Below are 115,343 nucleotides of genomic sequence, written 5' to 3' on the forward strand. Positions count from 1 at the left end.
ACAAATGAATTTTCCGAGGATCTGTCTGCGTCGCTCTGCGCGATCTGCGGGCTGTATTTTTGTTCCCGCAGATGGCGTAGACTTTCGCAGAAAAAATGGAGGAAACAAAATTTACAAGCAACTATCTACTTCAATCCGCGTGACACTTAGGGTCTATAAATTTTCTCCCGCAGATGGCGCAGACTTTCGCAGAAAAAGTCGAGGGACAAAAAAACAAATGAATTTTCCGAGGATCTGTCTGCGTCGCTCTGCGTGATCTGCGGGCTGTATTTTTGTTCCCGCTGATGTCGCAGACCCTGGAAGAAAGAATGCGTGAACTGTATAATGTAGTAATTAAAGATCCATTACTTTTCTAAAGATTCCATTTTCGATTTCGGACTCATTAAAATTTACTAGGATTCCCAATTTCTTTCTACTCAGTTTCAAATAGGTGAGTAATTGTTTGTGATGGATTGCTGATAACTCAAAAACAGATTTTACTTCAATTATAACTTTATCTTCAACCAATAGGTCAAGTCGATATTGGCCAAGCAATTCTTCATCATAAAGTATTGGTAAAAAGACTTGCCGCTCCACTTTAAGACCTTTTTTTCTTAGCTCATATTCCAAGGCCAATTCATAGGTAGATTCCAAAAGTCCCGGCCCAAGTTTTTTAAACACTTGAAAAATCGCCCCTCTTACCAAATAAGAAATTTCGTTTTCATGCATGACTAAAAATAACATTTTTCAATAAATCCACCTTTCTTTTTAAAGAATGAATAAAAGATCAAAATTGTCTGCGTCGATCTGCGTGATCTGCGGGCTGTATTTTTGTTCCCGCAGATTTCGCAGACTACCGTAGAAAGGGTCTAAGAAAATCTGCGTCATCCGCGGGAAAATAAATCAAATCATTACTTTTTGTACTTTCTTGGCGGATTCGAGGATGGCATTGACGATGCGGATATCTCTCAATCCTTCTTCGCCCGGAACAGGCATTGGCTTGCCTCCCATGATGGCCAAGGAATCCATGTCCATTTGGTTGGCTTGTTGCCAAGGCACCTGGTAAGGGAAATTGATTTCACCCAATGGACTCTTTCCTTTGTTGCCCGAATAGGCCGAAAACGGTGCCATTTCGATTAATCCTTTTTCACATTTGATGTTGAGGAAGTTGGTATTTTCAGCAAAGGAAGTCTTGATATTGCCGATCACACCACCAGGAAATTCCAGTTGGGCCTCCACGATTTCCCCCAAACCATCTTTGTAAATTTCAGGCCTTTCGGTCCATACTTTCGCAGCGTTGACAGCGATAGGTTCCATGCCGCTGCCCAATCTTGCTCCCTGAATGGCATATACGCCCATGTCAAAAATCACACCTCCACCCATTTCACGTTTTTGTTTCCAATGGTCTGTCCGTCCTTCTCTATAACCTGCTGCACAATCCACCTGGAGAACTTTGCCTAGCTGACTTTCCTTGACTATTTTTTGGTAAGCAAGGGTGTTTGGTTCGTGCTGACAACGGTAACCTATCGAAAGACTCACCTTATTTTTTTTGCAGGCATCGATCATAGTCTGACATTCCTGTACAGTCATTGCCATGGGTTTTTCACACCATACATGTTTGCCCGTGGCGGCAGCCTTAACCACATATTCCATGTGCATCGAAGGTGGAAGGACAATATAGATCACATCGATATCAGGATTATTGGCAATGCCAGACATGTTTTCATAGTTGTATATGTTCTTGTCCGGGATGTTGTATTTGGCTTTCCAGGTTTCTGCTTTAGCGGGAGTCCCAGTAACGATTCCGGCTAGGCGGCAGTGCTTGGTAATCTGGAGTCCGGGCGCAAGTAAGTCGGTGCTATAGTAACCCAATCCCACCAAGGCGACCCCTAGTTTATCTTTTCTCAAAGGATTGCATGATGCTATCAGATTAAGTGGAGAGAGTAGGCTGGCTCCTGTGACAAGCGATAGCGTTTTGAGGGTATCCCTCCTGTTGAAGTTTTTCATATTTAATAGGTTTATGGTTAATCTTTGATGAGTAAGATCTTAACATCTTCAATTTAGCCATTTTTGGACTATAGTTCAAAAAAATCATTAAATTAGAAGGGAATCCGATTTTCCACCAAATCCAAAATACTATGAAAATGCTCTTACTAACCGTTTTATTCCTCCTTCCGGTTTTTGCTTTTGCCCAAGGAACACATAAACCAGTACTTACTTTAGAAGACGCCAAGCGGATGGCTGACGCAGCCGAAGCCAAAGCCAAACAGGAAAACTGGAATGTGGTGATTGCGATTTTGGATGATGGCGGACATCTGATTACGCTGAGAAGGATGGATGGGGTTCAGTTGGGGAGCATTGACTTGGCACAGACCAAAGCCAAAACCGCTGTTTTTTACAAAAGAGCATCTAAGGTTTTTGAAGATCAGGTCACACAGGGAAATAACCGTCCTTTATCCATGCCGAATGTTTTTGCTTCGGAGGGAGGAGTTCCCATCATAAAGGATGGAGTAGTAATCGGGGCAATCGGGGTTTCAGGAGTGACTTCTGTTCAGGATGGGATAGTTGCAGCTGCGGGGTTGGGAGTGTTGTAAGGCTCTCTTGATCTAATTAAAATTTTTATCTTAAAATCATTCATGGAAGGTTTTATATAATCATTCAAAAAATCATAGTGGGCGCAAAAAAATCCCCTTCTGATATTGTCAGAAGGGGTATGGTTTAATAGGGAGTAAAATTATTTGTTGTTCTTGAAGAACCTGTCATGAAACCGGTACCGTGCATCATTGGTGGCCTTGACAGTTTTGGATTCTGTATTGATCACCATCACAGGAGGATTGTCATCTTTAGGCAATGCTTTGGGCCATTGAGGTAGGCCTTCACCATTGGGATTTCCTGTTTTCACAAAGTTAGTGAAGAATTCCAGCATGGTTTCTGACGTTTTGTAATCATCCTCAGTCCATGCAAATTCTTTGATACGGTCAAGATTTCCCATGGCATATTCGATTTCGGCGGCATGTGGAGCGCCGAGATCTTTTGGTCTTGGAGGCGTATTGTTTGCTCTTTTGGAAGTTCCCCCGGCTAGGCCTGTTTCCAAAGTTTGATCCACCAAAGGCGGTCTCAGTTTGGCATAAAGGTATCGGTAAACCGCTTGGTCGGAGTTGCTGCGGTGAAGGTCAAACCACTTCCAAGTGCTGTAAGAAATAAACCTGTCACCGGCCAAATCCATGGCCGAGTAAGCCACCTGCTCTTCGGTCTCATGTGGATACAGTTTCAACACTTCCTCAAAATCATTGGGATAGGCCTGCTTAACTTTGGTGATGAAATTTTCTTTGGTATTAGGTAAACCCTGCATAAATGCTGTGGCGGGATTTTCCTGTGTATTCCAACCCAAAAGCAAAGGAACCTGTGCCTGCTCTCTTGCATTGAATATTTCCACCAAACTTTTTGGAAGTACATGTCCATCAAGGACTACAGGGAATCCAAACCTGCCTGATTCATTGTACATCTCATAAATATCGCGGGCAGGCATTTTTCTCATTTCGGCAATGCTTTTGACACCGAATTTCTGCAGAAATTCTACTCCGATTTTTTCAGCTTCTGCCAGAGTCGTCGGGGCCAAAGCTGAAACACCAGAACCGCTTTCGCCGATTGCTCCGGCAATCAGGTTTCGGGACAATGGAGAGGCCATTTGGTAACTGACAGCAATTGAGCCCGCAGATTCCCCTGCAATCGTAACCTTTTTTGGATCTCCTCCAAAAGCGGCAATGTTTTCATTGACCCATTTCAGGGCCATTGCTTGGTCCAACAAGGCGTAGTTTCCCGAAGCTTGGTAAGGGGCTTCAGCACTGAGTTCAGGATGTGCAAGGAAACCAAAGATGTTGAGTCGGTAGTTGACTGTCACGACGACGACTCCTTTTTTGGCCATGCTTTCACCGTCATACCGCGGCTCGGCACCGTCACCTGCCACGAATCCCCCTCCGAAGAAATAGACCAAAACCGGCAAATCTTTGCTCGTTCTGGTGGTGGGAGTCCAAATATTCAAGTAAAGACAATCTTCACTCACGCCGTTTGAGCGGGAATTCATATCGCCCCAAATAAGCTTCTGCATGGGTCGGGGTCCAAATTCTTTGGTGACCTTCACTCCGCTCCAATTTTCCAATGGTTGCGGCGCTTTCCATCTCAAATCCCCAACAGGAGGCTTGGCAAATGGAACACCGAAATAGGTTTGTATGCCGGTTTTTGTATTGTAATCACCTTCGATGGTGCCGTTTTTGATCGTTGTTTGTACAGGAAACGCGTCTTTTCCCTGAGCCAGCAATGCATATGAACTCATAAAGAAGAAAACAAGAGTGATGAGGCTATTTTTCATATTGGTTTAAATCTATTGTTTCACTTTGAGACAATAATAATTGTTTGTTAACATTTTTCCTATTTACTTGAAGGATTATTCATTCGCACCCAAAGTATGACAGTCCTTGAAACGAAGGGTTTTTTGCCCCATATCGCATTTGATTCGGTTATTTTTGGTTTCTCAAAAGGAAAGTTGAAAATCCTCCTTATGGAATACCATGATACAGGCTGGCTTGCTTTGCCCGGAGGTTTTGTAAGAAAAAACGAAGACCTTGATGAGGCCGCAAAACGCGGACTGAAAGAAAGAACTGGTCTGGACAATATCTACCTGGAGCAGTTTTATACTTTTGGAAACATGGCAAGGTTCAAACCTGAGGTAATGCAGACAATCTTGGAAGCGAACGGTTTCTTTTTAGATCCGGACCATTGGATGCTGGACAGGTTTATTTCAGTTTCTTATTTTGCTTTGATAGATTTTGAAAAGGTAATCCTTACTCCGGATGAATTGTCAGATTCTATTGCATGGTATGAAATTGAAAATTTGCCTGAACTCATATTGGACCACAATGCCATCGTGTCAAAAGCGTTGCAGACCTTGAGGGAAAATCTGGAAAGGAAGCTTATTGGTGGAAATTTGCTCCCGGAGCGGTTTACGATGAATGAATTGCAGCAAGTCTATGAAGCTATTTTTGGCCAAAAACTCCGAAGGACTACCTTTCAGAGAAAAATGCTCGGATTGGATATTCTTGAAAGGCATGAAAAACTATACACCGGCAAAAGCCATAAAGCCCCGTATCTTTATAGTTTTAGGAAGGTCTAGATTCTCAAATATCCTGAGATTCAAACTCTGCATTATATTTTCTAAATTTTTTTCACCAAATTCAAAAACACCAATCAACCATACAGTAGAATGAAAAAACTAATATTATTTGGCATGATACTGTTCATGTCAATTCCTTCTTTTTCCCAAAGAGGAAAAAACACTCCACCGCCCCCTCCGGTATTCGATGCAGAATTGTATCAAGGACTCAAATGGAGAAACATTGGACCATTTAGGGGAGGCAGGTCTAATGCCGTCTCCGGAGTGTCTAACAATGACCAGGAATTTTTTGTAGGCTACACCGGTGGCGGACTTTGGAAAACAGAAAATGCTGGCATCTCTTGGCATAATGTATCCGATGGTTTTTTCAAAACAGGAACCGTGGGAGATATTGCAGTAAGTGAATCAGACCCAAATGTCATCTATGTCGGAATGGGCGAACATGCGATCCGAGGGGTGATGACCTCTTATGGGGATGGCATTTATAAATCCACAGACGGCGGCAAAACCTGGAAAAATATGGGTCTGGAAAAGACTAGGCATATTTCTGATGTCATGATCCATCCCAATAATCCTGATGTTGTTTTTGTGGCAGCCCAAGGTGCGGCACATGGGCCAAGTGAGGAAAGGGGTATTTATAAAAGTACTGATGGAGGGATTACATGGGCAAAAGTATTGTATGTGGATCCAAATACGGGAGCTTCCTCCTTGAGTATGGATTTTAACAATCCCAGGATTTTGTATGCCGCTACATGGGAATACCGCAGGTTGCCTTGGCAGGTACAAAGTGGCGGGGCAGGTTGTGGTATCTGGAAATCCGTGGATGGTGGAGATACATGGGCAAAAATCAATACTGGACTTCCTGCGGAAATGGGGAAAATCGGTGTAAGTGTCTCAAGGGCCAATTCAGAAAGGGTTTTTGCCATTGTGGAAGCTGAGAAATCGGTAGCCGGTGTCTATCGCTCGGATAATGGAGGCGAGACTTGGACACATATGACAAACAACCAATTGCTTACCTCAAGGTCTTGGTATTATATGGAAGTGGAGGCTGACCCGGTCAATGCCGATGTGGTCTATGTACTCAATTCCCCTTTGACCAAATCGATCGATGGAGGCAAAAATTTCACGGTAGTACCTGTCAGGCATATTGATACACATGACCTTTGGATCAATCCAAAAAACCCATCCAATATGATTTTGGGAGACGATGGCGGTGCTGAAATCACCTATGACGGTGGCAAAAGCTGGTCTACGCAAGACAATCAACCATCCGCCCAATTTTACAGGGTCAATGTAGATGCAGGATTTCCCTATAAACTCTATGCAGGGCAGCAGGACAATACTTCCCTGGTCATCGCCAGCAGAAACAATTACATCGGATTGACAGATAAGGATTGGTTTATCGGCCCGGGTTGTGAATCGGCTTTCATTGCTTTTGACCCAAATAACCCTGTTTTGCTTTATGGGGGATGTTATCAAGGATTGATTGATGTTCTCAATACCCAAAATGGGCACAGCAAAGATATCCGGCAATACCCCTCCAATATTTTGGCTTATGATGCCAAGGATATGAGGTATCGTTTCAATTGGAATGCGCCGGTAATTGCTTCTCCCCATGATTACAACACCATTTACCACGGTGGCAATATCCTGTTCAAAACTTCTGACGGAGGCTTGTCTTGGGAAGAAATCAGTCCTGACCTCACCCGAAATGAGGAATCAAAACAAGGGCCGGGTGGGGCACCGATCACCAATGAAGGTGCCGGCGGAGAAAACTACAACACCTTAAGTTATGTCATAGAATCTATTCATGAAAATGGAGTGATTTATACAGGAAGTGATTGTGGTCTGGTTCATATCACCAAGGATGGCGGAAAAACCTGGGAAAATATTACCCCTGCTAGTTTACCCGAAAGTCTGATCCAATCCATTGAAGTTTCCCCTCATGACAAAGGAACCGCATATGTGGCCGCCACCCGCTACAAATTCAATGATTTTTCCAATATGTCATTTAAGACTACTGACTATGGAAAAACCTGGACAAAAATAGATGCAGGAGTTGACAAAGATGATTTTATTAAGGTGATCCGAGAGGACCGAAAAGTCAAAGGCCTTTTATATGGAGGAGCAGAGAGGGGTTTTTATATTTCTTTTAATGGTGGATCGAACTGGCAAAAACTGCAATTGAATCTTCCGGTAGTTCCGGTCACAGACATTGCTTTTGCGGACAATGACATGGTTGTTTCCACGGCGGGAAGGGCATTTTGGATTTTGGATGACCTCAGTGCCCTTCAGCAGTCTAAAGGGAATTTCTCAGGCTTGAAAATTTATTCCCCAAAGCCAACGTACAAGTACGAAGGATACACGCCTTCTTGGATGGATCTTCCTCCGGGAATCGGTGAAAACCCTGCGACGGGCGTGATATTGGATTACTATTTGCCCGAAAAAATTGACTCATTGGAAGTGACACTTGAGATTATCGACGGGTCGGGCAAAGTGATCCGGTCATATTCTTCGATTAAGGATGAGAATTTCAAGCCTTTTTCTGGTGGGCCTTCTCCCGAACAGGTGATTCCCTCCAAAAAAGGATTGAACAGGTTTGCATGGAATTTTAGAGGTGAAACCCTCTTGGCCATTCCCAATGCCTTTGTCTATGGGGATTATAGTGGACACCGCGTAGCACCAGGAAAATACAAAGCTAGGCTAAGTTACAACGGGGCCATATCTGAGACCGAAATAGAGGTAGTGCAGGACCCAAATCTCAAAAACATCAGCTCTCAACATTGGAAGGATCAGCAGGAATTGCTCGAAAAAGCAGCCTTGTCCATAACCGATATCCACCAATCCGTGAATGACATGAGAAAAGTCAAAAGTCAGATAGAGCACCACAATTCATTGTTGAAAGATAAAGAAGATGCGAAAGCACTGTATCAGGCCGGACAGGATTTGATTCAAAAATTGGTTGATTGGGAAGCCAAACTTGTCGAAACCCGACAAGCTAATTTCCAGGATGTCATCAATTTCCCGAGTCAGTTAAATGCCCAATACTTTGACTTAAGGAGTACTGTAGATGTACATGACCCAAGATTGACGGCAGGATCCAAGCAGCGCTTATTGGACCTGGACCAAGAATGGCTGGGGTATAAATTGGATTTGAAGAAGCTTATAGATAATGACATCAAGGAGTACAATGAGAAATTTAAGTTACAGAATCTTCCTGCTGTGATATTTAATTGATCTTTTGAAAAAAAAAACAACTGTGTTAAACTATTTACGTTTAGACTAGTCTAAAAGAGAGGTTTTCAAAACCTCTCTTTTACATTTACTCTAAACCAAAACAATTACAGATCATGAAAATTATTACCTCATTGCTCATTTTAATTACTTCAGTATTCACTTTTGTGGATAGCCCTGTTCCGGCTACGGTAAGTATTTCTGAAAGTACCCTCACTTGGAAAGCCAAGAAAGTTACGGGCGAACATTTCGGTAAAGTGCCTTTGGCAAATGCCAAGTTAGATTATGCCAATGGAAAGATCACCGGTGGCTCTTTTGAAATGGATATGACGGCATTGACTGTGGAAGACATTACAGACGCGGGTTCAAACAAAAGATTGACGGATCATTTAAAGTCAGATGACTTTTTTTCAGTGGAGAAATTCAATAAATCAAAATTTGTTATCAAGCAGGCTAAAACTTCTAATGGCAAGGATTATGAAATCACCGGTGACTTGACCATCAAAGGAATTACCGCTCCTGTTTCTTTTCCTGCGAAAGTTGAAGTCACGGGAAATAAAATCATAGCGACGGGTACCATTACTTTTGACAGGACAAAATATGATATCAAATACCGTTCAGGAAGTTATTTTGAAGATCTGGCTGACAAACTGATCTATGATGATGTCAATTTGGATGTCAAATTGGTAGCAATGAATTGACAAAACGAATACCATAAAAAGCCTAATTCTGAATCTGGAATTAGGCTTTTTTTATTTTTTGATCCTTTGGGTGTTAATTTTCCTAAATATTTGGCGGTGGCTTCGATATTAAAGGCAAACACTTTAGTAATTTAGCCAAATGGAGTATAAATGGATAATCAGAGAAAATGCAGATCCTAAAGCCGTGGAATCTCTGGGGAAAGAAATCAACCTCAATCAGACCCTTGCAAATATGCTTGTCAATAGAGGCGTGGATACTTTTCAAAAAGCCAAAGATTTTTTCAGACCGGATCCGGACAAATTGCATGATCCTTATCTGATGAAGGACATGGACAAAGCGGTGGAGAGGTTGGCAATGGCCATCGAAAGAGAGGAAAAAATACTTGTATACGGAGATTACGACGTAGATGGCACTACCTCTGTGGCCATGTTTTATGGATTTTTGAAGCAATTTTATTTCCATGTCAGTTTTTATATACCCGATAGGTACAAAGAGGGATACGGTATTTCCGAGAAAGGTGTACGGTTTGCAGCTGAGAACAATTTCAGTTTGGTCGTTTCCTTGGATTGCGGGATCAAAGCCATAGAAAAGGTAGCTTTGGCCAAAGAGCTTGGAGTCGATTTTATCATTTGTGACCACCATACACCTGGAGATATTCTGCCACCTGCGGTGGCTATTTTGGATCCGAAGAGAAATGACTGCGAATACCCTTACAAGGAATTGAGTGGATGTGGGGTAGGATTTAAATTGATACAGGCATTTTCTGCTTACAGAAAAGACGATCCGGCAAAGGTGATGGCATATCTTGACCTTCTAGCCGTAAGCATCGCCGCCGATATAGTGCCAATTACAGGAGAGAACCGAATTCTGACCTTTTATGGTATCGAGAGGATCAACAACAATCCAAGACCTGGCCTTAAGGCCCTTATCCTGAGGAGCAAAATAGAAAAGGAAATAGAAATTTCAGATATTGTATTCAAAATCGGTCCGAGAATCAATGCCTCCGGGAGGTTGGAACATGCCAAAGCATCTGTAGAGCTTTTGATCTCTGATGATCTTGAGGACGCCCTTGCGAGAGCTGAGATCGTGGATACGGTCAATGCAGCCCGCAAAAACTTTGATGAAAACATCACCAAGGAGGCACTTAGCATGATTCAGGGGATGGAGGAAATCAGTCACAGGAAGACCACGGTGCTATTCAAAGAAGATTGGCACAAAGGTGTAATCGGAATTGTTGCATCAAGGTGTATAGAGAAATATTACCGTCCTACCATTATCCTCACAGAGTCCAACAATAAAGCCACAGGAAGTGCGCGATCGGTTTTTGACTTTGATATCTATGAAGCCATCAGCGAATGCAGCGACCTCTTGGAGCAGTTTGGGGGGCACAAGTACGCTGCGGGACTGACCCTTTCAGTTGCCAATGTTCCGGCGTTTCAGGATAAATTTGAAGCTGTAGTCAGTGCAAGGATTGATGAAATACATATGAAACCTGTCCTTGAGGTGGATGATGAGATCCTGTTGGATCAGATCAATTATAGGTTTTTCAATATTTTGAAACAGATGGCACCATTTGGACCGGGCAATCCTGAACCGATATTTTGTGTAAACCAAGTATATGCCGAAGATGTGCGTGTATTGAAAGACAAACATTTGAGGTTCAATGTGGTGCAGGACGGACAGGAAACCAAACCGGTTTGTATTGCTTTTGGAATGGCTGACAAAACCATTTATCCGGATGAAATTATTTACAAGATGCTGAACCGAAAAATGCGTTTTGATTTGGCTTTTGAAATCCGGGAGAATACTTTTAGGAACAACAGTAGCTTGCAACTGTACGTGAAAGACATAAAATTTGATTGATGATGAAGCTGAGGGCAGACAACCTTGTTAAAATCTACAAAGGCCGGAGGGTGGTCAATAACATTTCCGTGGAGGTACATCAAGGAGAAATCGTGGGTTTGCTTGGACCAAATGGAGCGGGCAAGACCACCTCTTTTTATATGATCGTTGGCTTGATCCAACCAAATGAAGGAGAAATCTTTTTGGAAGACCAAAACATCACCAAACTACCCATGTACAAGAGGGCAAAATTGGGAATCGGCTACCTGGCACAGGAGGCTTCCGTTTTTAGAAAACTTTCGGTGGAGGAAAACATCATGGCGGTTCTCGAAATGACCAACAAAACCAAAGCGGAAAGAAAGGAGAAAATGGAAACGCTTTTGGAGGAATTCAGTCTGACCCATGTACGAAAAAATCTGGGCATGGTACTTTCCGGAGGCGAAAGAAGGCGGACTGAGATTGCAAGGGCTCTTGCTGTGGACCCAAAATTTGTGTTGTTGGATGAGCCTTTTGCAGGCGTAGATCCGATAGCCGTGGAGGAAATCCAAGGCATCGTCGCCAAGCTTAAGACCAAAAATATCGGAATTTTGATCACGGACCATAATGTCAACGAGACCCTTTCCATCACGGACAGGGCTTACCTGATGTTTGAAGGAAAACTGCTCAAGGCTGGAACTGCTGAAGAATTGGCAGCAGATGAGCAAGTGAGAAGGGTGTATTTAGGACAACAATTTGTACTCAAAAGAAAAGTTTTTCACTGATGGAAGTCGTCAACACTTTTATGACCTGGATTTTTAAGAACAGGATAGGTCAAATCGAAAATTTTAAGACAAACCCGATTGAAGTTCAGGATAAACTTTTGGTTGAACTTATCGAAAAAGCAGAAGACACGGAATTTGGAAAAAAGCACAAATTTTCAAAAATCAATTCCTACAGGGATTTTGCAAAACAAGTTCCGATCCATAGCTACGAACAGATAACGCCCTATATCGAGAAGACTATGAAAGGAACCCAAAACGTCCTTTGGCCTTCGGATATCGTATGGTTTTCAAAATCTTCAGGCACTACCTCGAGCAGGAGCAAGTATATTCCTGTTTCGGAAGAATCACTGGAAGACTGTCATTTCAAAGGGGGAAAGGATATGCTTTCTCTATACGTAAGCAACTACCCGGACAGCAAGCTATTCACAGGCAAAAGCCTGAGTATCGGGGGAAGCCTTTCCAAAAATCCATTCAATGGAGAAAGTGAAAGCCAGGTTGGGGACATTTCTGCGGTCATCATGCACAATCTTCCCCTTTGGGTTCAGTTTGCCAGAACCCCGAGTCTGGATGTGGCGCTGATGGGTGAATGGGAATCCAAAATCGAGCGGATGGCAAATGAGGTGATGGATGAAAACGTAGTCAGCATCGCCGGGGTACCGACTTGGACCATCGTCCTGATCCAGAAAATCCTGGAGCTCAAAAACGCCAAAAACATCCTTGATGTCTGGCCCAATTTGGAAGTTTTTTTTCACGGGGCAGTGGCATTTGGTCCTTACCGCAAACTATTCCGGGAGTTGATCCCGTCTTCCAAAATGCGGTATTTGGAAATTTACAATGCCTCAGAAGGTTTTTTTGGAATTCAGGACCAAAAAGAGTCTGAAGAACTTTTGTTGATGTTGGACTATGGGATTTTTTATGAGTTTATTCCAATGGAAGAAATGTCCAAAGCATCGCCAAAGGTATTGCCACTTTCAGCGGTAGAAGTAGGTAAAAACTATGCGATGGTAATCACTACCAATGGTGGTCTCTGGAGATATGCCATCGGTGATACGGTTAAGTTTACCAATACCTCGCCATACCGCATCAAAATCTCCGGCAGGACCAAGCACTTTATCAATGCATTTGGTGAGGAAGTAATCGTAGAAAATGCCGATAAGGCCATTCAAGCAGCAGCAGAAGCGACCAATGCTACCATTACCAATTACACGGCTGCGCCTATATACTTTGGGGATTCAGGAAGCAAAGGTGCCCATGAGTGGATCATAGAGTTCAAGTCAATGCCGGGCAATCAGGATAAATTTACCGAGATGCTTGATTCAACCTTAAGAGAAGTCAATTCAGATTACGATGCCAAGAGGTACAAAGACCTAGCCCTGACAGCACCAAAGATCCATTTTGTCCATGAGGGTGTTTTCGAAAAATGGCTGAAATCTAAAGGCAAATTGGGTGGTCAAAACAAAGTCCCAAGGCTTTCAAATAGCAGGGAATATATTGAGGAAGTGTTGAAGTTGATGTGATACCATCTTCCTGAAGTCAGGAAGATGATCAATTCCTACAATTTTTTCAAACTTTTGTTTCCTACCAATGAATTCATTTGTGTGATAGCGATTTTGTTTAATTGTACCAATCTATCTGATTGTGGCAATCCCTGATGGATCAATACTGCATTGATACCTTCAAGATTGCTCAGGACCACAAGTTGCTCCAAGGATGCAAGGTCTCTGATATTTCCAACTGTATTTGGATTGGCATCGCGCCATTGCCTAGCTGTTATCCCGAACATTGCCACATTCAACAAATCAGCCTCATTGGCATATATATGGCTAATTTGGGTTTTACTCAACTCTTTGGGGATTAAATTTTCTTTGATCGCATCTGTATGGATGTGATAGTTGACCTTTGCCAAGGTCCGCTGCAGGTTCCATTCTAATTTTAGCCTGTTGTTTTCATCGGCTTTCAACCTTTGAAATTCTGTAATCAAATACAGCTTAAACTCTGCACTAATCCAAGATGCAAATTCAAAAGCTATATCCCGGTGAGCAAATGTCCCCCCATACCTACCTGATTTAGAAATAATTCCAACAGCATTAGTGGATTCGATCCATTTCTGAGGTGTTAGAGAAAAACCGTTTGCCCCGGATTCATTTTTAAACGCATCGAATTCGATGCGTTTAAAATTAGGATTGTTTAACTGTTCCCACAATCCGCAAAACTCAATTGCACTTCTTGTTCGCAACCAGTTTTGAATAATGTAATTTGTTCTCTCAGCATCTCTATATCTAGCCATGTCAGTTAAAGAGATATAATCTGAATCATTTTGGGAAACCAAAACGATATCTAGCTTTTCAACCTTGAGTATTCTGTTTTTTGCCATATCAAATAAGATTTATTTCGGGTGATCAAATCAAGCTATTTTGAAATTCTACAATTAGACTCAGCTTAAATAAAAATAACAACTTAGTCCTTTATTTCCTAAAGGAACTCAGTTTTCAAAAATTCAAAACAAAAATCGATTTCTCAACTCCCAAACCCTATCGGAGCAAGGTTATTCATCTGTCGCAAAATCCAGGATTGCCTGCCACGGATATAGCCGGTTGGTTTTGCGGGTGACCAACGGATGGGATTGGGCAATACAGCCGCAATCATAGCCGCCTGCTGACGGGTGAGTTTGGATGCCGGACGGTTATAAAAAGTCTGTGAGGCCGCTTCTATGCCATAAATCCCCGGACCCATTTCGATCACATTGAGATATACTTCCATAATCCGCTCTTTGGTCCAGATAGTTTCTATCAAAAATGTAAAATAAGCTTCCAATCCTTTTCTTATGAGGTTTCTTGATGGCCACAGGAAGACGTTTTTGGCAGTCTGTTGACTGATGGTGCTGGCACCTTTGATTCGCTTTCCTTTTTTATTTTTCTCCCATGCTTCTTCCATTGCCTTCCAGTCAAAGCCATTGTGTTCCAAAAATTTTTGGTCTTCAGCAGCATAGACCGCTTGGGGCATGTGTTTGGAAATATTGTCAATAGATACCCAATCTTTGTATAACCTGACATCCTTCTTTTCGTCCCAAGCCTGTTCCCAAAGTCGGATTACCATCAATGGTGTCACCGGCACTGGGATAAACCTATAAATAAGGGTTAGGCCTATAGAAATGATGAAAAACCAAAGGGCGATTTTAAAAATGAATCGGAAGATTTTCTGGATGAATTTCATGTGGTTTATACAAAAGCGGTGGCTTGGATAAATCTATAATAAAAAACTGAATTTGGCATATTCTGAAGTTCTTCCATGGCGGAAAGCATTTCTTCTATTTGCTTCTCAGTGATCAATCCCTCTGATAACAAGGCGGGAGCACCACTGTTTATCAGGTTTTTCCAATAAGAAAAAACCGTACTTTTTTCATCGGGATGACGGCTGTCAAGGTGAAATCCCCCACTCCTGAGGCTGATGTCACGGTATCCTGATTCGGACAATAGATCACCAAGTTTTGCCCCGACCTGTGGATCGCCTCCAATGTGGACTTGGTATTCGTTGTATATTTTCCAATAATCCATAATGGCGGGCATTATCGGATAGGTGTAGAAAGTTGCGTTGAAAACCTCTGTAATAGAAACCATTGCTCCGGGCTTCAGAAATGGTTTCATACTGATGAGCACTTCGATAGGATTGGGAATGTGCTCCAAAACCCAACAGATAAAAGCCCCATCGTATTGTCTGTTGAGTTTTAGGTTTTTGGCATCCTGATGGATGAATCTCACTTGATCTTCCCCAAAACCTGCCTTGGCCATGTTTTCCTTGGCTTTGGCTATCTGACGGGATTCATATTCCACACCGGTGATAGAAAGATGGGGAAATCTCTTCAGGAGGATTTCGGTCTGTGCACCCACGCCGCTGCCGATTTCGAGCAGTTCCTTTGCCTCCGAAAAATCAATAAAATCATAAATGGGTCTTTCGATCACCAAGGCCTGTTCCCTAAGCCTTTCCTGCTCTTCTTCCTGATAGCCGTGGATGTATTTGGGAGTGGAAGTTCCGCTCATTTTCTGTGGATTATTTCGCAAAGAAAGAAGAATTATTGCGCATTTTAAAACACCTCACTGGTCATATAGATTTGTTTTTAAACTTAGACTATAAGGTTTTTTGGATTCCTTTATTGCTGTTTTCTATATTCGGTTTCCATCACCTGATAAATTTTTTTACCTTTAAATTTTAAATAACATCATTATTCATGGGTAAAATCACGATTGGGAGCTTTGAGGATTTCGAAAAGTATATAGGTCAGGAACTTGGTGTCTCTGACTATCATCAAATTACCCAAGAACAGATCAATCAGTTTGCAGTAGCCACAATCGACCACCAGTGGATCCATACCGATCCCGAACGTGCAAAAAAAGAAGGTGCTTTTGGGGATACCATTGCACACGGCTACCTTACTCTATCCTTGGTGCCTTACCTTTGGGATCAGGTCATCCATGTCAATAACCTCAAAATGATGGTCAATTATGGGATCGAAAGCTTGAGATTTGCCCAGGCTGTATTGGTCAACAATGAAGTCAGACTCAATGCCAACCTGAAAAATGTGGTCAACCTCCGTGGTACTGTCAAAGCAGAAGTCAATGTGAAGTTGGAAATCAAAGACCAAAAGAAACCTGCTTTCACAGGTGTCTTGGTGTTTTTATACCATTTCCAATCCTAAGTTTTTTGGGTTGATTAGTTATCTTACCTGTATTTACACAATGGTGCATGTAAATTAGATCACTATTTTAATTCTTGGTTGCTGACTGAAATGCCCGATACATCCCTGCCCGACGACAGGCGGGGGACTTCCGACTTCGGTCTTCCGTCCTACTGAAGAAAATTATTGAAATCCCGGCAAAGAAGCCCATATCCATTTAAATTAACTTCCCAACAAGTCATTGATGACCACCGATGCTGTGACGCAACCAAAAGTTGCAGGCAAAAAAGACATCGTCCCGTATGCTGATTTTTTGAAATTGCTGCCATCAGTCATCATCAGGCTTTCTTTGATATAGAGTTCAGTGGAAAATACTGCTTTAAAACCTTTGTGGATTTGCTTGGCTTTTAATCTTTTCCTTACCATTTGGGCAAGTTTGCAGCTGTGGGTCTCGGAGATGTCCGCGATTTTTACTTGGGTAGGATCTATTTTGCCTCCTGCACCCATCGAACTTACCAAAGGGAACCCTCTTTTCATCGCGCCTTCTATCAGGTGAAGTTTTGGCAACAGGCTATCGATACAATCCACGACAAAGTCAAATTCATTTTCCTCCAAAAGTTGGGTCATCCTTGCAGGTCTCAGAAACTCCCTGACGACATGTACTTTCAGGTTGGGGTTGATGTTGAGCAATCTTTCTTCCATCCATTCTGCTTTGGATTGGCCGATGTTTTTTTGGGTTGCGGGAAGCTGTCGGTTGCAGTTGCTGATGTCCACCACATCGCCATCGATGATGGTCATCTCACCGATACCACCGCGGCAGATCAGTTCTGCGGCAAAGGAACCGACTCCCCCAAGTCCCACGATCAACACGTGTTTTTTGGACAATTTTTCCAGACCTTCTCTTCCTGTAATCAGTTCGGTCCTCGACAGCCAAGCAAATTCATTCATGTCATTTTCCTATTTGAAATCCGGTTCCAATTTTCTCTCACTTGATGGACAAGCTGCCCGACAGGGATGCCCAAAAGTAAAGAAGCTTGTTGATATATTGCTGAAATCGAAATTTCCGAATTGTCAGTTTCAAAGAAAATCCTATCCAAAGGACATTTCAACAACCATTGTTGGGCATTGGAATCTTGTTTTAAAAGAGCTTTGCCAAAGGAAAAATAAAGCCGAAAGGAAATCAGATTTTCAGCGATTTTGGGTTTTTGATTGTATCCATGCCAAATGATAGCAGGCGGATTGGGATTGTTTTTTAAGAATTCCTGAAGCAAATGGCTCCCTTTGACACAATGCAGGATGATTGGTAATCCAAGCTTTATGGCCAAATCTGCCTGGGCCACAAATGCCTTCATCTGTAGTTTTGGTTCGGGTCCCTTGATCAGGTCAAAGCCACATTCACCGATTGCCAGCAACCGAGGATTTGAGGATGAAGCGACTATTTTTTCCAATTCCTTATCCCAATTCTCGTTCAGATACCAAGGATGAATTCCCCATGAAAAACACTGATCCGGAATGCCTTCATCAGGAAGGACATTGAAAATGCTGAAGACATTACCTTTTTGATGGGTATGGAAATCGGGAAAGTGAACCAAATCGGATTGGAAATTTTGGCTAATCATGGAGTGTCCCGGCAATTTCTGCAAACATGCTGACTCCGGTTTTTATCAGTTCATCGGGAAAATCAAAATTGGATTCATGAAGTTGTGGGTGATCTACTCCTGACCCAAGGCCAAACAACAAGGTTTTGGTATGGGAGGAAAACAGGCCAAAATCTTCCGACCACCTGAACGGTTTTTCGACATGGCGGATATCCAAGTTCAATTTTTTGGCAGCATCCAAACCAATTTGCCATGCTTCGGGATTATTGTGTGTTGCCGCGAAACTTTCTACATAATCAAAAGAAACTACCAACCCATATTCGTCGGCAATTTGTGTAGCCAATTGTTCGGCATAAGAAACCAAGAGGTCTCGGGTTTCATTTTCAAATGCCCTTAAGGTCGCCCTGACCACGGCGGTACCAGGAGTGGTCCCAAAGGCAATACTTCCCAACTCCGCATGTATGACGGTGACAAGGGAAAATTTTTCGATTCCTTGGGGAAGTTTTTCCAATGCCACAATGGTTTTGGCCATGGCCTTGGCTGGGCTATTTCCTGCTTCGGGATGTGCAGAATGCGAGTTTCTACCTTTGAAATGAATACTCATCCCCACGGATGCCGCGGCAAAAGGGCCTTGTTTTATCAAAATTTGATGAAGAGGATATCCGGGAAGATTATGAAGGGCAAAAGCAAAATCAGGTTGGATTTCAGCGAATTTGGGGTCTTTGATCACTGCTTCTGCCCCTTCGCCTGTTTCTTCGGCAGGTTGGAAAAGTAAGACAATCCGTCCTCTTTGGGGCCTATTGGAAGCAAAGTAAGTACCCAAGCCACTGACAATAGCCATGTGTCCATCATGCCCACAGACATGAGAGGTGTTTGGAACTGTACTGAGATGGGAAATGCTGTTTTCCTCTTTGATCGGTAACCCATCCAATTCACAGCGGAACAAAGTGGTCGGCCCTGAATCTTTTCCCTGAAAAACAAAAGCCAAACCTGTTTCTCCAAGTGCTGTGATGGTTTTGTCAGGATGCAATCCGGAGAAAAAGTCTTGGACTCTTTTTGCCGTTTCTTTTTCCTGACCGGAAAGTTCTGGAAATTGGTGAAGGGTTTTTCTGTATTCGGTGAGTTTTTGGATTGTGGGATTGTCGAGCATTTTGTGGGATATTTTCAGAAATTTAAAGTTTTGAAAACCCAATGGCAACAAATTTTACGTGGGATTCAATTTTGTAGGAATAAAAATTATAGCAAAGGCTTCCATGCACTTACAAAAAATAAAGAACTTTTTTATATTGGATGCTGTAACCACTTAAATCCATTTGAAAATGACAACTGAACAAAAATCTGCCATCGAACAGGAAATAGACAACCTGAAAGGCACCCTCACCGGCAACATGTTCCAAGACATGGAAGCCCGTGACCAAATCCACAACCTCGAAATGCAACTCAAAGGCGTGAAGCCTATGGACAGCCATTTTGACTGCATCGGTTGCGGAAGCTGATATTATTCTAGATTTAGATTGATAGGGTTTTGTCTGTTGTCCCAAAAAAGCATCAGATAAACCCTTTTTTTATCCTCATCTATTTTATAAAACAGCGTCGTGTTTTTGTGTAAAAAACCATGTCTGACATTGGGACGTGGTTCAAATTTTTTGAAAATATTAGGAGATTTTTGAATTACTTCAATAAAAATTTTCTGTCCTTACAATAAAGACTTCCAATGCTTTTTCGCCAAAAAAATTATATATATAATCGCAAATTTCTCCAAAAGTCAATTTTGCTTTGTTTGTCCAGATAATCTCATAATCCATATTTTTCCCAGATCTGATCCATTACCATATTATGCGATGAGGTTTTCCCTTCCAAAATTTCTTTTTCAGCGATATCTAGCATTTGGTTGATATAAGTCAATTCACCATCATCAGGGCTTTTTTCGAAGTCATAATCCTTGCTTTCTAAAAAATCTGTCAGGATTTTTTCTTCCTCTGAGGTTTTGATTTTTACCAAGATGGATTTCATAATTGTAATTTAAACTGAAATGGATTTCACTAATACCTGTAATTTGCCAAATAATTTTATGCCAAACAACAGATACTTCGTCCTTTATAAGCCCTTTGGGATCCTTAGCCAATTCAGCGGTGAGGAGGATACCTTGAAGAAAGTGGCCAATTTTCCTTCGGAAGTTTACCCTGTCGGTCGCTTGGACAAAGACAGTGAAGGACTCCTCTTAATTACAGATGACAAATCGCTAAATCACTACCTGCTTGATCCGAAATTCGGTCATCTGAGGTCATATCTTGCCCAAGTGGAGGGAATACCGACTGAGGAGGCGATACGCCACCTCCAGTCCGGGACTGAAATCAATGTTGACGGAAAGATGTACAAAACCAAAAAAGCCTTTGCCAAAATCCTCACTGAACTTCCATTACTCCCGGATCGAAATCCTCCGATCAGGTATAGAAAATCTGTGCCCGATTCTTGGATCCAATTGACATTGACCGAAGGAAAAAACAGGCAGGTACGTAAAATGACTGCGGCTGTTGGTTTTCCAACGCTGCGTTTGGTCAGGTGGTCTATGGAGAATTTGACGATCGAAGGTTTTGCTTCAGGAGAAGTCAGGGAGTTTGAAAAAGAGGAGATTTACAGAATGCTTAAAATCAAAACAAATAGGTTTGAAAAGGGGGTTAATTTGGATTCCGGTAAAACTTTTTCCAGACCTTCCGTAAAAAGAAAGAAGTGACCATAACTGGAATTTACCATACAAGAACTTACTTTTTTGGCCTCAAACCACCTAACCCGGATTGATTCCAATTGTAGCGGTCATTGGCTGTTGACCGTGGTCTATGGACTGATTACCATTTATCAATAAGTAAAAAGCATTAATTGGGATAAAGGGTATTTTGTTATAATTTAGCCCGATTATTAGACACAAGACGTGAGACACAAGATTCAAGACAGATTTGTCAGAAGTTTAGAATTTGTCTAAGAATCGGGTTGAGCGTGAGTAATATTTCAATTTATATCTACTTTATATCAACCGTATTTCTATTTGAAGAATTGGACGATAGACTAATAACCATTATCAAATAACAAATAACAATTTTCCAAAACATGCATCAGCAGAAGATTCAGCAAGTTATAGATGAAGTAAGAAAAGTGGTCGTGGGACAGGACAGGATGGTCAACAGGCTTTTGATCGGGCTTTTTACCAACGGCCATATTTTGTTGGAAGGTGTGCCGGGATTGGCAAAGACCCTGACTGTAAATACCCTGGCAAAAGTATTGCACTTAGATTTTAAAAGAATCCAATTTACGCCGGATTTATTGCCATCTGACCTTGTAGGTACGATGATTTACAACCAACAGGAGGCAAGTTTCCAGGTTAAAAAAGGGCCGATTTTTTCTAATATCATTTTAGCTGATGAGGTCAACCGTTCTCCGGCAAAGGTCCAATCCGCACTTTTGGAAGCCATGCAGGAAAAGCAGGTAACCATTGGGGAGACGACTTATCAGTTGGACAGACCTTTTTTGGTGCTTGCCACCCAAAACCCTGTGGACCAGGAAGGAACTTATCCGCTACCTGAAGCACAGGTGGATAGGTTTATGATGAAGGTGCACATTGATTATCCTTCCAAAGCGGATGAAATGGAAGTTATGCGAAGAATGGCCAATATGCATTTCGTTTCTGAAGTAAATGCAGTTCTTTCCAAAGAAGATATTTTTGCGATCCGCGCAATGATCAATGATGTGAAAATCGCTGAGCCTTTGGAGAACTATATCATTGAATTGGTTTTTGCCACCAGATTCCCTGAAAAGTACGGCTTGAAGGATGAAGCCAAATACATTCAGTTCGGTGTTTCCCCAAGAGCTAGCATCAACCTCAACCTTGCTGCGAGGGCGATGGCATTTATGGAAGGCCGGGATTATGTACTTCCCGAGGACATCAAAGCCATAGCAGAAGATGTGCTGAATCACAGGATAATCCTCAATTATGAAGCGGAAGCCGACAATGTGAGCACGCGGGATCTGGTGAAAATTTTCTTGGAAAAGATTCCTATTAACAAATCCGTAACATTGAAATAATAGAATCCCGATATTTAATTCGGTTTTATTCGATTTAGGCTTTGAGCAGCCATTACAATATTAAAAAATTGTGATGGCTGTCTTTTTTTATTCTTCCCTTGTTAATGATTTGATAATTTTTGAGAAGCTACCAATTAACATTGGTAAGTGAAATTTGTGCCGTTAAAAATGCTGTACAAATAACACCTAAATGAAAAAAATACTAATTCTATTGAGCCTTTTTTGGGCAGTATCCTCAACCTTGATGGCTCAAACGGCATCAGTAAAAGGGATAATTTATGATGAGAAGCTAAATGAAACAGTTGTTGGAGCTAACGTTAGAATAGAAGGTACAACTATTGGAGCTGTATCTGATATTGACGGATCTTTTGAACTAAAAAATGTTCCTTCTGGACCACAAATTTTAATCGTTTCATTTATTACATATTCCACAGAAAAATTAGAGATTATAGTTCCCCAATCAGGAAGTATATCTGTAGACGTTAATTTGAAAGAAGACATTTCTGAACTTGATATTGTAACTGTAACTGCTGTAAGAGAAACTGCTTCAGATATCAGCATATTAAGAGATATCAAAGAAAGCATTCAAGTTGTCAGTGGAATTTCAGCTGAATCAATTAAAAAAACACTTGACAGCGATGCATCTCAAGTGGTAAAAAGAATACCGGGAGTAACTGTTGTTCAGGATCGTTTTATTGTAATCAGGGGATTAAACGAAAGGTATAATACGACCCAATTACACAATATCAACACACCAAGTATGGAACCTGATGTAAGGTCTTTTTCATTAGATGTTGTTCCGAGTAACATTGTTGATAAGATTCTTATTTACAAAAGTCCTTCTCCTGAATTACCGGGAGATTTTTCAGGAGGTATGGTAAAAATCTTTACAAAAGGAATTCCTGATGGTACTTCTACAACTCTTGATGTTTCAACAGGATTTAGGCAAGGAACTTCCTTAAGAAATTTTAGAGCTGAGGAGAGAAGGAGTAATCATTGGATTGGCTCAAATGATGGAAATAACAATTTACCATCAGGTTTTCCAGAAAGATTGACAAGTTTACCGGCCAATGAAATAGATCAAGCAGGACGATCACTTCCAAATAATTGGCAAGAACAAACTTATGGGTCAGGGCTTGATTCTAGAGTTGCACTTACCCATTACTTCAGAAAGGATATTGGTAAAAAAGGGATGCAGATCGGAAATACTACCAGTGTTCAATATTCTAATTCCAAAACTATTTTTAGTGTAGAGAATAACGCCTTTGAAGCTTTTGATTTTGGAGAAAACACCCAAAAACTGAGGTATGCTTTTAATGATGTCGAGTTCGGTCAAGAAATTATGAATGGCCTCATATTCAACTGGGCTTGGAAAATTAATGACAAAAATGTTATCGAACTTAAAAATTTGTATGAGAGATTAACTACATATGATTTTATCGATCGATTTGGAGATCAAGTAGCACAGGGTTTCAGACAAAATAACTTTGCTTTTTTCAACGAGTACAGAGGTATTTATTCTGGACAATTGGTAGGAACTCATAAGATTTTTCAGGAAACGGGCAAAATTGATTGGGCCGGTGGTTATGGCTTGTCATACAATGACCTCCCGGATTACAGAAGATATAGAAAGAATGTTGTTGACTCTGAAACAGGAGAATCAGTGCTTTTCATTCCAAGAGGTCAGACTCCTGATTTTCTTGGGAAATTTTACTCTAGTATGAGAGAAAATATTTATTCTGCGGCATTCAATTATGAACAAAAGTTCAATGAAAATAATAGTACTAATTTTAAACCGATTTTAAAAACAGGTTTTTATTTCGAAAATAGGGAAAGAAATTTTGAAGCGAGAAACTTAGGTTACAGTAGAGGTACTAATTTTGATGAAGATTTAACTCAACTTGAAATTGGAGAGCTTTTTGATGAGAAAAATATAAATAGCGTTACAGGTATTAGGTTGGGTGAAAATTTTTCAACTAGTAATTTTTATTCCGCAACCAACGAATTAAGAGCTTATTACCTGTCAATGAATATTCCTTTTGGCAAATTCAATTTGTCAGGAGGAGTTAGAATTGAAGACAATGTCCAGACCCTCAAAAGCCCTGAAAGGTTTCAGGTTGGAACAGACACGCCCCCAATTGAGCCTGTGATTATCGATCAGGTAGATATCCTTCCATCTGTTACCTTAGCTTATAATATTAATAACAAAATGGTTTTAAAAGGTGTATATGGCAAAACACTGAATAGACCAGAATTCAGAGAAATTGCTCCGTTTGGATTCTTTGATTTTATATTTGATGCCACAGTTACAGGTTACACTTTCCTAAGAAATGCCAGCATTCAAAATTATGACCTTCGATGGGAATGGTATCCTAGTTTGACTGAAACAGTATCATTTGCATTTTTTTATAAGGACTTTACTGACCCAATTGAATCATTATACGGGAACTTTGGTAGTGAGCAATCCACTTTCCTTTTCAGAAATACCGAAAGGGCTTTTGCAAGAGGAGTGGAAATTGATATCAGAAAGTCAATGGCGAATGTAATTCGGACAAAATTTTTCGGCAAAGTAAGCACTTTACTAAACGTCTCAATTATAGACAGTGAAGTTACATTAGGTGAGGATCTAGCACAGTTACTTCGGGCAAAAGATAGGCCTCTTCAAGGTCAATCAAACTTCATTGTCAATACAGGACTTTTTTACGATGATGATTTAAAAGCCCTTCAAATCAATCTTAACTATAATGTGATTGGTAAAAGGATTTTATTGGTAGGTGCCGGTGCCATTCCTGATACCTATGAAATGCCAAGGAACGTATTAGACCTTTCTGTTCGAAAAGGGCTAACAAAAAAATTGTTTCTAAAGGCAGGTATCAGAGATATTTTCAATCAAGAGTTTTTATTACTACAGGATGGAAATGAGGATGGGGTTTTCGATAGAAAGAATGACCAGATTTTCAGAAGATTCAAACCCGGTAGACAGTATTCATTAGGGCTTTCATACGAATTTTAACAATTAACTTAATTTATTACTATTATGAAAAAAAACAGATTTGGTAGGTTCTTTGGCGAAAAGCTAGGTCTACTTTCATTAGCCACATTCGTGGCATTTGCTTTCACAGTGATGTCTTGCGGAGAGGATCCTGTGCCAGTTATTGGTGCTCCTCCAACGGTAACTGCATCTCCTACCTCAGCAGCTGGAGTGATTGGTGCTGCTGTAAGTACTCAAGTAACAATCAGTGCCCCAGAAGGAGCTACCACTTTAACTATTTTGAAAAATGGTGCTCCTGATGCTGCCTATCCTCCTGTTTCCTTGTCGGGTACTACCGCAACTTACGCTTTTACCTATACTATTGAATCAACCCTTTCAGCAGGAAACACGGTTAATTTCACTTTTGTTGCTCAGGATACAAGAGACAGATCTTCGGCTCCAACCACATTCGCGGTAACAGTCTCCGCTAATCCTCCTAAGGCAAGAGTTCAGGTGGGTGGCGTTTCATTGCTTCCTGGATATGATGAGCATATTGTAGGTGTTGCAGTCGCTGGTCTTGAAGGTACTTATATCCAAAACAGGAATGTTACTTTAACCGCCGATAAAGATTATTTTCTAATTGGATTTGTGAGAGTAGGTCCAATCCCTACAGCTGGCCAAACTCCACAAAATGACGATGGCAGAACTGAAGGTGTTTTGACTATTCAGCCAGGTACCACCGTATTTGGTGATTTGGCAACAAAAGGGACTCTTGTTATTCAAAGAGGTGGAAAATTGATCGCTGAAGGCGAGGTTAATAAGCCAATTGTATTTACTTCAATAAGAAGACCAGGTGAAAGAACTCCAGGTGATTGGGGTGGCGTCGTTCTTTGCGGAAGAGCAAGAAACAATGAAGGGCCTAATGTACAGCTAGAGGGCGGATATGGTGCTTGGCATGGTGGTACAAACGATGCTGATGATAGTGGAGTGATGAAATATGTTAGAATTGAGTGGGCAGGTATTCCAATCAATCCAAATGAAGAAGTTAATACCCTTACAATGGGTAGCGTGGGTAGAACTACTGAAATCGAGTATGTTCAAGCTTCTTTTGGCCTAGATGATCAGTTCGAGTGGTTTGGTGGAACAGTTGATGGTCGTCATTTGATCGCTTATAGAGGTTTGGATGATGACTTTGATGTTGATTTGGGCCATAGCGGTAACATCCAGTTTGCAATTGGTATCCGTGATGCCAAAGATGCTGACCAGTCTGGTTCCAACGGATTTGAAGTCGACAATAACGGTAGTGGTGAATTGAGAGAGCCATTCACTTCATCTGTATTCTCGAATGTAACTATAATTGGTCCTAAGAAATTAAGGGAAACTTCTATCTCATCCGAATTTCAGCATGGTGCGCAACTTAGAAGAAGCAGCAAATTGAGGATTTATAACTCAATAATTACAGGTTACCCAATGGGTATTTTCATTGATGGTAATGGATCTACTTCATTTGCACAAAATGATGAACTTCAATTAAGAAATGTTATCCTTGCAGGTGTTAAAGGCTGGGGAGGTAATGGCTTTGGTAAAGCATTCAACGAAAATAGAGCTTGGGACAACCAAAGTGCTATTAACTCGGCTAGTTTTCCTGATTTGCCTGCAGCTGGATTACCTTTCTTAGATGCGAATGGGAATGCCAGACCAAATCACCCTGGATCTGAACCTAGGGGTCATTCAATAAGATGGACAGTTCAAGCATTTGATGCTAGAGCTTGGTTCAATACTCCTGCATATGGAAATAAGTTCTTTGGTGCATGGGATGAAATTGGAATCAGCCCATCAGTATTTGATTTGGGTACCCCTACTTTCACGGTAGTAGCTGCGAGTGCTGCTGCAACAGGTGGAAAATGGGATAACGTACCTTTTGTACAATCAAGCACTAAAAGTCAGTGGTTTGGAGCTTTTGAGCAAGTTCCTTTTGCAGGTGCATTTGGTACTTCTGAAGATTGGACTCAAGGTTGGGCCAATTTCAGCAGAAATACTGTTTACAGAGACTAATATTTAAATTTGTAAAACTTAAGGCCAAGTTAGAATTGTCTAACTTGGCCTTTTAAATTGTTAATGAATGAAGATTTCAATTATTGCCTTTATCGCTATTTTGATTGTAACCCTTAGCTGTAACAGACAACAAAATAAATATGATATTGGGAGCTATTATGAAAAGGAAGCTCAAGACACATTGATGGCAAATATTATTACTTATATATATAAGGTCCCAAGAGGAGCTGACCCCAAAAGAAAGCATGACTTGGAATATAGGTCTCTTTATGTAAAACAACTTGAATCTTTCAAGTTCATTAAATATCACATTGATCTGGAAGATAGTACGCATTTTTTTTACCTGATAAGACCTGCAAGAAATGTAAGTGGATTTAAAAGGGGCGTACTTGGAAAATTTAAGGTTGATGATTCATTAAACCTTTTGGATTTTGAAGAAATAGCCAATACTCCCATGATATCTGAGAAGGAAATTTTAGAAAATGGGGAATACCTTTGGAATGACCTGATGCATTTCGGTAATGTTGATAGATATTTTTTAAATAAAAAATACATTGAATTTCCTGATGAGAGGTCTAGGTATGATAAAAATACCCATCAATGGACTTATGAAAAATGAACTTTGGAATTAAATGAATTCATATTTGCATGATTAAATCAAAATCCCTTCAATTTGATAAAAAATACCCTATTTACGGTATTTCATGTTATTTCATCCTTTTGTAAATTTGGATCAAATAGCATTTTTCCACGGTTTTTTTGATACGGTTTAAGGGGATAATAAAAATTCATTTTTTATCCCCTTATTTTTTTGTCAATATCTCAATCCGACTTTCATTCCTCCATAAAAATTGATTCCTGGCGCAGGCTGGAAAAACCTATTGGCAAATGCGTTTAGGTCATTTCCAAGACTGTACTGTTCATCCAATAAATTGTCAACGCCTCCGTATGCTTCGACATCCCAACGGCTACCTAAAGTTCTTCGCCATCCTATACGGCTACCGAGGAGGTTGTAGGTTTCTTGAAAAACCGTATTGGCATCATTTAAAGGAATCTCGTCTACATATTGGTGGGTGAAATTTAGATAAAATCCCGGCTTGGTGCGGACATCAAGGATATTGACCAGGGTATTGGGTGCGACTCCTGTAAGTTGGTTTCCTGAAAAATCATTGCCTCCGCTTTCATATTCTCCAAAACTGAAATAATGTCCGGTGAAGGCGTGGTTCAACTTGATTTCCTGAAAGAATGCATTTTGGTTTCGGACCAAAACATAATCAAGACTTGCCTCTATTCCTTTCTGATCGGTTTGGCCTGCATTTCTGAAAAGTACAACACCCTGTTCATTGGTGAAGGAAGTGATGGTCTGATCAAGCTGGAAATAGAATGCCGTCACATCTACATTGAATATTCCGAACTTTCCCCTGTACCCGGCTTCATAATTGATACCCCGCTCGGCCTCCAAGTCCAAATTGATACTTCCCTCGTTGGTGCGTACTTCAGCTATTGTGGGAGGAGAAAATCCCGAACTGATGCTACCATGGATTCCTGACCATTCATTGACTTTGTAGACCAAGGCGATTCTCGGGATGATTACGGGATCAAAGGTTTTGGTATTGTTGCTTGGCTCATTTGGTCCGGCGTCGATGGCCCTATTGATGTCATACCGGCCAAAGTTTTCGCTCAGACCAAAAGTCATGAGGATTTTGGGAGTCCATTCAATTTCAAATTGCTGGAATAAAAATGCCTGTGTACTCATCAGGTCATCAGAAAATCTGATCGTATCAGCCTTTCCCTGTCTGTTGCCAAAGTTCTGGGCCATGGTTTTACCATATTGGTATTCAGCTCCTGCAATGATTTTTACTGGGAAGGATCCCCATTTGTCATCGAAATTAAACTTTGTCCGGCCTCCATAACTGAAGGCTGTCTCCCGCTTGTAATCAAGAATAAATGGGTTTTCAAATTCTGTATTGTTCATATACAACGCAGTGGAATTGTCCCATTTTCTACCCAATTCAATCTGATGCGATAGCGTTCCGTACAATGTTTTTTGGGCAATGGAACTGTTTTGGTCTACCGAACCAGGTCGTGCCTGAGTCCTATCTGCCTCCACCTGTGCGGGATTCAAGGCTCCGGGAATCTGGTAATTCAGGTCTGAATAAAGTATCTGTGCAGAGAGCGTCTGCTTATCAGAAGGCTTGGTATGCATGGACAATTGAAAAACCTGCCTGTCAGTAGCACTGTGTTGGCGGTAACCGTCCGATTTTTGAGAAACATAAGAAGCGCTGATACCACCATTTCCTACCTTCTGATCGATGCCAATCCTATAACGGAGCAAACCAAAATCCCCAATGCCAAAGTCTGTGGAAAGGTAATTTTCAGTTACAGTTTTGCGGCTTGACATGCTGATTACGCCGCCGTTTCCCGCACCGTAGATGCTTCCCGCGGGACCTTTGATGATTTCGGCATTCTGAATGTTGGACATATCGAGAAGATTCAGGGCCGTCGTCCCATCCGGAGAGGTAAAAGGAATGTCATTCCAATATACCTTGACATTGCGGACGCCAAAGGGTGAACGGAGAGAACTTCCCCTGATAGATATCCTGTAACTTGCCGGTGCCCTTTGCTCCACCCTAATGCCGGGTTTGGTATTGAAGGCACTCAGGATCGAGTTCTCATTGAAACGGTAAAGCTCATTTTCCAAAACCGTGCTGATCGCTCCTGCCTGATGAACGATTGGTCTTTCCGATTCAAATCCCGTCACAATCACCTCCGAAAGTGACGTGGTAACGGGAATCATTTCTAGCGTTATTGATTCATTTGGTGCAGCTGAAACAGACATCGGTTCATAGCTGATATGCAAAAAAGTCAGGATTACGGGATTTTTCAGGTCGATATCTACCTGCCCGTTTTCATCAGTCACCAGATTGGTTTGTCCCTGTATCTTGACCAAAACACCGGAAATAGGCACTTTGCTGTTTTTGTCCAAGGTGGTGATTTTGGTTTGGGCAGAGAGAAAAAGCGGGAAAATGCAAGAAAGAACAGAAATCCAGAGTTTCATTTGATCGATAAGTTATTGTCCAATTTAATCACAAATGACAAGGATTTGTTCAAATGATTTGATAAGTGGAGAAATTGTTATCCTGCTTCTCCTGAAGCTGGATATTTTTTTAAACGCAATGGGCACCAAGGTTTTGCAAAGGGTCGCAAAGGGAATTAATTTTTTTTACCACTGAGGACGCTGAGGGCACAGAGAAAATGAGAGGGAGGAGAAAAGACCCCAAAGTGGTCTAAACTTGAATAGCCCTGGGTTTCAACCCGGGCATTAAAAAATGAACGATGCTAGGTCAATCCTTAAGGGGTTGAATGAATCTGAAAATGGTAGGTTGAATTTCAATTTAATGGTTCAATCTTCCCTGTTTTTGGCGGAAACCCAAACTCAATATTTGAATTTTCTCGGCCAAAAATCGGCATTGTCTTGTTCTTCTTGTCCCCGAGTTTCGTTCTTCACTCGGGGCTACCAATATTTGACCAATACGTGGTCGGTCATCGCTACTGCGCCGCCAATGTTTGTGTCTCCAAAAACATTATTCTTTTTTTCTCCTTTTCCTCTAGGTCTCTGTGGTGAGTATTTTTTTATTTCTTTGGCTAAAGCCCAAATGCCGATTTTCATCTTTTCAACCACCAGCTAAAGCAGTCGGCAATCACAACCAAGGGAAGGCAGCTACTGAATTTTGTTACCAACCCTGAAGGGGTTGCATATTTATAGAAAAACCAATGAAGTTTGAGGCCAACCCTGAAGGGGTTGAATATTCAATCAATATCTACCCAACGAATAAAATATATTGGCTAACCTTCCCTGTTTTTGGCGGAATCCTTAATTCTCAATTTGTATGGTTTTGGCCAAAACCGGAATCGCTGATCTCCTTTTGATCCCTTTGAGATCATTCACCGCCAAAGTTTGTGTCTCCACAAACATTACTAATTCTTTTTGGCTAAAGCCCAAATGCCGATTTTCATCTTTTCAACCACCAGCTAAAGCAGGTGGCAATCACAACCAAGGGAAGGCAGCTACTGAATTTTGTTACCAACCCTGAAGGGGTTGCATATTTATAGAAAAACCAATGAAGTTTGAGGCCAACCCTGAAGGGGTTGAATATTCAATCAATATCTACCCAACGAATAAAATATATTGGCTAACCTTCCCTGTTTTTGGCGGAATCCTTAATTCTCAATTTGTATGGTTTTGGCCAAAACCGGAATCGCTGATCTCCTTTTGATCCCTTTGAGATCATTCACCGCCAATGTTTGTGTCTCCACAAACATTACTAATTCTTTTTGGCTAAAGCCCAAATGCCGATTTTCATTTTTTCAACCACCAGCTAAAGCAGGTGGCAATTCAGCTAAAGCAGATAGCAATTAACCATTGAAACGCTCCTACTGAATTTCATTCTGAATTATTCATTCTTTTCGAATAACGCAAGTGGAGATTAGATCTTCTCTGTTTTTAGCGGAAACCTTAATCCAAAATTTTAACATCCTCGACCAAAAACCGGAATCGCATTTTCTTTTCTGACCTCTTTTGGAGAATGTTATTCCTCCAAAATCAGAATTACCAAAAACTTTCCATAAAACTCCAAAAATTCCCAAATTGAAACCAAATCGACCGATTAGTGTATAAACTCTATAGCAAGACGATGGAGGAGATTAGGATAGTGTAAGGGAAGAGTAAAAGATAACCAATGTAGTTTTGATTACCTATGCAAAAAACAACCTTTAGGATTTCAAAAATGGACTGTCCATCCGAAGAACAAATGATTCGGATGAAACTTAGTGACTTGACCAATATCAAATCCTTGGACTTTGATATTCCAAACAGGCAACTCACTGTTTTTCACACCGAAAATTATGAACAAATATTCCAAAAACTTGACAGCTTGCAGTTTGAAACCACTGTTGTCGATAGTAAGGAAGCCGGAAATTATTCTGGGGCAACTGTTGATACTGACAAGGAAAGAAAATTGCTTTGGGCAGTTTTAATCATCAATTTGTCGTTTTTTGTCCTAGAGATGGTCACCGGAATCTTTGCAGACTCAATGGGTTTGGTAGCGGATAGTTTGGATATGCTCGCTGATGGAATCGTTTACGGTCTGGCATTATTCGCTGTGGGAGGTACTATTGTCCTAAAGAAAAACATTGCAAAGTTTGCAGGATACTTTCAGATTGTCCTGGCTGCGATTGGGTTTATAGAAGTCATCAGGAGATTTATTGGAATTGAAAAGATGCCGGACTTTTTGTTAATGATGGTAGTTTCATTTTTTGCTTTGATCGCCAATGCTGTCTGTCTGTATTTACTTCAAAAAGGGAAAAGTAAGGAAGCACATATGCAGGCAAGTATGATTTTCACTTCAAACGACATCATCATCAATCTCGGAGTAATATTGGCAGGTGCCTTGGTTTTCTTGACTAATTCAAAATATCCTGATCTCCTGATTGGAATAATTGTTTTTGGAATCGTGGGAAGGGGAGCATTTAATATACTCAAGCTATCAAAATAGTAATACCCCCGCCATGAATTGAAAAAAACATCGATGATGACTGTCTGCTTGCGACTATTAATTTTAAATTTTATCCAAATCCCCGATCGGAATAAATTTAAAATGAAAATCTAGCTGAACTAATTTTCAGCAATTCAAGCAGGAATCAAACTCTTGAATTTATTCCAAAAATAGAATCATTTCCTCTGTTTTGGTAAAGTCACTGGTCTTGTACAATATATTCCCTGAGGCATCGGTGATCAAAAAGAAAGGGATGCCGATTTTGAGTTCTGGGAATCTGGGGTCATTTCTGTACTTGTCAAATTCAGAAGAGGTATCGTACACTTTATATAACACAGCATTCTGCAGGGCAGCATTCAACTGTTCGTCCTTTTGTGTTTTCTCCTGGAAAGCCTTGCAATTGGTACACCAATCTGCATGGAAATCCACAAATACCAATTTCCCGGTTTCTCCTGCTTTGCTGTAAGCATTTTCCTTGTTGAGATGCCAAGTCAGTTCTCCTTTTTGTTCGGTGTTTTCAGATGCGGAATTTGAGGCAGTCATGTTGTTTCCAACGCCAACCTGACTTGGCAATACATTGGCAGCCATGGTCAGAAAACCAATTACGCCTAGAAGAGAATACAAAGCGGTTTTGGTTTTTTCTTGTTTGGTCTTTTGGACTGACTGGATCTGAAAAATTGCAAACACAAAAAGAATGGCTCCAATGATGGTATAATTTGCCATTTGGTCGCTAAAACCTAATCCATTAAGTCCTTTGACAAAATATCCGATCGCAAAATAGCCAATCAAGATTGCAAATACCCATTGAATAGCCATCATCCATTTTCCGCTTTTTGGTAGATTCATTCCAAAAACACCTAAAAGCAGAACCGGAATTCCGACACCCAAACCAAAAAGCATCATTTTGAATGCTGCTCCCAGTGTCAATCCAAAAGTGGTTTCAGAAGCTCCTGAAGCAATGGCAATGAGGATACTGACCACAATTGGTCCCACGCAAGCGGAGGACAAAAGACCCGCTCCTGCACCCATGATTAAGGTGCCTCCCAATCCATTTTTTTCGCTTTCGACCTGACCTCCAAAAAACGGGAGGTGAAGCAAATCTACCGTTGCCAAAGCCATTGCAAACAACAGCAAGCCAATGCTCAAATTAGCAAAAGGCAATTGCAAAACCTGATTGAAAGCGCCTCCTGTCAAAGCTGCTATAATGCCAAACCCAAAATAGATGAAAGCCAAACCCGCATAGTAAGTTAGGGGATGGGCAAATTTTCCCAGATTGCTTTTTCTGTTTCTGAGAAAATTGACAGTCAGGGGATATACAGGATAGACACAAGGCAGAAGGCTAGCTAAAACACCACCCAAAAAGAGAAATAGGTATGCACTTGGCCCTGAACTGATAGCTAGTTGGTCAGAGACCCAACGGTTAATTTGATCAAACATGAATCGAAAACGAGAATTTATGCTTTGACTTTTGACATTATGAAAAACATTTCAGTGGCTATCTGACGACATCTTTCATCGTAGGCTGCTTGTTCCTGAGGTGTTCCATCAAAATCCTTTGGATCCTCGTAAGGGATAGGAGACCTCATGGATGCACCTGGTATGAAAGGGCAATTTTTATCTGCTTCTGAGCAAGTCATGATCGCCACAAAATTTTCCTGAGGATTGGATGGATTGTCATAAATCTTAGAAAAGCATTCCATTTTTGGGCCATTATCCGCAAATCTTACCTGATAATTTGGATTAGATCCTCCGGGATTTTCTACCGTAAACCCTGCCCTTTCAATGGCCGCTACTGCCCTCGGGTTGAATGCTGTAGTTTCGGTACCTCCCGAAAAAGTAAATATGTTGTCAGCTATGCCGTAGTAATTTGCGGCTGTTGCAGCCCACAATTGGCTCATATGACTTCTTCTACTATTGTGTGTACAGATAAAAATGAGGTTTGCTGCTTCTCCTGAATTTTTTTTGGTTTGGATGTAGAGCGCAAGTTTTTGAAGTTCTTTTTTCCTTTCCTCAGATATATTTTCCATTTCTGCTTGAATACTTTCGATGTATTGGTTTAGGACAGGATACATCGCTGGCGAATCTAAGTTTGTTGAAATGGCGGGAGTGCTTTTTTCGTCATTCGATACTTCTTCTGTTTTTGTATTCTTTTCCGAGGAACAACTCCCCATAATTGACAAAAACAAAACAGAAATGAATAGTCTTTTCATAGTTGTAGGCAAACGTTATTACATATTTAATCTATATATCGCAATATTACGAGATAATAATAACATGGCAACTTCAATTGTGTTAACATTAGGTTAATTTTGGATTGATTCAATCTTCATTTAGAAGGTTTAGTAAGGCTCAAAAAGTGATTTGCATCTAATTAGGATGGTTTTTGGAATGCAATAGTCTGTTAAAATACCTGTTAGATTCGTTGTTTATTTCATTCACAAACTTGTTGGCGAATTCGGGACTTACTTCCTTTTCGTAAAAATGATAAATTTCATCAAATTTGGCATCTGCGAATTCCGACCAAATAAGCTTAAATTCCTGTATCCGTATAAAAGTTCGGAGCTACTTTTAAATCTACCATTATTGAAATCAGATTCCGATTGGTCAATCCGGATGTCCGAATTGACTATGATTTCTAACCCATCAATTGGTTTCAGTTAATTTTTTATCACCAAAATGTCTTGTGTTAAATAACTTGATTGTGTAATCAAGCAAGCTGCGGTCGCCGTGATTTCCGTGTCCTGGGACAACAATTTCTACAGCTGGAAATCTTTTTTTAATATCCTCCACGGTACTTGACCAAATCTCCACATTTGCATCTCCCAAGAATCCTTTGCTTGCGTTCATTTCTTTGATCAAACACCCTCCAAACATTACGTTTTCACTTGGAAAATATCCCACGATGTTGTCTCTAGTATGTCCTTCTCCAAAATACCGGGCCATGATAATTTCATTCCCCACACTTAGGGTAAGAGAATCGCTGAAGCCATTTTGGGGGATGACAAAATCATTTTCCTTGGCAAGTGCTATTGTTTTCACATGTGCGTAAGAAGGGATGTTGTGGTCATTAAATGCCTGAAGACCGGCAAGACAATCATTATGGAAATGGGTTGGAATAATGGCATTTACCTTACAATTCAGCTCCCGATTTACCCATCTGATCAGTTCTTCGGAGCTTTCATTATTGGTGGGGGTGTCAAAAATGATGGTTTCTTTGCTATTTCTAACAATCAGCCCGTTGCAGGGAACGTTTCCAAAATCATTTGTCTGCAAAAATGAGGTATGCACAAAAGAATTCGGGGCAACTTGGGTAATAATCAAATCTTTGGATTTGTAAACTTCTTTAGGACTGAAGGCATCTTGTTGTTGCGCGTTACAACTTACAATGGTAAATAAAATTACAAGTACCAAAAGGCCTTTTATGGTGGTTTTCATGCTATCCGTAATTTGTTGTTTTCTAGTTTCCTATTGGATGGAATGGCTTGTCTTTTTTAAAAAAATTAAGCTTTCATTACTTTTCGTAATGGTATCTGCATCCGTAAATTAATATTTCTCCATTACGATATTGATATACCAACCTGTGCTCTAAATCAATTCTTCTTGACCAAAAAACAGCCAAGTCATATTTTAATGCTTCAGGTTTGCCTATCCCTTCAAAAGGGGATCTTTGAATATCCTTGATCAAATCATTGATTTTTTTCAACATTTTCTTATCCTCTTTTTGCCATGAAACGTAATCTTCCCAAGCATTTTTAGAAAATGTAATCCGAATCATTCTTCGATCAAATCATGTGAAACAGTATTCCCTTCTTTCATTTGTCTAATCGATTCAAATAACCGGTCCGCATTGGCCTTTGAACTTAACAAATGGACAGTCTCCATGATCGAATTGTATTCATCGAGCGATATTACAACGGTTCCTTTTCCAGTCTTTCGTTTGACAATAAGGGTCTCATTGTTATCCTCTACATCATCTAGATATTTTTTTAATTGAGTTCTAAATTCTGAAAAGTTAGCGGCTATCATAATCTTTGTTGTTATTAATTAAGTACAAATATAAGTACTTATTAAATTTGATGCAATCAATGTGTCAAAAGATGGATTTTGATAAAAATGAATAGAGCTATTTTTTTAAAATATAATCCAATGTTGTTTAGTTAGGGAAGATTCGATAAACTTTTCCAAAGTTCGGAATAGATGTTTTAAGATTATCATGGTCTTGTCCCAACTTTGGAAAAGGTTTTCATAACGCAACAGCTTATCTAAACGATATTGAAATAAAATCCATCAATCCATCTATACTCCTGCGCAAGCTTCCTTTGGTGATAGGATTACTTCACGGTTAATTTGTAGATCTTGGAGTTTTTGTCAGGAAAAACATAGCCATCGGGTAAGTTTTGTTTGTCTGATTGGACAAACCCGTTTCGCTCGTAAAACTGATGTGAGGCAGTTGCTACTGCAGGTGTATCAAGCCAAATGGTTTGAAAACCCTTCATTTTTGCCTCTTCAAATAATGTGTCGAAAAGTTTTTGGGCAATACTTAATTCTCTCCCCCTCAACTCTTTCTTAACAAACATTTTTCTCAGCACTGCATTGTGTGCATCTATTTTTTGGAGGCCTATAGTGCCTACAATTTCGTTTTGGCTTTTAGCTGTCCAAAAACCACCGTCACGATAGAAATGTGCAATATCAATAAGATCAGGTTGGTCCATTTCTGAAAAACCTAAAAGGAATTCGTTATTCTGAATGTTCAGAACAAAATCTTTAACCTCTTTTTGGTCATTCAATTGAAAGCTTTCTATGGGGATCATTTGGTTCTTATAGCTCACGGCCGTTTACTCGATTACCGCTGTTCATTATTTTTCTTTTCCAAGTTCCTCATTTAGGAAGTCAAAAGGTAAAAACCTATCACGACTTACCGAAAAGTGATTAAAAATCCATTCCGTCAGTGATTCAAAATCTACAGTTTGATGCATTCTTTTACCATACATATCATCAGGCTCAACATATGGGAAATCATAAATATTTTCAATCCCTTCTTTTCTGTCGTCAAACACTTCATGAAAATCTACACAATATTCCTCTTCGTTAAGATATAATGAAATCCACTTCAATGTCGAAAAATCATCGCTTTTTGTAAAACCAATAAATTGCTCTATGGTCTTACCTTTATTAATCATTGGTTTGATTTGTTCAAAGTCTAAGTAATTCATATTAATCAAAATTATGCCATTCATGTCCACATCCGCGATAGCGGGCTGTATTTAGACTATTCAAACGATCACCCAAACGGAAGGTATTTCTTGCTAAATTGAATTGCAAATTCTACTAAATAAAAAGGTGTAGGTACAATCTACACCTAGCGGGGGCGCACCTCGCTAACTTAACGGCTGGCGAGGCCGTCTACTCGATTGTAAACAGTGTTTATATTTTCCACACAATTAACTTAAAATTTTTCTGTTAGAATTCACCATATTTATAAACTAAGAATAATAGAGTTCCATATATTAAAATTAAATTTAAAGTAACAAAGAGAATGCGTTTGAATATTGTCAATTCAAACGCTTTTGAGTTCCAAACGATTACCAATATGTGAAATGCCACAAAAAAGAATTGTTCAATTTTATTATTGTCAAGTACTAAGCTCAAAAATATTGATATTGGCACAAAAATTATTATCCATAAGCTTACATTATAAAGATTCAAAATTAGATGTTCAAATAAATTTTTCTTGAATTGTATGTATAATAAAAAACTTGAAAAAGTTAATAAGAGAATATTAGTTAATAAAACAACAAATTGTGAAGAAATATTACTTGATACAACAATACCCAAAAATTCATTTGCTATTGAATAGTGTAATAAAAGAAACAAGGATGCTATTGTAAAGAATTTTCCAGGGCTAAAATAAAACTTTCTAAAACCATTCCAATAGTTAGTTGGCAGTGTTTTAGGTTGATTAACCGCTACTTTTATATTTTTGAAAAAAGAACTTTCAAGAGAAAAAACACTATCAAACAAATCTATAAATATTGTTCTGAAGTTAACTCTCTTATCTTTGAAGTATTGACCACAATTCGGGCAATAATTTTCTTCAATTTCGTTTTTGCAAACAGAACATCTCATAAATTTATTTCTATTTTTGGTTTTTCTAGCATTGTTTACCCCACCTTGGTGTAGTTTAGCGATTGATAGTGGACTGGGTGGGATTTGTAATTCCACCGTTTTATCTTAACCAATTTGCAATTGGCCTATTCAACCAAACACCCAAACGAAAGGTAATTCTTGCTGAAATGAATTGCAAATTCTACTAAATAAAAAGGTGTAGATACAATCTACACCTAGCAGGGTGATGTTATGCGGTCGGCTTTTTAGTCCGCTTGATGTATCCATTGATATTTACCGTTTTTGAAAGTAATCAATCCGCCACCTGCTTCTTCTTTTCTTATTAAAATTGAGGGATTTTCAAGCATTACTTTTTTGCCTCCTATAATTTCACTGTCTTCAATTACAATTTCGTAAGTTTCTAAGTCCTTTACAAGACCCCAAAAGTCAACCCAATTAAATTCTGTCAGGTGAGCGAATTTTTCACCAAAACCAATTTTTATTACTTCATTAGTTTTTCCGTGTTCAATGATGATACCCGATGTTTTATTGTCTTTTTTGAATGTTGCCTTATCCTTATAGCCATCTCCATTAAAGTCTGCAAAAATTGGGTCGAATAAGTTTACAATAGTCAAATCTCTAAATTCACTTGAGAAGTCGGAAAGAATATGTTTTATTAAATAATTAAAATCGCCTATCATTCTTTTCTCTTCTTCAATCAGATAGTCAGCTGCATAAGATGCTCCATTATTTCCATCTTCAATTTTGTGTAAAAGCTTGCTGTTTTCAAAATAACTTCTGTCTTCAATTATTTCTGATATGTCAAAGCCGAATGCTTCTGTGTCATTATTTTCTTTCATTACTATCGTGTCGTAATAAATAGGTCTGTTGTATCTATATGACTTTTCAAAAACGAATGAAAGTTGTCCGTTCATTAAATAATATTCCGTCAACTGTTGGAAGGTCTCTCCAAAGTGTCGTGTTATAATCTTCTCCAATTGTCCGCTTTGGTAATAATACTTAGCTTCTCCGCCTTCTGTCGAATCCCAAAGTTCTTGCGTGTCAATTGACGTCCAATCCTTAATTGAATTAATTCGCTTAAAATTTTCCCTGATCGGTTTGAGTCGTTCGGTTAAGTATTCATTTACATCCAAATCTTCCTCATTGACGGTTTCTCTAAGTTGAATGGTATTTGGGGGTAAACCGTCATCAGTTTCAGTTTCTATAGCTTTGTTTTTCTCTGTCCCGCAAGAAATGAAAAAAGTGGACAAAAAAGTAAAAAGGTAGTATATCAGTTTATGATTCAAGTTGTCGTTTTTTAAGCTGCTGCATAACTTACTTATTTATATCCCAAATGCATACATACTCCACCAAAATTTAAGATTTAAAATACCTTTGGTTATTCAATTAAAGATCTTCCAATCGGGACTTAACTAGGTTCCCTCAAATAAAATCCACCAAACCTTCCAGTTTCATTCCCCTGCTTCCTTTGATCAGGATCAGGTAATCTTCGAGCTTGGAGTCCTGCAGCCAGTTTCTGAAGGAAAAAGGATCGGGGAAGTACAGGGCAGAAATCGGAGCCTTTGATAGCGCCGCCTGCACATGCTTGCCGGTAAAACAGATCTTGTCAAACTTGTATTGGCTTACCCATTCCCCAAGTTTTTGGTGTTCCGGTTCGGTATGTTCACCCAATTCGTACATATCGCCAAGGATGATCATTTTATGCTTTTTGCCGCTCATTTCCCCAAAGGTCTTAATCGCCACTTCCATGCTGGAAGGGTTGGCATTGTAGGCATCGAGGATGATGAGGTTGCTTCTTTTTTCGATCAGTTGCGAGCGCATGTTGGATGGCTGGTAGGAAACAATGCCTGCCACGGCCTGGTCCATCGGCACACCGAAGTACTTTCCAAGTGTAAGTGCAGTGGCGATGTTTCCAAAATTATAGGCACCGATCAGTGCGGAAAGGTGGATTTTATCCTCTCCTTCCACCCGGAATCTCACAAAAGGATCGGCCCCTTCGAAAGTCACTTCACAAAAATCTCCTTTCCCCGGATAAAGAATAGGATTCTCAAAGCGCTTGGCCATGTTGGAAAGGATCGGGTCTTGGCTGTTTATAAAAACGGTTCCTTTGTTTTCTCTCAGGTGTTGAAAAAGTTCGGTTTTGGTTTTGAGCACACCCTCCGGACCGCCCATTCCCTCGAGATGGGCTTTGCCGATATTAGTGATAAACCCATGGGTCGGTTCGGCGATATCGCAAAGTTCCTTGATGTCTCCCTGCTTGTTGGCGCCCATTTCTATGATCGCGATTTCGGTATCGGGGGTGATGGCGAGCAAAGTCAGGGGTACGCCGATGTGGTTATTGAGATTGCCGACAGTGGCAGAGGTTTTGAATTTTTGCTTCAGGACGGCATGCAGAAGTTCTTTGGAAGTGGTTTTGCCATTGCTTCCGGTCAGTCCGATGATCGGAATATGGAGTTGATGCCGGTGGTGGTTGGCCAGTTTTTGCAACGCCAATAGAGCATCTTCTACTAAAAAGTACCTCGGATCTCCATCCGGAATTACCCTTTGCTCCTCGACTACCACCAAGCTTGCGCCGGCTTCCAAAGCCTTTGGTGCAAAGTCGTTGGCATCGAAGTTTGGACCTTTCAGTGCAAAAAAGATATTGCCTTGGCCGATTTTTCTTGTGTCTGTGCTTACACCTGTGGATTGTAGAAAATGGGTATAAAGGGATTCGATGTTCATAAATATTTTTGTATGGCTAAAATTATATGATTATCGGGAATGTTGCCAGAAAAGTGGGTTTAAGTTAAACAAGTCCATAGTCCGTAGCAGGATCATTAGGACTTCAATTCAGGTTTTACTAATTCAACATTCAAAACGTAAAGAGATCGAAAATCCCCGAATGCCGGAAAGATGTCCGTAAATCGTAAATCAAAAATCGTAAATCCTACTTTCATTTAATAATTAAAGGAATCCCAAACATCTTATATCAAATTCATTCGTTTAATTTTAGGGCTTATACGTTTCCGTTTTGATGAGATATTTGATTCTGATTTTGTTTTTTTCCACCTGCACCTTTGTAGCGGCGCAACAGACTTTTTCTTTTGACCAAAGCAAAAAAATCATCCATGAGGGAAATGAAATCCCACTTCCATTTGCCGTCGGGATCAACGCCTCGCAATACCAGAGAATGGATGTCAATGGAGACGGAGAGGAAGAATGGGTCGTTTGGGATATCAATGCAAGAAGGGTTTTGGTTTTTGAAGAAATCGGCAGCGAGTTCAAATACCTTCCCGAAATGAGCTATTTTTTTCCCAATGACATCAACGGGTTTTTGATTTTGGCAGATTTCGATCTCGATGGGAAAAAGGATTTGTTTACCAGTAGCCCCTTTGGGATCAAGGCTTATAAAAATGTTAGTAATTCGGGAGATTTATTTCCTAAGTGGGAAGTCGCCCAAAATTTTCTCCGACTGGAAAACGGCTCCAACCTCACCGCCAATAACCTCGACATCCCCATAATCCTGGACATTGACGGCGACGGCGATTTGGATATTGCTACCTTCAATTTGGGTGATTATGTGGATTTTTACCTCAATACAAGTGTGGAAAGAAAAGGAACTGCTGATATCGATCGTTTTGCTTTTCCTGAACCTTGGTGGGGCAGGTTTGAATTTTGCGGCTGTGGGACTTTCAGCTTTGGGATAACCTGTGAAGGACTGCCTATGGGGAGGTTGGCAGATGCAGGACCAGAAAACCGAATCCTGCATACCGGCGGACATTCTATGTTGTATTCAGACTTTGATAATGATGGGGTGAGGGATTTGCTTTTGGGAAGGGATGAATGCAATACGCTTTATTTTTTGCCAAACAAAGGAACAGACCGGCAGCCATTGTTTGATGCTTTTTCCTCAGAAGTTCCGGGTTTTGGGACTTTGCCGGTATTTCCCATCTACCATGCTGCCTATCTTTGGGAAAATAGCCTGATCATCAGCAGCAATTCCTCAGCTTCAGCCGGGGTGTTCAAATCCGATTTTACAGAAAATGTATTTGAAATATCCAAAGGAAGCTCTGGATTGCCTACCCAAAGACCATTTTTGCAGTCGGACATGTTGGATTTGGGAGAAAACTCCAGGCCATACTACAAAGGCCTGACTACCTCGGGGGAGTTGGTACTCACAGCCAATTCATTATTGAATGGAAAGGTTTTGGGGATGGCTTATCGCTATTCCGTTGACGGAGACAGTTGGGAATTGATAGAAAAAGATTTTCTGGGACTATCTAACTTAGATTTTACCGACCTCCAATATTTTGATTATCTCAATGCAGCAAACCAACAAACCTTTTGGATCAGCGGGGTGGATACGGTCAATAATTCTTTGCAACGCAGGATCTTTTCAGGAAGAAATCAGGATTTTACTCAGATGCAGGAGGTTTTGATTCCCAGAACAATTGTCCGTCCTTTTGACCATTTGGAATTGTTTGTCTTTGAGGGTAAGGATTATTTGCTCTTGGCCCGTCAAACAGGTGAATTGCTGCTCTATTCTATTGATTTATCCGCTTCTCCGGTTCTTACTGTTTTGGAGGAAGATTTTTTGGGCTTTTCTGACAATCCCGGCTCCAGAAATCTCAGTGTCCATGTAATCCAAGGTCAAAAACCTTCGCTCTATGCCATCGACCAAAGAGGGATACTGTTCCATATTACCGATTTTATGAACCAAAGCGAAGGGGAGACAGTGCAAGTCTTGCTTTCTGAAAACCGGACTTCCCAAACCAAGTTTGGAAGAAACACTTGGATCACCTCACTGGCAAAACCTTTTTCGGAAGAAAGGGATTTATTATTGGGCAATACAGCAGGAGGATTGGAGTATCTGAAATATCAGGGAGAAGGCACTTTGCCGGGAGACGGGGAATTTTTGGCAAAAATCTACCCAAATCCCAACAGTGGAATTTTTAAGGTTTTGGTATCCCAATCCGGTACCGGAAGAATTGTCAACAGTTTGGGACAAATCATGGCAGAGGATATCTTGATTCCCGCAAATGTTGAACTTGAAATCCAATTGCCTTCTGCCGCGCCGGGTTTGTACATTTTCCAATTTACCAATGAAAAAGGGATCAGAATCAGCAAAAAAATGATTGTTCTTTAATATACTCTTCCAAATTTTGGGCTCAATAACTCTCTTCCTTCGTGGGAAAATCTCTTGATTTTACGTCACTGATATAATCTTGTACAGCCTTTGTCATGATAGACTGCAAGTTGGCGTATTGTCTCAAAAACCTTGGCTTGAACTCCTGATTGATACCAAGCATGTCATGGACTACCAAAACCTGTCCATCCACATCCGGTCCTGCACCGATGCCAATGACAGGAATACTGACCGTTTCGGCTACTATTTTGGCCAAAGACGCGGGGATTTTTTCTAAAACAATCGCAAAGCAGCCACAGGCTTCCAGCAACTTGGCATCCTCAATCAACTTATTTGCTTCCTCTTCTTCCTTGGCCCTGACGGTGTATGTCCCAAATTTGTATATCGACTGCGGAGTCAATCCCAAATGTCCCATGACGGGAACTCCGGCACTGAGAATCCTGACAACAGATTCTTTGATTTCGGCCCCGCCCTCCACTTTGATGGCGTGTGCCCCGGATTCCTTCATGATCCTGATGGCGGATCTCAATGCTTCCGAGCTGTTGCCCTGATAAGATCCAAAAGGGATATCCACCACGACAAATGCACGGGAAACTGCCCTTACTACAGAAGTCGCATGATAGATCATCTGATCCAAAGTAATCGGAAGGGTAGTCTCATGTCCGGCCATGACATTGGATGCGGAGTCACCAACCAATATGATGTCTATCCCTGCGCCGTCCACGATACCTGCCATCGAAAAATCATAGGCCGTCAACATGGATATTTTTTCTCCACGGGCCTTCATTTCCTGAAGGATATGGGTGGTGATTCTTTTGATATTGGAGGAATTATGAACAGACATGGAGGATCAATGAAGGTGGACAGTGTGGTTATCAGAAGATAAATCTACGGAAATATGCTCGCTGAGTGTGGTCGCCAATTCCAATCCCGTGTAATCCGGAGATACGGGAAACAGTTTATGGCTTCTGTTGACCAGGACAGCGACTTCTATTTTTTTGATCGAAGATTGGAGAAAAGGCAACAAGGCGTAGACCAATGTTTTGCCGGTGTTGAGGACATCATCCACGACCACCACACATTTATTGGACAGGTCTACTTTTTCAGAAAGCAATACATCTCCCCTGTTTACATCCGATTTGTCCAGGATGATTTCAAGCACAGTCACCTCCAAAGGAGATATTTCTTTCAGTGCTCCGGCAAGGGATTCAGCCAACTGATGGCCCATTCCTGTAATCCCGGCAAAGACAATACTGGATTCGGAAGCATTGCGCTCATAGATTTCATAAGCCATGCGGGTGATTTTCTGACTGATCTGACGGTGGTTCAGTACCAAAGTCTTGCTCTTGTTCATGGGGTTGTCATTGAAAAACGAAAATTAAAGCAATTGGCGGTGGTTTCAAAGCTTCTGACTTCAAACTTCTAACCTCCATCTATCGGTGGTCATCCTCTTCATTCAGTATATTGACATAGCTGTCATAGCGGTAAGGATGGATAAATCCTTCTTCGAGTTTTTGAAGGACCACACATCCCGGTTCGTTGAGGTGCTGACAGTTGTTGTACCGGCACTGACCGAGGTACTTCCTAAACTCCGGAAAATAGTGGGACAATTCAAATTCATCAATGTCCAAAATCCCAAATTCCTTGATCCCGGGAGTATCGATCAGGTAGCCTCCACCTTCGATTTCAAACATTTCGGCAAAGGTGGTTGTGTGTACTCCTTTGGCACTGAATCTTGAAATCTCTTTGGTAGCCTGTACTGCCTCAGGGACAATTTTATTGAGCAAAGTAGATTTGCCCACACCGGAGTGGCCGGAGAGCAAGGTCGTTTTTCCCTTAAGCAACGGCAGGAATTGTTCCTGCAATACAGTACTGTTCAAAGCCGAAATCTCATATACCGGATAACCCAAGGGCACATAAATGTCCTTGATGTCCTGCAGGTATTCCATGTCTTTGTCCTTGTAAGTAATATCCATTTTATTGACCAAAATGGAAGTAGGAATCCTGAAACTCTCAGTGCTGACCAAAAACCGGTCTATAAATCCCAACGAAGTCCTCGGATTCTTCAGTGTGATGATTAGGAAAGCCTGGTCAATATTGGAAGCGATGATATGTGAAAAATGGTTTTTTCGGGTGGATTTACGGATAATGTAATTTTCCCGGGGAAGGATGTCTGTGATGACAGAGGAAGGTTGGTCGGCTTCCTGCTCAAGGAGAACATAATCACCGACTGAAATAGGATTGGTCAACTTGAGGTCATCCTGCTTGAATTTGCCACGGAGCCGCGCATTAAAGAGACCTTTTTCAGTTTTGACCGTGTACCAGCTTCCCGTGGATTTGAGGATCCTTCCTTTCATGCGTGGTTGATTTTGGTGATGATGGTATCCATGATTTTTTTGGCGCTGCCGACATTGTCGCTAACAAGTTTTTCGGCAGCTTGGCAAGCTTGAAGGTAGTGGCTTTGGTCCGACAAATACAGGATTGTCTTCTCTATTTGTTTTGTGTTTGATACCGAAAACCCGCAACCGTACCCCTGACTGATGCCGGCCTCGGGAAATTTCCCTTCCTTTTTGAGTTCGCCAAAAATCACCGGAATCCTGTAAGCAATGGCTTCCAGGATATTGTGCAGCCCTTTCCCAAAAGCGCCGCCGACATAGGCTATATGCGCAAATTGGTACAGAGAAGACAACATGCCGATATTGTCTATAAACAACACATCGGCATTTTTCTGACCCGAAATTTCAGAGTATTTCAGCGATGGCCTATCGATCTTGGATTTCCATTCTGCCAAAGTTTCAAGGTTGATATCGTGGGGTGCGACAATGAAAAAATACTCCGGATGGGCATTGATGAAAGGAATCAGGACTTTCATGTCCTCCTCCCAAGCTGAACCAACCACCATTGTTTTCCTGCCTTTGACAAGAGATTGTATTTCTGGAAAGGACTTTGGTGCCTCCGCTATCGACTTTACCCTATCGTATCTGGTATCACCCGCGACACTCACCTGATGGAAGTCCAACCCTTCGATCAGGATTTTGGTTTGGGTATTTTGGGTAAAAATATGATCAAATGAGGTCAGTATTTTTTTAAAGAATGTCCCATAGCCCTTGAAGTAAATCTGGTCTTCCCGCATAGATGCCGAGAAAAGAAACAGCGGGATGTGTCTTTCTTTTGCTTCCAAGATGTGGTTTGCCCAAAGGTCGTATTTGACGAAGAAGCCGATTTTTGGATCCAAAATTCCCAAAAAATTCTTGGCATTCGTGGCCGTATCAAAAGGAAGGTAAGTGATGAAGTCCACATTTTCCTGGGGCTTCCTATTGGCTATTTCATAACCCGAAGGACTGAAAAAACTGACTACGACTCCATATTCAGACTTTCGGTGCTTCAATTCGGCAATGACAGGTTTTGCCTGTTCATACTCTCCGAGCGAAGCCACATGAAACCAGGCAATGGGCTTAGAAAATCCCGACTTGAATGCTGTCAATCTTTCGAAAAGGTCCTTTCTGCCATCCACCAGTTTTTCAAGCTTGGCATTGCTTCCTTTGGAGATTCCCGCCAGTTTTGAAAATGTCCTTATCGAAAAATCATACAGTGGTTTCATGTCCCAAAAATAGGGATAAAGATTCAAATCCCCCTCAAAAGGAATTTCACCTAGATAGGGAGATTAGGGAATGAATCGGGGTTTTATTATCAATTAATTATCCATTGACGTTTAGATCGGTCGTTGAATAGTGAAAAACTTTTCCAAAGGTAGAACAAAGGCAAGATAATCTCTTAACGTCCAATCCGAACTTTGGAAAAGCTCATCGAATCCTTATTATCTAAAGGACATTAATTGCTAACCTTAGCTTTCTTCTGATTTTCCCAAACTCATTTTGTTCCAATCTATGTTTCTGGTAATGTACATCGTGGCCGCTAGGATGATAAACAAACCGATGCTTCCCATCAAAAGCGCATAATCCTCCATCTGCAGCGTCACAAACAAGAACCCAAAGGAACCTAGAAGCACAGTTGCCAAAATGAGGGTGTATTTTTTTACCCTAAACAAGGACAGAGAATAAAGACAAATGGTACCTACAACAGCAATGGTGGAAATCAGGTAGGCAATATTGAAACTGACCTGTTCCGAAATGGACACCAGAAGGATATAGAAAAGACAAATCGCAAACCCTACCATCGCATATTGGAAAGGGTGGATGTTCTTTTTCCCCAATACTTCTACCAGGAAAAACATCAGAAAAGTCAATCCTATAGTCATGAGGGCATATTTGGCAGATCGGGTGGATTTTTGGTAATCCTCCATAGGTGAAAGCAAATCCACGCCAAAGGATGCTGATTTCAGATTTTCCGCATAGGCATTGTTGGTCCATGATTGGGGATAATTCCTGTTCAATTCCAATACTTTCCATTCTGCCGTAAAACCTTCCTCAGTCAAAATTCTGCCGTTGGGCAGGAATTTTCCATCAAATTTTGGAGCGGTCCAGGAAGATTGGATTTTGACATCTGTCGTCTTTCCAGTCGGGATAAATGAAAGGTTTTTACTCCCTTTGAGCTTGAGTTGAATGGTAAAGGGGATGGATTCGCCGGCTTTGAATTCATGGTTTGGCATCGAAATACTGAATCCTGAAGGAATTACTTTAAAAATTCCAGTGCCTGGATTGACCTGCTTTTTTTCGCCATTGACAGTAAACTGTACTTCTTCTTCAATTCCCCTGAGGTCAGTCACACCAAAAGAAACCTTGGCTTCCCCATGGTTGAATCCCACAAAATCCTTCTTGTCAAAATCATCCAACACCATGAAACTACCCTTGACAGCAAGATCGGATCTATAGACAACTCCTTTAAAAATCCCTCTTTTGAGGATTTCAGGAAGTACTTTCCCTTCAATGCGCAGGTCTTGGGGAAGAATATGGTAATCCTCTGTAATCCGGGTTATTTTTCCGTCTTTTTCTGTTTCATAGATTATGGGAATAGAAAGGATCGGGCCGACGATTTCTTGTGATTCGGCCCATTTGGAACCGATTTCTTTGATGGCCTCGTCATTGAGAAAGGCGCGTTCGTCGATGACGGATTGGATCAGTGCTGTAGGGATCAGGAGTAGCAAACCAAGAAATGCGATTACGACCAACTTGAGCGTGACAGAATACTTGAGTGAGAGCAGGGGTTTTAGGGATGAGTTTTCCATGGTTGGTTTGAAAGTACTTTGAATTACAAAGTGAGTGGATAAATTTTTTTACTTTAACAGGTTTTCTATTGCTTTGAGGTGTTTGATAAATGCTTCTTTTCCGGACTCTGTGACCATGTATTTGGTATTTGGTTTTCGGTCCACAAATTCTTTTGTGTAGGTGATATATCCTTCTTTTTCCAAAGTTTTGAGGTGGCTTGCAAGGTTGCCGTCGGTGGCATCGAGGATTTCTTTTAGGGCATTGAAATCCAGAAAATCATTGACCAGCAAAGCTGACATGATTCCCAACCTGAGCTTGTTTTCAAAAGCTTTGTCCAAATCCTTGAGTATGTCTTTCACGATCCGTAGCGGTAGTGCATGATGATGCCGTACACAATATGCAACAAGCCAAAACCGATTGCCCAAAACAAAAGTCCAAATCCGATAAAGTAGGCCGAAAGCAAACCGAGCGCAATTTCGATAATGCCGAGACTCCTAATTTCTTCATGGGTATATTTGGAAGCATTGACCAATGCAAGACCGTAAAAAATGAGTGTCAGCGGGGCAATGATCCCAATAAATCCACGTGAAAGGGAAATAAGACTGAGTAAGCCCCCGGTGACCAAAGGGATGGATAAGTTGATCAGCAACCTTTTGGCTTGTGAATTCCAGACTTTTTGGTTGGCCTTTTTTGCTTTCTTGGCAGTGAAAAATACACCTGCGCCGATCGCCAGAACAAGAATCACTATACCTAGTCCAATTATTGAAGCAATGGATTCAGAACTGATTGTCACTACCTGATATCCATAAAAATCACTTTCTGTGTAAATATTCCGGTAAGCATACCAAGCTCCTGCAAGTGCAATGATCCCGGCAGCGACTCCTGACAAACCACTGAGCGAAATAAACTTGGAAGACCTGTCCATGATCTCTTTGATCTGTCGGAGGTCTTGGATATATTTTTCTTTTTCCATTTAAAAGTACTTTGCAATTCAAAGTAAAAAAATTTTAAAATAGAAACAAAGGGTTTTAATTAGAAATGCTTTAAAATTTTTTTTCTTGGGTTTTCCCATTGTTCGCCCTTAATCGATTCCAAATTTCTCCAAATAATTTCATTTAGATAAGTAAGTATATTTTTGGGGCATTATTGTTATCTAAAATCCAAATTGTGTCAATTAACAGGTGGCCAAGGCTAGAATTAACCGTCATTATGATCCTTCAGATATCAAGGAAATTATAAAAAATTCAATTTTTAAAAAGGAATAGGGACTCTTGTTAAGTACATCGTAATTTTTGGCATACTTTGAAGAAAAAAATGGAATTTTTTTTCAGAATTTTGTTCTGCATTTCATATCATATCATAAAATCTTCGCATTTTTATTAGGAAATATTACTATTTTAAAATGACTTTTGTAAAAAAGGTGAATCAAACAGAATAAAATTTTGAAAATTTTTAATGAAAAGTTCGACAGAAATTATTTGATGTGATGACATCAATAAAAATTTTATAACTTGTAATTCTCTTTCACCTCGAAATTGTATAAGCCCTTTAGTATGGTCAAAGTCTTGTTTATTTGTTTAGGAAATATATGTAGATCTCCCCTTGCGGAAGGTATTTTTAACCATAAGATAAAACAACAGGGACTTGAGGGGAAATTTACCAGTGACAGCTGTGGAACTTCGGATTATCACATAGGAGAATTGCCTGATGAAAGAACCCTTGCTTGTGCCCAAAATCACGAAATTCCGATTTCCCACCGTGCCCGGCAGCTCAACCGTGTAGATATTCGCGAGTTTGATTACCTCGTAGCGATGGATATGTCCAATAAAAGGAATATTCAAAATGTCATGACGAGGCACAATATCAAACATGACCAATTGTTTTTGCTGAGGGAATTTCATCCCAATCCTGACCATATTGAAGTCCCCGATCCTTATTATGGCGGCGAGGAAGGCTTTGAGCAGGTTTACAAAATAATCGACGAATCACTTGATCATTTTTTGGAGCGACTCAAAGTAGAGCATAACCTGTATGTTTGAGTCAAATGGGGTTTTTGAAAGAATTCTTTTTTTAAGCTTTGGACCCTCGGTGAAATTGAAACAGGCAAGACTAATCGCGGCAGGCAATATCAATCAAGGCGTATTTTTGGAGACCTCCGGTGGCCAGTTTTTTTTGAAAACCAATTTTGAGGAATCGGAAGATATTTTCGAAAAAGAAGCTGATGGCCTGAGTATGATGCGGGCCCATTGCCCTTTAAAAATCCCGGAGGTTTATAATTTTGGTCGGGATGAATCCTACAATTTCATTTTGATGGAATGGATTGATGCTGAGAAATCAACTTCCGGTTATTGGCAGGAACTTGGTCTCGGTTTGGCACAGATGCATATGGCCACCCAAAATGATTTTGGATATAAATCTTCCAATTACATTGCTTCCATCCCGCAACAAAACCAACCCAATCCTTCTTGGCCTGACTTTTTTATCCAATCCAGATTGGATACGCTTATCGGGAGGGCATACTATGAAAGCTTGGTTGATTTGGATTTTTTGAAAAAATTCCAAAAGATTTATCCTTTGTTGGAAGATTTCTTCCCAAAAGAAAAACCTTCCCTGCTACATGGCGACCTTTGGTCGGGGAATATCATGCGGGGAAAAAACAGCATTCCGGTCTTGATCGATCCGGCTGTATATTTCGGTCATAGGGAAGTAGACCTCGCTTTTTCAAGGATGTTTGGACCTTTTGAGGAGGAGTTTTATGAAGCCTACGACAGTTTCTTTCCTTTGGAACCGGGATTTAAAGAGCGTGTCCCTGTGTACAACCTGTACCCGCTTTTGGTACACCTGCTACTTTTTGGCAAAAGTTATTTGCCTGGAATAGAAAAAACCGTCAGCAAATTACTCAGCTAGTGGCTTGATTACAATCTGAAAGGTCGTCCGCGTGACCTGTTCCAAAAGCACCTCTTTGCCCGACATCAATTCTTCCATAATTTTACGGTTGTGGTTTTTGACGGTGACGAGTTGCAGGGATTCATTGTATCTGATATCAAAATCCTTTGCCAAAGCAGCAATCAGTTTCTCCATTTTAAAAAGCTGTTTGTCAATTACAATCGAAATACTGATAGCGGAAGTTTGCAAAAGATTGACCCTCAGTTTGAGTTTTTCGATTTCAGTATATACCTGATGGATATGGGATTCATTGATAAAGGTAAAATCCGTCACCCGGAAACTGACCAAAACCTGTGTATCCTTCACTACGATGCAGGGAACGGTATTCGGCTTGTCCACATGGTGGATTTGCGTTCCGGTTCCATCAGGATTCAAAAATGACTTGACAAAAAGCGGAATGGAAAGGTTGGCCAAAGGCTTGATGGTCTTGGGATGGATGACCGACGCACCATAATAAGTCAACTCGGCGGCTTCCCTGTAATCCAACTCCTCAAATTTTACTGTATCGGGAAATCGCTTCGGGTCGGCATTGAGCACACCTTCCACATCTTTCCAAATGGTGACCGACTGTGAACGCAGGCTATGTGCCAAAATAGCTGCGGTAAAATCCGAACCTTCCCTTCCAAGCGTGGTGGTTTTTCCTTTATCGTCCGAACCTATAAATCCCTGCGTGATGACAGGAAACCGCTCCAACTTTGCCATCAGGTGTTTTTGGCATTGGGTGGCGGTTTTTTCCCATTTGACTTTGGCAAACCGATAATCACTGTCAGTGGAAATGATTTCCCGCGCATCTTGCCAAAGGCAAAAAATCCCTTCGGCACATAGGTATTCCTGTACAATCCTTGAGGAAATCAGCTCCCCGAATGAAACTACCTGATCGTAATATTCATCATAATTTTCTTTGCTCAGGGGTTTTTCCAAGGTCCTGTCAAGTTGGGAGAAAAAGTTTTCGATAGCAGGAAAGATCAGGTTTTCTGGTAGGAAAAGTTCCCGGCAGATTTCAAGATGGTAGTTTTTTAATTTTGCACTTTTCTCATAGAATGGTTTGTCCTCTAATTTCAAATTCAAAAGTTCTTCCAGGGCATTGGTGGTTTTTCCCATGGCAGATACAACTACCACTGTATGATTTCGCAATCGATTGAACAAAATTTCACGCAAGTTTTTGATAGAATTGGCATCTTTCACAGAAGCCCCGCCAAATTTGAATACAAATGTTTTTGACATAAAAATTAATTTGTAATTTTAAGTATATAAACCCAATAATTGTATTTTTCTTATACTATGAAAATCAAACATTACAGCCCCTCTGACTCTTCTTTGGCATATTCTGTCGGCACCACTTTGGACCGTTTTATCAAAATGAAACAAGAGGAATTTTCCTTTGCCTCGGGTGAATTGTCCCAGCTGCTGAGAGATATTGCCCTTGCAGCCAAGATTGTAAACCGCGAAACCAATCGAGCCGGTCTGGCAAATATCGGTGGTGCATTTGGACAAACCAATGTGCAGGGTGAAGAACAGCAAAAACTCGATGTCATCGCCAATATCCGCTTTACCCGAGCGCTGACCAAAGGCGGAGAAGTCTGCGCCGTCGTGTCTGAAGAAGACGATGAAGTCATCGACTTGCAAAACGGCTCCGGCAAATATGTTGTCGCGATTGACCCTTTGGACGGTTCTTCCAATATCGATGTGAATATCTCGATCGGGACGATTTTTTCCATCTACAGAAGAGTGACTCCTATCGGAAGTCCCATCCAACCCGAGGACATCATGCAGCCCGGCAACCAACAGGTGGCGGCAGGGTATGTACTCTATGGTTCTTCGACTATGTTGGTTTATACGACCGAGCATGGCGTCAACGGCTTTACCTATGAACCATCGCTTGGGGAATTTTTCCTTTCGCATCCAAATATGTCTGCCCCAAATAATGGGAATATATACAGCGTGAATGAGGGAAGTTACAACCTTTTTGAACCGGGATTAAAAGCCTATATCGAAAAATGTAAATCCAATGAATACAGCGCCAGGTATATCGGAAGCTTGGTGGCGGACTTTCACCGCAACTTGCTCAAAGGTGGCGTCTACATGTATCCTACAACTGTAAAATCCCCTAAGGGAAAACTCAGGCTACTCTATGAAGCCAATGCTTTGTCTTTTATCGCCGAACAGGCGGGAGGTATGGCAACTGATGGACACGGACGGATTTTGGATATCCAACCCACTTCCTTGCATCAGCGGACGCCTTTGTATATCGGTTCCAAAAAAATGGTGGAGGAAGTAGGGGAGTTTTTGAAAGTTGGGAAAGAAAGTGCTGTAAAGTTTTAAAAAAAATTCAACCTTCCGAATACTTCCTTCTGATTTCGGCTTTCAGGATTTGTCTTGCGACCAAGGCACTCGCAAGGTCGCAAGCCAAAGTTTCTGGATCTGATTTGTGGAGGATGGTTTTCAGTTTTTCTTCACCCAAATCCACCCTGTAGCAGATCTGAAGGAGTTTTTCGAAATCCCGGTCGAGCATGGTTTTGACCAAAGGAGTCAGCAGGGAAACCAAATCCTCCTTGGAAAATGCTCCCGCTATTGCAGGGAGTGCAAAATCCTTTTGGAGGTAATGTGCTGCTTCTGTGATCAAAGGAAGATCCATGGTAATTCAAAGTTTGGTATAAACAAAGAAAGTGGGGAAAGACCCCCACTTTTATTCTAAGATTTGAACCTCAATATTTTGATTAAAATCAAGCTTCAGGCTCAGTTTCTTTGGCTCCTTCTGCGCTCTCTTCCTGATCTTCCAAAACTTCAGGAGCATGTTCGCGAATGATTTTGTACCAAGCAACAAGTTTCTTGATGTCGGATGGATATACTTTTTCCTCGTCAAAATCAGGAAGCACGTGCTTCAAGAAAGCTTTGAGTTCGTCGGCATCCGCATCCGCATCCAATCCCACATCGCCTTTAAATTCCTTTTCGATACTCTTGAGGATATTTTCCAAAGGGGTAGCACCTTCTTCAGTCATGGTGTACATGGAAATTTCGGCAAGGACAGACACCCTGTGGTTAGCACCTGCTATGAGTTTGCCTTTTTTCTCGTCCATGGATTCTAGGATCACACCTCCACGTGAAGGCTTCAGGATTTTATAGAGACCCGGTTTGCCGGAGATAGTAGCGATTTCGTTGAATTTCATTTTCTGCTTTGATTTAAAGGCTGCAAATATAGGAAGATATGATTATCAGCAATAATTAGGCAATAATTTATAAGGATTGAGTTTGTTCTTTCTATGTAGGACTTCAGCATGTTTGATATTTATGGATATTGGATATTGATTGATATGATTTCCGATTCAGAAGTGGGCTTTAGAACTTGAAGTGCCGCTTGATATTCTTTGACTCCTTTGGTATTTATTTCATATGACGAAAAACCATCAGTGATTTTAATCTTTAATTTTCTGTAAACGATTGCTTCGGACTCAATATCCCAATGTCAAATATCAATAAATATCCGTTTTCTGATTAATCACTTTTTACCTTGATAATACTCCATCACTTCACCTTCGATAAAAGAGACCAAATCCTCGCGGCCTTCTTTCTTTTCGGCGGAAGTGATAAAATATTGGGGTTCTTCACCAAAGATTTCGATGGCTTTGTCCAAGAACACACGGGCGTTGGCAGTGGACTTTTCGATTCCTTTTTTATCTGCTTTGGTAAAAACAAGTACAAAAGGAATCCCGTTTTCCCCACACCATGTGATGAATTCAAGATCTATTTTCTGAGGATCAAGCCTACTGTCGATAAGCACAAAAATGGCCGCAAGGTTTTCCCTTTTGGTAAGGTAATTCCGAATCATTTTCTCCCAAGTTGCTTTCATGGCTTTGCTCGCTACGGCAAATCCATATCCCGGCAAATCGACAATATACCATTTGTCGTCTATATGAAAGTGGTTGATCAGCTGGGTTTTTCCGGGTTTTTGGGAGGTTTTTGCCAAACCTTTGTGGTTGGTGAGCATATTGATCAAAGAGCTCTTGCCTACATTGGAGCGTCCGATAAAGGCAAACTCGGGTTTATCCGGCGGTGGGCATTTGGTGTAATCAGAGTTGCTGGTTAGAAAGACCGCTTTTTTGATCATGGCGAAATTGTTTGCCACAAATGTAAGCCATTTGGGTTAAAAATAGTCAAGACACCCACAAGAGCCATGATTGGGGAGATTTTCAAATCCCTGTCAAGATCATTTTAAGTTTTTAAATTGGCGTTAACAGAAAAAGGCATGAGGGTTATTCCTCCGTCATTCTTAGTCCCCAACATTTAAAAAAATGTTCAGAAAAGGAATGACGGTTGGTCTTGCGTCATCTTGAATCCGAGGTACGAGGATGAAAGATCTCAGAAAAAAGAGACCCTTCGCTTCACTCAGGGTGACGACCAAGAGATTCACGTTATTGGTAACCGTAGCCTGCGAAGGTGAAGAATCTCAATTAACTAAGACCCTTCGCTTCACTCAGGGTGATGCCCCGCGAAATCTGTCTTTGGTAATCCAAATGAAATTAAAATCCTTTGAAGGAATTGAAAAGGCATTAATTTCCAACAATTTTCGATTGCTCGGGTTTCCTTAGTAATATTGCAGCACATTTTGAAACACGTACATGTCAGTAGTTCCATATAAAGACAAGCAGGAAGGCAAAAAAGAACAGGTTGCCGAAATGTTCAACAACATCAGCAAGAAATATGATTTTTTGAATCACCTGCTGAGCTTGGGTATAGATATCATCTGGAGAAAAAAAGCCATCAAACTATTAAAGAGGGACCAGCCAAAACTGATTTTGGACATTGCCACTGGCACAGGGGACTTTGCCATAGAGGCTTTGGCGCTTAATCCCGATAAAGTAATCGGTGTGGATATTTCTGCAGGGATGCTTGAAGAAGGCAAGAAGAAAATGAAGAAAAGAAAGCTCGACCATATCATCGACCTGCAGATGGGAGATTCGGAGAAGTTACTTTTCGAAGATAATAAGTTTGATGCTGTCATCGTTTCATTTGGAGTCAGGAACTTTGAAAACCTCGAAAAAGGGCTATCAGACATGTACAGGGTTTTGAAGCCGGGAGGAAAGACGGTGATCGTGGAATTTTCCAAACCCAAAAAATTTCCCATGAAGCAAGGATATAACTTTTATTTCAAATATATTTTGCCTCAGATTGGAAAATTGGTGTCCAAAGACAACTCGGCCTATACTTATTTGCCGGAGTCAGTACAAGCCTTTCCTGACGGAGATAATTTCCTTTCAGTATTGAAAAAAGTCGGATTTAAACAAACAAAATGCAAACCGCTCACTTTCGGAATCAGCTCAATTTATATCGGAGAAAAATAACGCTCTCCATTTTTGGTGCACTTTTTCTGATTGCGGAAGCCAGTGGTCAATCCCGGTTTAACGAAATCAGCAAAGCTGGTCAGGATGAAAACTTCATATCCTACGGGTTTTTCCTTGCTGGACATTCAAATACCTGGAGGATGAAGTATTCCGATGCTTTTCTGGATCCTACCAATACTGACCTGAGGAGAATCCAAAGTATTGTTCCGGTGTATTCTGCAGGTTTTTCATTGGGTTTTTTGGTGACTGTCAGGTTGCACGATCAGCTTAATTTACTTTTCACCCCAAAGGTTGGCTTTTACGAGTTTAGGACAGATGTTAATTTTTTTGAACCCAACACAGGAAACAGTAACTCAATCAATGAAATCACATTCAGAAGGGATACTTATATTAATGAAGCCACAATGGTGGAATTTCCCCTGATCTTCAAGTACAAAGCCCAACGCTTCAATAATACGAGGATGTTTTTTACAGGTGGAGGATCGGCCATGTTTCGTACCAAAGACCAGGAAGAAGCAAACATCGAAGATTTGGTCACCTCCGGGAGGGATTTTACTGTAGATTTTGGAATGGGTTTCGACTTGTATTTCAAATTTTTCAAATTTTCTCCTGAAGTCCGTTTTTCCCATGGTTTGTTGGATGTCTATAGACCGGAAGAGTCCAATCCTGCATTCAGAGACGCCATTTCCCAAATCAGAAGGAAATCGATCACCCTTTATCTGAATTTTCAATAGTTTTTTTGACCATAGTCGACAGGCCATGGCCGCTTCATTTGATATTCAATCCGGGCTTTAAATGGGTAGGGGTCAAAAAGTAAGTATACATTTTCAAAGCCAAGTTTTTAAATAATCCCATTAGTTGTCAATTTTTTATTTTAAGAAATCATCGGTAATCTGACATCGGTCTTTTTACCTCTTACATTTAACTTTTCAACCCTTACCTTTGAATACTGCCCACTGAACTCCACCTCTAACCATTTACATTCAAAACCTCCGACAACTGCGAACTGAAAAACTTCCCCCTGAAAAACTTCCCACAAAACCCTAACCAAGTCCATTTTTTTCCTTTCATAGATTCCTTATTTTATTCCATGTCAATAATTTTTAGATTCAGGCTATGGAAAGGAAAATTGCGTGCATTACCGGTGCTACTTCAGGAATAGGAAAAGCCACAGCCATTGCCTTGGCGGGACTTGGCTATGCCATCATCGCAACGGGAAGGCGTAAAGAACGCTTGGAAGATCTTGCCAACGAACTACCGTCAGGTACAGATTTATTGACACTTTGCTTTGATGTAAGGGAAAAGGAAGCAGCCCAAAAGACTTTGGGCAACCTTCCAAAAGAATGGCAGGATATAGATATTCTGGTGAACAATGCCGGGAATGCCCATGGACTTGATCCTATCCAAAGCGGTAGTCTCGAAGATTGGGATGCCATGATGGACATCAATGTAAAGGGATTGTTGTATGTTTCGAAAATAATCATGCCAGGTATGATTGCCAGAAAATCCGGCATAATCGTCAATATCGGTTCCATAGCAGGGAAAGAAGTCTATCCAAACGGCAATGTCTACTGTGCTTCCAAGCATGCTGTGGATGCCATTACCCAAGGAATGCGTATGGACTTGAACCCATTTGGGATCAAAGTGATAGGCATTCATCCCGGCTTGGTGGAGACAGAGTTTTCAATGGTCAGATTCAAAGGAGATGCTGAGCGCTCCAAAAAAGTTTATCAGGGATTCCAGCCCTTGACTCCGGAAGATATCGCCGAGACAATTGCCTTTGCAGTCAGTAGGCCCGCACATGTGGTTTTGGCTGATATTGTGATGCTTCCTACAGCCCAGGCCTCAGCCACTGTCATCAACAAAAAACTTTAAAATAAATCTTCATTGAAATATCTATCCAACATATTCTTCCTACTAATTTTACTCGGTTGCGAGTCCAAGATCAATGAACAAACTTCCAACGGGGTGGAAATCGATGACTTGGTTTCTATCGGAGACGAACAGTTTAAGATCAAATATGAGGTCAGTGAATTGGAACAGAAAATCATCGATGCCGGCTTGGTGGATGTGGAGGTTGTGATTCCGGGGATTTTTGTGGATTTGAAATATTCAACGACTGATAATTTCTTTGGGAAAGATGTATATGGTGATTTGACGAGATGCTATGTGCAGCCTGAAGTCGCCGAAATGCTCAAAAAAGCCCATGAAAAACTGAAAGAATTACACCCTGATTTGACGTTTTTGGTTTTTGATGGCGTCCGGCCCCAAAGCGTGCAACAGATACTTTGGGATGAGTTGGACAAACCCGATAGCGTCAAACCACTTTATGTAGCCGACCCTAAAGTCGGTGGTCTGCACAATTTTGGAGTGGCTGTGGACTTGACTTTGGCATTTCAAGAAAATGGGAAAGCCTTGGACATGGGGACGCCTTTTGATTTCTTTGGCTACCCTGCTTATCCTGACAGGGAAGCCCAGATGCTGTTGGAAGGGAACATTACCAAAGAACATATCCTCAACAGGGAAATACTAAGAATGGCTATGAAGCATGGAGGATTTACAGGCATCGGCTCCGAATGGTGGCATTTTAATGCATTTTCCAGAAAGGAAGCAGGGGAAAAATATGAGATGGTGAAGTAGAAGTTAGAAAGTTAAAAAATTGAAAGGTTGGAAAGTTGCCATGCCTCCAAAATCTTGTTTCTTGCTTCTCGGCTCTAATCTCTCGCTTCTCAACACTTGATACTAAATACTTGCTACTTGATACTATAAAAACATGAACCTAAAAACCTACCTATCCTCCCTACTGCTCGTCTGCGTCATGATGCTGGGCTTGAGCTTGGAAACATTTGCGCAAAGCAATCCCCAATTCCGTGTCTTGGTTTTCAGCCGGACAAAAGGATTCCGCCACCAATCGATCCCCGATGGTGTTGTCGCGCTGAAAAAACTAGCTAGAGACCAGATATTTGATATTTTCACCACGGAGGATGAAAGCTTCATCACCGACAAAAACCTAGAGCGTTTTGATGTCATCGTCATGATGAGCACCACTGGGACGATTTTCAATGATGAGCAAAAAGCCGTTATCCAACGTTTTGTCCAAGCAGGAAAAGGAATAGTTGGTATCCACAGTGCCACAGATACAGAATACCAATGGCCGTGGTATACGAAGCTTATTGGGGCTCAGTTTTTGAACCATCCGCATCAACAGACTTTGAAACTGAATGTGGTCGACCGTCAACATCCGGCAACTTACCACCTCCCGGAAAAATGGGTTTGGTCAGATGAGATTTATGCTTTCAAAAATTTCAACCCTGACGTAAAAGTCCTGATTACAGCCGACGAAAGAACCTATGATCCCAAAAACGGTATGGGAGAATTTCACCCGATGTCCTGGACCAATGAATATGATGGGGGAAGGATGTTCTACACCGCCATGGGCCATACAGACTGGGCATTTTTAGATGATGACTTCCTCAAGCATATCTATGGGGGAATCTGGTGGGCGGCCAAAGGATTCCCAATAGATTAATACCTTATATTTCATCTCCTTAAAAAAAGGCAGGTTTGGAAAACCTGCCTTTTTTTAATTCATTTTTTGGGAAAATACTTTCTAAAAAAACCACCTGATACCGATCCAATATTTCCACTTTATTTCAATTTATATCTACCATATTTCCATTTAAATCTAATCTTCCCAAAAATTCTTCGAGAACTTTGTCATATAATCTTAACTTTTTGAAACAAAGGAGTACAAATGAAAAAACACTGGCTCGAAACCATACTCAAAGAACTTCATTCCGAAGCTTACCATTGGTCGCGGCAGTGTTGCTCATTTGATGAAGATCGGGCCAAAGATGTCCTGCAGCTTGTGTACCTGAAAATACTGGAAGGCAAAGCTGTCTATAAGGAAAAGTCCCAAGTCAAAACCTGGCTGTTTTCAGTCATCAGGTTTACGGCCTACGAAGAAATCAAAAAGGAAGGAAGAAACGCTTCTTTGGACAACCTTCCAGAAATGGCTTATGAAAATGATCCTCCTGAAAATGATTCCCATGAGGCCTTGCTGCAGGCGCTTCCGGAACGGCAAAAGGAAGTGTTGCTGATGGTATTCTACCACGACATGACTTTGGAGCAATGTGCCGAAGTGATGCAGCTACATATCGGCACGGTGCGGACCCATTATGACAGGGGAAAGAAAAAATTGAAAGAGTGGATTGAAAAAACAAGAATCGAAAAGTGATGAGAAACGAAACCGATAAAGAATTACAAAGCTTCTTTGATCAATTAAAGGAGAATGATCGGGGTATTCAAATTCCCGCTTTTCCGGAAGTAATAAAACCAAGAAGTATCAATTGGTGGATTCCAATGGGGATCGCTGCTTCTTTGGCTTTGGGGTTTTTCCTATGGCCCCAGCAAAAACAGGAACTTAATCTTCCGGCTGAGGTAATCATAATCACGCTTGAAAAAGATGAAAATAACAACCAACAAATCCTGATCGAAGAAAAGACATATCTGGAAACTTGGGAATCTCCAACGGCTTCCCTTTTGACCGAATACTAAACCAACAATAAATTATAAAACCATGAAAAAAAACATCCTTTTCCTACTTCTATTCCTCACTATAGGCTTGGCAAATGCCCAGGACATGTTTCAGGAATACCTGTTCTCTGCCGATATCGTCATGAAAAACAGGGATAAAATTTCCCTTTCTGATGCCCAAGCCGAGAAAATCAAAAAAATCCACAGTACCAATGCCGCCGACTTCAGTACACTCAAATGGGATTTGGATGCGGCCACTGAAAAGCTGAAAAAACTGTTAGCAACATCCAAACCTGATGCGGTAGCTGTTTCCAAACAGATGGATGTTGTTTTGGACATAGAAAATCGCTTGAAGAAAAAGCAGCTCAGTACATTGGTGGCCATAAAAAATGAGCTGACAGAAAACCAACAAGCTTCTTTGAATGGATCCAAAAATTGGATGTTATATGCTTCTCCGGCAAAGATTCCATCTACATTTCAAAGCACAAGTCCACAATTCAGAGTTGGTACAGGGCCAATAGATTCTGATGGCAGCTTTGCACAAGAACGTGTAAATGGCATAACTGTCACACCTAACTCCTCAGACTCATACGTTATAAACTCAGATCCAAAGTCTAAGATTTATCTCCAAATGGATCCAAAATCTAAAGGGGATAAACCGGTATACTACCTAAAAACGAAAAATGGATTGGAGGAATTTTTCGATTTTGATAATATCAACCCTGATAATATTCAAAGTATTGAAGTCCTAAAGGGTGAAACAGCAACAATTAAACTAGGTGATAAAGCCAAAAACGGAGCAATCATTATCACCTTAAAAAAAGACAAGCAGGAGGAGTAGGAGAAGTGAAACTGAATAGACCTTTGAGGTTTTTTCAAACCTCGAAGGTCTATTCTTTTTTAAATTAATCCCAAAACCCTCGAGGTCGAAAAGACCTCAAGGGTTCAAAAACCTCCAGTTACTCTTAAAATTCCTTGGAAGATTTTCTTCCTTCATCCTTGCTCGGAGGAGTTCGATAGGCATGTAGTTTTGGCTGATAAAGAAATCATGGAATTGCTTTTCGGTCATTTTTCCCGAGGCCAACATCTCGTTTTTCAAAGCATAGACCTGTAATCCCCCGATCATATACGCCAACTGGTACAGTGGGCCATAACTTCCTTCAAATGACCTTCTGACTTCCGCTTCTGCATTGGCCCGCTCGTGACCGACTTTGTCCACTAGGAAATCGATGCATTGCTGTGGTGTCCATTTGCCAAGGTGGTAATTGAGCGAAAAGACAATCCTTGCCGCCCGGTGCATTCTCCAAAACAACATGCCTACTTTGTCTTCGGCATTTCTTGGGAAATTCTTGTCCCAAAGGTTAAACTCCCAATACAAAGTCCATCCCTCTACCCAAAAGGGCGTATTGAACATCCTTCGGTGAGGGAAATGGCGCTGATTCATGAATTGCTGCATGTGGTGTCCGGGAATCAGTTCATGCTGTACTGTTGCCCTGGAGAAGTGGGGATTGTTTCCGCGCATGCTCATCATTTTGTCGGCATGGGACATTTCGGACGTGGGATAGGAGATGATGATCGTCTCCCCACCCAAAAAGAAGGGACTGACTTTTTGCCTTTCTGCCGACATCATAGAAGTCCGCCAGGTTTCTTTGGCCATTTCTGGAATGGTCATCAAGTCTCTTTCCTCCAAAAAGGTGATCGCTTCCTCTGCCATTTCGGTGACCATCTGCGGCCATTCTCCGGCAGGAACGTAGGTATTTTTCACTTTCTCCAAAGCGGCTTTCCAGTCGTTGCCAAATCCCATTTCCTGCGAGGCTTTTAACATTTCGCGTTCACACCAGGCATATTGCTTTTCCCCTTCTGCCAAAAGTTCTTCCGCAGTATAGGGAATCATGTTGTAAGCGAGTTCCTTTTCGATGGCTACTTTTCCCACCACTTTGCCGATGATTCCCGAACCGTCATCCTTGACCACGGTATTTTCAAAGTGGTTTTTCAAAAATTCCCCATAGGCTTTTAAGCTTTTGTTCATACTAGCCATGGGTTCCTTCATCCACCAAGTGAATTCAGGGTCATAGTCAAAGTAGAATTTGTAAGCTTCTTCTGTACTTTTTCTCATCGCCTCTACTACTTGGGAAGCAAGTTCCGCTTTTTGCCAACTGTCGTAAGGCTTGCTTTTTTTGCTTTGCTCCCATTTGCTTTTCATGGCCATTTCGACTTGGGTAAAAGTAGCCGCCAATTCCTGTGCATTGGGTTTGATGGCCATCCTTCTTGCCTGATAGAATTTTTCCAGTGGGGCCACAAAGTCCACCACATTTTTTACGTCTTTATATTCTTCAAAAGCAGCAGAATGAAAGTAACTTTCCTTTTCAAGGTAATTTTTAAAAATCTGATAGTCCAGTTTGCCATCGGCCGAATAAGAATCATAAGGCATATTCTCGAGGGCTTTCAGCCAATCAAGATACAGGCGGCCGATCCTTTCAAAATATTCATCAGAAAGTGGATTGTTATATTTTCTGTTGAGTGCAGTACGGTCCGCCTGATAGCTCATGATGGCAGGATAGAGTTCGGAGGCGGATACCTGCCAAGCCATCAGGAACATGAGGGAAATAAGGAGCAGTTTTTTCATAGGTTTTGAAAATGGATTTGTTTGCGGAATGATTTCGGAGAGAGACATTTTTTTTCTAAAAGGATTTTTAATTTCCTAAGCCCATTTATTCCTCCATAAACAAGGTATAGAAGTTCTCAGGAGTGATGATGGAAAATTTTGTATCTGGATATGTTTCAAGAAATATTTTTGGGATTTTATGTTTGGATGAAGAATTAAATTTGAATTCAAAGCAGTGGAATTTTCCATCCACTTCCTCCAGGTAATCTATTTCTTGTTGGTCATAAGTCCTCCAAAAATAGGAATTTACGAAGCGCCGGTGATTTTCATTGAATTTTATCCGTTCACTGATACAGAAATTTTCCCATAAACCACCGGTATCTGTTCTTAACTCTACAGCATTGAAATTCCTGATAACTGCATTTCTTATACCCACATCATAAAAATATATCTTTTGGCTTTTGTTAATTTCTTTGCGCAGATTTCTGCTGAATGAGGTTAACCGAAACAATACAAAAGATTTTTCTAATAAATCAAGATACCGTTTGATGGTATTGACATTTGTCCCTGTAATTTGCGCTAACTCATTTAAGGAGGATTCACTTCCTGTCTGTAATGCTACAGCCTTGAGGAGTTTTTGTAAGAGCTCCGGTTTTTTGATGTCCTCAAATTGAAGTAAATCTTTATATAGGTAGTTGGAACTGATTTCCATCAATTCTTCAATTTTTTCATTTCCATCTGCCAAAAAAACCTGTGGATACAGCCCGTACCTTAGATTTTGGCTAAGGGATGCTTTGATCCTGATTAGATCCTCTGTTTGATGGATTTCCTCAAGGGAAAATGGTAATAATAAAAACTGACGGGATCTTCCGGTCAACGGTTCTGAAATTCTGCTCGAAAGTTCGAAACTTGATGATCCCGTAGCTAGAAACTGCACATTGGGAAATGTATCTACCAGTACTTTGAGGACTATACCGATATTTTCAATATTCTGGGCCTCATCAAAAACCACAAGCTTATTTTGCCCAATAAAATCTTTCAAAAGAACCGAATTAGTCGTATTGAGTACATCTTTGAATTCCTGGAGTTCACAATTGATATAGGCAGATTCTTGAGGATAATTTTCCAATAATTTTTTAACCAATGTAGTTTTACCTGTTCTTCTGGCCCCATAAAGAATGATCACCTTTCCCTTGAAAAGGTTCTGAACCAACAGTGTGAATATTTTCCTTTCAATTTCCATTTTAAAAACTGGTATTGTAACTCATAAATTTAGCTAAAAATATGAAGTTGACTTCATGTTTTTAGCTAAATTTGTGAATTTAAGGTTTTGATTCGGAGAAAATTTTAGACTTATCCTTGAAACCTATGCTTCATTCGAAAGTTTTTTGGGGTCTCCTGCCTGAATTTTTTAAATGCCCTATTAAAGTAAGAAAGATTTTGGAATCCCGTCTGAAAAGCAATTTGGGAAATCGATAAGTCCGTTTCCTGAAGCAGGTGACAGGACTTGTGAATACGGAGTTCATTCAGGAATTCGGTATAGGTCTTGCCTGTCCGCTCCTTGAAAAACCGGCAGAATGCTTCCTTGCTCATGTTGGCGGTTTCAGCTACTTCCTTGAGGCTGATGTTGCGGTGGTTCTCAGCAAGGATAAAAGCCATGACATTGCCCATGCGCTTACCTTCAAGTTCAGAATAATCCCTGATAGGAAGTAAGCGGTTAAGTGGTAGCATTGCATGGGGTTGTTGCAAGTACCGGATCATTTCCAAGGCTGCCAGGACTTTTTCCATCCCTGTTTTTAAGGCAAATGTCCGGATGCTGTTTTTAAGGAATTCCTGATTTTCGCACTTGACCACGTAGCATCCTTTGATGGCGTTGACCCATTGTCTGAGTTCCAGAAATTCTTCTACTTCCCAGATTCCTTTACCGAGCGCCTCAAAATCAAAGAAGATCGTGTTGCTGACGGATTTGATGGAATTGGTTTTTTGGAAGTATTCCTCATCAGAACGGAAGACATGCGGCACATTTGAACCAAGCAGGTAAATATCTCCCGGTTCAAACCTCCCCAGATAATCCCCAACCATCAGTTGGCCTTTTCCCTCCAAGATGAGAGTAAGTTGCCACTCAGGATGCTGGTGGAGTTTGTCATAGAAGTGACTCCCTTCATCCACCTGGAAGCGGACAAATTCCTTTTGTGATTTGGGGATTTTGAAGGGGATAATTTTTAGACTCATATTTTAGAAGCGAGAAGCGAGAAGCGAGAAGCGAGAGGCAAGAAGCGAGAAACAAGGGAGTAGAAGGCACTGTCTAGTTTTTCATGCACCTAGCCAAACAAAATAATGGTTAAAATCGATTATAGTGGCTGTCGACTGTCGACCATGGACTATGGACTAATTAATTTTCAATATGATATTAATTTATTTTTACCAAAATATCTAATTCAAAATCAATATGGTATTACTATTGACTAATCAAGTGTAAGTATCAAGCCATTAATCGCTTTACCTTTGGTTAAAAAAAGAAAAGAATATGAATTGGCAAGGTGTATTTCCGGCAGTGACGACCAAATTCCATCAGGATGGAAGCTTGGACATGGACATGTTTTTCAAAAACCTTGATGCGCAGCTCGAAGCAGGCGTACACGGTATCATCCTCGGAGGCACGTTGGGTGAATCCTCGGTACTTAGCTTGGAGGAAAAAATCCAATTGACAACCGAAACGGTAAAGTATGTCAATGGCAAAGTTCCTGTGATCCTAAATATCGCAGAAGGAGCCACGCGAGATGCTATATTTTGGGCACACAAGGCAAAGGAAATGGGCGCTTCAGGTTTGATGCTATTGCCTCCGATGCGGTATGGTTCTGATGCAAGAGAGACCGTCGCTTACTTCAAGGCAGTGGCCAACAGTACAGATTTGCCGATCATGATCTATAACAATCCGGTGGATTATAAGACTTTGGTGACCTTGGCCATGTTTGAGGAATTGACCGATTGCCCAAATATCCAAGCCGTCAAAGAATCCACAAGAGATATCTCCAATGTGACAAGGATGAGAAACCTATTTGGTGACAGGTTCAAAATCCTCTGCGGAGTTGATACATTGGCGATGGAAGAATTGCTGATGAGTGCTGACGGGTGGGTTGCCGGATTGGTTTGTGCTTTTCCAAAAGAGACTGTAGCCGTCTATAACCTCGTGAAGGCCGGAAAGACAGAAGAGGCTTTAAAAATCTACCGTTGGTTCTTACCTTTATTGGAACTCGATATCCATCCGAAGTTGGTGCAGTACATCAAGCTCGCAGAGCAGATGGCTGGCATCGGGACAGAATGGGTTCGCGCTCCAAGACTGACTTTGATCGGGGAAGAAAGGGTAAAAATCGAGAACATCATCAAAGTGGGATTGGAACACAGACCGAATTTGTAATACGATTTACGAATTAAAGGATTTACGATTTACGGGCACCAAGAACAATGTACCAAGTACGAAGTAGGTATGGAAGCACGAAGTACAATGGACGATGTGGGGTGAACTTTAATTGGTTTCTTGGCCTTTTGATTTGAAGAATCTGGATGTCACAAAACTCGACAACTTGATAACTCGACAACAATTACAACAAATAGAACCATTACAACCAATAACCAATTAACCATTAACCAAACTCCTCTCATGACCTACGACCAGATTTTTGCCAAAGCACAGGAAGCATTTTTGTTTTATAAAAACCTTCCAGGAAAAGAGAAAGCGGCTTTTCTCAGAAAAATCGCTGACGGATTGGAAGCTGAAAAAGCAACCCTTATCCCTTTGGCATCCAAAGAATCCAACCTTCCCGAAGGAAGGATTACCGGTGAACTTGGAAGGACCACAGGTCAAATCCGCTTGTTTGCAAAGTTGGTGGAGGAAGGAAGTTGGGTGGAAGCAACCATCGACCATGCAGATCCAAACCGCACTCCGGCACCAAAACCGGATATCCGAAGGTTTTTGACACCACTCGGTCCGGTCGTCGTATTTGGAGCGAGTAATTTTCCCTTGGCATTTTCTACAGCCGGAGGCGACACCGTTTCTGCCTTGGCGGCAGGTTGTCCGGTCATCTACAAAGCACATCCTGCCCATCCGGAGACTTCCAAACTTGTCGCCCAGGTCATTCATAGAGCGGTCGTAGATTCAGCTTTGCCGGATGGAATATTTCAGCATGTGGAAGGTGGCGCCAAAGAAGGACAAGCCTTGGCAGTCCATCCGATTGCAAAAGCCATCGCATTTACCGGTTCACATTATGGTGGCATGGCACTGTTCAAGACAGCCAGCCAAAGGAACGAACCGATTCCTGTTTACGCCGAAATGGGTTCTGTGAATCCTATTTTCACTTTCGAGCAAAAACTTTCTAAGGACATCGCAGGAAGTGCCAAAGCATTTATCTCCTGTTTGACCCTTGGAGTGGGGCAGTTCTGTACCAATCCGGGTTTGATATTTGTCCCCAAAACACTGCAAAAAGAATTTGCCGCAGCAATAAAATCAGAAATCGAGGACATAGCCGCAGCACCGATGCTGCATGAAGGCATTGCGGATGCTTATTACAACGCACTCCAATACCTTCAGGGACGTGAGGAACTCGAGTGGGTGAAAGTTGCCGCAGCCAAAGACCTGATCAAAGGCCATCCTGCCTTGGCAAAAATCAAAGCCAAAGATTGGTTGGGAGATGACAAATTTCAACAGGAAGTCTTCGGGGCATTTGCACTGATGGTGGTGTATGAAGGGGAAGATGATTTGCTTGCCATAGCCGAAAAACTCCATGGACAGTTGACGATTACCATTTGGGCGGAAGAAGAAGAACTCAGCGATAAACTTTTTCTGATCAATCTTCTTGAGGAGAAATGCGGCAGAATGCTGTACAAAGGCGTTCCGACCGGTGTGGAAGTAGGATATGCCATGCAGCATGGCGGTCCATATCCGTCTACCTCTGACAGCAGAAGTACTTCCGTCGGTGTCTATGCGATCAAGAGATTTGCAAGACCGATAGCTTTCCAAGACATGCCTGATATCTTATTGCCGGATGCGCTGAGAGAAAGCAATCCCTTGGCGATTTGGAGGACTGTTAACGGGGAATTTAAAAAGTAAATTCTAAAGTGTAAGTCTTATATGCAGTTACCAAACCGGAATTATATTGACTTAATCGATAGAATTGGCTTTACAATTCTAAGGGCTAGGGAAAATGCAATTAGGGCTGTTAATCTTGAGTTGGTAATATCCAACTGGGAGATTGGAAAGAATATTGTGGAATTTGAACAAGGGGGCAAAGAAAAAGCCGAATATGGTAGTGCATTATTGACTAATCTTTCGAAGGATCTAAAATCCAAATATGGAAAAGGTTTTAGTAAGAGTAATATTTACCTTTTTAGACTCTTTTACATCAAATATCCAATTTTCCAGACAGTGTCTGGAAAATTGAGTTGGAGTCATTACGCTGAATTATTATCTATTTCAGACGATCTTGAAAGGAATTCTTATGAAAAACAAAGTGAAAAAGATAATTGGAGTTTTCGGGAATTAAAGGGACAAATAAATTCAGCATTATTTCAACGGATTGCTTTGAGCAAAGATAAAGCCGGGGTATTGGAATTGGCAAGGGATGGTCATGAGGTCCTAATTCCAAATGACATTATCAAAGATCCTTACATTTTTGAGTTTTTGCAGATTCCGCAAAATGAGATTGTAAAAGAAAAAGGATTAGAGGAATTATTGGTCAATAACCTACAAAAGTTTCTGTTAGAGCTTGGAAAAGGATTTTCTTTTGTCGGTCAGCAATATAAAATTACACTTGATAATGAACATTATTTTATTGACCTGGTTTTTTATCACCGGATTCTAAAATGCTTTGTATTGGTTGATTTAAAAACAAGAAGGGTAAAGCACCAGGATATTGGTCAAATGAACCTTTACTTAAACTACTTCTTGGAGGAGGAAAACACTGAAGGGGAAAATCCGCCGGTGGGAATCATTATCGCTGCTGATAAAAATGAACTCCTAGTAAAATACGCAACTGGTGGTATTTCAAATAAAATATTTGTTTCAAAATATCAGCTTTACCTACCAAACCGTGAAGTTTTGGAGGAAAAAATCAAAGAAATAATAAGTAAGTAATATGAAATCAACATTCTCCTGCATCGACGCCCATACCTGTGGCAATCCTGTCAGACTGGTTTCTGGTGGAGTACCTTTTTTGGAAGGGAAAAACATGGTCGAAAAGCGTCAGTATTTTCTGGACCATTTAGATTGGATCCGCAAGGGGCTTATGTTTGAGCCGCGTGGGCATGATATGATGTCGGGTTCGATGCTTTTTCCACCCCATGATCCTGCCAATGACGTTGCGGTTTTATTTATCGAAACAAGCGGTTGCCTGCCCATGTGCGGTCACGGCACAATTGGGACTGTTACCATTGCGATGGAAGAGGGATTGATCACGCCGAAAATTCCCGGCCAACTGAGAATCGAAGCGCCTGCAGGATTGGTAAGGGTGAGCTATGTGAAGGAAGGCAAAAAAGTCAAATCCGTCAAACTGACAAACATTGCTTCCTACCTTGCCGCCACAGACATTGAGGTGCATTGTGATGACTTGGGTACGCTCAAAGTAGATGTGGCTTATGGGGGGAATTTCTACGCCATTGTTGATCCACAGGAAAATTTCTCAGGAATCCAAAATTACCGTGCCGAGCAACTCATCACCTGGAGCCGGGAAATCCGCAAAAAAATCAATGCTTCCCATCAATTTGTCCATCCCGAGCACCCATCTATCCGTGGGCTTTCGCATTTGCTTTGGACAGGGGAACCTATAGACCCCAGTTCTACCGCCAGAAATGCGGTTTTCTATGGCGACAAAGCCATAGACCGTTCACCCTGTGGGACAGGCACTTCGGCTAGGATGGCACAGTGGCATGCCAAAGGTTTGTTGAAAAAAGGGGATGAATTTATCCATGAGAGCTTTATCGGGTCCAAGTTTACAGGCAGGATAGAAGAGGAAACCACCGTCGGAGACTTTCTGGCCATCGTTCCAAGCATCGAAGGTTGGGCAGTGGTGACAGGCTACAATACCATTTTCCTGGATGACGAAGACCCTTATGTGCATGGATTTCAGGTGATTTAGGAGAAGCGAGAAGCTAGAGGCGAGAGCCAAGATGCGAGAGACAATAAATTCAGAATTATGAATTAATAATGAAGAATGACTGGACTCGATTACAACTACAACCAAACTAACCTGATAACCTGACAACGCGAAGCGGACAACAATTACACCAACTACAACATTTAAATCCAAACATTACCAGAATTCAGTCTCAAGTCTCCCTTCTCACATCTCACATCTAAAAAATGAAACCAACCATTATCATCGGCGGCGGGATCGTCGGATTGTTTACTGCGTATTTCCTTCAAAAGTCAGGAACGGAAGTTATCATCATTGACAAAGGTGACATGCAGGTCAATTGCTCCACCGGAAATGCCGGGATGATCGTGCCGAGTCACATCATTCCCTTAGCCGCTCCGGGCATGATCAGCAAAGGGATTTCGTGGATGTTTTCTTCCAAAAGTCCCTTCTACATCCATCCTAGATTTGACAGGAAGCTCTTGCAATGGTCGTGGTTGTTTTACCAATCCGCCAACAAATCCCATGTTGAGAAAAGTATTCCTTATCTGAAAAACCTCAGTCTGATGAGCAAAGCGCTGTACCAACAATTCAAGGCTGAGCACATTGAGTCAAACTTGGGTTTGATAGAAAAGGGTTTGATGATGATCTACCAAACTTCCGAGGTAGAAAAGGAAGAGATTGAATTTGCACATTTGGCACAGAAACATGGTTTGGCGGCAGAAATCCTCAGCCCCGAGGATATCCGGAATATCGAACCCAACCTTGAGGTAAAAGCCCGTGGGGCAGTTTTATTTCCCGGTGATGCCCACCTTTCCCCCGCTGCTTTGTATGGCTTTTTGAAAAAATATTTGGAAGAAAAAGGTGTGCAGTTCAAAAACGAAGTGACGGTCACCGGATTTGAAACAAAGTCCGATAAAGTGATCGGCGTATTGACTTCGGAAGGAAAAATTGAAGGGGATAAGTTTGTGCTTTGTGGAGGCGCTTGGTCTGCCGAATTGGCTAAGATGTTGGATTTTTCACTTCCCATGATGGGCGGAAAAGGATACAGCTTTATCCAGGACAACAAGCCTGAAATCAAGCAGGCGAGTATTTTGACAGAAATGAAAGTTGCCGTCAGTCCTTATGGCAATCAGATCCGATTTGGTGGAACAATGGAAATCGCCGGCACAGATGAATCCATCAACATCAACCGGGTTAAGGGAATCTTCGAATCCATCAACCGGTATTATCCGGATTTCCAATCCAAATTCCCTGAAACCGATCAGATCTGGAAAGGCTTGAGACCTTGTTCGCCCGATGGGTTGCCTTATATCGGTTTTGCGCCTAATTGGAAGAATGTCCTTGTCGGCAGCGGTCATTCTATGATGGGTATAAGCCTGGCACCTGCCACAGGAAAGATCCTCGCAGAACTCCATGCCCAAAAATCCCCAAGTATGGAATTGGCAGGGTTTAAGGTGGATAGGTTTTGACAATCATCTGTGTATGGATTGCATAATTAACTAAAAGAGCTTAGTTGAATTGATTGAAAAATAACAACAATATTGTTGATACCAGTCCATATTGGATAGATAGCATTCGGTCTTACTAACATACAATCATTATGTATAAGCAAATGAATTCATATGATTAGGAGGATTTTAATTATTAGAACTCTATTTGTTATCGTTCCTGTCCTAATTCTTTGCCCAATATATTGTTGCAGATCCATAATAATAAATTAGCCCAGGCACAGCTAAGCTAATTAATAGCCCTCAATCTAAAACCCCATTCAAAAATACCTGCGTTTTGCCAATCAGATTCTGGTAGGTCTCGGTAGTGAAGCCATGTCCCTGGCCTTGGATAAACTCCACTAAGTGTGGGACATTTTTGGCGACAAGGGCGTCTTGTATAATTTCACTTTGAGAAATAGGGATGACGGTGTCTAAATTTCCATGAAAAAATACTGTCGGGACGGAATTGGGCGTGATAAATCCAACAGGACTTGAATCGGCATATATTGCGGGTTTGGCATTGGGATTTCCTCCAAGTAGGTTGTCCAAGAGCAGCTGGGTAAAAAGACTAAAACCATAGAAACTTACAAGTTCTGTTGGGGGAAAAAAGGCCACAACTGCTTTGACCAGACCATTTTGGTTGTTTTTGTAACTGTGCAACAATGCCAAATGCCCTCCTGCGCTACCTCCGGCAAGGATTATTTCATCGCTGACGTCCCATGTAGACAATTGGGACTGGATGTATGCAATGGCGTTTTTGATGTCTTCCTCTTGGGAAGGAAATTTGTTTGCACCTGTCGATATGTTGAAAAGCCTGTAATTGACCGCAACATAAGCATAGTCATCCTGAACGGCTTCCAACCATGGTTTAAATTGAACAAACTCATCTTTGGTTCCATCCACCCATCCACCGCCGTGGATCCACACAAAAACTTTGGTGCTGCCTGTACTTCTATTAGCTGGCAAAAAAACGTCCATGACTTGCCTCGCATTGGTACCGTATGCAGTATTTAAAAGTTCCGCAGCAACTTCTGGATTTAAGTTCGGTTGAGGGTCATCCTTTTCGACGCAGGAAAAGAGTATAAAAATCCCTAAAAAAAGACTGCCGGCAAATCTCAAAACTGAACTCCTTACCATAATTTTTTATTTATTTGATCTGTGAAACAACGAAAGTAAGGATTACTTGTTGTAAAAAATGGGATATGGTTATTAAGTTAATGGTTATTGGTAATGTCCGATTTAGAACCCAGAAATTTCAACCTTAATGTTTTGGAGACAAAATATCAACAAATATCCAGTATCGATCAAAATCAATTTTTTATATCCTTGAATATTCAAATTTAGAAAATAGTAAGTAATCATGCTTCGAAAAGAAAGATACGCTGCAGTAATAGACCATTTTGCCCAACATATGCCGGTAGCGGAGACGGAACTCGTCTTCGAAAATCCCTTTCAGCTTTTGGTATCCGTGGTCTTGAGTGCGCAGTGCACCGATAAGCGTGTCAACATGACAACTCCTGCGATATTCAGGGATTTTCCTACTCCTGCGCATTTGGCAGCCACCGATTTTGATACGCTTTTCCCCTATATCCGCAGCATTTCTTATCCAAATAACAAGACCAAACACCTCATAGGTTTGGGAAAAATGCTGACGGAAGAATTTGGAGGAGAGGTTCCTTCCACCGTGGAGGAGCTTGTCAAGCTTCCCGGTGTAGGACGTAAAACTGCCAATGTCATCACCTCGGTAGTTTGGAACCAACCCAATATGGCAGTAGATACGCATGTTTTCAGGGTTTCTAAGCGCTTGGGTTTGGTCAATCAAAATGCAAAGACACCCCTGGAAGTGGAAAAGCAGCTGATTAAAAATATCCCAAAGAAATACGTCCACATCGCCCATCATTGGCTGATTTTGCATGGCCGGTATGTTTGCCTGGCGAGGAGTCCCAAATGTCTGGAGTGCAATATCACCCATCTTTGCAGGTATTTTGAAAAAAACAAAGAGGCTATCCTGAACAAAGACGCTATACCCCCAAAAAGGAAAAAATAAATGTGTGGAATCCATGTACTCATCCAACCTGTATCCGATGGCCTAGCTGCCATCCAAAAGATGATGCATGCGACTGAACACCGTGGACCGGATTTTTCTGGTTTCTGCAAAGTAGAAGATGATATATTTTTTGCGGCCAATAGGTTAAAAATCCAAGACCTCAGCGATGCCTCCAACCAGCCGCTTTGGTGCGAAGACCAATCGGCGTTGTTGGTCTTTAATGGCGAACTCTACAACCATCCCGAATTGAAAGAAATCCTGGTCAATCGGGGACACCATTTGGATACAGGTTCAGATTCTGTCGTCTTGTTACATTGGCTAAAGACTTTTGGCAAAAAAGGAATCCAACAACTCAAGGGCATGTTTGCCTTTGTCTTCGCAGATCTTGGCAAGAAGGAGATTTTGGTAAGCCGGGATGCCTCAGGAGAGAAACCTCTTTATTTTCACCAACATGGAAATTCCTGGATATTTTCCTCAGAGACCAAAGGGATTTTGGCAGGAATGAAAAACAAACCCAAAATCGACAAAACCCAATTTCTGCCTTTTTTCTACTACAGGCACAGTATGCCGGACAGGTCATTTTTTGAAGAGGTGAGGCAGGTCTTGCCAGGAGAAATTATCATTCTGGATTTCGATGGGCATGTTATCCAAAGAGAGAAAATGGTTTTGGAGCCAAACCAAAAACATGAAACTTCCCAAAATAAATTTGAAGAAATACTCAAAGAGGCTGTCTCCAAAAGTTTTGCCGCCCAAAGGCCTGTCGGAATGGTGCTCAGTGGTGGTGCAGACAGCAGTCTTCTGTATGCAGTTGGGTATGAACTCACCGGGCAAAAATTCCCAACCTATACAGTGGCTTTGGAAAGCAAGTTACAACACAAATACAGAGACCCCCATTTTGTAAGGATTTTCAACCAACAATATCCTTCCGAAAACAGAGAAATCAGGGTGAATAAGTCAACGCTCATGGATAATTGGGGTGCCTACATCCAATCCATGGACCAACCTATCGGAGACAGCGCAGGTTTTTTGACTTGGCTTGTAGCCAAGGAAGCCAAAGAAGAAGTCAAAGTCCTGATCTCAGGTGCAGGTGCGGATGAGCTTTTTGCCGGATACAACAGGCATCGGGCGTTTAGACATTACCTGAACCATCCCACATTGTTGAGGCAGATTGCCACCTTTTCAGATTTCCCATTTCCAGGATATCTGAAAAAATTGCTACAAAGTATCTCCAAAAATCCTGAAGACACTTTTATCCAAATGGCCGCTGTTGAGAAAATCCCCGAGGCATATTTAGGTTTTTTCAGACCTTGGTATCCCAAAAGCGAATTTGGTTTCAAGAATGCTTTGGATTGGGACAGGACTTTCTACCTGGTCAATGACATTTTGAAAATCCATGACAATGCCTGCATGGCACATGGCATTGAAGGCCGTGCACCTTATTTATATTCTGAGCTACTTGAATTTGCCCTTTTTCAGACAGAAGAGGAATTATTGAAAAGCAAAGGAAAAGTTTTTATCAAGGAAGCCTTGAGGAAACGTGGCCTAGGGCAGATTGCAGACCGGAAGAAACTTGGATTTGGTTTGCCCCTGCAGGAATGGATGGAGGAAAATGATTTTAGGGAATGGATCTTTGAACCCATCCGACAGCTATCAAAAGACTGGGGGGAATGTTTTCCACCCGAAATGCTTAAATTTACAGCGCAGCCAGAAAAGGCAGAAAAGAGACATTTCCTTTTGGTTTGGAACATGTTTATCCTAGCAGGTTGGCTGAGTAAGTTTTCGAAATGAAAATCATTTATATCCATCAGTATTTTGTCACTCCTGCTCAGGGAGGAGGAACCCGCTCATACCACTTGGCCAAAGGCATGGTAGAGGCGGGTATCGAGGTGGAGATGATTACCTCGCACTCTGAAAACTATTATGATTTCAAGCTCATTGACGGGATCAAGATACATTACCTTCCAGTATCCTACCGTCAGGAATATGGGTTTTTGAAGAGAATTTGGGCATTTTCCGCATTTGTGGATCAGACAAAAAAGCTTCTGCTCAAATTACCACGGCCTGATTTTTTATACATTACTTCGACTCCATTGACTACCGGATGGATTGGGCTGTGGGCCAAAAAGAAGCTGGCAATTCCTTTCTTTTTTGAAGTCAGAGACCTTTGGCCGGACGCTCCGATACAGGTGGGCGTCATCCAAAATCCTGTCTTGAAGAAAATTCTCTACAGTCTCGAGTCCAAGATTTACAGGCATGCTTTTAAGGTGATAGCCCTTTCTCCCGGCATCGCCAACTCCATCCGTGAAAAGTGCGATTTCTGCAAAATCCACCTGATCCCTAATTTTGCTGACACTGAGTTTTTCCATCCCATGGAGAAAAAGGAATCAATTCTTCAAAAATTTGGTCTCAAACCGACCTTTACCATCGCCTACGCAGGCGCGATCGGTCAGGTCAATGCTGTCGATGAAATGCTGATCTTGGCAAAAATGGCACAAGACAGAGGTAAGGATTACCAGTTTGCCGTAATGGGAAAAGGATCCAAGGCTGAAGATTTGCTACGCAAAGCAAAGAACTTGGGGCTTCACAATTTTTTCTATTTCCCCTTTGGAAGCAAGGAGGAAGTCCGTCAGCTCTTGTCGGTTTCGGATATGGCAATGGTCACCTTTGCCCACCTTCCTGTACTTAAAACCAACAGTCCCAATAAATTTTTTGATGCCTTGGCAGCAGGAAAGGGAATCATCGTCAACCATAAAGGTTGGGTGTACCAATTGGTCAGGGAGTATAGTTTGGGAATTTATTTCAATCCTGAAAATCCCGAAGTAGCTTTTGAAAAGTTGGAAAAAATGGCTTCAGATCAAAAATTACTTCAGGAAACTCAAAAAAATTCCCGTGAATTGGCTGAGAAATATTTTTCAAAAGAGATAGCTATTCAAAGGCTTCTTGCAGTTATCGATCCGGACAAATTCGGAAAGGATTTTAGGGACGAGGTTTATATCCTGACAGCTTGAAGATTTTTTCAGTGTCGGATTCTTCCATCAATTCCCATAGCGGGACATCTTTGTTGAATTGGTAATCGTCCACAATATTCCATCCAAGCCACCTCCCTACTCTACCCGGAGCGTCAGGACTGATTTCAACGGTGGATGGTGCTTCGCCGGTATATTTTCTGATTTCAAAGGGATTGGTTTCGAATAGCAGGTCATTTTCCACAAAATAGGACCAAATCAAAACTTCATTGTCAAAGCATGCTGCCACCTCTTCGCTTGAATAGCCGATGATAAACTCATCCGGAGTGCAAGGAAGGATTGCTTTGGTAAAATGATAGGCCTTGCCATAGTATATCATTTCGGCTACGAGGGAATTTTGCTTGAGGTCAGTCTTATTGTACACGGAAGAAATCGCTGTAACAATCATCGGTACAATGTATTTGGCTTCATACCTTTTTGCAATATATTCAGGCAAATCCGGTACCTGAAACCGATGGTCCGAAGGCAGAAAATAGTCCAAGCCAATGACGACCATTTCTTCGTCGATATAAAGATCAGAGCTAAACCCGCTGACAAAAGTATAGACCTTTGGCACCTTAAATTCCGGAAAATAGTGCTTGATATACTTGAAGGCATCGCTCAAGTCTTTTTCCAAACCTGTGACATCAGGGTAGTGAATCATCACTTCATCGTAAAGTTCACGCATCAGCGTATCCTGATGGGTAGCAAGAAGATCAGCAGCCAAATCCTCTTTAAAGGGATAGTTGGACGTCAATAGATACTTTTCTGCGAAGTAGGAGTGGTTTTCAAAAAGGTAAGTGAATTCGTCAGGGGTTTTTGCTGAAAAGAAATCGTTTTCCAACCTTACAATCTTCAATTCTAAGTCTGTATTGAGGATATCTTCGTCCAAATGGCAATGCTCGGTTTCCTTTTTGCAGGATGAAAAAATTATAACAAGACTCAAAATTGCAGAAAAGAGAATTTGGTTTTTCATAAGAATGCCAGGCGGGTATAGAACTTGCCCAAATCTACAAGGAATCTTAAAATTATTGGTTGATTTTTTTTTCAAGGGGGTAACTAAATTAACTTATATTGTTGAGTTTAGTTACAAATTGTTTCTGTTCATTTACAGTTTTAAGTCAATGATTGCTTCTGAAATAACATTCATTGACTGATTGGGTTATTAAATATGTAATTCAATACCTAACCAACAAAAAATTATGAAAACTATCAGATCAAAATGGTCCTTGGCGACCTTAGCCTTATTCTCGGCAGCACTTGTGCTTTTCTCTTCTTGCAATGAGAATGACCCAATTACACCTGACCCCAATATTGTAGAAGTAGCAGCCTCAAATACTAATTTTTCAACATTAGTAACTGCAGTTCAGACGGCAGGATTAGTACCCACACTTTCAGGTAAAGGTCCATTCACAGTATTTGCACCTACAAATGATGCGTTCAACAGATTTCTTACTGCAAATTCCCTTACTGCAGCTCAATTATTGGCTTCCGATGGATTGGAAGAAACTTTGACCTACCACGTAGTAGGTGCTTCAGTTCCTTCTTCTGCGGTCACTGCAGGTAAAGTTACCACCGTATCCGGTGATCCTTTTTATGTTAGTATTGCCCCAAATAATGAAATCTGGATCAATGGAAATACCAAAATTATTTCTACTGATGTAGCGGCATCCAACGGAATCATTCACGTACTTGATAATGTGATAACAGCTCCCACGCAGAATATTGCCGAAATTGCGATTGCCTCCACTACTGCGGCAACTCCCCAATTCACACAATTGGTAGCTGCTTTGGTCCGGGCCAATCTTGCAGGAGCATTTCAAGGTGGTTTTAACGACAACTTAACCGTATTTGCGCCAACTGATGCGGCATTCCAAGATCTTTACACTGCCTTAGGTGTTTCAGGTGTTGATGAAATTGATTTGGCAACTTTGACCGCTGTTTTGCAGTATCATGTGGTTCCTGCTAGGGCTTTCTCTCAAGATTTGAGACAAGGTGCATCTTTGCCTACCTTGCTTTCAGGTAAAAATCTTACAGTAAATTTATCCAACCTAAAAATCAATGATTCGGGACTAGTTGCAGCGGCCTTGAATATCCATGCCACCAATGGGGTAATCCATGTGATTGATAAGGTTTTGTTACCGCAATAATTATGACAGTTTATGGGCCATAGTTAACAGACTATAGTTAATAGACCATGGTCGATAGAATTTGAAATAACTTTCAAATACTTAATGAGTATCTGTTTTAATATGGAGTAAATTAAATGGAAAAAGTGCCGGTAACCGCCGGCACTTTTTATTTGCTCGTTATTTTTTGGTTATTTCAATCCGTGGAAAATAAATTGGTAATTGGAAAGGCACTATTGAAATACATGAGTTTCAAAAAACTCAGCAATTACCTTTTGCTTTTGTCTTCCTATCAAATCAGCAGATTACTTGGAAAGCCTAGAATTTGGGGCCTTCCAACCACATTGTCCATTGAACCGACGACAAGCTGTAACCTCCGCTGTCCCGAATGCCCGAGTGGGTTGCGGAATTTTTCGAGGCCTACAGGAATGATAGAAGAGCAACTTTTCCGTGACATCATAGACCAATCAAAAGACTATCTCACCTTCCTCCATATTTACTTTCAGGGAGAGCCTTTTCTTCATCCAAAATTTTTGGATATGGTTTCTTATGCGGACAAAAGCAAGGTCTTTACCTCCACTTCTACCAATGCCCATTACCTGAATCAAAAAAATGTGGAATCTATCCTTTCATCAGGATTAAAGCAGCTTATCGTATCTATGGACGGCATCACACAGGAGATTTATGAGGATTATAGGATTGGGGGAAACCTTGAAAAAGTAAAAAAGGGGCTTTCGCTTCTGCTTCAAACAAGAAAAGAATCCAGACAGCTTTACCCAAGAATTGTCCTTCAGTTTCTTGTGACGGGCAAAAACGAGCATCAGATTCCTGCCCTAAAAGATTGGGCTATAGAAGTCGGAGTGGATGAATTACAGCTGAAAACCACCCAAATCTATGATTTTGAAAAAGGATCACCTTTGATTCCAAGTGACCACCGATATTCCCGCTACTTACCCAATGGCAATGGGACCTGGAGACTCAAGAAGAAAATCGAAAATAAATGTTGGCGTATGTGGCAAGGGGCAGTTTTGACTTGGGATGGCAGGATGCTGCCTTGTTGTTTTGACAAAGATGGACAACATGTGATGGGAAAAATCGGAGAAAGCAGTTTCAAGGAAATCTGGAAAAATGAGACATATTCGAAATTTCGGAAACAATTGTTGGAAGATAGGTCACAAATTGACATCTGTAAAAACTGTACGGAGTAATTGGAATAGGCCTAATTTAATTGCTATGATATTTCTTTACTGCATGGAATAGTTATCTTTACACAGATTTTCTCCCATTTTATAAAGAAAACACCCTGGGTTTATACGATATATTTAAACAAGTATGACCAAGTTGCCAATCAGATGACACACCAATACCTTATGTATTTTCAGCCCAAATTATTTCTAAAAAAAGCCTTAGGAATATTTTTCATTGCGATTGCTGTGCTTTGCTTCGATTCAAATGTCGCACAAGCCCAATCAATGGCTGACCTCAGCAGCATCAAAGTAGATGACCTTTCTGATGCTCAAATCCAGGAACTTATCCGCCGAGCCAATGAAGCCGGACTGACTGAGTTTGAGCTGATCCAAATGGCTAGGTTGAGGGGTGTTTCTGAAGTGGAACTGGAAAAACTGAGAGGAAGAATAGAAAAAATGGAGTTTTCGGGTTCTGCTGGAAGACCCGGGGCTACACCTTCCAAGAGAGAACCGAGAAGACAAAGTGACCTAAATGAAATAACAGAAGGTCTTTTCAAAGAACAGGATGACTTTGGCATATTCTTCGAAGAACCCTCCCCTTATTTTGGTGCAGACATCTTTTATAATAAAAAGAGGAGGTTGAGTTTTGAACCTAATCTCAATATCGCGACACCCAAAAATTATGTTCTTGGTCCGGGTGACCTGATTTATATTGATGTATATGGACAATCGGAAAAGTACTATGAAGCCACCATCAGTTCAGATGGCTTTATTCTTTTAGATAATGTAGGGCCTGTGGGGCTTTCAGGTAAAAGCATTGAAGATGCTGCCATCATTATCAGAAACAGGCTTTCCAATTTTTATACAGGAATGACCGGAAGCAATCCCAATACCTTCATGCAGGTAACCCTGGGGAATGTCAGGACGATTAAAGTTCATTTGGTAGGAGAACTGAGGCTGCCAGGCACGTTTACTTTGAGTGCCTTTTCTACGGTATTCAATGCACTGTATGCTGCGGGAGGGCCTAATGACAATGGGACTATGCGGCAGGTAAAAATAATCAGAGATGGAAAAATCGTTTCAACAGTCGATATTTATGATTTTTTGATCAACGGAAATGCAAACCTTAACTTCCAATTGAAGGATCAGGATGTGGTAATGGTCGATCCCTTTTTATCCAGAGTAAGTGTCTTGGGTGAGGTCAAAAGACCAAAAATCTTTGAGGTGAAAGAAGGTGAAACTTTTGCAGACCTTTTAAAATATGCAGGAGGATTTACCGACTTGGCTTTCAAAGACAGGATCAATGTCATCAGAATCACGGGTAAAGAAAAAGCAGTTTCGGACATTTTCAATGAACAATTTTCAATTTTTACTGTCAAAGGTGGTGATGAATACACAGTTGGCAAAGTATTGAACAGGTTTACAAACAGGGTGCAAATCAAAGGCGCGGTTTTCAGAGAGGGTAACTTCTCCCTTACAGAAGGACTGACCCTTTCTCAATTAATTAAAAACGCAGATGGTATTCGAGGTGAAGCCTATATGGAGAGGGCAAGTATCCTGAGGACATACGATGACCTTACTACCGAAGTGATTTCAGTTAATTTAAGGGGTATTTTGGAAGGTTCCACTCCTGACATTCCCCTCCGGAGAGAAGATGTAGTCAGGATTTCAAGCATTTATGATCTTCAGGAAGAGTTTTATGTGCAAGTTACCGGAGAGGTTAAAAATCCCGGCACATACCCTTATTCAAAGCAAATGACAGCCGAAGACCTCATTATTTTGGCAGGAGGACTGAGAGAATCTGCAAACATAGATGACATCGAAATCGCCCGGAGATCTGCCACGGAAGATTCGGGGACTTTTTCCGAATTGGTCCCCATCAAAATAAGCATAGGTCTCGATATTCAAGAAAACCCTGTTATCCTTAAGCCTTTTGACAATGTCGTGGTCAGGAGAAAGCCGAATTTTACACTCAACAAACAGGTGCAGATAGAAGGACAGGTGAATTCTCCTGGTATATTTTCAGTACAGACTGCAGAAGAAAGGATCTCAGATGTGATCAAAAGAGCAGGTGGATTGACTCCTTATGCCTATACAAAAGGCGCTACCTTGATCCGAAGGACGGAGTTTTTTGATACAGAATCTGAGCAACTCAGAAGACAGCGAAACCTACAAGACCTACAGCAAAAGCTACAGCAGGATCCCAATAATACAGAAGCACAGGAATTGTTGTTGCAGAGGTTGTTTCTAGAGATCGGGAATGTTGATCTAGGAACTTCCGAGGGAGCGATTGCAGCCCAATCCAAAAGGGAAGCCATCACCGGGATCTCTGAAAACAAGGCAGATTTAGCTCCTATCAGGATCCGGCAGACGGAGGCCGTGGCCATTGATTTGGAAGAAATCCTTAAGAATCCTGGCTCCGATAAAGACCTTATCCTTGAAGAGGGTGATGTGATATCCATACCAAGGCAGCTGCAGACTGTCAGGCTGAGAGGAGACGTAGTCTATCCTGCGACCGTAAGGTTTGAAAAGGAAAGAGGGACAAAATTCTATATCAACAGGGCAGGAGGATTTGATATTCGTGCCAATAGGAAAAGAACCTATGTGGTCTATGCCAACGGAGAAGTGGCAAGGACCAAGAGCTTTTTGGGACTCAGGTCCTATCCGGCTGTCGCTCCGGGAGCAGAAGTGATCGTACCTACCAAAGGACCCAGACTTCCTGTCAGACCCGGCGAGATAGTGGGAATAGCAACCGCACTTGCAACACTTGCATTAGTACTCACCCAAATCAATCCATGATAAATATGAACAGGCCACAACATATTTTGGATGATAAGATTACCCTGAAAGAAGTCATCCTCAACTTACGTGGTTGGATATCCTTCTTTCTTGGTCAGTGGAAAACTTTTATTTTGGCAGCAATACTTGGGATTGTATTTGGTGCTTTGGTGTCTATATTTAAAAAGCCGGTTTACCATGCAGAGACCACCTTCGTTTTGGAAGAATCGGACATGGGCGGAATGGGACAGGTCTCAGGATTGGCTTCACTGCTTGGAATCAATTTGGGTTCGATGAGCGGTCCTTCTGGAATTTTCCAAGGGGAAAATATCATGGAACTCTACAAATCTGACAACATGTTGGGCAAAACCCTACTGAGTCCGTTTGACAGCAAAACCCTACTTATCGACAGGTTTATTGAATTCAATAAGCTTGACAAAAAATGGAAAAGTAAAGTGGATTTGGGAAGTCTCAATTTCTCCATTCCTAGGGAAAATTTTTCGGTGACCCAAGATTCCGTGGTCAAAGAAATATCAAAGCTGATAAGGGAAAAACATCTGGTTGTGGAAAAACCCAATCGGAAATTGAGCATCATATATGTCACCATCAATTCCAAGGATGAGCAATTTGCGAAGGTATTCAATGAATCCATGGTCGAAAGGGTCAATAATTTTTACTTCGAAACGAAAACCAAAAAAACTGCTGAAAATCTTGATATTCTCCAGATACAGGCAGACAGTGTCAGGGCAGTGTTGGATGAAAACCTTATGGAATATGCAAACATGGCTGACAGGATCCCCTTTCCAAATGCACTCGTCCAAAGTGCTACAGTGGATAGCCGAAGAAAGCAAGTGGACATACAGGCTGCATCGGCAGTTTTTGCCGAGATAACCAAAAACCTGGAAATCGCCAAAGTCAACCACCGCAACAATTCGCCTCTGATACAGATCATAGATTCGCCGCGTTATCCGCTGAAAAGTACAAGGATCAAACTATTGAAAGGAACAGTTTTCGGTGCGGTTCTCATGATCTTGGTGGCTATGATTCTATTGTACTTTAGACAATTATACCGCCTTCATGTAGAAGGAAGTTGAATTTTTATCATGTCCCGATATGATAGAAAAAATCACTTCCCATACTTTCATAGGCCTATTTAAGAGCAAATCGATTCAGAATTTTATTTTTTTGATCACCATTCAGGCTTCCAATATTGTAATTACACTGATTTCGATGCCTTTATTGATACAGTCCATTGGTGTAGACGGGTTTGGATTGGTCAATCTTTCACTTTCGGTAATAATCCTTGCCAATATTCTGGTAGGTTTTGGGTATAACCTTAGCGGTCCTAGGGAAGTGGCGTTGCACCAAAGTGACAAAGAGACCCTTTCCCATATTGTCTCCAATATCGTTTTTAGCAAAGTCCTGATGGCAATGTTGGCCACTTTGGGGATCGTGTTTGCGGTGTTTGGACTTAATATGTTCAAAGAGTATCAGTGGATATTACTCTTTTCTGTCTTGCTTTTGTTTTCTGAGGCCACGCTTCCGCTATGGTTTTTTCAGGGAATGGAAAAAATGAAATTGATTTCTATCGCCAACGTTTTGAGCAAGTTGCTATACCTGATGGGTATCGTGTTGTTTATTAATAAGCCTGATTCAGCCAAATGGGTAAATTTCATCATGGGAGCCTCAGGTTTGGCGATCAATATCTTACTCCTACTATATATCCATTTTATGCTGGAAGTTAGGTTTTACAAGCCAAAGTTTGTACAGTTGTTCGCTTCCCTCAAGGACAATGGTCTTCTTTTTTTGTCCAATATTGCTACCCATATTTCAGTGCATGGGGGATTGATTATTTTAAGTTTCTTTTCGGTCGCAGAAGTATTGGGGATGTTCAGCTTGGCAGAAAGGATATCGATGGTCCTGCGGATGTTCCCCTCAATGGTGATTCATTCTATTTATCCCAATGCAACGAAATTATTAAAAGAAGATTTATCTGGCTTCAAAATTTATATAAAGAAAGTAAGTTTTTGGTCTTTGGTCATCAGTTTGATGATTTCCCTGGTCATCTTTGCATTTGCCCCGTTTATCATTCAATTACTTTCCAAAGCAGAATTGGCGGATTCGGTAGCATATTTAAGAATCCTGGCTTTTACTCCTTTTTTGGCTTCTCTGAACATTATGAATGTTGTAATTTTTCTTGCCAAAGGCCAAAATAAGCTTTTCTTTAAATCATCGTGGATGATGGTAATCTTTATGCTGTCAGTTTCGATATTCCTTACCAACCAATATGAAGCGATTGGCCTTTGCTTTGCTCTCTTGTTAACAGAGATTGTAGTTTTCTTGATTTGCTGTTCCTTAAACTGGGTTTATAATAAAAATTTGGTCTTAATTATCTTCAAAAAAAATGTTAAAAATGCTGGGTGAAAGAAAGAAGATTTGTTGCGGATGTGGAAATGATAAAGACAATTCAATTTTTCTTGCCCATGAGAAGATGCTGGGAATGGGTGGAGCATTCGAATACCTAAATTGTGCCGCTTGCAAGTCCATTCAGATTGTTGATATCCCCGATCATATGGATGTGTATTATCCTGAAAACTACTACGCTTTCGGAAATCTGATTAAAAGTAAAGGTTTAAGGAATCAGTTTAAAAAAATCAGAAAAACTTTGTTTGATTGGAAACTATGGTTTTTCAGTTATCCTGAATACTATAATTGGCTGAGCCCACTCAAAATTTCTAAAGACGCTGCAATTGCAGACATTGGGTGTGGAAACGGTCAGTTGTTATATGAATTGAGTTGTACAGGCTACACAAATCTTCATGGATTTGATCCATACCTAAAAAAAGAAACGTCAACAAAAGGCCTAAAACTTCAAAGAAAAGGCCTATATGAAGTGTCGGGTCAATTCAACCTGATCATGCTTAACCACTCCTTTGAGCACATGGTAAATCCTTTGGAATCAATGAAAAAGCTCTCCGAGCTCCTAAAACCCAAGGGACAGCTATTGATCAGGGTTCCAGTCACTGATGCTGAGGTTTGGGAAAAGGAAGGTATAAATTGGTTTCAACTTGATGCTCCCCGGCATTTTTTTATCCCTAGTCAACTTTCGATGAGAATTTTGGGTGAAAAAGTAGGGCTGAAATTAAACTTGGTTGTTTTTGATAGCAATGAGAATCAATTTGTTATTACAAATCTCTATAAAGATGGAAAAAACATGAAAGAGTATAATTCAACAAATCTGATTAATCAAAAATTTATAAAGAATTGGAAACAAAAAGCAGATATTCTTAACGAAACTGGAAAAGGAGATCAAGCTTGCTTTTATTTTAAAAATAATGGATAAACACCTCGAAAGAATAACCAGTTTAAAACCCTCAGTCGCAATCATTATTATAAACTGGAATAATTATGCAGATAGTAAATTGTGCTTGAATTCTTTAAAAAAATGTGTTTATAAAAATTTTAAAGTTGTTGTCGTGGACAATAACTCCGAAGATGGGTCAGGCCAAAAACTCAAAGAGGAATTTGGAGATTTTGCAATATTTCTTTTTAATAGAAAAAATCTTGGCTTTTCCGGTGGAAATAACGTGGGAATTAAATTTGCCTTGGAGAATGGATTTGAATATGTAATGGAGTTAAATAACGATACTGAGGTCGAGCAAGACTTTTTGGATAAGCTTATAGATTCAATTAATGACAGTCAGGAATTTGGTGCTGCCCAACCTTTGATTTATTATAATGGGATAAAACGAAATATTATATGGAATGCAGGAGGCACATTAATAAATTCATTAGGGATTTCACTTACACGAAAAGAAGGCAAAACAAATAAGGGAAATTTAAAAGGAGAGGAAACTGATTGGATTACAGGATGTGCTTTTTTGATAAAATCCGATGTTCTTAAAAAAACCGGACTACTAAAAGAATTTTTTTTCTTTGGGTCTTTTGAGGATGTGGACCTTTCAGTTAGAATTAAGGAACAAGGTTATAAATTATGGTTTGAACCATCCTCGGTGATTTACCATTCTGTTGGGAATTCTTCCAAATCCAAAGAAAAAGGAAAAGAAGGTTATCTCAATCCCCAAGTTCATTATCTGGTACAACGAAACCAAATTATCTTTATAAAACAACACACAAATTTATTTTTTATACCTTTGGCACTTGCTTTTCAATTTGTAAAAATAATTGGCTTTTCAGCTTATTTCTTAATTAGAAGAAGGCCTTTAAAATTGGAATTGGCTTGGAAGGGATTTCTAGATGGTTTATTTAAACAATATCATGATTAACTTTGCAGAGATTGAAAATAGGGTAATGGAATTCAGAAATTCACTCCCATTTCCCCATATGGTTATAGATGGGTTTGTTGAAAAAAAACTTGCTGATAGCCTAACAGATGAATTTCCTAATATAGGAGACAGTAGTCTCTACAATTATTCTAATCCTTTGGAAAAAAAATCTGCTTTGAATGATTGGAATAAGTTTCCTCCAAATACATATAAATTATTTGAATTTCTTTGTTCAGATTTTTTTGTTTCCTATTTAAGTAAAACTTTAGGTATAAAGCTTTATCCTGATTTTGGACTACATGGTGGCGGATGGCATATGCATCCCGATGGAGGAAAATTAAACCCTCATCTTGATTATAATATCCACCCAAAACTTGGGCTTCAAAGACGTATAAATTTAATAATTTATTTATCAAAAGATTGGTTACCGGAATTTGGAGGTCATTTTGGACTTTGGAGTAATAATCCCCTCACTAATAAGCCTGAAAAATTAGAAAAAGAGGTAGAAATTAAATTCAATAGGGCTGTTTTATTTGACACCACATACAAATCATGGCATGGCCTCAGTAGACAAGTGAACACTGGTGGTAAAAACATAAGAAAATCCTTGGCGGTTTATTATTTATGCGATCCACCTGAAGGTGCTGAAATTAGGGAAAGGGCACTGTATGCAGCTACAGAGGATCAAAAAGACAATCCTGAGATTGAGGATTTGATACAAAAGAGGGCGCATAGCTTGTTTTACAAAGACCACTACATTTCAAAAAGCAACGAGAAATGATCCAAATTCACTGTTGAGAAGGTAGAAAATTCAAAGATGGTGTTTGTTAGTTAAATTGGAAAGAAGTAATTTGGATAGCAATAAAGGTGTCTGTATTTAGCAATGGGATTAATCTGTAAAATATGAAACCCATTGTGATCTTTAAGTTTGATAATTGATCCTCACTATCAATTTTGTGGATTTCTAGATGTTTTAATTTCCTAATTTTAATTTAGCCGGATGAATTAATGTTGACATAAGGGAATTACAAAAAGTAATTTTTTCAATTTATTATAAAAAGAAAATTCCCCAAGAAATTGACTTTTAAAAAGTATTGTTATTTTGACCTTAATTAGATTGTAATTCATTGATCGCTCAGATACTCTTTGTTTTAGCCCTGCTTGGTTATGCACCTCTCCTCTACTATACCTTGAAGGCAATAATCTTCAAAGTGAAATGGGAATATATGGTATTTTTTTTGGCCGCATACCTACCCTTCCATACTACCTTTTTAAGTATTGTACTTCAGTCAACCGAATCGACTTTTCCTGTAAAATTTTTCCAATTGGCCAAAGACCTGATAGTCCTTCTCTCGGTTTTGGTTTTCGTGTTGTCCCAGAGGAGAATTTTTGAATATCCATTCCGCTTGCATATTGTGGATTGGCTGGTTTTGTACTTCACCGGATTGGCATTCTTATTTCTGTTTTTACCATTGGGAGATACCACATTTGTCAACAAAGCCCTTTATTTTAAAAACCTCCTCATACCTGCCTTGGTCTATTTTGTGGGGAGGAACACAAATTTTGATGATTTGGAAGTAAGAAGGCTTTTTCAGGTAATTTTTGTGGTTGCGATTTCTGCCTTTGCAGTCAACCTTATGGAAAGCCTGATTGACAGGCACCTACAAAACTTTACTGGATATCCCCTTTTTAATCAATTGGTAAATAATATGGAGCCTTCAGGCAATTTTGGATTGACTTGGACTTTTGAAACTCAAGCCGTAACCAAACGTCTAGCTTCCTTTTTTGCAGATCCCCTCGAACTCGCAAGTTCCGTTCTATTGGGTTTTGCAACCGGTTTGATCTGGTTTTTGACAACAAAAAGAGAAGCTTCCTTTCCTTACATTTTGGTCATGCTTTGTTCCATGGGGAGTTTGTTTTTTGCAAGTTCCAGGGCAGCTTTTGGGGCTTTCTTTATCATGATTTTTTTTATTGCGGTGATTTTTAAGCTCCATAAGTTGATACTTTTCGGTTTTGGTTTGGCAATGACTTTTGTGATTTTCGTGGTTTTCTTTGCTTCTGAGGATTTCTTTTATTTTGTAGTAGATACACTTACATTCCAAAATGCTTCTAGTGTCGGCCATGTGGTGGAATGGTTGGTTGCACTTGAATCCATGATAGAGAGCCCTTTTGGTATTGGCCTTGCCATGAGTGGCAACTCTGGAAGCGTCACAGACGAAGCAAGAGTCGGTGGTGAAAACCAGTTTCTGATTTATGGTGTCCAATTGGGGTTTTTGGGAATGATATTCTACATCATGTTGCTAGGATTTTCCATAAGTCGGTCCGTCAGGGTTTTTAGACTTACCGATAATGTAATGTCAGCAAGGATAGCCTTTTCAGGAGCTGCTGTGAAAACAGGGCTTTTATTACCTTTATTTACTGCAAATGCAGAAATGTATTTATATGTAAGTTGGATTTCTTGGTGGATGGTGGGATACACCATGAATGAATATTCTAAAATCCGACACAATCATGTCTAAGCCCAAGGTTTTGATCGATGTATATTACCTCTATGTGGCGCAGACTGGCATCAGAACCTACATGGTGACGCTTTGCGAGGAGATTTTCAAAAACCCCAAAAGTGACTTTGAATACGTAATCAGCCCGGATTTTCAGAAAGTGAAGCAAAATCATTGCTTTCGGGGAAAAACCGCCAAATGGAAAAACATCCTGTTTCAACTTCTTTATTTCCTCAGAAAGCAATTTACTCTTCCTTTTCTCTCCTATTATCACAAGGCTGATCTGGTATTTAGCCCTGACATATTAAGTCCAATCTGGTCTAGGGGAAAAAAAGTCTCCGTGCTCCATGACACTTTCTTTTGGGACAATCCTGACCATTACCAGAGACTTTGGTTGAAATACTACCTTTATTTTTTGGAAAAAGGATTAAGGAAAAATGGGGAAATCATTACGATAACCCAATTTTCCAAAACGAGATTACAGGAATTGCCTGCTTTTAAATCTATTCCCATCCGAGTAGTGTATCCTGCCTCAGGGCTATCGGGGGGGACAGTCGCTTCTAAAGAAAATTCGGTCATTTCTTCTAGGTATTTGCTTCATGTGGGAGTGTTGGAGAAAAGGAAAAACCTCGGTATGCTGATCACCGCATTTGATAAACTCGTAAGGATGAAGGGCTATGAAGACCTCCGTTTGATTTTGGTAGGACAAAGAGGCCCACGAGAAACTTTGGATGATTATGATTATTTGACCGCATTGGTGGCTTCTTTGGGATTGACAGATAGAGTCGATTTTACCGGATACGTGGCGCAGGAAAAGCTGGCAAACTACTTCCAAAATGCCTTGGGGTATGTTTTCCCATCGGCTAACGAAGGTTTTGGACTGCCTGTTTTGGAGGCTTTTTCTTTTGGCTTGCCCGTTATCATTTCCAAGCAGGGGGCATTGATGGAAGTTGCGGGAGGTGCTGCTTTGGTTTTGGAGAAAAATGATTCGGAAGCACTTTTTCAGTCCATGAAGCTTTTGGTGGATGATATTGAGCTCAGAAAGGAATTGGGCGAAAAAGGGAGAATCAGGTTGAAGGAATTTTCCACGGAGAAGTTTTTCCTATCTTTGGAGCAAGCATTTAAAGAAATTCTGAATGGGTAATTTCCTCGGCAAAACCATCTCCAAACTCGCAGGCATTGACCTCAGCGACCGCTTTGGAGCGGAATGGGACTCGTTTTCCACTTTGGGGGTGATGGTTAGAATGGGGATTTGGATGGTCAGGGGGATGTTGGTAAGGTGGAGGTTTGGAGCAGCTAAAGGGCTGTTTTTGATCGGAAAAGACGTCACCATCAGACAAGCGTCTTATATCATTGCGGGCAAAAATTTCATCGCCCAAGACCATTGCGAGATCAATGGCCTTTCCCAAAAAGGTTTGGTTTTTGGAGACAAGGTCACCATTGGGAGTTACGCCATCATCAGACCGACCAACCTCTATGGAGGAGAAGCCGGAGTCGGCCTGAAAGTCGGAAACAACAGCAGCATCGGGCCTTATGCCTATATCGGCTGCTCGGGATACATCGAGATTGGAGACAATGTCATGATGTCTCCACGGGTCAGCATCTATTCGGAAAACCATAATTTTTCTGAAACAACAATGCCCATGATCGAGCAGGGAGTGACCCGCTCTTTCGTCAAAATTGAAGATGATTGTTGGTTAGCTGCCAACTCAGTAATCCTAGCGGGAGTGACAGTGGGAAAAGGTTCAGTTGTCGCAGCCGGAAGCATCGTCACCAAGGATGTGCCTCCCTACAGCATCGTGGCCGGAAATCCCGCCAAGATCATCAAAAGCAGAAAGTAAATGAAGACCAACACCGTAGAAACCTGGAAAAAATTCGGAAAGGAGGACCCTTACTATGGGGTACTTTCTGATCCAAAATACAAGTCTGACAAAATCACAGATAATGGTTTGTCTGAATTTTTTGCTACCGGGGAGACCTATGTCTCTGAGACATTGCATAGAATCAAACGGCTTTATGACTCTGATTTGTCCAAAGCGGCTATCCTTGATTTCGGTTGTGGAGTAGGGCGTTTGGCGATACCTTTTTCTTTTGTTACAAAAAACAGGACCGTAGGCATTGACGTTTCTCCGGAGATTCTTGAAAAGGCAAAAGCCCACGCCATCGAAATGAGAGCGGAAAATGTGGAATTCCTACTTTCTGAAGGCAAGACTTTACCTAATACGGGCAAGTTTGATTTTATCAATTCCTATATCGTCTTACAACACATCGAGACCGAGATCGGGATGGCGATCTTCCAACAACTGTTGGACAGGCTTGAAATCGGGGGTATCATGCAGATTCAGGCAACCTATGGTAATAATTGGCCGAAAATCAAGTATTATCATTATTACCTGAGGGCGCATTATGCCCTGTACAACTTTGTCTATTCCAGTCTTAAAAACAGGAAACTGGAAGCCGAGCCCATGATGCAGATGAACCCCTATGACCCTCAGGTATTGTTCCGACTTTTTTCAAAATATTCCAATTCCATCCATGTGGAATTGACTGACCACACCGGGTTTTTGGGAGCTTCCTACATGTTCAAAAGGGAATTTTGATGGCAGAAAACCATTCTCCCACCGAAAAAAATATTCTTATGCTCCATGGTTCATCGGACCTATACGGCGCAAGCAAGATTTTTCTGGAATCTGTCCGTGCACTGAAGCATGCAGGATTTGGAGTTCTGGTTGTCCTTTCAGAAGATGGTCCATTGGTTGAGGAATTAAAAAAATTGAATGCAGAGGTCCATATCCACAAACTGGGAATTTTGCGTAGAAAATATTTTAACCCTTCCGGATTGTTAAACCGGTTCAAAACAATCCTGAGGGCCAAGGCTTTCTTGGAGAAATTGATGTCTGAAGAACGCATCACGCACATTTATTCCAATACCTCTGCCGTTTTGGTTGGTGCTTTTTTGGCTCGCAAAAAAGGGGTTAAACACATTTGGCACCTCCATGAGATTTTGCTTTCTCCGGGATGGTTTGTCTGGATGATGGGAAAAATCATCAACATGAATTCGGATAAAGTGGTCCTGGTTTCTCTGGCTGTTTGGGACAATTGGAAGGGAAAAGTCGAAGAATCCAAGCTCGTCTTGGTGCACAACGGTATTGATTACAAACCATATGTGGAATGTAAAACCGGTATCAAGACCGAGATTCCGGGAAGCGGAGAAAAGGTTTTGATCGGAATGATCGGAAGGATCAATCACTGGAAAGGGCAGGGCTATTTTTTGGACATTGCCCAAAGTTTGGTTCAAATTCATGAAAACGTCCATTTTGTAATTGTGGGTGACGCCTACCCAGGGACAGAACATTTGATAACCGAAATGGAAGAAAAAATCAAAAACTCAGGTTTGCAGACCCATGTCAGCTATCTGGGTTTCCGCAGAGATATCCCAGAAATCCTTCAGGCATTGGATATTTTTGTATTGCCCTCCATTCTACCAGATCCGTTTCCCACAGTAATCTTGGAGGCGATGGCTTCAGGGAAGCCTGTTGTGGCTACAGCCCACGGAGGGGCAAAGGAAATGATTTTGGAAGGAGAAACTGGATTCTTGATCTCTTGGGACAATGCCGGTTCAGCCGCAACATCTATTTCTGCTTTGGTCAAGAATGAGGTATTAAGAAAAGGCATGGGTGAAAAAGGAAGATCAAGGGTATTGGAGAAATTTTCCCCTGAGGCTTTTCAGAGAAATTTTATCAGACTTTTTGAAAATGGCTAAAGAAAACAAAACGCTGAAGGTATGTATTTTGGGAGCCAAGGGATATCCCTATGTCTATGGAGGCTATGATACCATGGTCAAGGAATTGGGGGAGCGGCTGCAAAAAAGAGGTGTCGATGTCAGGGTGTATTGTCACCGTTCCCTCTTCAAAGAGAAGCCTGCCGTAGTAAATGGGATCAGGCTGATCTATATGCCTGCAGTAGAAACCAAAAGCCTGACGCAGTTGACACATTCCTTTTTTTCGATGATCCACGCCTGCTTTTCGGATGTGGATGTGATTTTTGTGGTCAACAGTGCCAATGGCCCATTTGGATTTATTTCCAGAATCTTCCGAAAACCGACTGCCATCAATGTCGATGGACTTGAATGGCTTCGCCCAAAATGGAAAGGTTTTGGATCGAAATATTTCTTTTGGGCATCCAGGATGGCTACGAGGTTTTATGATCAAATCATCAATGATTCAGACGAAATGAGAAGAATCTACCTGGAGCTTTTCAATACAGAATCCAAAGTCATTGCCTATGGTGCCAATCCTTCATTTAATTCTGATCCGGCCAAACTCCAAAAATGGAACCTGATAAAGGAAGGCTATTACCTGATAGTGGGGAGGCTGGTTCCTGACAACAATGCCGACCTGATTATTGGAGGATTTATCCAATCTGACTGCAATAGGAAATTGGTTATAGTCGGCGATGTTCCTTTTCAGGACGCCTATGCCGAGGGACTCAAATCCATGCAGGATGAAAGGCTTTTGTTTACCGGATATGTCACTGACCCGGAAGAGTTAAAGGCACTTTACCACAATTGCTACGCCTATTTTCACGGGCATGAGTATGGAGGCACTAACCCCGCAATGTTGAAGGCTTTGGGTTATGGCTGTGCAATATTGGCTTTGGACACCGCTTTCAATCAGGAGATGCTCCAAAACGGCAAGCACGGTTGGTATTTTTCCAAAAACCCTGAATCAGTTGCCACCCTGATTTCCAAAGCCGAAATAAGCCCTGATGACCTTGATTGTCTCCGGATTACCGCGCGGGAAGGCCTGACCCAAAAGTACAATTGGGACCATGTTACTGATCAATATCTGGAAGTTTTTGAGGAATTGAAGAAAAGGAGCAAGAGCGGAAAGAAAAACCTTAAGTAGTAGAACTGTCTGTACCGTTTAGATGAAACTTGCTCAATACCACCCATCTTCCTTCTAATCTTTTGAGCAGGGCAATGTCTTTGACTTCCTGTTTGGCATCGAATTTTTGTTTTTTGATAAAATCCCAATAGGTATCAAATTGTGTTGCTTTCAGGTCCTTGAAAGCCAAAGTCATGTGGGGATGATAGGCCCTATCGCTGAGTTCCTCTACTAGTTTGAGGTCTGTTTTGCAAAATTTGGAAAGCATGAGCTGAAGAGAAAACAGCGCCGGTTCTTCTTTTGTCTTGATAAAAATAACCCTTCTTCCAAAACGATCAAATCCGGAATATTTCAGGTCAAAAGCTTTGACCTTGTCAAAAAAGCTTTTTAGTAATCCATTTAACCTATCTTCTTTGGCTTCATTCCAGTTGAATGGCATCTTTAGTGTGATATGTGCAGGGGATTTGAGGGCATACTTAAGGTTGAAATTTTCTTTCAGCTTCAGTTTCAATTCCGTTGCGTTTTGTTGGATTTCGCCTTCGGGTACGATTGCTATGAAATATTTACCTATAGATTTTGCCATTTAACACAAATATAAATCATTTAGAAAAGGAGGATCAGATAAAATCGGGGAATAGGATAAATTGTATGGGGGAATTTTCCAAAGAATATTTTAAAATTGTAACTTGAACGGGTAAATAGCTGCAAAACTATGGAGAATTTTGAAAAGGCAATGGTCGGAGTGGACCTTACGGAAATGGATGATATTCTGATTTCCAAAATGGGAATTTTGTCCGAGATCCTAGGAATCAAAAAGCTTTATTTTATCCATGTTTCCAAAAATCTAGCCCTACCGGATGAAATCAGAGAAAAATTCCCCGATTTGGTAGCGCCCGCCGATGAAGCCATAGAAGCGGAGATTATGACCATTATCAAACAAAACAAATACCCTGATAATGTAGAAATAGAAGTTTTTGCCGAAGAGGGAAATCCAATGACTACTTTCCTCAGATGGGCAAAACTCAAAGATGTGGATCTCATCATCATGGGAAGGAAAATTACGCTCAAGGGAAGTGGCTCACTAGCCAAGACTATGGCTCAAAAGGCTCCGTGCTCAGTTTTATTCCTGCCTGAAAGGATCGAAATGAAGGTTCCCAAAAGGATATTGCTTCCTATGGACTTTTCGGAGCATACCAATATGACGATAAATTTCGCTCAAAAAGCTGCAGAGCAATTTGAAGCTGAAATTTTTGCACTCCATTTATATGAGGTTCCTACCGGATATTATAAAACAGGAAAATCATTTGAGGAATTTGCCAGGATCATGGAAGAAAATGCAAGAAAGGATTATGACAAATTTGTGAAAAAGCATCAGCACCCGGAATTCGATTGTCTTTTTATACTGTCAAACAAAGGCGAGCCGGGTCACCTGATCATCGAAAAGGCAAAAGAACAGGGGATGGATTTGATTTTGATGGGAAGTAGGGGAAGGTCTGCTTCTGCAGCGGTGTTGCTCGGAAGTGTAGCTGAGAAGCTCGTGGAGGTCAACAATGAGATCCCAATGCTGATATTTAAGAAAAAAGGAGAGACTATGGGCTTTTTCGATGCCTTATTCAGAATCTGATAGGGTAAGAGTATTTCACAAGCCTAAAAACAAAAACCCAAGCTCTAGCAACTTGGGTTTTTTGTTTTAAGATAATGAAAGTCAATTTTTAAAAGCGATTCAGTAAGCATTTTCCCTGTTTACAATCAATTCATACACAGTCAGAACGCATATTTTGAGGTCAAGCAGGATGGACCAATTTTGGATATAAAAATAATCAAGTTTGACCCTTGAACGAATCTGGTAGGGATTTTCAATTTCACCGCGATAGCCTTTTACCTGAGCAAGTCCAGTAATACCAGGCTTAATTTTATGTCGGCTGTTGTATTTTTCAATCTGGGTTTTGAAGACCTGATTCATGGGAATTGTATGTGGTCTAGGTCCAACAATGGACATGTCACCAAGTAAAACATTTATAAACTGGGGCATTTCATCGAGAGAAGTCATTCTAAGGAAGGATCCAATTTTCGTGATTCTCGGATCATTTTTGACAGCCTGATGGGTATCAGCATAGTCGTTTGGAGTCATGGACCTGAACTTGAGGCACATAAAAACCTTGTTGTTTTCGCCGTTTCTTTCTTGGATAAAGAAAATTGGGCCTTTGGATTCCAGCTTGATCAAAAGACCTACCAAAGGAATCAGCCAACTGAGTATAAAGACCAATACAAAGGTTGAAAAAACAATATCAAATGCCCTTTTGAACATCCTGTTGAAGGCATTGTCTAAAGGGATTTCATTGACATTGATGACAAAGAAGTCTCCGTATTTGGAGAAGGAAAGGTTTTTTTCCAATTGGAGTGAACCTCCGGGGATTACTTTGACTTTGATATAGTGTTCATCTGCAAAATTGATGACCTTTTTGACTTTTTTCTCTTCAAGGTGTTCACTGATGTAAATTTGGTCAATATTCAGTTCAACAGCCTCTTCAAAAAACTTTTTGATATTTCCGCGGGTCTGTCCTGATATATCTTTGTCATCATAATACCCCAAAAATTTGATCCCGAAATCCCTTCTTAACTTGAATACCTGCGCAAGTTGGTCGCTTGTACCTCCTGTTCCCAAGATTACAGCCCTTCTGAAGTTATGGCCTGTCTCCCTGTATTTTCTTAAAATCAAATGGACACCGACCCTGTAAATCCCAACAAATACCAATAAACTTGCCGCCAAAGATAAAAAAGAAAGCAACCTGAGGGAATTATCATGAAATGGCATCCATATCATGGAAATGATCACCAAGAACCAGGCAAGCGAACCTATTAGTTTTTTGAAAGTATGATCTGCTTCATTGGTTCTACCTATTTTGAAGTCCTCTTTCAGGATGGTGATTACCATCCAGATCATGATAAAAGCAGGGAAAGTCGGAAAATCAAGCCCTTTGAATTCTTCAAATGGTTGAAAGACCTTGTTTGAAATAAAAAATGAGAATGAAACTGTCAATAGGTCTCCCAGAACAAAAAGCCAAGGAAAATATTTGTAAAAACGTTTTTTCATAAAAATCAATAATCTTTCATGTAAATACGGCTAATCTAACTAAAATGGTTTCAACAGTTCCGGATTTAGATAAAAGCGTTTGCAAATCATTGAAATTATTGGCAAAAGTAAAAAAGATTATGATTGAGCTCTTACTTTTGGTGTAATTAATTTATTAAAATAAATAGCTTTGTCCAAGAAGCAGATTGATAATCTAATATGATGGATTTTAAAGCCTTATTGGCTTCTTCAGATAATCCCAATTCTTTAGGAAATAAATTTAGAATAAAACGTTTTCAGTACTTTGAAAACCTTCTCCAGTCAAATTTTGAGGGAAAATTTCCTGTCAAAATATTGGACATTGGGGGCATGGTACATTTTTGGAAAGACCAGGATTTGTTAAAATCCGGCAAAGTTGAAATCATAGTACTCAACCTCAGTGCAGAGGAAGTCCAAATCAAGGGATTGAGCAGCATGGCAGGAGATGCGACCGATTTGTCTCAGTTTGCAGACGGAAGTTTTGACCTTGTATTTTCCAATTCGGTAATTGAGCATCTCTATACTTGGGAAAATCAGCAGAAAATGGCAAAAGAAGCCATTCGTGTAGGGAAGAAATACTTTGTGCAGACCCCAAACAGGCATTTTTTCATGGAGGCGCATTATGCCCTACCTTTTGTCCAGTATTTACCAAAGAACCTTACCCGATTTCTATTGACCAAAACAAAACTAAGTAGAGGGGCAAAATGGAACCCCAAGGATGCACAGCAATACCTAGATGAAATCAGGTTGTTGACCTATTCAGAGATGAAAACATTATTCCCCGGTGCAAAGATGTATAAGGAGAAATTTTTTGGGATGAACAAATCCTTTAGCGCGCATAATCTGGGTTAAATTCCAAAGAAGAAAAAGACATGAACATTGCATTACCAAACTGTATTTACAGGATATTTGGAAATGTTTTGGTCAAAAGTCAATATTTGAAAATTATTATCCTTGGCTTGAGAAACGATGATTCTATCCAATGGGTCTCTATGGATAAATTCTAAGTTGGAAACCGAGATGATGTTTTGAGTTGTAATCGGAAGGATCAAAAACCCATTTTCAACAACCAATGAAACAAGTTTTTCAAGACCCTTGGGAAAAATCAATTTACCTAAATTCATTTTTATTCCAATTTCCCATATTGAGGCAATACTCAAATATTTGGTGTTTTCTTCAGATTCAATAAGATGCCTTATCCTCAGTGGTAATTTTCGTCCCCATTTAAAAACCAAAGTAAAGTATGGGTATCTAAGATTAAATCCATTACATGTATGCATAAAAATCCTGCAATGGTTCATCAAAATCCGAAGAAATTGTGATTTCACCTCGGGCTGAGCCAAATATTGGTTTCAGTTTTTTTTGTCCTTTTTCTTTTTCAGAAGATTTTCAAGAAAAATCTCAACCTCTTTCTGTAAATCAGGTGTCAGATTTTCTATTTTGGCTTGAAGTGATTTCGTGTCCATAACATTCTAAAGTAATTAAATTTAAAAATTCATAAGGCCAAATCCAAATTTGGGAAATTGTAGAATGGTTTTAAGGCTTTTTAAGTTCTATTTATTTATCCTTAGACACAACCACTCCCACCATCGAATCGGCAGTGCCATAATAGAGAAACCACTGATTTTTGAAATAAACCAAGCCCTCCACAAATGTAGTTCCATCGACATACTGCCCGGATTTTTCAAAGGGAAGTTCGGGTTTCAGGAATGGCTTTTGGGTCCGATCAAGCAGCTTCCAAGGCTCATTTTTATCAAACAAGGCCTGTCCGGCAGTGTAAACCCTATTTCCCAATTCTTTGACACCGATGTCTTTTTGGTTGCCGGCATTGTAGAGGACGACAATGCCGTCTTTGGTCAGCAGCGGTGGAGGTCCAGCTTCCACCAGCCATGAGTCAAAGTACCCCAATCTCGGACTCAGGACAGGAGCAATATTTCCATCAGATCCTTCTATCGGTTCCCAGTGAACCAAATCCTCCGAGCTCGCCAACCAGATATGTGGCACACCAAAGTACATCCAATATTTACCGTGAATTTTCGCAGCTACGAGTTTGCCATTTTTGAGTTCAGTGACGATGGCACCTGATTTGGTTTCGCGGTTGTGGTATTTGCCATCTTTGAAATCCCTGAAAATCGGCCCGTGTTTTTCCCATGTTTTCAGGTCTTTGGACGTCGCAACTGCCAAACGTGGAAATTCCCTGTTCCATTGGGTATAGGTCAATACAAACAAACCATCCTCCGTCTGGACAATCCTTGGATCTTCTGTGCCACCGGTCCATTCAAATTCTTTTTGGTTGTCATTTGTAGGAAAAAAAATAGGTTCAGATTGTCTGATGTAGGTTTTTCCATCCTCGCTGATCGCCAAGCCCAAACGGGAAGTATGGCCTCCGATTTCCTTTTCTCCAAGTTTTTCTTCCGCACGGTAGAGGATGTGGATCTTCCCATCCTTGAGGATTGCCGCCGGATTGAACGTAGCCATGGATTCCCATTTGACCGATCTGACGGACATCGGATCCTGAAAGGAAGTCTTATCGGTGGGAGAAATGATGGGTTGGGGATTTTCGGCGCGGAGAAAAGGTCCTAGCATCCAGGGTTTTTCCTGGGAGAAAGCTGTCAAAGAAGAAACGAATACGGCAAGAAATATTAGGATCTTTTTCATTTTTTAGGCTTGTTAAAATTCTAAAATGTCTTGAGTTTTCTGCTCACCAAAGACTCTTACGGCCGTCACCCTGAGTAAAGCGAAGGGTCTCCATACTATTTAGAAAGAGATTCTTCACCTCCGCTAGCTCCGGTTCAGAATGACGGAATTTGATTTTTCATCTCCTTGCGGTATATGTAAACTTCAAAACCTCACCAAGGTAATCAATTCGGCCACACAGACAGGTTTATCGGCATGGTTAGATTCCATGGTGGCTTGGATAAATAGCTTCGTATTTGCATCAGGACTTTCTTCCACATTGGTCAAAGTGGCTTTGAGCCGGATTTGATCGCCGGAATAGACCGGAGCAGGAAACCTGACCTTGTTTACACCATAATTCAGCGCCATTTGTACACCTTCCAAAGGCAGGATTTCATATATCAATTTGGGGACAAGTGACAAAGTCAGGTATCCGTGGGCCAGGTTTTTTCCTCCCGGCAATAAAGCAGCTGCTTTCTCGGTATCGACATGGATCCATTGAAAATCCTCCGTGGCTTCGGCAAACTTCTGAATCACTTCTTGGGAAACTGTTGTCCAGCTGCTAATTCCCAATGATTTTCCAACCTGCTTTTTCAAATCTTCCACACTTCTGTACACTCGTTCGCCCTCTTCGGAAGATTCCTCCTCGATCGACTTGATACTTGCTTCTTGATGCTTGATACTCTCATCTTGCATTGTTTGGTCCCTGAGCTTGTCGAAGGGCTCTTCAACAACAACCATCGCCTTTCCCACCACCTTTCTGTCCATCATATCCCGCAATGCCTTCGGTGATTCTTCCAATGAATATACTTTGTGAATATGTTGGCGGATTTTTCCCGATTGGATCATTCCGACAAGCTCTAAGATGTTTTGTTGGTTTTGTTTTGGTTCTTCAGTAGAAAATCTTCCCCAAAAAACACCCATGATATCACAACCTTTGAGCAAAGCCAAGTTGAACGGCAACTTTGGAATCTCTCCTGCCGCAAATCCAATCACTAAGTATCTGCCTTTCCACGCCATTCCCCGCAAAGCCGGTTCAGCGTATTTGCCGCCTACTACATCCAAGACCACATCTACCCCTTTGCCATCTGTAAGTGTTTTGATTCGCTCCTTTAAGTCATCGCTTTCGTAGTTGATCAGGTGGTCAGCTCCTTTTTCTTTGCAAACAGCCAATTTCTCAGCAGTGGAAGCTGCAGCGATTACAGTCGCCCCCATTACTTTCCCTAGTTCCACAGCTGCCAATCCAACTCCACCGGAAGCTCCAAGCACCAAGAGGGTCTCTCCAGATTGGATTTTTGCCCTGTCCTTCAAGGCATGATAAGCCGTACCGAAAGTGTAAAGGGTAGAAGCTGCTGTCATATAATCCATTTGGGGTGGAATAGGGAAAACACGGTCCCCTGCAACTTTTACTTTTTCGGCAAAGCCGCCCCAACCACAAAGCGCCAACACCCGTTGTCCTTCTTTGAGGTGTTTGACACCGGATCCGGTTTTTTCGATCACACCCGAAATCTCACCCCCAGGCGAAAAGGGTAGAGTCGGCTTAAACTGGTATTTGTCCTGAATCAGCAAAACATCAGGAAAATTCACCGAACAGGCTTTAACTCGGATGAGTACCTCTTTATCTTCCAAAACAGGATCATCGATATCAGTGTAGGTCAAAGTTTCCGGGATTCCGTGATGGGTACAAAGGATGGCTTTCATAGATAAAAGTTTTTGGTAAAATAGGCAATTCCTTATTTAAAACGTAATTTTGGAACCATATTGAATTCAATCTCCCGGCAAAGAATTAGATCGTCAAAGCCCTTGGAACCATAAACCATTTCTTTGCGTCTTTGCGGGAATTAAAAATCCCAAATATGTCAGTTAAAAAGTATATCCATGAAAATCAGGACAGGTTCCTGAATGAACTTTTAGACCTATTGCGCATCCCCTCTGTGAGCGCCGATCCCAAATTTAAAAATGATGTTTTTGCAGCCGCCGACTTCGTCAAAGAAAGTCTGATCAAAGCCGGTGCAGACAAAGCTGAAATCTGTCAGACCGCCGGTTATCCGATTGTCTATGGTGAAAAAATCATTGATCCTGCTTTACCGACTGTATTGGTATATGGCCATTATGACGTGCAGCCCGCCGATCCTTATGAATTGTGGGATTCGCCGCCTTTTGAACCTGTCATCAAGAAGACAGAAAGACATCCTGATGGGGCTATTTTTGCCCGTGGCTCGGCAGATGACAAGGGTCAGTTTTACATGCATGTGAAGGCTTTTGAAGCCATGATGGCCACCAATGCTTTACCCTGCAATATCAAATTCATGATCGAAGGTGAAGAAGAAGTAGGTTCTGAAAACCTGGATATTTTTGTCAAACAAAACCTCGAAAGACTCAAAGCAGACGTGGTCATTGTGTCGGATACGCACATGATTTCCATGGAAGATCCCTCTGTGACTGTAGGTTTGAGGGGATTGGCTTATATGCAGGTCGAGGTGACAGGTCCAAACAAAGACCTCCATTCCGGAACTTTTGGAGGTGCTGTCGCCAATCCGATCAATACGCTTTGCAAAATGATTGCTTCTCTTCATGATGAAAACAACCATATTACTATACCGGGATTTTATGACAAAGTGGAAGAATATTCCGCTGCTTACCGGGAGGAATTGAACAAAGCGCCGTTTGACCTGGAGGATTATAAAAAGAAGCTCGATATCGCGGAAGTTTCGGGTGAAAATGGATATACCACCATCGAGCGGGTCGGAATCCGTCCGACTTTGGATGTCAACGGCATTTGGGGAGGTTATACAGGAGAAGGTGCGAAGACAGTACTTCCTTCCAAAGCATTTGCAAAAATCTCAATGCGATTGGTTCCTAATCAAGACCATAAGGAAATCGCCCAATTGTTTGAAGACCACTTCAAATCCATCGCTCCGGCTTCGGTGAAAGTAAAAGTTATCGCCCATCATGGCGGTGCTGCTGCAGTGGTGCCAACAGATTCTCCGGGCTATAGGGCCGCAGAAGGTGCGATCATGGAAGCCTTTGGCAAAAAAGCCATCCCGACGAGAGAGGGAGGTTCTATTCCGATTTGTGCCTTATTTCAAAAAGTAATGGGACTTGATCCGATTTTATTGGGTTTCGGTTTGGATACCGATGCATTGCATTCACCCAATGAGCATTATGGACTCAAGAATTATTTTATGGGAATAGAGACGATTGCTTTGTTTTTCAAACACTTCAAGGAGCAAGCAAATAAATAAAAAAGTATCTCGCGAAGACGCAAAGACGCAAAAATTTATACCAGTATATGCTTAATTTGCGGGTAACCTAAGATTCTACTTCTAAAGGGTAAGAATTCTAAGCTATCTGATCAAAGTCGGAAGACCGAGGTAATTTCAAATTTCCGCCTTTGAATAATAGAAATAGCATTTCTAATAACCTAATAGCTGATAACCAAATTCAATTTGTGTCTTTGTGCCTTTGTGAGAGTATACTGTGCTCTTTATTACTGAACTATTTTGCTGAAAACCACCTTTATCAATCAGATTCGCCTACATCACACTGCAATGTCAAAAAACATCAACCTTTCACTGCTTTTTTTCTTCCTATTTCTACTTAGCTTAGTCTCTTTTGGCCAAGTGGTATCACCGCCAAAGTGGAATATCCAACTGGCCAATCCGGACCTCAAAGTCGGCGCTGAAGCAGAAATTGTGTTGAAAGCATCTATTCCTAGAAATTGGTATATCTATTCCAATGACTTTGATGAGAATGCAGGCCCGGTACTTACCAGCTTAAGCTTGGAGGGATCAAAGGGGATTTCGGCTACCGAGAAGTTGAAACCGATCAATCCGAAGAAGAAATTTGATGAAGTTTGGGAGGCAGACATCACCTATTTTTCGGTTGCAGGGGAATTTCGTCAGAAGATTACGGTCATCGAACCAAATGTGGAAATCAAGGGAACGGTTGAATACCAAATGTGTTCGGATGTGACCGGGCAATGTATCCTGTATGAGGAAGATTTTACGATCAAAGCCACTGCGCAGGGTTCAGATAATATAACACCAAGTCCTAGTGAATCTTCTGCTGACAACTCCAATCTTGAAAAATCTGAACCTGATTCTTCGGTTTCAGCAACTGAACCCGTTCAGGAAAAAGCGGAAGTCATCGACGGAAACCAAGAAAGGTCTTTTGTGGACCTCGATGATGAAGGTAGCAAGGGGGGATTGTTGGGTTTTATGTTTGTTGCTTTTTTGGCAGGTTTGGCGGCGTTGCTGACACCTTGTGTGTTTCCGATGATCCCGATGACGGTGACTTTCTTTACAGGAAGATCCAAATCCAGGATTTCAGGAATCCGGAATGCCGGGATTTATGGCTTGTCCATTATCGCTATTTATACCATTGCCGGGACGGCAGTTGCTGCGATCCAAGGTCCTGAATTTGCCAATTGGCTTTCAACCCATTGGCTTCCCAATGTATTCTTCTTTCTTATTTTCATCTTCTTTGCATTTGCTTTCTTGGGCATGTTTGAGATTACCTTGCCGAGCAGTTTTGTGAATAAGATCGATGCCAAAGCCGATAAAGGCGGAATGGCAGGGATTTTCTTTATGGCCTTCACCTTGGTGTTGGTTTCGTTTTCTTGTACAGGACCGATTGTAGGTTCTATTTTGATCAAAGCTGCCGGCGGGGATTTCATTACCCCAATTGCAGGGATGTTTGCATTTTCGCTCGCTTTCGCTATCCCCTTTACCTTGTTTGCAGTATTCCCTGAATGGCTCAATTCACTACCAAAATCCGGGGGTTGGCTGAATTCCGTCAAGGTGGTATTGGGATTTTTGGAATTGGCTTTGGCCTTCAAATTTCTTTCCGTTGCCGATCAGGTTTACCATTGGGGATTGCTCGACAGGGACATTTATATCGCGATTTGGATTGTGATTTTCTTCCTTTTGGGATTGTATCTTTTGGGCAAAATCAGGACCAAGCACGATTCACCGATGGACTATATCGGAGTACCAAGGCTGATGTTGGCCATTACCACTTTCGTATTTGTGGTCTATCTGATTCCAGGACTTTGGGGAGCGCCTTTGAAAGCCCTGAGTGGCTACCTTCCTCCCATGGCGACCCATGACTTCAATGTAATGGAAAGTAGGGCAGGTGCGGTGAGTAAAGAAAACCAATTGGGAGAAATTCCGAAGTATGCCGATTTCCTGCATTTCCCTCATGGTATCCAAGGGTATTTTGATTACAAACAGGCTTTAGCTGCCGCACAGAAGCAGGGAAAACCCTTGTTTATAGATTTTACAGGCCACGGCTGCGTTAACTGTCGGGAAATGGAAGCCCGAGTGTGGTCAGATCCGCAGGTTTTGCAAAGGTTGAAAGAGGATTTTGTGATGGTGGCTTTGTATATCGATGAGCGGTATGAACTGCCGGAAGCCGAATGGTATGTGTCGGATTATGATGGAAAGGAGAAAAAAACCATTGGCAAGCAGAACGCTGATTTCCAGATTACGAAATTCAACAACAATGCCCAGCCCTATTATGTGATCTTGGACCATAATGAGGAATTGCTCGTCAAACCCAAAGCCTATGACACCAATATCCTGAATTTTGTCAGTTTCTTAGAGGAGGCAAAAGCGGAGTTTGGAAGAAGGTAAGGTTTGATAGTATTTTATTTAAAACAACCTGTGACTGTTTTTGGGTCAGATTTTTAAGAAGGAAGAAAAGTGATAAAATTTCAAAAAAAATCCTCCTCATGAAAATGAGGAGGATTTGCTATTTACAGGCAATTTTATTTACCCTAGTGGCATGTCTACCACCTTCAAAATCAGTAGTAAGGAAAATTTCCACAAGTTTCGAGGCAAGTTCCAATGATATAAACCTCGCAGGCAATGCCAATACATTGGCATCATTATGTTGCCTGGCTAAAGCAGATAAATCCTCTGTCCAACAAAGAGCGGCGCGAATTCCCTGATGCTTGTTGGCTGTGATTGCAACACCGTTGCCGCTACCACAGATGAGGATTCCCTGTTTGAATTCACCGGCTTCTATTGCATTGCAAAGAGGGTGAACAAAATCAGGATAATCGGCTGAGGCAGGTGTATAAGGACCAAAATCTTTTACTTCATACCCTGCTATTTCCAATACTTTGATCAGGTCTGTTTTATATTCAAAACCTGCATGGTCTCCTCCTATTGCAATCCTTTTATTCATTGTCTTTGTATTTCAAGTTATCTTCCAGTTCTTTTTTTGCCCTTTTCTTTTCGAGTCTTTTTGCCACCTGTATTCCTGCTTCATAAAGTACCAGAATCGGCATGGCGATCAACACCTGACTTATGACGTCCGGTGGTGTAATCAAAGCAGATAAAATCAAAATCACCACGATAGAATGCCTTCTATATGCTTTCAACATGGCAGCTGTAACCAAACCTGACATCGAAAGGAAATAGATCACTACAGGAAGCTGGAACATGATGGCAGATGCCAAGACAAGCATGCTTAGGGTACCGATATAAGAGGTAATGTCAAATTCATTGAGAATGCTCGGATCCAATTGATAATTGGCCAAGAAATTAATAGAAAGCGGTGCAAGAATAAAATATCCAAATGCAGTTCCCATAAAAAACAGAAGACTCACAAAAAACACAGCACCGCGGGCAGCCTGCCTCTCCTTGGAATACAATCCCGGAGCAATAAATTTCCACACCTCCCAAAATAAGTAGGGAAATGAAACAATAAGTCCCACCACCATACTAGATGTAAGGTGCATGGAAAACTGACCGGTCATCTGCCTGCTTTGTATCGTAAAGGGAAGGGTGTCGATGCAGAGTGGAGGAATAGATAAGTAATCAGAAATCTGGCAAAGTACCCTGTAGGTGATAAAATCAACTTTGGATGGCCCAAGGATGACAACACCGAAAACAATACTTTTGGCAAGAAAAGCCGCAACTGTAAATATCAAAATCGCAGCGGCAGAACGTAACAGATGCCACCTCAACTGCTCCAAGTGGTCCAAAAAGGACATGCCCTCTTCTTCCTCTTCTTCTTTATACTGATCTAAGGCCACGCTTTTTTAGAATAATTAATACAATGGAAACTGAACCATCCAGTCGTTGACTTCAGATTTTATTTTTACCAATTCAGCCTCTTGGTCGTGGTTTTTAAGAGCACGATCTATCAACCCTACTATTTTACGCATATCTTCTTCTTTCAAACCACGGGTGGTCACTGCGGCGGTTCCCACTCTCATTCCCGAGGTTACAAATGGCGATCTGGTATCAAAAGGAACCATATTTTTGTTGATGGTGATGTCCACTTTGCCCAAGGTCTCCTCTGCAAGCTTTCCTGTAAGGTCTTTGTTGCGGAGGTCGATCAGCATCATATGGTTGTCAGTACCACCGGAAATGATCTTATATCCCAAACCTACAAAAGTATCTGCCATGATGGCAGCATTCTTTTTGACCTGAAGGACATAATCCATATAGTCATCAGAAAGAGCCTCTTCAAATGCGATTGCTTTGGCTGCAATAATGTGTTCCAAAGGTCCACCTTGTGTTCCGGGAAATACACCTGAATCCAGCAAAGCTGACATTTTTCTGAGTTCACCTTTAGGGGTTTTCAATCCAAAAGGATTGTCAAAATCATCTCTCATCAAAATCAATCCACCTCTTGGACCACGAAGAGTTTTGTGTGTGGTGGTAGTCACTATGTGACAATGCTCCAAGGGATCATTCAAAAGTCCTTTGGCAATCAATCCAGATGGATGTGAAATATCTGCCAATAATATAGCACCGACTTGATCAGCAATATCTCTCAATCTCTCATAATCCCAATCGCGGCTATATGCTGAAGCCCCACAGATCAATAATTTTGGTTTTATTTCCAAAGCTTTGGCTTCTACTTTGTCGTAGTCGATGACTCCTGTCTCTTCTTCTACTCCATAAAAATGAGGATCATATAATTTTCCGGAAAAATTGACAGGAGAACCATGGGTCAGGTGACCTCCGTGCGAAAGATCAAAACCTAAAATGGGATCGCCAGGGTTTAGCACAGCCAAGAAAACGGCTGCATTGGCCTGTGCACCGGAATGGGGCTGTACATTGGCCCATGTAGCGCCAAAAAGAGCTTTGGCCCTATCTATGGCAAGCTGCTCAATTTCGTCTACAATCTCACAACCTCCATAATACCGCTTGCCGGGAAGGCCTTCAGCATACTTGTTGGTCAATACACTTCCTGCTGCTTCCATCACCTGCTTGCTAGTGAAATTTTCTGAAGCAATCAATTCAATTCCGGTTTTTTGACGGTTTTCCTCTTTGGATATGAGGTCAAAAATAGCCTGGTCTCTTTTCATGGGGGGGGTATTTTAATAGGTCGGCCAAAATTAGTTTTATTCAATGGATTATCCAATGGAATATATACAAAAGCACTAGGATAAAACCTTCAAGAAAACCAATGGCCTTAATTGGATCTCAGAAAAGTGAGTAAATTTCAAATAAAATTTTTCAATGTCTCAAATATCCTTTTAGCTATCCTTTCCATTCCCAAATCCCCGGGGTGCCTGGCAACACTTTCATTTGCAAATAGGCCAATGGCCATATTTTCTTCCTTCGAGCTTAAGTCTGTAAGGTTTACCAATTCCCAGTTATTGGTTTGAGCTACCAAAACAAGTTGCTGATTTACTTTTTCACTATACCAAAAAGTAGTAGATACGATGACTTCCATTTTTCGGCCGTTGGCAAGGTAATCCACAAATAACTTTATTGATTCGGCAAGCTCATTTCCATTGATCTCAGCTTCAGCTATATTTTCCCCAAACCTGATAATGAGAATATCAGGATTAAAATCTCTCAGGTGCTCATAAAAAGAAAAGTCAAAAGAGGTAAAGCCCCTTTCAAAGGGGAAGACGTTTTCACTTTTCAAATCAGCCTCCGGTTTTTTTGATTTGACCAAAGATTTCAGGACTGAAAAATAATCTTTTTCCACAGAACTTGCCGCCATACCCCAACTGCCTTTCCAACCAATTTCAGGCGCCGGTGGATGCCAGGTGATGCTATTGCCTATGGCTAATATTTTGGGGTTGATTTTTGTCGATGGCGGGGTTTCTTTCGGTTCGATACATCCGTAAAGTCCCAAAATGAAAACCCAAAATATTACCTTGATATTCCTAATCATCCAATTTTTTTTTGTTTACTTAAAAAGGTATCCTCACATTCAACGCAATATTCCTTCCCATTTGGTTGACACCAAAAGGTCTGAAAAGCGATAAGTGATCCAAATAAGCTTTATTAAGCAGGTTAGTACCACTTACATAAACATCCAAAGTACTACCTCCCACCTTGAGGTTACCGCCGATATTCATCCCCAAAAGGAAATATCCCGGTGTCGCTTCTTCTAGAGGGGCCTCTCTTTCTTGGTCAAAAACCAATGATCCCAATACACTGATGTATGGTTTTTGAAGAATTCCGATATCGTTTAACCTGAAATCCAAGTTTTGGTTCCAACGGAAAGCTGGGATATAGGGTAGGTAACTGAGGTCGTTCCTTCTTTGGCCGATGACCATCGCATACGAGGTCGAGCCACTGATCCATTTGACAGAAGTTGGCTGGATGTCAAGTTCGATCTCCCCGCCATAAAGCCTGGCATCTGACTGCTCAAATGACCAGATATCCAAGTCCTGCTGCACTTCCCCTGTTGGAGCAAAGAAAATGTAATTGTTGATGCTGTTATAAAAGACCTCTCCTGAAAGTGCAAATCCCTTTCCACTATACCGGATGCCAAAGTCAGTCTGAATGTTTTGTTCTCTTTCAAAAGAAGCATTTCCTTTTTCAAATCTTCTTGTTCCAGGATGTACTCCATTGGAAAATAACTCAGCCAAATCAGGTGCCCTGAAACCCTGAGCAATGTTGAGTCTAAATCTCCATTTATCATCAGGCCTGAAAGTTGCTCCTCCACTTGTGGTAACCCCGTCAAACGTCCTTTTGAGCTTTCTGTCTTCAGGTTCACCGGGTAAGATAAACCCAAAGTCTATAAAATGTGGCGCACTTGCATCCACATTTACTTTTCTGTAATCATACCTCAGGCCGCCTTGGATCACCCATTTGTCTTTATTATAATTCAATAAGCCATAGACAGATCGGTCGTCTTTTCTAGCGTCAGGAATCAAGAATTCCAAAGCATCGTCATAGTTGATGGTATTGAGAACAAAGCCTTGAACACCAAAAATTGCTTCCAAATGTGGATTCAATGACTTGAAATACTTGAGATCATACATCAGGTTGGTCTGGTTCAATCCCAGATCCACGGTTGTTTCACCTGATTCTAACTCCTCCCTCAGGTTTTTGTGCAATCCAAAAGTGGCTTTGAACTTATCCTCACCCAAAAAGACATTGGTCTCTGAAGAAATGAAATGGTCAGTGACATTTTGGTAAGGCACTTGGGTCCTCCGGTCTCCTCTATAAGTCGCAAGTTCATCGATCTGGTTTTCATCCAAGATCCCGAGTTTTTGCTTCATGTAAGTATAGCGAAGCCTGGTCTCTCCCCATCTTTTTTGAAGTCCCACTCCTGCTTTGAGGTTTTGGGTATTGAATCTGGTGTTGCCCATGGTCCTGCCATCTCCATCAATGTAATCAGCATGGGATTCCAAGGCACCGTTCAAGGACCAAACAAAGCCATTCTCAGTAGCACCTTTGACACCGACTTCAGATCTTAAACCAAGGTTGTTGCTGTATCCCCGCAGATTGACATACCCATCCACATCGCCTTTGGCAGCATCTTTTTCTTCAATAAGATTGACGACTCCTGCCATTGCGCCTGATCCATAGATCAAAGAAGCGGGACCTTTGATCAACTCTACATTACCGATACCTGTTTCGGTTAGACCCAGACCATGGTCGGCACCCCATTGTTGGTTTTCAAATCTACCGCCTTGATATACAGACAATACCCTGCTAAAGGAAAGTCCACGGATGACAGGTTTGCTGATACCGGGGCCTAAAGAGATTTCATTGACTCCGGGGGTTCTCGTCAGCGCAGTCATCAGACTTGGAGAAGGCATTTTGAGAATGGCCATCCTATCTACCTTTTCGATGCTGATAGGAGAGCTTTCTTTACTCATGATATAGGCACCCGAAATAACGACTTCGTCAATATTCGTCATCGATTCCTCTAATTGGATCACAACAGCTTTTCCGGCATTGTTTGGCCTCACTGTTTGAACTTGGGTGGCATAGCCGATAAAGGAAATCTGAAAGGTTATATTTTTCTCAGGTAAAGAGGTAATCGTAAAATTACCATCAAGGTCAGTTACTACCCCGCGGTTGAGTTCAGGAATGAAAATAGATACACCCGGTAAGGGGGAATTGGTATTTTTATCCAGAACACGTCCTGTGATGGTAAGGTCTTGAGCGGCCAATACCCCAATTGAAATTAAGGTAAGGGCAATTACGAATAGTAGTCGCATTGCTTGAATTGCTAGTAAGTGTAAATGATAATGATTTGAGTTCTGATGATCTCAGAGTAAAAAAATCAAGCAATCGCAGGCGGACCTCGGTGTTCAAATCCAAACTGAACTCGCGAGAAAAATTCTAAAGAATTAAAAGATGATACAAAACTTTGATCATATTCATCCAGGCATGGTATAGGGATTTCAAACTGATATACGATATAATCAGCATGTTCCATAAGATCCAAGATGATAAGTTCCTCCTCTGTATGTCCATGGTCAGGAAGTGATTCCTGTTCGAGAGTTAATATCGGATGGGCATGGGTGATGATCTTTCCGTTCAATTCATGGGAGTGAAAAAACAAAACTCCATTTGCCAAAACACTTGACATCAGGACCAAGCTGAAATGACTAAGGAATGGAAGAATGTTGCGGAATTTTTTCACTTATTTCAATAATTCAATCGGATAACACAAATATAGATAACAATGTTAATCTTAATTTACCATTCATAATTTTATTCCAAGCCAAAAAAAATTGGTAGACGAGTTAAAAAAATAACCATTTGGCAGAATTTTAGTAGATTTCAGACATGGTAGATTTCAGATACAGACCCGAAACCTATTTTGAAGACGAACTTACTTCTGTACTTTTGATCAGGATGGACTTTCCCGAAAGTCAGTGGGGAGAGGTAATCAGCATCTATGCCAATCTTTTGGATGGTCAGGTCCACTATGAAGCAGTAGATTTTTATGGTAATGATATCAATCTTAGTCCATCCAAAAGCCATGAACCCTTATCCACCCAAGAAGTAATCTTTATGATAGAATCAATGGAAACTGATTGGGATCTTGCTCAAGGGAATATGGGTCTGACACTTTTGGGAATCCCGGAAGTAGAGAGTAAATATTATCCAGATCTAAAAATATATTTTTCGGAAAAGAGGAAAAGCTTTGGGCTTGACTAAAAATCTAAAATCGTCTCGTAGGCCCTGCTAAGCGAATGATAGGTTCTGTACCAATACTCGTATGTCTCAAATGAAATGCAGTCACTGATCTCCATTCCCTGAAAATTTACTTTCTTTATGCTGTTTGATGGAAGCCAGCTTCTCAGGTCATTGGCCTGATCTATGGTGAGTTGGGAGAGTTGGACAATTTTCTTTCCTTCTATTACCAAGGGTATCAATTTCATCATAACTGATTGTTTATATTGCAAATGAAAAGGAATCACTTTTAGAATTGGTTAATTATAAATTACGATTGTGTTAACTTTAAAATTTACTCCTTATTTTGATTACCAAAATTCATCCTGTTCAGAAGCTTTGGCACCTTAGTACATGGTAAATATCCTCCTCATTGTTGTTTTTTTGCTTTTGGGCTTTTTTTTGCAGCGGTTCAAATTTGTTCCTGCAAATACATCCAAGTACCTGAACAATTACCTTATTTACGTGGTCCTTCCCGCTTTGGCATTGCGGTATTTACCCCAAATCAAACTTCGGACAGAATTATTCCTGCCGGTAGCTGCCGCATGGATTGGATTTGGGCTTTCTTGGTTGATTTTTGGGACACTTGGCAAAAAGTATGGTTGGGGAAATTCCATCACAGGTTGCTTGGTCATTACCGCAGGTTTGGCCAATACCTCCTTTGTGGGAATCCCTATCATGCAGGCTCTCTATGGTGAAGAAGCTGTCATAATTGCTTTGCTGATAGATCAGGCCGGGTCATTCATTATTGTCAGCAGCGTGGCAGTCATCGTGGCATCGATTTACAGTGTCGGCAAAAAAAGGAAGAGAGACATCACCAGAAAAATTCTCACATTCCCACCCTTTTTGTTCTTTTTGATCGCCTTTGGGCTTAATTTTTATGGCCTTGAGATCGGTGGAAGATTTGAGGCATTATTGCAGGTCATTACAGCTACTTTGACTCCTGTGGCCTTGACCTCTGTAGGACTGCAAGTAAAAGTGGACTTTGCCGCATTGAAGTCAAAGTTTCTCTGGTATGGGCTAAGCTACAAACTCCTCTTGATTCCTTTGGTAATTTTGCTCCTATTCAAGTATGTGTTCCAATTGGAAGGTTTGATCCTGCAGGTATCCGTCATGGAGGCTGCCATGGCTCCGATGATTACGGGCTCGATCATTGCCATCACCCACGACCTCGAACCAAAGCTCGCCTCCCTGCTCGTTGGAATAGGGATTCCGCTTTCTTTTTTCACTTTGGCTATCTGGTATTTTATTTTGTCTTAG

106 protein-coding genes and 1 pseudogene are annotated in these 115,343 nt (G+C 41.1%); 56 read left to right on the plus strand and 51 right to left on the minus strand.

Annotated elements, in window-relative coordinates:
- Window positions 1-256: hypothetical protein (locus MMU07_RS09080; RefSeq protein ID WP_241125553.1), on the plus strand; the 256-nt coding region annotated here is incomplete at its 5' end.
- Window positions 257-333: 77 nt separating this feature from the next.
- Here MMU07_RS09080 and MMU07_RS09085 read toward each other — a convergent pair.
- Window positions 334-708, minus strand: coding sequence for a GxxExxY protein (locus MMU07_RS09085; RefSeq protein WP_241125554.1), 375 nt, complete (start codon window positions 706-708; stop codon window positions 334-336).
- Between the two features lie 174 nt (window positions 709-882).
- Entirely contained in the window at window positions 883-1,986 is a 1,104-nt protein-coding gene (locus MMU07_RS09090) for a Gfo/Idh/MocA family protein (RefSeq protein WP_241125555.1), read from the minus strand.
- Window positions 1,987-2,123: 137 nt separating this feature from the next.
- Between MMU07_RS09090 and MMU07_RS09095 the strand changes: the two genes are divergently transcribed.
- Entirely contained in the window at window positions 2,124-2,573 is a 450-nt protein-coding gene (locus MMU07_RS09095; protein WP_241125556.1) for a GlcG/HbpS family heme-binding protein, read from the plus strand.
- 140 nt (window positions 2,574-2,713) lie between these two features.
- Here MMU07_RS09095 and MMU07_RS09100 read toward each other — a convergent pair whose 3' ends face one another.
- The gene (locus MMU07_RS09100) at window positions 2,714-4,348 is read right to left on the minus strand and encodes a carboxylesterase/lipase family protein (protein ID WP_241125557.1); all 1,635 of its coding nucleotides are present in this window, start codon (window positions 4,346-4,348) and stop codon (window positions 2,714-2,716) included.
- A gap of 96 nt (window positions 4,349-4,444) precedes the next feature.
- Here MMU07_RS09100 and MMU07_RS09105 point away from each other — a divergent pair, with 96 nt between their 5' ends.
- From MMU07_RS09105 to MMU07_RS09130, 6 genes are all read left to right on the plus strand, one after another.
- Window positions 4,445-5,149 (plus strand): NUDIX hydrolase, encoded by a 705-nt coding sequence (locus MMU07_RS09105; protein ID WP_241125558.1) that lies wholly within the window; start codon window positions 4,445-4,447, stop codon window positions 5,147-5,149.
- Window positions 5,150-5,239: 90 nt separating this feature from the next.
- Complete coding sequence (locus MMU07_RS09110; protein WP_241125559.1) at window positions 5,240-8,386, plus strand: VPS10 domain-containing protein; 3,147 nt, start codon at window positions 5,240-5,242, stop codon at window positions 8,384-8,386.
- 113 nt (window positions 8,387-8,499) lie between these two features.
- Window positions 8,500-9,084, plus strand: a complete 585-nt coding sequence (locus tag MMU07_RS09115; RefSeq protein ID WP_241125560.1) for a YceI family protein — start codon at window positions 8,500-8,502, stop codon at window positions 9,082-9,084.
- 139 nt (window positions 9,085-9,223) lie between these two features.
- Window positions 9,224-10,948, plus strand: coding sequence for a single-stranded-DNA-specific exonuclease RecJ (recJ, locus tag MMU07_RS09120; protein WP_241125561.1), 1,725 nt, complete (start codon window positions 9,224-9,226; stop codon window positions 10,946-10,948).
- Between the two features lie 2 nt (window positions 10,949-10,950).
- Complete coding sequence (gene lptB, locus MMU07_RS09125) at window positions 10,951-11,688, plus strand: LPS export ABC transporter ATP-binding protein (protein WP_241125684.1); 738 nt, start codon at window positions 10,951-10,953, stop codon at window positions 11,686-11,688.
- The gene (locus MMU07_RS09130; RefSeq protein WP_241125562.1) at window positions 11,688-13,205 is read left to right on the plus strand and encodes a GH3 auxin-responsive promoter family protein; all 1,518 of its coding nucleotides are present in this window, start codon (window positions 11,688-11,690) and stop codon (window positions 13,203-13,205) included. The genes lptB and MMU07_RS09130 overlap by 1 nt, the downstream gene beginning before the upstream one ends.
- 35 nt (window positions 13,206-13,240) lie before the next feature.
- Here MMU07_RS09130 and MMU07_RS09135 read toward each other — a convergent pair whose 3' ends face one another.
- From MMU07_RS09135 to MMU07_RS09145, 3 genes are all read right to left on the minus strand, one after another.
- Window positions 13,241-14,062: a KilA-N domain-containing protein gene (locus MMU07_RS09135; RefSeq protein WP_241125563.1), complete on the minus strand. Its 822-nt coding sequence runs from the start codon at window positions 14,060-14,062 to the stop codon at window positions 13,241-13,243.
- Window positions 14,063-14,205: 143 nt separating this feature from the next.
- Complete coding sequence (gene mtgA, locus MMU07_RS09140) at window positions 14,206-14,901, minus strand: monofunctional biosynthetic peptidoglycan transglycosylase (protein ID WP_241125564.1); 696 nt, start codon at window positions 14,899-14,901, stop codon at window positions 14,206-14,208.
- 5 nt (window positions 14,902-14,906) lie between these two features.
- Window positions 14,907-15,725, minus strand: a complete 819-nt coding sequence (locus tag MMU07_RS09145; protein WP_241125565.1) for a class I SAM-dependent methyltransferase — start codon at window positions 15,723-15,725, stop codon at window positions 14,907-14,909.
- Between the two features lie 188 nt (window positions 15,726-15,913).
- On the opposite strand from MMU07_RS09145, the gene MMU07_RS09150 reads away from it, so the two are divergent.
- A complete protein-coding gene (locus MMU07_RS09150) occupies window positions 15,914-16,381 on the plus strand; it encodes a MaoC family dehydratase (RefSeq protein ID WP_241125566.1) in 468 nt (155 codons plus the stop codon).
- A gap of 201 nt (window positions 16,382-16,582) precedes the next feature.
- Here the strand turns inward: MMU07_RS09150 and MMU07_RS09155 are convergent, their stop codons facing one another.
- From MMU07_RS09155 to MMU07_RS09165, 3 genes are read right to left on the minus strand one after another with little or no spacing between them, the layout of a single operon-like run.
- Entirely contained in the window at window positions 16,583-17,308 is a 726-nt protein-coding gene (locus tag MMU07_RS09155) for a tRNA threonylcarbamoyladenosine dehydratase (RefSeq protein ID WP_241125567.1), read from the minus strand.
- Entirely contained in the window at window positions 17,305-17,979 is a 675-nt protein-coding gene (locus MMU07_RS09160) for a TatD family hydrolase (RefSeq protein WP_241125568.1), read from the minus strand. The genes MMU07_RS09155 and MMU07_RS09160 overlap by 4 nt, the downstream gene beginning before the upstream one ends.
- Window positions 17,972-19,108 (minus strand): amidohydrolase, encoded by a 1,137-nt coding sequence (locus tag MMU07_RS09165; protein ID WP_241125569.1) that lies wholly within the window; start codon window positions 19,106-19,108, stop codon window positions 17,972-17,974. The genes MMU07_RS09160 and MMU07_RS09165 overlap by 8 nt, the downstream gene beginning before the upstream one ends.
- Window positions 19,109-19,277: 169 nt before the next feature.
- On the opposite strand from MMU07_RS09165, the gene MMU07_RS09170 reads away from it, so the two are divergent.
- Window positions 19,278-19,454 carry a hypothetical protein gene (locus MMU07_RS09170; protein ID WP_198669865.1) on the plus strand — a complete coding sequence of 59 codons (177 nt, stop codon included), beginning with the start codon at window positions 19,278-19,280 and terminating at the stop codon, window positions 19,452-19,454.
- A gap of 298 nt (window positions 19,455-19,752) precedes the next feature.
- Here the strand turns inward: MMU07_RS09170 and MMU07_RS09175 are convergent, their stop codons facing one another.
- Window positions 19,753-19,971, minus strand: coding sequence for a hypothetical protein (locus tag MMU07_RS09175; RefSeq protein ID WP_241125570.1), 219 nt, complete (start codon window positions 19,969-19,971; stop codon window positions 19,753-19,755).
- Window positions 19,972-20,029: 58 nt separating this feature from the next.
- On the opposite strand from MMU07_RS09175, the gene MMU07_RS09180 reads away from it, so the two are divergent.
- From MMU07_RS09180 to MMU07_RS09200, 5 genes are all read left to right on the plus strand, one after another.
- The gene (locus MMU07_RS09180) at window positions 20,030-20,692 is read left to right on the plus strand and encodes a pseudouridine synthase (RefSeq protein ID WP_241125571.1); all 663 of its coding nucleotides are present in this window, start codon (window positions 20,030-20,032) and stop codon (window positions 20,690-20,692) included.
- 371 nt (window positions 20,693-21,063) lie between these two features.
- Window positions 21,064-22,035 (plus strand): AAA family ATPase, encoded by a 972-nt coding sequence (locus MMU07_RS09185; RefSeq protein WP_241125572.1) that lies wholly within the window; start codon window positions 21,064-21,066, stop codon window positions 22,033-22,035.
- A 190-nt stretch (window positions 22,036-22,225) separates the two neighbouring features.
- Window positions 22,226-25,048, plus strand: coding sequence for a TonB-dependent receptor (locus tag MMU07_RS09190; protein ID WP_241125573.1), 2,823 nt, complete (start codon window positions 22,226-22,228; stop codon window positions 25,046-25,048).
- A gap of 24 nt (window positions 25,049-25,072) precedes the next feature.
- On the plus strand, window positions 25,073-27,061 hold the full coding sequence (locus MMU07_RS09195) for an Ig-like domain repeat protein (protein WP_241125574.1): 1,989 nt from the start codon (window positions 25,073-25,075) through the stop codon (window positions 27,059-27,061).
- 67 nt (window positions 27,062-27,128) lie between these two features.
- Window positions 27,129-27,680 (plus strand): hypothetical protein, encoded by a 552-nt coding sequence (locus tag MMU07_RS09200; protein ID WP_241125575.1) that lies wholly within the window; start codon window positions 27,129-27,131, stop codon window positions 27,678-27,680.
- A 195-nt stretch (window positions 27,681-27,875) separates the two neighbouring features.
- On the opposite strand, the gene MMU07_RS09205 is transcribed toward MMU07_RS09200, so the two are convergent.
- Together MMU07_RS09205 and MMU07_RS09210 are read right to left on the minus strand one after the other, a co-directional pair.
- Window positions 27,876-30,119: a TonB-dependent receptor family protein gene (locus MMU07_RS09205; protein ID WP_241125576.1), complete on the minus strand. Its 2,244-nt coding sequence runs from the start codon at window positions 30,117-30,119 to the stop codon at window positions 27,876-27,878.
- Between the two features lie 456 nt (window positions 30,120-30,575).
- Window positions 30,576-30,731 carry a hypothetical protein gene (locus MMU07_RS09210; RefSeq protein ID WP_241125577.1) on the minus strand — a complete coding sequence of 52 codons (156 nt, stop codon included), beginning with the start codon at window positions 30,729-30,731 and terminating at the stop codon, window positions 30,576-30,578.
- A gap of 1,087 nt (window positions 30,732-31,818) precedes the next feature.
- On the opposite strand from MMU07_RS09210, the gene MMU07_RS09215 reads away from it, so the two are divergent.
- Window positions 31,819-32,616: a cation efflux transmembrane domain-containing protein gene (locus MMU07_RS09215; RefSeq protein WP_241125578.1), complete on the plus strand. Its 798-nt coding sequence runs from the start codon at window positions 31,819-31,821 to the stop codon at window positions 32,614-32,616.
- Window positions 32,617-32,775: 159 nt separating this feature from the next.
- Here the strand turns inward: MMU07_RS09215 and MMU07_RS09220 are convergent, their stop codons facing one another.
- From MMU07_RS09220 to MMU07_RS09265, 10 genes are all read right to left on the minus strand, one after another.
- Window positions 32,776-34,053: a protein-disulfide reductase DsbD family protein gene (locus MMU07_RS09220; protein WP_241125579.1), complete on the minus strand. Its 1,278-nt coding sequence runs from the start codon at window positions 34,051-34,053 to the stop codon at window positions 32,776-32,778.
- 17 nt (window positions 34,054-34,070) lie between these two features.
- Entirely contained in the window at window positions 34,071-34,826 is a 756-nt protein-coding gene (locus tag MMU07_RS09225; RefSeq protein ID WP_241125580.1) for a low molecular weight phosphatase family protein, read from the minus strand.
- 433 nt (window positions 34,827-35,259) lie between these two features.
- The gene (gene bla / locus MMU07_RS09230; protein ID WP_241125581.1) at window positions 35,260-36,051 is read right to left on the minus strand and encodes a subclass B1 metallo-beta-lactamase; all 792 of its coding nucleotides are present in this window, start codon (window positions 36,049-36,051) and stop codon (window positions 35,260-35,262) included.
- Window positions 36,052-36,127: 76 nt separating this feature from the next.
- Window positions 36,128-36,391, minus strand: a complete 264-nt coding sequence (locus MMU07_RS09235; RefSeq protein ID WP_255737314.1) for a Txe/YoeB family addiction module toxin — start codon at window positions 36,389-36,391, stop codon at window positions 36,128-36,130.
- On the minus strand, window positions 36,388-36,642 hold the full coding sequence (locus tag MMU07_RS09240) for a type II toxin-antitoxin system Phd/YefM family antitoxin (RefSeq protein ID WP_241125582.1): 255 nt from the start codon (window positions 36,640-36,642) through the stop codon (window positions 36,388-36,390). The genes MMU07_RS09235 and MMU07_RS09240 overlap by 4 nt, the downstream gene beginning before the upstream one ends.
- 305 nt (window positions 36,643-36,947) lie before the next feature.
- Window positions 36,948-37,427 carry a GNAT family N-acetyltransferase gene (locus tag MMU07_RS09245; RefSeq protein ID WP_241125583.1) on the minus strand — a complete coding sequence of 160 codons (480 nt, stop codon included), beginning with the start codon at window positions 37,425-37,427 and terminating at the stop codon, window positions 36,948-36,950.
- Between the two features lie 45 nt (window positions 37,428-37,472).
- The gene (locus MMU07_RS09250; protein ID WP_241125584.1) at window positions 37,473-37,829 is read right to left on the minus strand and encodes a hypothetical protein; all 357 of its coding nucleotides are present in this window, start codon (window positions 37,827-37,829) and stop codon (window positions 37,473-37,475) included.
- A gap of 247 nt (window positions 37,830-38,076) precedes the next feature.
- Entirely contained in the window at window positions 38,077-38,838 is a 762-nt protein-coding gene (locus MMU07_RS09255; protein ID WP_241125585.1) for a hypothetical protein, read from the minus strand.
- Window positions 38,839-38,987: 149 nt separating this feature from the next.
- Window positions 38,988-40,028, minus strand: a complete 1,041-nt coding sequence (locus tag MMU07_RS09260) for a hypothetical protein (RefSeq protein WP_241125586.1) — start codon at window positions 40,026-40,028, stop codon at window positions 38,988-38,990.
- A gap of 136 nt (window positions 40,029-40,164) precedes the next feature.
- The gene (locus MMU07_RS09265) at window positions 40,165-41,463 is read right to left on the minus strand and encodes a UDP-N-acetylmuramoyl-tripeptide--D-alanyl-D-alanine ligase (protein WP_241125587.1); all 1,299 of its coding nucleotides are present in this window, start codon (window positions 41,461-41,463) and stop codon (window positions 40,165-40,167) included.
- 292 nt (window positions 41,464-41,755) lie between these two features.
- Here MMU07_RS09265 and MMU07_RS09270 point away from each other — a divergent pair, with 292 nt between their 5' ends.
- Window positions 41,756-43,867, plus strand: a complete 2,112-nt coding sequence (locus tag MMU07_RS09270; RefSeq protein ID WP_241125588.1) for a T9SS type A sorting domain-containing protein — start codon at window positions 41,756-41,758, stop codon at window positions 43,865-43,867.
- Between the two features lie 22 nt (window positions 43,868-43,889).
- Here MMU07_RS09270 and panB read toward each other — a convergent pair whose 3' ends face one another.
- From panB to MMU07_RS09305, 7 genes are all read right to left on the minus strand, one after another.
- Complete coding sequence (panB, locus tag MMU07_RS09275; RefSeq protein ID WP_113923433.1) at window positions 43,890-44,711, minus strand: 3-methyl-2-oxobutanoate hydroxymethyltransferase; 822 nt, start codon at window positions 44,709-44,711, stop codon at window positions 43,890-43,892.
- A 6-nt stretch (window positions 44,712-44,717) separates the two neighbouring features.
- Complete coding sequence (locus MMU07_RS09280) at window positions 44,718-45,221, minus strand: phosphoribosyltransferase family protein (protein ID WP_241125589.1); 504 nt, start codon at window positions 45,219-45,221, stop codon at window positions 44,718-44,720.
- Window positions 45,222-45,300: 79 nt separating this feature from the next.
- On the minus strand, window positions 45,301-46,224 hold the full coding sequence (gene rsgA, locus MMU07_RS09285) for a ribosome small subunit-dependent GTPase A (protein WP_241125590.1): 924 nt from the start codon (window positions 46,222-46,224) through the stop codon (window positions 45,301-45,303).
- Window positions 46,221-47,468: a 3-deoxy-D-manno-octulosonic acid transferase gene (locus MMU07_RS09290; protein WP_241125591.1), complete on the minus strand. Its 1,248-nt coding sequence runs from the start codon at window positions 47,466-47,468 to the stop codon at window positions 46,221-46,223. Before MMU07_RS09290 ends, rsgA begins: the two co-directional genes overlap by 4 nt.
- Window positions 47,469-47,711: 243 nt before the next feature.
- Window positions 47,712-49,052 carry a cell envelope integrity protein CreD gene (gene creD, locus MMU07_RS09295; protein WP_241125592.1) on the minus strand — a complete coding sequence of 447 codons (1,341 nt, stop codon included), beginning with the start codon at window positions 49,050-49,052 and terminating at the stop codon, window positions 47,712-47,714.
- 48 nt (window positions 49,053-49,100) lie between these two features.
- Complete coding sequence (locus MMU07_RS09300; RefSeq protein ID WP_241125593.1) at window positions 49,101-49,391, minus strand: winged helix-turn-helix domain-containing protein; 291 nt, start codon at window positions 49,389-49,391, stop codon at window positions 49,101-49,103.
- A complete protein-coding gene (locus MMU07_RS09305) occupies window positions 49,388-50,005 on the minus strand; it encodes a hypothetical protein (protein ID WP_241125594.1) in 618 nt (205 codons plus the stop codon). The genes MMU07_RS09300 and MMU07_RS09305 overlap by 4 nt, the downstream gene beginning before the upstream one ends.
- A 580-nt stretch (window positions 50,006-50,585) precedes the next feature.
- On the opposite strand from MMU07_RS09305, the gene MMU07_RS09310 reads away from it, so the two are divergent.
- Together MMU07_RS09310 and MMU07_RS09315 are read left to right on the plus strand one after the other, a co-directional pair.
- Window positions 50,586-51,071: a low molecular weight protein-tyrosine-phosphatase gene (locus MMU07_RS09310; protein WP_241125595.1), complete on the plus strand. Its 486-nt coding sequence runs from the start codon at window positions 50,586-50,588 to the stop codon at window positions 51,069-51,071.
- A complete protein-coding gene (locus MMU07_RS09315) occupies window positions 51,064-51,939 on the plus strand; it encodes a fructosamine kinase family protein (RefSeq protein ID WP_241125596.1) in 876 nt (291 codons plus the stop codon). The genes MMU07_RS09310 and MMU07_RS09315 overlap by 8 nt, the downstream gene beginning before the upstream one ends.
- Here MMU07_RS09315 and MMU07_RS09320 read toward each other — a convergent pair.
- Window positions 51,928-53,202 carry an aspartate kinase gene (locus tag MMU07_RS09320; protein WP_241125597.1) on the minus strand — a complete coding sequence of 425 codons (1,275 nt, stop codon included), beginning with the start codon at window positions 53,200-53,202 and terminating at the stop codon, window positions 51,928-51,930. The genes MMU07_RS09315 and MMU07_RS09320 overlap by 12 nt on opposite strands.
- A gap of 57 nt (window positions 53,203-53,259) precedes the next feature.
- Here MMU07_RS09320 and fbp point away from each other — a divergent pair, with 57 nt between their 5' ends.
- Entirely contained in the window at window positions 53,260-54,300 is a 1,041-nt protein-coding gene (gene fbp / locus MMU07_RS09325) for a class 1 fructose-bisphosphatase (protein WP_241125598.1), read from the plus strand.
- 7 nt (window positions 54,301-54,307) lie between these two features.
- Here the strand turns inward: fbp and MMU07_RS09330 are convergent, their stop codons facing one another.
- The 3 genes from MMU07_RS09330 to yihA form a co-directional block, all read right to left on the minus strand.
- Complete coding sequence (locus MMU07_RS09330; RefSeq protein ID WP_241125599.1) at window positions 54,308-54,613, minus strand: hypothetical protein; 306 nt, start codon at window positions 54,611-54,613, stop codon at window positions 54,308-54,310.
- Between the two features lie 88 nt (window positions 54,614-54,701).
- On the minus strand, window positions 54,702-55,145 hold the full coding sequence (locus MMU07_RS09335) for a DUF5606 family protein (RefSeq protein ID WP_241125600.1): 444 nt from the start codon (window positions 55,143-55,145) through the stop codon (window positions 54,702-54,704).
- Window positions 55,146-55,474: 329 nt separating this feature from the next.
- The gene (gene yihA, locus MMU07_RS09340; RefSeq protein ID WP_241125601.1) at window positions 55,475-56,083 is read right to left on the minus strand and encodes a ribosome biogenesis GTP-binding protein YihA/YsxC; all 609 of its coding nucleotides are present in this window, start codon (window positions 56,081-56,083) and stop codon (window positions 55,475-55,477) included.
- Window positions 56,084-56,594: 511 nt separating this feature from the next.
- Here yihA and ubiE point away from each other — a divergent pair.
- The 8 genes from ubiE (at window position 56,595) to MMU07_RS09380 (ending at window position 62,694) form a co-directional block, all read left to right on the plus strand.
- The gene (gene ubiE, locus MMU07_RS09345) at window positions 56,595-57,317 is read left to right on the plus strand and encodes a bifunctional demethylmenaquinone methyltransferase/2-methoxy-6-polyprenyl-1,4-benzoquinol methylase UbiE (RefSeq protein ID WP_241125602.1); all 723 of its coding nucleotides are present in this window, start codon (window positions 56,595-56,597) and stop codon (window positions 57,315-57,317) included.
- Complete coding sequence (porT, locus tag MMU07_RS09350) at window positions 57,266-58,051, plus strand: type IX secretion/gliding motility protein PorT/SprT (protein WP_241125603.1); 786 nt, start codon at window positions 57,266-57,268, stop codon at window positions 58,049-58,051. The genes ubiE and porT overlap by 52 nt, the downstream gene beginning before the upstream one ends.
- A gap of 382 nt (window positions 58,052-58,433) precedes the next feature.
- Window positions 58,434-59,192 (plus strand): SDR family NAD(P)-dependent oxidoreductase, encoded by a 759-nt coding sequence (locus MMU07_RS09355; RefSeq protein ID WP_241125604.1) that lies wholly within the window; start codon window positions 58,434-58,436, stop codon window positions 59,190-59,192.
- A 12-nt stretch (window positions 59,193-59,204) separates the two neighbouring features.
- A complete protein-coding gene (locus tag MMU07_RS09360; protein ID WP_241125605.1) occupies window positions 59,205-59,957 on the plus strand; it encodes a M15 family metallopeptidase in 753 nt (250 codons plus the stop codon).
- Between the two features lie 133 nt (window positions 59,958-60,090).
- Window positions 60,091-60,846 (plus strand): ThuA domain-containing protein, encoded by a 756-nt coding sequence (locus tag MMU07_RS09365; RefSeq protein ID WP_241125606.1) that lies wholly within the window; start codon window positions 60,091-60,093, stop codon window positions 60,844-60,846.
- 225 nt (window positions 60,847-61,071) lie between these two features.
- Entirely contained in the window at window positions 61,072-61,554 is a 483-nt protein-coding gene (locus tag MMU07_RS09370; RefSeq protein ID WP_241125607.1) for an RNA polymerase sigma factor, read from the plus strand.
- Window positions 61,554-61,874: a hypothetical protein gene (locus MMU07_RS09375; protein WP_241125608.1), complete on the plus strand. Its 321-nt coding sequence runs from the start codon at window positions 61,554-61,556 to the stop codon at window positions 61,872-61,874. Before MMU07_RS09370 ends, MMU07_RS09375 begins: the two co-directional genes overlap by 1 nt.
- A gap of 22 nt (window positions 61,875-61,896) precedes the next feature.
- Window positions 61,897-62,694 carry a hypothetical protein gene (locus MMU07_RS09380; protein WP_241125609.1) on the plus strand — a complete coding sequence of 266 codons (798 nt, stop codon included), beginning with the start codon at window positions 61,897-61,899 and terminating at the stop codon, window positions 62,692-62,694.
- Window positions 62,695-62,790: 96 nt separating this feature from the next.
- Here the strand turns inward: MMU07_RS09380 and MMU07_RS09385 are convergent, their stop codons facing one another.
- The 3 genes from MMU07_RS09385 to MMU07_RS09395 all read right to left on the minus strand — a co-directional run bounded on the left by MMU07_RS09385 (window position 62,791) and on the right by MMU07_RS09395 (window position 66,690).
- A complete protein-coding gene (locus MMU07_RS09385) occupies window positions 62,791-64,479 on the minus strand; it encodes a DUF885 family protein (protein WP_241125610.1) in 1,689 nt (562 codons plus the stop codon).
- Window positions 64,480-64,564: 85 nt separating this feature from the next.
- Window positions 64,565-65,701: an ATP-binding protein gene (locus MMU07_RS09390; protein WP_241125611.1), complete on the minus strand. Its 1,137-nt coding sequence runs from the start codon at window positions 65,699-65,701 to the stop codon at window positions 64,565-64,567.
- 110 nt (window positions 65,702-65,811) lie between these two features.
- A complete protein-coding gene (locus tag MMU07_RS09395) occupies window positions 65,812-66,690 on the minus strand; it encodes an AraC family transcriptional regulator (RefSeq protein ID WP_241125612.1) in 879 nt (292 codons plus the stop codon).
- A gap of 295 nt (window positions 66,691-66,985) precedes the next feature.
- On the opposite strand from MMU07_RS09395, the gene MMU07_RS09400 reads away from it, so the two are divergent.
- The 5 genes from MMU07_RS09400 (at window position 66,986) to MMU07_RS09420 (ending at window position 73,057) form a co-directional block, all read left to right on the plus strand.
- Window positions 66,986-67,876, plus strand: a complete 891-nt coding sequence (locus tag MMU07_RS09400) for a dihydrodipicolinate synthase family protein (RefSeq protein WP_241125613.1) — start codon at window positions 66,986-66,988, stop codon at window positions 67,874-67,876.
- Between the two features lie 183 nt (window positions 67,877-68,059).
- Window positions 68,060-69,565: an aldehyde dehydrogenase (NADP(+)) gene (locus tag MMU07_RS09405; RefSeq protein ID WP_336246186.1), complete on the plus strand. Its 1,506-nt coding sequence runs from the start codon at window positions 68,060-68,062 to the stop codon at window positions 69,563-69,565.
- 21 nt (window positions 69,566-69,586) lie between these two features.
- Window positions 69,587-70,588 carry a PDDEXK nuclease domain-containing protein gene (locus MMU07_RS09410; protein ID WP_241125614.1) on the plus strand — a complete coding sequence of 334 codons (1,002 nt, stop codon included), beginning with the start codon at window positions 69,587-69,589 and terminating at the stop codon, window positions 70,586-70,588.
- Between the two features lies 1 nt (window position 70,589).
- Window positions 70,590-71,588, plus strand: a complete 999-nt coding sequence (locus tag MMU07_RS09415; RefSeq protein ID WP_241125615.1) for a 4-hydroxyproline epimerase — start codon at window positions 70,590-70,592, stop codon at window positions 71,586-71,588.
- Between the two features lie 224 nt (window positions 71,589-71,812).
- A complete protein-coding gene (locus MMU07_RS09420) occupies window positions 71,813-73,057 on the plus strand; it encodes an NAD(P)/FAD-dependent oxidoreductase (protein WP_241125616.1) in 1,245 nt (414 codons plus the stop codon).
- Window positions 73,058-73,339: 282 nt separating this feature from the next.
- On the opposite strand, the gene MMU07_RS09425 is transcribed toward MMU07_RS09420, so the two are convergent.
- On the minus strand, window positions 73,340-74,215 hold the full coding sequence (locus MMU07_RS09425; protein WP_241125617.1) for an alpha/beta hydrolase: 876 nt from the start codon (window positions 74,213-74,215) through the stop codon (window positions 73,340-73,342).
- 223 nt (window positions 74,216-74,438) lie between these two features.
- On the opposite strand from MMU07_RS09425, the gene nth reads away from it, so the two are divergent.
- Genes nth through MMU07_RS09440 form a run of 3 tightly spaced genes read left to right on the plus strand, consistent with a single transcriptional unit; the run spans window position 74,439 to window position 78,133 of the window.
- Window positions 74,439-75,125, plus strand: a complete 687-nt coding sequence (nth, locus tag MMU07_RS09430; protein WP_241125618.1) for an endonuclease III — start codon at window positions 74,439-74,441, stop codon at window positions 75,123-75,125.
- Window positions 75,126-76,913 carry an asparagine synthase (glutamine-hydrolyzing) gene (gene asnB / locus MMU07_RS09435; protein ID WP_241125619.1) on the plus strand — a complete coding sequence of 596 codons (1,788 nt, stop codon included), beginning with the start codon at window positions 75,126-75,128 and terminating at the stop codon, window positions 76,911-76,913.
- Window positions 76,910-78,133, plus strand: a complete 1,224-nt coding sequence (locus MMU07_RS09440) for a glycosyltransferase family 4 protein (RefSeq protein ID WP_241125620.1) — start codon at window positions 76,910-76,912, stop codon at window positions 78,131-78,133. The genes asnB and MMU07_RS09440 overlap by 4 nt, the downstream gene beginning before the upstream one ends.
- Here the strand turns inward: MMU07_RS09440 and gldB are convergent.
- On the minus strand, window positions 78,102-79,106 hold the full coding sequence (gene gldB, locus MMU07_RS09445; RefSeq protein WP_241125621.1) for a gliding motility lipoprotein GldB: 1,005 nt from the start codon (window positions 79,104-79,106) through the stop codon (window positions 78,102-78,104). The genes MMU07_RS09440 and gldB overlap by 32 nt on opposite strands.
- Window positions 79,107-79,332: 226 nt before the next feature.
- Here gldB and MMU07_RS09450 point away from each other — a divergent pair, with 226 nt between their 5' ends.
- The 14 genes from MMU07_RS09450 to MMU07_RS09515 all read left to right on the plus strand — a co-directional run bounded on the left by MMU07_RS09450 (window position 79,333) and on the right by MMU07_RS09515 (window position 95,915).
- Window positions 79,333-80,280, plus strand: coding sequence for a fasciclin domain-containing protein (locus MMU07_RS09450; RefSeq protein ID WP_241125622.1), 948 nt, complete (start codon window positions 79,333-79,335; stop codon window positions 80,278-80,280).
- A 182-nt stretch (window positions 80,281-80,462) separates the two neighbouring features.
- Complete coding sequence (locus tag MMU07_RS09455) at window positions 80,463-81,467, plus strand: radical SAM/SPASM domain-containing protein (RefSeq protein ID WP_241125623.1); 1,005 nt, start codon at window positions 80,463-80,465, stop codon at window positions 81,465-81,467.
- Window positions 81,468-81,611: 144 nt separating this feature from the next.
- On the plus strand, window positions 81,612-84,245 hold the full coding sequence (locus MMU07_RS09460) for an SLBB domain-containing protein (RefSeq protein ID WP_336246185.1): 2,634 nt from the start codon (window positions 81,612-81,614) through the stop codon (window positions 84,243-84,245).
- A gap of 5 nt (window positions 84,246-84,250) precedes the next feature.
- Window positions 84,251-85,318: a Wzz/FepE/Etk N-terminal domain-containing protein gene (locus MMU07_RS09465; RefSeq protein ID WP_241125624.1), complete on the plus strand. Its 1,068-nt coding sequence runs from the start codon at window positions 84,251-84,253 to the stop codon at window positions 85,316-85,318.
- Between the two features lie 19 nt (window positions 85,319-85,337).
- On the plus strand, window positions 85,338-86,648 hold the full coding sequence (locus MMU07_RS09470) for an oligosaccharide flippase family protein (RefSeq protein WP_241125625.1): 1,311 nt from the start codon (window positions 85,338-85,340) through the stop codon (window positions 86,646-86,648).
- Window positions 86,649-86,796: 148 nt separating this feature from the next.
- A complete protein-coding gene (locus MMU07_RS09475; RefSeq protein WP_241125688.1) occupies window positions 86,797-87,567 on the plus strand; it encodes a class I SAM-dependent methyltransferase in 771 nt (256 codons plus the stop codon).
- Window positions 87,560-88,510: a glycosyltransferase family 2 protein gene (locus MMU07_RS09480; protein ID WP_241125626.1), complete on the plus strand. Its 951-nt coding sequence runs from the start codon at window positions 87,560-87,562 to the stop codon at window positions 88,508-88,510. The genes MMU07_RS09475 and MMU07_RS09480 overlap by 8 nt, the downstream gene beginning before the upstream one ends.
- Window positions 88,503-89,291, plus strand: coding sequence for a 2OG-Fe(II) oxygenase (locus tag MMU07_RS09485; protein WP_241125627.1), 789 nt, complete (start codon window positions 88,503-88,505; stop codon window positions 89,289-89,291). The genes MMU07_RS09480 and MMU07_RS09485 overlap by 8 nt, the downstream gene beginning before the upstream one ends.
- Before the next feature lie 409 nt (window positions 89,292-89,700).
- Complete coding sequence (locus MMU07_RS09490) at window positions 89,701-91,029, plus strand: O-antigen ligase family protein (RefSeq protein WP_241125628.1); 1,329 nt, start codon at window positions 89,701-89,703, stop codon at window positions 91,027-91,029.
- Window positions 91,022-92,152 carry a glycosyltransferase family 4 protein gene (locus tag MMU07_RS09495; RefSeq protein WP_241125629.1) on the plus strand — a complete coding sequence of 377 codons (1,131 nt, stop codon included), beginning with the start codon at window positions 91,022-91,024 and terminating at the stop codon, window positions 92,150-92,152. The genes MMU07_RS09490 and MMU07_RS09495 overlap by 8 nt, the downstream gene beginning before the upstream one ends.
- Window positions 92,145-92,849, plus strand: a complete 705-nt coding sequence (locus MMU07_RS09500) for an acyltransferase (protein WP_241125630.1) — start codon at window positions 92,145-92,147, stop codon at window positions 92,847-92,849. The genes MMU07_RS09495 and MMU07_RS09500 overlap by 8 nt, the downstream gene beginning before the upstream one ends.
- Complete coding sequence (locus MMU07_RS09505) at window positions 92,850-93,608, plus strand: class I SAM-dependent methyltransferase (protein WP_241125631.1); 759 nt, start codon at window positions 92,850-92,852, stop codon at window positions 93,606-93,608.
- On the plus strand, window positions 93,608-94,771 hold the full coding sequence (locus MMU07_RS09510) for a glycosyltransferase family 4 protein (protein WP_241125632.1): 1,164 nt from the start codon (window positions 93,608-93,610) through the stop codon (window positions 94,769-94,771). Before MMU07_RS09505 ends, MMU07_RS09510 begins: the two co-directional genes overlap by 1 nt.
- Entirely contained in the window at window positions 94,764-95,915 is a 1,152-nt protein-coding gene (locus MMU07_RS09515) for a DUF1972 domain-containing protein (RefSeq protein ID WP_241125633.1), read from the plus strand. The genes MMU07_RS09510 and MMU07_RS09515 overlap by 8 nt, the downstream gene beginning before the upstream one ends.
- On the opposite strand, the gene MMU07_RS09520 is transcribed toward MMU07_RS09515, so the two are convergent.
- Complete coding sequence (locus MMU07_RS09520; protein ID WP_241125634.1) at window positions 95,908-96,477, minus strand: 2'-5' RNA ligase family protein; 570 nt, start codon at window positions 96,475-96,477, stop codon at window positions 95,908-95,910. The genes MMU07_RS09515 and MMU07_RS09520 overlap by 8 nt on opposite strands.
- 129 nt (window positions 96,478-96,606) lie before the next feature.
- Between MMU07_RS09520 and MMU07_RS09525 the strand changes: the two genes are divergently transcribed.
- On the plus strand, window positions 96,607-97,518 hold the full coding sequence (locus tag MMU07_RS09525) for a universal stress protein (protein ID WP_241125635.1): 912 nt from the start codon (window positions 96,607-96,609) through the stop codon (window positions 97,516-97,518).
- A gap of 99 nt (window positions 97,519-97,617) precedes the next feature.
- Here MMU07_RS09525 and MMU07_RS09530 read toward each other — a convergent pair whose 3' ends face one another.
- Window positions 97,618-98,988, minus strand: coding sequence for an exopolysaccharide biosynthesis polyprenyl glycosylphosphotransferase (locus tag MMU07_RS09530; RefSeq protein ID WP_241125636.1), 1,371 nt, complete (start codon window positions 98,986-98,988; stop codon window positions 97,618-97,620).
- A 198-nt stretch (window positions 98,989-99,186) separates the two neighbouring features.
- Between MMU07_RS09530 and MMU07_RS09535 the strand changes: the two genes are divergently transcribed.
- The gene (locus MMU07_RS09535) at window positions 99,187-99,858 is read left to right on the plus strand and encodes a methyltransferase domain-containing protein (RefSeq protein WP_241125637.1); all 672 of its coding nucleotides are present in this window, start codon (window positions 99,187-99,189) and stop codon (window positions 99,856-99,858) included.
- 32 nt (window positions 99,859-99,890) lie between these two features.
- Here the strand turns inward: MMU07_RS09535 and MMU07_RS09540 are convergent, their stop codons facing one another.
- The 4 genes and pseudogenes from MMU07_RS09540 to MMU07_RS09550 all read right to left on the minus strand — a co-directional run bounded on the left by MMU07_RS09540 (window position 99,891) and on the right by MMU07_RS09550 (window position 103,383).
- Complete coding sequence (locus MMU07_RS09540) at window positions 99,891-100,307, minus strand: type II toxin-antitoxin system VapC family toxin (protein ID WP_336246187.1); 417 nt, start codon at window positions 100,305-100,307, stop codon at window positions 99,891-99,893.
- A pseudogene (locus MMU07_RS21835) lies at window positions 100,273-100,383 on the minus strand (DUF2281 domain-containing protein); the annotation flags it as partial. The gene MMU07_RS09540 and the pseudogene MMU07_RS21835, both read right to left, overlap by 35 nt.
- Before the next feature lie 180 nt (window positions 100,384-100,563).
- On the minus strand, window positions 100,564-101,664 hold the full coding sequence (locus tag MMU07_RS09545; RefSeq protein ID WP_241125639.1) for a glycoside hydrolase family 130 protein: 1,101 nt from the start codon (window positions 101,662-101,664) through the stop codon (window positions 100,564-100,566).
- A 183-nt stretch (window positions 101,665-101,847) separates the two neighbouring features.
- Window positions 101,848-103,383 (minus strand): zinc-binding dehydrogenase, encoded by a 1,536-nt coding sequence (locus tag MMU07_RS09550; RefSeq protein WP_241125640.1) that lies wholly within the window; start codon window positions 103,381-103,383, stop codon window positions 101,848-101,850.
- Window positions 103,384-103,538: 155 nt separating this feature from the next.
- Between MMU07_RS09550 and MMU07_RS09555 the strand changes: the two genes are divergently transcribed.
- Together MMU07_RS09555 and MMU07_RS09560 are read left to right on the plus strand one after the other, a co-directional pair.
- Window positions 103,539-104,927 (plus strand): dipeptidase, encoded by a 1,389-nt coding sequence (locus MMU07_RS09555; protein WP_241125641.1) that lies wholly within the window; start codon window positions 103,539-103,541, stop codon window positions 104,925-104,927.
- Between the two features lie 306 nt (window positions 104,928-105,233).
- Window positions 105,234-107,318, plus strand: coding sequence for a protein-disulfide reductase DsbD family protein (locus tag MMU07_RS09560; protein ID WP_241125642.1), 2,085 nt, complete (start codon window positions 105,234-105,236; stop codon window positions 107,316-107,318).
- Window positions 107,319-107,436: 118 nt separating this feature from the next.
- Here the strand turns inward: MMU07_RS09560 and rpiB are convergent, their stop codons facing one another.
- From rpiB to MMU07_RS09590, 6 genes are all read right to left on the minus strand, one after another.
- Window positions 107,437-107,874 (minus strand): ribose 5-phosphate isomerase B, encoded by a 438-nt coding sequence (rpiB, locus tag MMU07_RS09565; protein ID WP_241125643.1) that lies wholly within the window; start codon window positions 107,872-107,874, stop codon window positions 107,437-107,439.
- Window positions 107,867-108,727: a twin-arginine translocase subunit TatC gene (gene tatC, locus MMU07_RS09570; protein WP_241125644.1), complete on the minus strand. Its 861-nt coding sequence runs from the start codon at window positions 108,725-108,727 to the stop codon at window positions 107,867-107,869. Before tatC ends, rpiB begins: the two co-directional genes overlap by 8 nt.
- Before the next feature lie 15 nt (window positions 108,728-108,742).
- Window positions 108,743-110,011, minus strand: coding sequence for a serine hydroxymethyltransferase (gene glyA / locus MMU07_RS09575; RefSeq protein WP_241125645.1), 1,269 nt, complete (start codon window positions 110,009-110,011; stop codon window positions 108,743-108,745).
- A 137-nt stretch (window positions 110,012-110,148) separates the two neighbouring features.
- Window positions 110,149-110,832, minus strand: a complete 684-nt coding sequence (locus MMU07_RS09580; RefSeq protein WP_241125646.1) for an SGNH/GDSL hydrolase family protein — start codon at window positions 110,830-110,832, stop codon at window positions 110,149-110,151.
- A gap of 19 nt (window positions 110,833-110,851) precedes the next feature.
- Complete coding sequence (locus tag MMU07_RS09585) at window positions 110,852-113,119, minus strand: TonB-dependent receptor (RefSeq protein ID WP_241125647.1); 2,268 nt, start codon at window positions 113,117-113,119, stop codon at window positions 110,852-110,854.
- A gap of 65 nt (window positions 113,120-113,184) precedes the next feature.
- On the minus strand, window positions 113,185-113,547 hold the full coding sequence (locus tag MMU07_RS09590; protein WP_241125648.1) for a hypothetical protein: 363 nt from the start codon (window positions 113,545-113,547) through the stop codon (window positions 113,185-113,187).
- Window positions 113,548-113,693: 146 nt separating this feature from the next.
- On the opposite strand from MMU07_RS09590, the gene MMU07_RS09595 reads away from it, so the two are divergent.
- The gene (locus MMU07_RS09595; protein ID WP_241125649.1) at window positions 113,694-114,068 is read left to right on the plus strand and encodes a UDP-glucuronosyltransferase; all 375 of its coding nucleotides are present in this window, start codon (window positions 113,694-113,696) and stop codon (window positions 114,066-114,068) included.
- Here the strand turns inward: MMU07_RS09595 and MMU07_RS09600 are convergent.
- A complete protein-coding gene (locus MMU07_RS09600; protein ID WP_241125650.1) occupies window positions 114,065-114,295 on the minus strand; it encodes a hypothetical protein in 231 nt (76 codons plus the stop codon). The two genes, MMU07_RS09595 and MMU07_RS09600, sit on opposite strands and share 4 nt — an antisense overlap.
- A 142-nt stretch (window positions 114,296-114,437) precedes the next feature.
- On the opposite strand from MMU07_RS09600, the gene MMU07_RS09605 reads away from it, so the two are divergent.
- Window positions 114,438-115,343 carry an AEC family transporter gene (locus tag MMU07_RS09605; protein WP_241125651.1) on the plus strand — a complete coding sequence of 302 codons (906 nt, stop codon included), beginning with the start codon at window positions 114,438-114,440 and terminating at the stop codon, window positions 115,341-115,343.

The sequence above is a fragment of the Cognataquiflexum nitidum genome, assembly GCF_022538055.1.
GTDB classification, from domain to species: Bacteria; Bacteroidota; Bacteroidia; order Cytophagales; family Cyclobacteriaceae; genus Cognataquiflexum; species Cognataquiflexum nitidum.

Excerpts from the sequence above, each read along its gene's own strand:
- MMU07_RS09100 (WP_241125557.1), bottom strand. The coding sequence starts at position 4,348 with ATGAAAAATAGCCTCATCACTCTTGTTTTCTTCTTTATGAGTTCATAT.
- creD (WP_241125592.1), bottom strand. The coding sequence starts at position 49,052 with ATGGAAAACTCATCCCTAAAACCCCTGCTCTCACTCAAGTATTCTGTC.
- MMU07_RS09535 (WP_241125637.1), top strand. The coding sequence starts at position 99,187 with ATGATGGATTTTAAAGCCTTATTGGCTTCTTCAGATAATCCCAATTCT.
- rsgA (WP_241125590.1), bottom strand. The coding sequence starts at position 46,224 with ATGAAAGGAAGGATCCTCAAATCCACGGGAAGCTGGTACACGGTCAAA.
- MMU07_RS09500 (WP_241125630.1), top strand. The coding sequence starts at position 92,145 with ATGGGTAATTTCCTCGGCAAAACCATCTCCAAACTCGCAGGCATTGAC.
- MMU07_RS09530 (WP_241125636.1), bottom strand. The coding sequence starts at position 98,988 with ATGAAAAAACGTTTTTACAAATATTTTCCTTGGCTTTTTGTTCTGGGA.
- MMU07_RS09155 (WP_241125567.1), bottom strand. The coding sequence starts at position 17,308 with ATGAATGAATTTGCTTGGCTGTCGAGGACCGAACTGATTACAGGAAGA.
- MMU07_RS09475 (WP_241125688.1), top strand. The coding sequence starts at position 86,797 with ATGGATGTGTATTATCCTGAAAACTACTACGCTTTCGGAAATCTGATT.
- MMU07_RS09460 (WP_336246185.1), top strand. The coding sequence starts at position 81,612 with ATGACACACCAATACCTTATGTATTTTCAGCCCAAATTATTTCTAAAA.
- ubiE (WP_241125602.1), top strand. The coding sequence starts at position 56,595 with ATGTCAGTAGTTCCATATAAAGACAAGCAGGAAGGCAAAAAAGAACAG.
- MMU07_RS09440 (WP_241125620.1), top strand. The coding sequence starts at position 76,910 with ATGAAAATCATTTATATCCATCAGTATTTTGTCACTCCTGCTCAGGGA.
- MMU07_RS09470 (WP_241125625.1), top strand. The coding sequence starts at position 85,338 with ATGATAGAAAAAATCACTTCCCATACTTTCATAGGCCTATTTAAGAGC.
- MMU07_RS09505 (WP_241125631.1), top strand. The coding sequence starts at position 92,850 with ATGAAGACCAACACCGTAGAAACCTGGAAAAAATTCGGAAAGGAGGAC.
- recJ (WP_241125561.1), top strand. The coding sequence starts at position 9,224 with ATGGAGTATAAATGGATAATCAGAGAAAATGCAGATCCTAAAGCCGTG.
- lptB (WP_241125684.1), top strand. The coding sequence starts at position 10,951 with ATGAAGCTGAGGGCAGACAACCTTGTTAAAATCTACAAAGGCCGGAGG.
- MMU07_RS09240 (WP_241125582.1), bottom strand. The coding sequence starts at position 36,642 with ATGATAGCCGCTAACTTTTCAGAATTTAGAACTCAATTAAAAAAATAT.
- MMU07_RS09550 (WP_241125640.1), bottom strand. The coding sequence starts at position 103,383 with ATGAAAGCCATCCTTTGTACCCATCACGGAATCCCGGAAACTTTGACC.
- MMU07_RS09380 (WP_241125609.1), top strand. The coding sequence starts at position 61,897 with ATGAAAAAAAACATCCTTTTCCTACTTCTATTCCTCACTATAGGCTTG.
- asnB (WP_241125619.1), top strand. The coding sequence starts at position 75,126 with ATGTGTGGAATCCATGTACTCATCCAACCTGTATCCGATGGCCTAGCT.
- MMU07_RS09250 (WP_241125584.1), bottom strand. The coding sequence starts at position 37,829 with ATGAATTACTTAGACTTTGAACAAATCAAACCAATGATTAATAAAGGT.
- MMU07_RS09150 (WP_241125566.1), top strand. The coding sequence starts at position 15,914 with ATGGGTAAAATCACGATTGGGAGCTTTGAGGATTTCGAAAAGTATATA.
- MMU07_RS09410 (WP_241125614.1), top strand. The coding sequence starts at position 69,587 with ATGCAGTTACCAAACCGGAATTATATTGACTTAATCGATAGAATTGGC.
- MMU07_RS09390 (WP_241125611.1), bottom strand. The coding sequence starts at position 65,701 with ATGGAAATTGAAAGGAAAATATTCACACTGTTGGTTCAGAACCTTTTC.
- MMU07_RS09315 (WP_241125596.1), top strand. The coding sequence starts at position 51,064 with ATGTTTGAGTCAAATGGGGTTTTTGAAAGAATTCTTTTTTTAAGCTTT.
- MMU07_RS09265 (WP_241125587.1), bottom strand. The coding sequence starts at position 41,463 with ATGAACATCGAATCCCTTTATACCCATTTTCTACAATCCACAGGTGTA.
- MMU07_RS09165 (WP_241125569.1), bottom strand. The coding sequence starts at position 19,108 with ATGCTCGACAATCCCACAATCCAAAAACTCACCGAATACAGAAAAACC.
- MMU07_RS09560 (WP_241125642.1), top strand. The coding sequence starts at position 105,234 with ATGTCAAAAAACATCAACCTTTCACTGCTTTTTTTCTTCCTATTTCTA.
- MMU07_RS09145 (WP_241125565.1), bottom strand. The coding sequence starts at position 15,725 with ATGAGCGGAACTTCCACTCCCAAATACATCCACGGCTATCAGGAAGAA.
- MMU07_RS09450 (WP_241125622.1), top strand. The coding sequence starts at position 79,333 with ATGAAAACTATCAGATCAAAATGGTCCTTGGCGACCTTAGCCTTATTC.
- MMU07_RS09540 (WP_336246187.1), bottom strand. The coding sequence starts at position 100,307 with ATGAACCATTGCAGGATTTTTATGCATACATGTAATGGATTTAATCTT.
- MMU07_RS09220 (WP_241125579.1), bottom strand. The coding sequence starts at position 34,053 with ATGTTTGATCAAATTAACCGTTGGGTCTCTGACCAACTAGCTATCAGT.
- MMU07_RS09335 (WP_241125600.1), bottom strand. The coding sequence starts at position 55,145 with ATGAAATTCAACGAAATCGCTACTATCTCCGGCAAACCGGGTCTCTAT.
- porT (WP_241125603.1), top strand. The coding sequence starts at position 57,266 with ATGCAAACCGCTCACTTTCGGAATCAGCTCAATTTATATCGGAGAAAA.
- yihA (WP_241125601.1), bottom strand. The coding sequence starts at position 56,083 with ATGATCAAAAAAGCGGTCTTTCTAACCAGCAACTCTGATTACACCAAA.
- MMU07_RS09305 (WP_241125594.1), bottom strand. The coding sequence starts at position 50,005 with ATGGAAAAAGAAAAATATATCCAAGACCTCCGACAGATCAAAGAGATC.
- MMU07_RS09555 (WP_241125641.1), top strand. The coding sequence starts at position 103,539 with ATGTCAGTTAAAAAGTATATCCATGAAAATCAGGACAGGTTCCTGAAT.
- MMU07_RS09595 (WP_241125649.1), top strand. The coding sequence starts at position 113,694 with ATGGTAGATTTCAGATACAGACCCGAAACCTATTTTGAAGACGAACTT.
- gldB (WP_241125621.1), bottom strand. The coding sequence starts at position 79,106 with ATGAAAAACCAAATTCTCTTTTCTGCAATTTTGAGTCTTGTTATAATT.
- MMU07_RS09110 (WP_241125559.1), top strand. The coding sequence starts at position 5,240 with ATGAAAAAACTAATATTATTTGGCATGATACTGTTCATGTCAATTCCT.
- MMU07_RS09105 (WP_241125558.1), top strand. The coding sequence starts at position 4,445 with ATGACAGTCCTTGAAACGAAGGGTTTTTTGCCCCATATCGCATTTGAT.
- MMU07_RS09545 (WP_241125639.1), bottom strand. The coding sequence starts at position 101,664 with ATGAAAAAGATCCTAATATTTCTTGCCGTATTCGTTTCTTCTTTGACA.
- MMU07_RS09115 (WP_241125560.1), top strand. The coding sequence starts at position 8,500 with ATGAAAATTATTACCTCATTGCTCATTTTAATTACTTCAGTATTCACT.
- MMU07_RS09600 (WP_241125650.1), bottom strand. The coding sequence starts at position 114,295 with ATGATGAAATTGATACCCTTGGTAATAGAAGGAAAGAAAATTGTCCAA.
- MMU07_RS09215 (WP_241125578.1), top strand. The coding sequence starts at position 31,819 with ATGCAAAAAACAACCTTTAGGATTTCAAAAATGGACTGTCCATCCGAA.
- MMU07_RS09355 (WP_241125604.1), top strand. The coding sequence starts at position 58,434 with ATGGAAAGGAAAATTGCGTGCATTACCGGTGCTACTTCAGGAATAGGA.
- MMU07_RS09605 (WP_241125651.1), top strand. The coding sequence starts at position 114,438 with ATGGTAAATATCCTCCTCATTGTTGTTTTTTTGCTTTTGGGCTTTTTT.
- MMU07_RS09270 (WP_241125588.1), top strand. The coding sequence starts at position 41,756 with ATGAGATATTTGATTCTGATTTTGTTTTTTTCCACCTGCACCTTTGTA.
- MMU07_RS09195 (WP_241125574.1), top strand. The coding sequence starts at position 25,073 with ATGAAAAAAAACAGATTTGGTAGGTTCTTTGGCGAAAAGCTAGGTCTA.
- MMU07_RS09185 (WP_241125572.1), top strand. The coding sequence starts at position 21,064 with ATGCATCAGCAGAAGATTCAGCAAGTTATAGATGAAGTAAGAAAAGTG.
- MMU07_RS09190 (WP_241125573.1), top strand. The coding sequence starts at position 22,226 with ATGAAAAAAATACTAATTCTATTGAGCCTTTTTTGGGCAGTATCCTCA.
- MMU07_RS09485 (WP_241125627.1), top strand. The coding sequence starts at position 88,503 with ATGATTAACTTTGCAGAGATTGAAAATAGGGTAATGGAATTCAGAAAT.
- rpiB (WP_241125643.1), bottom strand. The coding sequence starts at position 107,874 with ATGAATAAAAGGATTGCAATAGGAGGAGACCATGCAGGTTTTGAATAT.
- MMU07_RS09245 (WP_241125583.1), bottom strand. The coding sequence starts at position 37,427 with ATGATCCCCATAGAAAGCTTTCAATTGAATGACCAAAAAGAGGTTAAA.
- fbp (WP_241125598.1), top strand. The coding sequence starts at position 53,260 with ATGAAAATCAAACATTACAGCCCCTCTGACTCTTCTTTGGCATATTCT.
- MMU07_RS09200 (WP_241125575.1), top strand. The coding sequence starts at position 27,129 with ATGAAGATTTCAATTATTGCCTTTATCGCTATTTTGATTGTAACCCTT.
- MMU07_RS09090 (WP_241125555.1), bottom strand. The coding sequence starts at position 1,986 with ATGAAAAACTTCAACAGGAGGGATACCCTCAAAACGCTATCGCTTGTC.
- MMU07_RS09235 (WP_255737314.1), bottom strand. The coding sequence starts at position 36,391 with ATGATTCGGATTACATTTTCTAAAAATGCTTGGGAAGATTACGTTTCA.
- MMU07_RS09525 (WP_241125635.1), top strand. The coding sequence starts at position 96,607 with ATGGAGAATTTTGAAAAGGCAATGGTCGGAGTGGACCTTACGGAAATG.
- mtgA (WP_241125564.1), bottom strand. The coding sequence starts at position 14,901 with ATGAAATTCATCCAGAAAATCTTCCGATTCATTTTTAAAATCGCCCTT.
- panB (WP_113923433.1), bottom strand. The coding sequence starts at position 44,711 with ATGTCTGTTCATAATTCCTCCAATATCAAAAGAATCACCACCCATATC.
- MMU07_RS09370 (WP_241125607.1), top strand. The coding sequence starts at position 61,072 with ATGAAAAAACACTGGCTCGAAACCATACTCAAAGAACTTCATTCCGAA.
- MMU07_RS09365 (WP_241125606.1), top strand. The coding sequence starts at position 60,091 with ATGAACCTAAAAACCTACCTATCCTCCCTACTGCTCGTCTGCGTCATG.
- MMU07_RS09205 (WP_241125576.1), bottom strand. The coding sequence starts at position 30,119 with ATGAAACTCTGGATTTCTGTTCTTTCTTGCATTTTCCCGCTTTTTCTC.
- MMU07_RS09320 (WP_241125597.1), bottom strand. The coding sequence starts at position 53,202 with ATGTCAAAAACATTTGTATTCAAATTTGGCGGGGCTTCTGTGAAAGAT.
- MMU07_RS09415 (WP_241125615.1), top strand. The coding sequence starts at position 70,590 with ATGAAATCAACATTCTCCTGCATCGACGCCCATACCTGTGGCAATCCT.
- MMU07_RS09520 (WP_241125634.1), bottom strand. The coding sequence starts at position 96,477 with ATGGCAAAATCTATAGGTAAATATTTCATAGCAATCGTACCCGAAGGC.
- MMU07_RS09170 (WP_198669865.1), top strand. The coding sequence starts at position 19,278 with ATGACAACTGAACAAAAATCTGCCATCGAACAGGAAATAGACAACCTG.
- MMU07_RS09210 (WP_241125577.1), bottom strand. The coding sequence starts at position 30,731 with ATGAAAATCGGCATTTGGGCTTTAGCCAAAGAAATAAAAAAATACTCA.
- MMU07_RS09130 (WP_241125562.1), top strand. The coding sequence starts at position 11,688 with ATGGAAGTCGTCAACACTTTTATGACCTGGATTTTTAAGAACAGGATA.
- MMU07_RS09375 (WP_241125608.1), top strand. The coding sequence starts at position 61,554 with ATGAGAAACGAAACCGATAAAGAATTACAAAGCTTCTTTGATCAATTA.
- MMU07_RS09160 (WP_241125568.1), bottom strand. The coding sequence starts at position 17,979 with ATGATTAGCCAAAATTTCCAATCCGATTTGGTTCACTTTCCCGATTTC.
- MMU07_RS09400 (WP_241125613.1), top strand. The coding sequence starts at position 66,986 with ATGAATTGGCAAGGTGTATTTCCGGCAGTGACGACCAAATTCCATCAG.
- MMU07_RS09225 (WP_241125580.1), bottom strand. The coding sequence starts at position 34,826 with ATGAAAAGACTATTCATTTCTGTTTTGTTTTTGTCAATTATGGGGAGT.
- MMU07_RS09290 (WP_241125591.1), bottom strand. The coding sequence starts at position 47,468 with ATGAAACCACTGTATGATTTTTCGATAAGGACATTTTCAAAACTGGCG.
- MMU07_RS09180 (WP_241125571.1), top strand. The coding sequence starts at position 20,030 with ATGCCAAACAACAGATACTTCGTCCTTTATAAGCCCTTTGGGATCCTT.
- MMU07_RS09425 (WP_241125617.1), bottom strand. The coding sequence starts at position 74,215 with ATGGTAAGGAGTTCAGTTTTGAGATTTGCCGGCAGTCTTTTTTTAGGG.
- MMU07_RS09095 (WP_241125556.1), top strand. The coding sequence starts at position 2,124 with ATGCTCTTACTAACCGTTTTATTCCTCCTTCCGGTTTTTGCTTTTGCC.
- MMU07_RS09310 (WP_241125595.1), top strand. The coding sequence starts at position 50,586 with ATGGTCAAAGTCTTGTTTATTTGTTTAGGAAATATATGTAGATCTCCC.
- MMU07_RS09515 (WP_241125633.1), top strand. The coding sequence starts at position 94,764 with ATGGCTAAAGAAAACAAAACGCTGAAGGTATGTATTTTGGGAGCCAAG.
- MMU07_RS09085 (WP_241125554.1), bottom strand. The coding sequence starts at position 708 with ATGCATGAAAACGAAATTTCTTATTTGGTAAGAGGGGCGATTTTTCAA.
- MMU07_RS09465 (WP_241125624.1), top strand. The coding sequence starts at position 84,251 with ATGAACAGGCCACAACATATTTTGGATGATAAGATTACCCTGAAAGAA.
- MMU07_RS09480 (WP_241125626.1), top strand. The coding sequence starts at position 87,560 with ATGGATAAACACCTCGAAAGAATAACCAGTTTAAAACCCTCAGTCGCA.
- MMU07_RS09580 (WP_241125646.1), bottom strand. The coding sequence starts at position 110,832 with ATGATTAGGAATATCAAGGTAATATTTTGGGTTTTCATTTTGGGACTT.
- MMU07_RS09175 (WP_241125570.1), bottom strand. The coding sequence starts at position 19,971 with ATGAAATCCATCTTGGTAAAAATCAAAACCTCAGAGGAAGAAAAAATC.
- MMU07_RS09280 (WP_241125589.1), bottom strand. The coding sequence starts at position 45,221 with ATGAACAAGAGCAAGACTTTGGTACTGAACCACCGTCAGATCAGTCAG.
- MMU07_RS09495 (WP_241125629.1), top strand. The coding sequence starts at position 91,022 with ATGTCTAAGCCCAAGGTTTTGATCGATGTATATTACCTCTATGTGGCG.
- MMU07_RS09510 (WP_241125632.1), top strand. The coding sequence starts at position 93,608 with ATGGCAGAAAACCATTCTCCCACCGAAAAAAATATTCTTATGCTCCAT.
- MMU07_RS09385 (WP_241125610.1), bottom strand. The coding sequence starts at position 64,479 with ATGAAAAAACTGCTCCTTATTTCCCTCATGTTCCTGATGGCTTGGCAG.
- bla (WP_241125581.1), bottom strand. The coding sequence starts at position 36,051 with ATGAAAACCACCATAAAAGGCCTTTTGGTACTTGTAATTTTATTTACC.
- MMU07_RS09135 (WP_241125563.1), bottom strand. The coding sequence starts at position 14,062 with ATGGCAAAAAACAGAATACTCAAGGTTGAAAAGCTAGATATCGTTTTG.
- nth (WP_241125618.1), top strand. The coding sequence starts at position 74,439 with ATGCTTCGAAAAGAAAGATACGCTGCAGTAATAGACCATTTTGCCCAA.
- MMU07_RS09420 (WP_241125616.1), top strand. The coding sequence starts at position 71,813 with ATGAAACCAACCATTATCATCGGCGGCGGGATCGTCGGATTGTTTACT.
- MMU07_RS09330 (WP_241125599.1), bottom strand. The coding sequence starts at position 54,613 with ATGGATCTTCCTTTGATCACAGAAGCAGCACATTACCTCCAAAAGGAT.
- glyA (WP_241125645.1), bottom strand. The coding sequence starts at position 110,011 with ATGAAAAGAGACCAGGCTATTTTTGACCTCATATCCAAAGAGGAAAAC.
- MMU07_RS09395 (WP_241125612.1), bottom strand. The coding sequence starts at position 66,690 with ATGAGTCTAAAAATTATCCCCTTCAAAATCCCCAAATCACAAAAGGAA.
- MMU07_RS09585 (WP_241125647.1), bottom strand. The coding sequence starts at position 113,119 with ATGCGACTACTATTCGTAATTGCCCTTACCTTAATTTCAATTGGGGTA.